We start from the raw sequence: 113,372 nt of genomic DNA on the forward strand, positions 1-113,372 counted from the left end.
GTTGGCTGCCCACTCCGCGCCCGTAGGATTGTGCGGTGCCCAGCGCGTTGCCCGAGGGCGAAGCGGTGCCGGTCGACGGCGCGCTTCCGGCCCAGACCGCCACATCATTGTCGACGCGACAATTCGGCATCTACCTGCACGTGCCGTTCTGCCGAGTGCGTTGCGGCTATTGCGATTTCAACACCTACACGCTCGCCGAACTCGGCCCGCACGGCGCCGGGGTGAGCAGTTACGCCGACGCCGCGCTCGCCGAGCTGGCACTGGCCCGCGACGTCATCGAGCGCACCGGCGCCGCCTTGCCCGAGGTCAGCACCGTCTTCGTCGGAGGCGGGACGCCGACCATGCTCGCCGCCACCGACCTCGCCAGGATGCTCAGCGGGGTGCGCGACACCTTCGGTCTGCGACCGGACGCCGAGGTGACCACCGAGGCCAACCCGGACACGATCACCCCCCAAGTCGCCGAGACGCTCGCCGCGGGCGGGTTCACCCGCGTCAGCCTCGGCATGCAGTCGTCGGTGCCGCACGTCCTGCAGGTCCTCGAACGCACCCACGACCCCGCCGGGGTCGCCCGCGCGGTGCGCGCGGTCCGCGATGCCGGGATGCAGGTCAGCCTCGACCTCATCTACGGCACGCCGGGGGAGACCCACGACGACTGGCGCCGCAGCATCGACGACGCGATCGCCCTCGCGCCCGACCACCTCAGCGCCTACGCACTGGTCGTCGAAGAAGGCACCAAACTCGCCGCCCAGGTCCGTCGCGGCCAGGTGCGCATGCCCGATGACGACGACGAGGCCAACAAGTACGAACTGGCCGAAACCGCTTTGGCCGCAGCAGGATTCGAGTGGTACGAGATCAGCAACTGGTCGCGGACCTCGAGTGGTCGGTGCCGACACAACGAGAGCTACTGGCGCGGCGACAACTGGTGGGGCATCGGCCCCGGGGCACACAGTCACGTCGGCGGAGTGCGCTGGTGGAACGTGAAGCACCCGGCGGGGTACGCACAACGAGTCCTCACGGGGCAGTCGCCCGGCGCCGGACGCGAACTCCTCACCCCCGCCCAGACGTATGACGAGACGGTCCTGCTCGGAGTGCGCGTCGCCGAAGGGCTGCCCCTCACCCACCTCGACGACATCGGCCGCGCCGCGATCCCCGCGCTGGTCGCCGATGGACTCCTCGACCAGTCAGCGGCAGTCGCCCCCGCACCGGCCGCGCGCCTCACCCTGCGTGGACGACTGCTCGCCGACACCGTGGTGCGCCGCCTGCTCGGCTGGTGACGCCGGCTGCGCCGCTCACCGCGACCGGCTCACGACCACCCGCTCAGGACGACCCGTTCACGACGACCCGCTCACGACGGCGCGCGATCACCCGCACAGGTCCAGCCCGAAATCGTGACAGCGCACGCTGTGCGTGAGGGCACCGATCGAGATAAGGTCCGGACCGGCCAGCGCGAGATCACGAACGGTGCGCTCGTTCACCCCGCCGGACACCTCGATCACGACCGGGGCGCCGTGGCGGCGCACCAGCTCGACCCCGTCGGCGATCTGCATCGGCACCATGTTGTCCAGCAACACCGCGTGCACCACGGGCTGTTTCCCCTCACGCAAACGGGCCGCATCGAAGGCAAGGACCTCGCGCAGCTGGTCGAGCGTGTCGACCTCGATCTCCACCCGCACCACGTGCCTGGAGTGCTCCGCGAGTCGTTCCAAGACCGGAGTCAGACCGCCGCCGAGCCCGATGTGGTTGTCCTTCACCAGGATTGCGTCGAATAGGCCGAAGCGATGATTGGCGCCACCACCGTCGATCACCGCCTGCTTCTCGAGCGCTCGGAGACCCGGCGTCGTCTTCCGGGTGTCGACGATCCGCGCACCGGTGCCGTCGACGAGACGCACGAATCCTGCGGTGCGGGAAGCGATCCCGGTGAGGTGACCGAGCAGGTTGAGCGCGCTGCGTTCCGCGGTGAGGATCGACCGAGCCGGCCCGGTCACAGTCGCGACCACGTCATTCGGCGCGAGCTCTTCGCCGGCACGACGCGACCACGCCACGCGCACCCATGGGTCAACGGTCCGGAACACCGCAGTGAACGCCTCCACCCCGGACAGCACACCGTCCTCCCGGCTCACGACGTATGCCGTGCCGGTCGCGTCCGCGGCCACCGTCGCGAGGGTGGTGATGTCGCCCGAGAGACCGAGGTCCTCGGCTAGCGCGGTGTCGACCACCCGTTGCAGATGCGCGTCGTTCATGCTGAAACTCCTTCCGGGAGAACACTGTCGGTGCGTCGGTGGGCTCCGACGCTGGCCGGGTGGGCGAGCGCGGAGCGGGCGATGAGCCAGGCGGCATAGGCGGCGTCGTTGCCCACGTGAGGTTCCAGCCGGTCGACGGCGGCCTGCAGCGTCGGGCCGTCGCGCAACACCCCGCAAGCGCTGTCGAGCGTCTCGCGCACCTGCGCGAGCAGCAGCGAGCCATCGTCGGACCGGGCACCGCCGCTACGCGCCCTGTCGGTGCGGCTGCGGATCGTCGCCGGGCCGGCCGGCTCGACCGTGCGCGGCCACGCGCCCGACCACGCAATCGCATCGGAGGCCGCGGCGCGCCCGGTGACGACCGCCTCGAGCAACGAGTTGGAGGCCAACCGATTGGCGCCGTGCAGCCCCGTGCGTGAGACCTCACCGATCGCCCACAAGCCGGGCACCGACGAGCGGCCGGTGTCGTCGACGGTGACTCCGCCCATCGAATAGTGCAGCGCCGGCCGCACCGGCAGCAGGTCGCGGGTGACGTCCAGACCCGACGCCGCCGTCAGGTCGGCAACGGCCGGGAATCGCGTTGCCACACGGTCGATCCCGCGTGCATCGAGACACACCGTCCGCCCCTCGGTCAGCTGCTCCCAGACCGCGGCGGCGACGACGTCACGCGGCTGCAACTCATCGACGAAACGCGCTCCGTCGGACAGCAGGTGTGCCCCGGCGCCGCGCAACGCCTCGGTCAGCAGCGGCATCGGATCGCGCGCGACATCGAGAGCCGTGGGGTGGAACTGCACCAGGTGCAGGTCGTCGGTGCGGGCACCCACCCGCGCCGCCAGCGCAACGCCCTGGCCTAGTGCGGTCGTCGGGTTCGTCGTGTGCGCCCAGAGGCCGCCCATGCCGCCCGTCGCGAGCATGACCCGGTCTGCGGGGATCACCTCGAGGCTGCCGTCGCGCCGGCGTACCTCGACGCCGCAGATCGCGCCGGACGCATCGGCGAGCAGCCGGGTCACGGTGTGGTGTTCGCGCACGTCGACCTGCGGCGCGGCGAGCACCGCCTGCGCCATGGCGGCGGTGACCGCGGCGCCGGAGTGGTCGCCGGCGTGGGCGACGCGCGACCGGCTGTGACCGCCCTCGAGGGCCAGGTCGATGCTCCCGTCCGGTGCGCGGTCGAACGGCACCTCGAGCTCGACGAGCAGGCGCACCACCTCGGGCGCGACACCGGTGATGCGGTCGATGACCGCCCGATCGCCCGCGAACGCCCCTGCACGCCAGGTGTCCTCGGCGTGCAGGGCAGTGCTGTCGTCGGGGGAGAGGGCCGCGGCGATGCCGCCCTGCGCCCACGTGCTCGCCGCGCCGTCCGTGAGCGCACCCGCGGTGAGCAGGATGCAACCCTCCGGGCCGGACGCCCAGGCGCAGGTCAGTCCGGCCAGGCCCGACCCGATGACGATGAGAGGGCGGCGTGCCATCACTTGACCGCCAACATCTTGTCGATCGCGCGACGCGCCGGCTCGGCGACCGCCGGGTCCACCTGGATTTCCGGACCACCGGTCTCCAGGGCGGTGCGAATCGCGCCCAGGGTGTTGCGCTTCATGTGCGGGCACAGGTTGCACGGCCGCACGAACTCCAGGTCCGGGTGATCCGCGGCGATGTTGTCGCTCATCGAACACTCAGTGATCAGAGCGACTTTCGCGGGGCGCTGCGTCTCGACATACCGCTGCATGTCGGCGGTCGAGCCGGCGAAGTCGGCCTCGGCCACTACCTCCGGCGGGCACTCGGGGTGCGCCAGCACGGTCACACCGGGGTGGCCCTGGCGGATGTCGACGATGTCGAGCGGGGTGAAGCGCTCGTGCACCTCGCACGCACCGGGGTGGGTGACGACCTCGACGCCGGTGAGTGCGGCGATGTTCCGCGCGAGGTATTGGTCGGGGATCATGATCACCTTGTCGACGCCGAGCGACCTGATCACCTCGACGGCGTTGCCCGAGGTGCAGCAGATGTCGCTCGCCGCCTTCACCGCGGCCGAGGTGTTGACGTAGGTGACCACCGGGGCGCCCGGGTGCTGCGCGCGCAGCGCGGCGATGTCCGCAGAGGTGATGCTCTCGGCGAGCGAGCAGCCCGAGCGCAGGTCGGGCAGCAGCACCCGCTTGGCGGGATTGAGCAGCTTGGCGGTCTCGGCCATGAAGTGCACGCCGGCCAGCACGATGGTGCCCGCCTCGACGTGCTGGGCCTCCCGGGCGAGAGCGAGCGAGTCGCCGCGGATGTCGGCGACGCCGTGGAAGACCTCGGGCGTCATGTAGTTGTGCGCCAGGATGACCGCGTCCTGCTCCCGCTTCAGCCGGTGGATGGCCTCGATGTCCTCGGCATACATGGCCCACTCGATCTCGGGGATCACGTGCCGGACGGCGTCGTATGCCGCCGCGTGGTCGTACGCCGGGTGGTCCTGCGTGATGCTCATGGCGCTCCTTCGTCGGAGATCAAATGCTCGAAATGAGTATTTGCTTGAAGTGAGCATAACACCGGCGATCAGGGGGTGGTGACGGGGTGTGTGCGGTGGCGGGGTGTATGCCGTCAGCGGGCGGCGCGCGGGATCGGCAGCTTGGTGCCGACCTGGTCGCGCTCCTGCCGGACCGAGCGGCGGAAGCGGTAGAGCTTGGCGGGCCGGCCGCCGGTGTCGTGGGAGACCTCGCCGGTGGACTCGACCAGCTCGTGCTGCACCTCGACCGCGCGGCGGAAGTTCTGCTTGTGCACCGGCTGGCCGGCGATCGTCTCGACCGTCTCCTGCAGCTCGCCGAGGGTGAACGTCTCCGGCATGAGTTCGAAGACCACCGGGCGGTATTGCAGCTTGGCCCGCAGGCGGGACAGGCCGGTCGCGAGGATGCGTCGGTGGTCGTGCAGCATCGGCCCGGCGGTGAGCGCGGAAATCTTTGCGGCGCTTGGAGATTCGGCGACGAGGCCGGTCTCCCACAGGAGCTCGTAACGCTGCAGCGCGAGGTCGGGACGCCAGGCCCGGTCGTCGTAGCCGAAGAGGAATCGGCAGCGTTCGAGACGGTCGGCGTCGTCGCCGGCCCACCGCCTGAGCGCCGCCTCCAGCTCCTCGCCGAGACGGTCGGTGGTGCCGGCGTCGGAGTCGAGGTGGCGACGGTCCTCCCACGGCAACAGGTCGTAGAGCGCGGACCAGTCGGTCGGGCGCTCACTGCCGGAGATGTCCGCCCGGGTGAGGCCGAGGTAGGAGATCGAGACGACCCGGCGCCCGTCGGTGAAGCGCCCGAGGTCGGCGAACGTGTAGAGCTGCTCGACATACCCGAGCTCGAATCCCATGTGTTCGCGCGCAAATTCGCGCACCCCGGCCTGCAGGGACTCCTCGTCCGCGCGGAGCGGCCCGGCCGGCAGCGCCGGTGGCTCGCCGCTCGCGACGACGAACGGCCGGCCGCGGTCGACGGTCATCACCACGGCAACCAGCTCGGCCGAGAGCCCCGCATCGGTCATCGGGCGGTCAGCCGTTCGCGGTGACGAAGTCGATGAGTTCCTCGACGCGGCCGAGGAGCTCGGGCTGCAGGTCGGCATAGGTGCGCACGGTGCCGAGGATGCGCTTCCAGCCCTGCGCGACATCGGCCTGATTGGCGTGCGGCCAGCCGAGCTCGGCGAGAATGCCGTGTTTCCAAGACGTTCCGCGCGGTATGACGGGCCACTGCTCCCAGCCCAGGCGTTCCGGCCGGACCGACTGCCACACGTCGACATACGGATGCCCGAGCACGAGCACGTCCTCCCGTGCCTCCGGTATGGCGAGAGCGTCGTCGACGATGCGCTGCTCCTTCGTGCCGGGCACCAGGTGGTCGACCAGCACGCCCATGCGCCGCTGCGCCGTCGGCGCGAAGTCACGAATGACCGCGCGCAGGTCGTCGACGCCGTCGAGTTGCTCGACGACCACGCCCTCGACGCGCAGGTCGGCGCCCCACACCTTCTCCACCAGCTCCGCGTCGTGCCGGCCCTCCACGAAGATGCGAGACCCGCGGGCGACGCGCGCGGGGGCGTCGGCGACCGCGCGCGAGCCGCTGGCGGTCCGGCTCGCGGCCTCGCGTGCCGCGGCCAGCCGGCCGGCGTCGGGGGAGGCCGGCGGGACCAGCTCGACCGGCGCGCCGTCGATCAGGAAGCCCGGGCCGAGTGGGAAGGCCCGCACCCTGCCGTGCCGGTCCTCGAGGTGCACCACCCGCATGCCGCCGGCCTTCTCGACGCCCACGATCGCGCCGCACCAGCCGGTCTCGACCTCCTCGACGACCAGGTCGCGCTCGGCCGGGATCTGCTGGGAGCGTCCGCGGGGCGGTGCCTTCCAGTCGCCGGAGAGCACGTCGGCACCGTATCTGTCGTTCACGGGGCCAAACATTAGTGCGCGGTCCGGCGCATTCCGGGGAACGACTCCCGAGCACGTAGACTTGGCACTCGGCATACCTGAGTGCCAATCAGCGTTGCACGTTGACGGCGACACCGTGGGAGGTGGACATGAGCGAGGACCGCAGGCTCGAAGTGCTGCGCGCGATCGTGCAGGACTTCGTGTCGACCTCGGAGCCGGTGGGCTCGAAGGCGCTGCTCGAGCGGCACAAGCTCGGCGTCAGTGCGGCCACCGTGCGCAACGACATGGCCGCGCTCGAGGACGACGGGCTGATCGCCGCGCCGCACACGTCGGCCGGCCGCATCCCGACCGACGCCGGCTACCGGATGTTCGTCGACAAGCTCAGCGAGGTGAAGCCGCTGTCGCGGGCCGAACGCACCGCGATCCGCACCTTCCTCGGCCAGTCGGTCGACCTCGACGACGTGATCTCACGCACCACCCGGCTGCTGTCGTCGCTGACCGGGCAGGCGGCGGTCATGCAGTATCCGTCGCTCAACACCGCGACGGTCCGGCACCTGGAGCTGGTGACGATGGCGGCCGACAAGGTGATGCTCGTCGTCATCCTGTCGACCGGGCAGGTGGAGCAGCGGGTGCTGGACCTGCCGCGTCCGCTCACCGTCGCCGAGGGCGACACCCTCGTCGGCGCGCTGCGCAGTGCCATCAACGAGCGCAGCTCGGGGCTGCGCCGGCCCGCGGCGTCGACTGCTCTGCGCGAGTGGGCGGGCGAGCTCGGCGGCGGCACGGCGGATGGCGGGGGTGCCGGCGATGGCGGCGGTATCGGGGATCCCGGCGACCACCGTGACGTGCAGGCCGCGCTGGTGCGGGAGATCGCGGCGGTCCTCGCCGAGGAGCGCGAGGAGCGGGTGATGCTCGCCGGCACGGCCAACCTGGCCCGGTCGAGCAACGACTTCCCGATGACGATCGGGCCGGTGCTGGAGGCGCTGGAGGAGCACGTCGTGCTGCTGCGGCTGCTCGCGCAAATGGACGGGCAGCAGATCGCCGACGGCGTCTCGGTGCGGATCGGCGCCGAGAACACCGTCGCCGGCCTCACCGGCACCTCGGTGGTCACCACGTCCTACACGGCCGGCAGCGTGGCCGGTCTCGGCGTGCTCGGCCCCACCCGGATGGATTACCCCACGACCATGGCGGCGGTGCGGGCGGTCGCTCGCTACGTCACCGACATACTCAACCAATAACCTTCTGTTGCAAGGACTTTCGTGAACGACTACTACGGTGACCTCGGTGTCGCACAGAACGCCACCCAGGAAGAGATCAAGCGCGCCTACCGCAAGCTGGCGCGCAAACTGCACCCCGACGTGAACCCCACGGAGGAGGCGTCCGACCAGTTCAAGAAAATCTCCCAGGCGTATGACGTGCTGGGCGACCCCGAGAAGCGGCGTGCCTTCGACATGGGCAGCGACCCCTATGCCGGTGCCGCGGGCGCGGCCGGCTTCGGCCAGGGTTTCTCGTTCAGCGACATCATGGACGCGTTCTTCGGCGGCACCGCCGCCGGCGGCATGGGTCCGCGCTCACGCGAGCAGCGTGGGCAGGACGCGCTCATCGGCGTCGAGATCGAGCTGGGCACAGCGGTTTTCGGGGGCGCCGAGGAGCTGACCTTCGACACCGCGGTCGTCTGCAACGTCTGCCACGGTGACGGTGCCCGGCCCGGCACGGGCCGGCACACCTGCGAGATCTGCCACGGCTCGGGACAGGTGCAGCAGGTGCAGCGCTCGTTCCTCGGCCAGGTGATGACCGCGCGAGCCTGCCAGGCGTGCCGCGGCTACGGCGACATCATCGACGACCCCTGCTTCAACTGCTCCGGCGAGGGCCGCGTGCGCGACCGGCGCACGATCTCGGTCAAGGTGCCGGCCGGTGTCGACAGCGGCACCCGCATCCAGCTGACCGGCGAGGGCGAGGTCGGTCCGGGCGGCGGCCCGGCCGGTGACCTCTACGTCGAGGTGCGGGTGCGCAAGCACCCGATGTTCCAGCGACAGGGCGACGACCTGCACTGCTCGGTCGAACTCCCCATGACCGCAGCGGCGTTGGGCACCTCGCTGCCGCTGGAGACCTTCGACGGCACGCAGGACGTCGCGATCGAGGCGGGCACCCAGCCGGGCGATGTCATCACCCTGCGCGGGCTGGGCGTGACCCACCTGCGCACCCAGCAGCGCGGCGACCTGATGGTCCACGCCAACGTGCGGGTGCCCACCAAGCTCGACCCGCAGCAGGAGGAGTTGCTCCGGCAGTTCGCCAAGGAGCGCGGCGAGGAGCGGCCGGAGGCACGCTTCGGCCGTGTCGAGAAGGGTTTGTTCGGCAAGCTGCGCGACGCCTTCCAGGCCAAGTGACCGCTCCGCTCTTCTTCACCGGCCCCGGCGCCCTGGAGGGTGCCGGGGTCGGTGACGTGATACGGGTCCTCGGCGACGAGGCGCGTCACGCCGCGGTCGTGCGGCGGATCGGCGCCGGCGAGACGGTGCAGGTCGCCGATGGCTCGGGGCGGGTGGCGGTGGGTGAGGTCGTCGCCGCAGCTCGCGACGAACTCACCGTGCGAGTCGCCGAGATCGGCGAAAGCCCAGTGCCCGCAACACGTTTCGTGCTGATGCAGGCGCTCGCGAAGGGCGGCCGCGACGAGCAGGCGGTGGAGTCCGCGACCGAGCTCGGCGTCGACGGTGTCGTGCCGTGGCAGGCAGCGCGCAGCATCGTGCAGTGGCGGGGCGACAAGGCCGAGAAGGCCCGCCGCAAGTGGGAGTCGCTCGTGCTCGCAGCGAGCAAGCAGTCGAGGCGACCGACCGTGCCGGCCGTCGAGCCCGTGGTGTCCGGGGGCGGCGCCGTGTCGCGTGCCGGCGCGGCGGATGCGCTGATCGTGCTGCACGAGGACGCGACCCGGCCGCTGCGGGAGGTCGAGCTGCCCGATGCCGGCGAGGTGCTGCTGGTCGTCGGTCCCGAGGGCGGGATCTCGCCCGAGGAGCTCGCGGCGTTCGAGGCAGCGGGCGGAGTGACCGCCCGCCTCGGGCCGACCGTGCTGCGCGCGTCGAGTGCCGGGCCCGCGGCTCTCGCCATACTCCTCGCGCGGGAGTGGTAGTCAGCCGGCGAGCTGCGGCGCCAGCCCGGCGAACGCGGCGGTGCCGGCGTCGGTGATCGCGAGCTCGCGAGGACGCGGACCCGGGCGCACCCAGTCGTTGTCGCGGGCGGTGCGCAGGATCGCCGCGCCGAGGCCGCCGGAGAGGTGATGGCGCTGCTCGGTCCAGTCGAGGCAGAAGCGCAGCACCGGGCGGCTCGCCCGCTGCACCTGCTCGAGGTCGACGCCCCAGGCGCGTAGCGCGGTCGCCGCGCGCGGTCCGAGTTCGAAGGACGGCTGCTCGATCGGCGCGGACAGCCGGTCGCCGTCGCGGCGGGTGTCGCAGGTGCCGTCCAGCGGACGCAGCACCCCGTCGGCGATGAGCGCCTCGGTGAGCGACACGCCGAGCCGGCCCGCGAAGTGGTCGTAACAGGTGCGCGCGGTGCGCAACCGCTGCAGGCGGGTGCCCTGCCGCAGCGAGGTGACCGGCGGCAGCGGCGTCATCGCGACCAGCGCCTCGAACGCGGCCGCGACCTGCGCGCTCGCCAGGTAGTAGTAGCGGTGCCGGCCGCTCGCCTCCACCCGCACCAGGCCGCCGTCGAGCAGCTTGCGCAGGTGACCGCTCGCCGTCGCCGCGCTCACCCCGGCCTCGGCGGCCAGCCGGGACGCCGGCAGGCGCCGCCCGTCGATCAGCGCGGCGATCATCCGGGCGCGGGCCCGGTCGGCGAACATCGCGGCGATCGGCGACACGTCGCCCTCGTCGGCGCGGGTGCTCTCGGTCATGCCACCCATCCTCACCCGGGATCGCTTCGGCGGCCACCGAAGGTTCACCCGCCCACGCTCGTCGTATGACGGCAGCCACGCCCCGCACACCGACCCGTCCCGCTCCGCTCACGCCTCGTGCGCCCCTCCTCGTCCTCTGCGCCGCGATGTTCCTGGTGTTGCTGGACGTGTCGGCGGTCAACGTCGCACTGCCCAGCATCGACCGCGATCTGGGCGGCGGCACGGCCGGCGCCCAGGGCGTCGTCGACAGCTACACGGTGCCGCTGGCGGCGCTGCTGCTCACCGCGGGCGCCCTGGCCGACCGCTTCTCGCCGCGCCGCTGCTTCGCCGCCGGTCTGGCCGGCTTCGGGGTTGGGTCGCTGGTCTGCGCTGTTGCGCCCGGGCTGCCGATCCTGTTGAGCGGCAGGGTGATCCAGGGCATCGGTGCCGCGGCGATGCTGCCGGCGAGCCTTGCACTGATCGGGTCCATCTGGACCGACGCCGGCCGACGGGCCCGCGCGATCGCGGTCTGGTCCGGCATCTCCGGCTCCGCAGTCGCGGTCGGCCCGCTCGCCGGTGGCGCACTCGTCGCGATGGGCGGCTGGCGGCCGGTGTTCGCGGTCAACCTGCCGGTGATCGGCGCCGCCCTGCTCGGGTGCCGGGTGCTGCCGCGCGGCGCCCATGCGCCCCGCCGCACCGACTGGTGGGGTGCGGTCCTGTCGGTGCTGTGGCTCGGCGCGCTCATCACCGCGGTGATCGTGCTCGGCGGCGGCCCCGCACCGGCGGCGGGCGGGCTGCTCGCGCTCGCGGCCGCCGGGATCGCGGCTTTCGTCATACAGCAGGGCAGAGCGGGTGAGCAGATGGTGCCGCGGGCGCTGTGGCGCAGCGGCCGGCTGATGCGCTGCTGCGGCGGCTCGCTGGCGATGAACCTGGTCGGCAACGGCACGCTGCTGGTGCTGACGTTCCTGCTGCAGGGCGTGCAACGGCACAGTGCGCCGGTCGCCGGGCTGCTCACGCTGCCCACCTTCCTGCCGCTCACGGTGGTGCCGCTCCTCGCCGGGCGGTGGATGCTGCGGCTGCGGGGCAGCACGCTGATCCGCAGCGGTTTCGCGATCGGCGTCGCCGGTCAGCTGGGTCTCGCGCTCGCCGTCGGAAGTGCGGCCGGCCGGTTCTGGCCGCTGGTGCCCGGGATGGTCCTCACCGGGGTGGCGCTCGGCCTGCTCGTGGCCCCGCTGGTCGCCGGCTCGGTGGCCGCGGCGCCGGCGCACGGCGGGCTCGCCGGAGGCCTCAACAACGCTGCTCGCCAGACCGGCACGTCCCTCGGCGTCGCGGTCTTCGGCGCGGTGACCGGTGCGATCGCGGCACCCGGGGTGGGCGGCCGGATGGCGGTCTGCTTCCTGCTCGGCGCCGGGATCTGGGCAGTCGCGGGCCTGATCGCGGGCTCACGGGCCGTGGGGGCGTGAAGTGGGTCGAGGCCTGCGTCATACGCCCGTAGACTGGGGGGACGATGACAAGTGACGATCATGATCGGCTGCCCGGCGAGTTGCACCGCGCGTTGAACGACACTACCGACACCACGAGCGGCCCGCCGGGCACATCCGACGCACCCCCGCAGCCCCCCGGCGACGTGCAGGCCGAGCACACGGTCGAGATCGCCCCGGACATCGCGATGGTGACGCTGCTCGGTCCGCGCGACGAGTTGCTGCGCACCATCGAGCGCGCCTTTCCGCGGCTGCAAATCCACGTGCGCGGCAACGTCTTCCACCTCGCCGGGCCGCCCGCCGACATGGCGCTGGTCGAGGAACTGCTCGACGAACTCCTCACGATCATCGACGCCGGCCAGCCGCTCAATCGCGACGCGGTCGAGCGGTCGATCGGCATGCTGCGGGCCCGCACCCGCGAGCGCCCGGCCGACGTGCTGACGATGAACATCGTGAGCAACCGCGGCCGCACGATCCGCCCGAAGACGTTGGGGCAGAAGGAGTATGTCGACGCGATCGATGCGAACACCGTCGTCTTCGGCATCGGCCCGGCCGGCACCGGCAAGACCTACCTGGCGATGGCCAAGGCGGTCGCGGCCCTGCAGGCCAAGGAGGTCAACCGCATCATCCTGACCCGGCCCGCGGTCGAGGCCGGTGAGCGGCTCGGCTTCCTGCCAGGCACGCTCAACGACAAGATCGACCCTTACCTACGCCCGCTCTACGACGCACTGCACGACATGGTCGACCCCGACTCGATCCCGCGCCTCATGGCGAGCGGCACGGTCGAGGTGGCGCCGCTGGCGTACATGCGGGGCCGGACCATCAATGACTCCTTCATCATCCTCGACGAGGCGCAGAACACCACGGCCGAGCAGATGAAGATGTTCCTCACCCGGCTCGGATTCGGCTCCAAGATGGTCGTCACCGGCGACGTCACGCAGGTCGACCTGCCGGGCGGCACCAAGTCGGGTCTGCGGGTGGTGCAGGACATCCTCGAGGGCATCGACGACGTGCACTTCTCCCGGCTGACCTCGCACGACGTCGTGCGGCACCGGCTGGTGAGCGCGATCGTCGACGCGTATGACGAATTCGATGCGCGCACAGCCCGATCCGGCCCGAGCCGGGCGTCCGGCGGCGAACGGCGGGATCGTTCGTGAGCATCGACCTGCTCAACGAGACCGACGTCCCGGTCGACCTCGAGGAGCTGCACGACTGTGCCGCGTTCGTGCTGCACGAGATGCGGGTGCACCCGGGTGTCGACCTCTACATCGGCGTCATCGACGAGGCCGCCATGGAGACGCTCCACAAGCAGTGGATGGACCTGCCCGGCCCCACCGACGTGATGAGCTTCCCGATGGACGAGCTGCGTCCCGGCACCGACGGTGACGAACCGGTCGAGGGCATGCTCGGTGACGTCGTGCTGTGCCCAACGGTAGCGGCCAAGCAGGCCGCCGAGGCCGGGCACACCACGGCCGAGGAACTGCTGCTGCTCACCGTGCACGGCATCCTGCACCTGCTCGGCTACGACCACGCGGAGCCCGACGAGCGCCGGGAGATGTTCGAGCTGCAGCGCCGGCTGCTGCTGACCTTCCTGGCCGGCCGCGGCCGCACCGGTGCCGCCGTGAGCATCACCCCACCCTCGGGGGAGTGACGCTTCGATGGTGCCGTTACTCATCGCCGCGCTGGTCGCGGTGGTCCTCGGATTTGGTTTCGCCGCAGCCGAATCCGCGCTCAGCCGGATCGGCCGCAACTCCGCCGACGCGCTGATCGAGGAGGGCCGCCGTGGGTCCGGCGCACTCGGCAGACTCGTCGACGACAGCTCGGCCGTCGCGATGGTGCTGACCTTCCTGCGCAACATCGCCGAGGCCACCGCGGCCGTGCTGGTCACCCTCGCGATGCGCGAGGCGTTCGGCAACTTCTGGATCGCGCTGCTGGTGGCGATCGCGGTCATGGCGCTGGTGTCGTTCGTCCTGGTCGGCGTCTCGCCACGCACGCTCGGGCGGCAGCACGCGATCGGCTTCGCGCTCGCCACCGCGCCGGGCGTGCTCTGGCTGCACCGGGTGCTCAGCCCGGTCGCCCGGGCGCTGGTAGCCGTCGGCAATGCCGTGACGCCCGGGCGGGGCTACCGCGACGGACCGTTCGACTCCGAGGCCGAGCTTCGCGAATACGTCGACCTGGCAACGGATTCGGCGCTCATCGAGGACGACGAGCGCAAGATGATCCAGTCGGTCTTCGAACTGGACACCACGGTCGCGCGGGAACTCATGGTGCCGCGCACCGACATGATCACGATCGACCGCGACAAGACCCTGGGCCAGGCGATGTCGCTCTTCCTGCGCTCCGGTTTCTCCCGGGTGCCGGTGACCGACGGCAACCCCGACGACATCGAGGGCGTGCTCTACTTCAAGGACGTCGCCGCCCGGGTGATCGGGCACGAGTCGCTGCTTGCCCAGCCGGTCACCGAGGTGATGCGCGACGTCACCTTCGTGCCCGACAGCAAGCCGGCCGACGACCTGCTGCGGGAGATGCAGACCGCGCGCCGGCACTTCGCGATCGTCATCGACGAGTACGGCGGCACCGCCGGCCTGGTGACCCTCGAGGACGTGGTCGAGGAGGTCGTCGGCGAGATCGACGACGAGTACGACCGGGTCACCCCGGGGGTGGAGGACCTCGGCGACGGCCTGACGCGCGTGCCGGCCAGGATGGCCGTCGACGACCTGGCCGACCACTTCGACGTGACGATCGAGGAGGACGACGTCGACACTGTCGGCGGCCTGCTGGCCAAGCTGGTCGGCCGGGTGCCGATCCCCGGAGCGTCCGGTGAGGTCGCGGGCCTGCGCCTCACCGCCGAGCGTATGGCGGGGCGTCGCCACCAGATCGCGACCGTGACCGTCGAGCGCGTCGCGGATGACGCGGGCGGCGTGGACGATCAGTCGGCCGGCGACTCGCCGGAGGCCGAGCGCGGGACGGCTCTCGTCATACAGCAGGATGGGCGGGAGTCGGCGAAGGAGACAGCGAGATGAGCGAGTACCGCGCGGGATTCGCGTGCCTGGTGGGCCGCCCCAACGCGGGCAAGTCGACCCTGACCAACGCGCTCGTCGGGCAGAAGGTCGCGATCACCTCCAACAAGCCGCAGACGACCCGGCACACGATCCGCGGCATCGCCACCACCGACGACGCCCAGCTGATCCTGGTCGACACCCCAGGCCTGCACAAACCGCGCACCCTGCTCGGGCAGCGGCTCAACGACGTGGTCCGCGAGACCCTGCTGGACGTCGACGTCATCGGCTTCTGCCTGCCGTGCGACCAGCGCATCGGGCCGGGCGACCAATACATCGCCAAGGAGCTCGAGGAGCTGCGGCGCGGACGCAAGCGGCCGGTGGTGGCGATCGCCACCAAGTCCGACACGGTCGACCGGGACCGGCTGGCCGAGCACCTGGTCGCGATCGAACAGCTCGGCGACTGGGACGAGATCGTGCCGTGCTCGGCGACCAACGGCGAGCAGGTCGACACCGTGCGCGAGGTGCTGATGAAGTATCTGCCGCCGTCGCCGAAGCTCTACCCGGACGACGTGCTCACCGACGAGCCCGACGACGTGATGGTCGCCGAGCTGGTCCGGGAAGCCGCGCTGGAAGGCGTGCGCGACGAGCTGCCGCACAGCATCGCGGTCGTCGTGGAGGAGATGCTCCCGCGTGAGGGGCGGCCGGCCGACAAGCCGCTGATGGACGTGCGGGTGAACATCTTCGTCGAGCGCTCCAGCCAGAAGGCGATCATCATCGGCCGTGGCGGCTCGCGGCTGCGCGATGTCGGCACGCGGGCGCGCACCGCGATCGAGGAGCTGCTCGGGCAGAGGGTCTTCCTCGACCTGCACGTGAAGATCGCCAAGGACTGGCAGCGCGACCCCAACCAGCTGTCCAAGCTGGGTTTCTAGGAGGACGCACCGGCGATGGCGCGGGACAACGACAACCTGGTCTGGGCCGAGTTCGGGGAGGTGCTGCGCCTGCCGGTCGACCGCGATCGCGACTATGTGCACGGCATCCCGTGGGACGCCGCAGGCTTCCTGCCGCAGCTGCCGCTCGTCGACATCGGCTCCGGCACCGGCCTGACCACCATCACCCTGGCCGAGCGCTTCCCGGACACCGAGATCGTGTCGGTGGAGCCGGAGCCCATGTCACGCTCGCTGCAGATGCTGCGCATCGCCGAGCGCGACGAAATTCGCTCCCGCACAACGGTTTTGCCGGAGCCGATCCTGCAGGCGTGGCTGCCGGAGCAGTGCGGGGGAGCGTTTCTCTTCAACGTCATCTACTTCCTCGGCGGCCGGGAGCGCGACGCGTTCTGGCAGCGGATGGCTCGCGTCATGGCGCCGGGCGCGCCGATCCTGCTCAGCCGGTCGTATGGCGGGGTGCCGGACAAGCCGGTCGAGCGCGAGCTGGTGCAGTCGGCCGCCATGGGCCGGATGGAATACCAGCGGTGGTTCGAGGCTCACCCGGTCGCCGGCGGCCGCGTCGAGGTCACCAACACCTTCCGGGTGCTGCGCGACGGCGAGCAGGTGCGCGAGGTCGTCTCCACGATCCACCCCTTCGGGCTCGACGAGGACGTCGTGCTGGAGGAGGTGCCGATCGGCCAGTTCGGCATCGAGGAGCTCGACGACCGCTACTTCGCGATCCGGCGGCTGCCGGACATCGTGCGCTGACCGAGGCAGCCGTGCGGCGAGGCAACCGTGTGACTAGGCAACCGGGAACCGGGCCGGGTGCTGCACCGTTGTCCGCATGCAATCGGCCCGCAGTGGCATCACACGAGAAAATGGAGACCCCCGGTGAGTGAGCCGTCGTCCCGGCAGGACAAGTTGAAGCGACTGCAGAAGCAGCAGCGTTCGGGGGAGCGGCGTCGGGGTGCGCTGATCTGGGGTGTGGCCGCGGTCGCCGCGCTGGCGGTCGCCGGAGCGGGAGCGTTCGTGGTGGTCCGCGACCAGAAGTCCCAGCCGAGCCTGGCCGCTGTCAAGAGCTATCAGGAGCAGGCCGGCCAGCACGTGACGACGCCGGTGAAGTATCCGCAGACGCCGCCGGTGGGCGGCGAGCACAACCCGGTCTGGCTCAACTGCGGCGTCTACAACCAGCCGGTGCCCAACGAAAACGCCGTGCACGCCCTGGAGCACGGCGCGGTGTGGGTGACCTACCGGGAGGGCACGCCCGCAGCCGACGTCGCCAAGCTGCGCGCCGCGCTGCCCGACACCTACAGCGTGCTGTCGCCGATCAAGACCCAGCCGGCACCGGTCGTGGTCACCGCATGGGGCAAGCAGCTCGCCCTGACCGGAGCCGACGACAAGCGGCTGCCGGAGTTCATCAAGACCTACCGGCTCGGCCCGCAGACCCCTGAGCCGGGCGCCGCCTGCACCGGCGGCCTGGACGCGCCGGGCAAGCAGTCATGACCGATGGTCGTGACGGCACCGACGATCGGGAGGATGTCGACGGCGGCGTCGAGGGCGGCGTCGGCGGCGGCGACGGCGGCGGTGTGGACCGTGCGGCGGCCGACGACCTCGACGAGGCGGACGACGACGGCGACGGGACCGACGCCCGGCATACGGCCGGCGGCAGCCGGCGCGCGGTGCTCACGACGGTCATCGCCGCGGTCGCCGTGCTCGCGGTCGTGTTGAGTGGCCTGATCGGCTATCGGATGGGCAACTCGACACCGGGGGACAACAGCGTCGAGGCCGGGTTCGCCCGGGACATGCAGACCCACCACCAGCAGGCGGTCGAGATGTCGTTCATCATCCGCGACAAGACCTCCGACCAGGCGATCCGCACGCTGGCCTACGACATCATCACCAGCCAGCAGCAGCAGATGGGCCAGATGTACGGGTGGCTCCAGGTGTGGGGGCTGCCGCAGACCGGCTCACGTCCGCCGATGGCCTGGATGGCCGGTGGCCACGGAGGCATGCGGATGGGCAGCGCGTCGAAGACCGGGACGGGCGCGTCCGGCTCGAGCACGGGGTCCGCCGCCGCGATGCCCGGCATGGCGACGCCCGCCCAGCTGCAGCAGCTGCGCGACCTCAAGGGGCGCGCCGCCGACCGGCTCTTCCTGCAGCTGATGACCAAGCACCATCAGGGTGGCCTGGAGATGGCGCGAGCCGTGCAGGGGCGCACCACGGTGCGCGCCGTGACCGTGCTCGCCCGCGCGATCGAGACCGCGCAGACCGCCGAGATCGCCCAGATGCAGCAGATGCTCGCCGAGCGCCCGGCGACGACCTGACCGGCCGGGAACGAGGGGCTGAGGGGGGTCAGCCGCGGAGCAGCCGGGTCACCCGGTCAGCGCTGAGCAGTCGGGTCACCCGGTCAGCGGTGAGCAGCCGGGTCATCCGGTCAGCGCTGAGCAGCCGGGTCACCCCGTCAGCACCTTGACCGTGACCCAGGCCTGCTGCACGGCCTGCTCCTCCTTTCCTCCGGCTCCGAAGATCGACCCGGCAGATTTGATCGTCGCCTCCGCGAAGCCCTTGAAGTCGACGTCCTTCGGCAGGTTGCCCGCGGTCATCACGTCGTACCAGATGCGGCCGGCTCCCTCCCACGAGTTGCCGCCGATGCCGGTGGCGGCCAGGTAGAACGCCCGGTTGGGGATGCCGGAGTTGACGTGCACCCCGCCGTTGTCGTTCTGCTCGTCGTGCGGCAGGTCCTGGTAGCCGTCCATGTCGGCCGGTTGCGGGTCCTTGCCGAGATGCGGGTCGTCATACGCCGTGCCGGGCGCCTTCATCGAGCGCAGGGCGACGCCCTTGACCTTCTCGGTGAACAGCCCCTGCCCGATCAGCCAGTCGGCATCGGCCGCGCTCTGCTTGTTGACCCGCTGCTTGACCATCGACCCGAAGCAGTCGGACACCGACTCGTTGAGCGCACCGGACTGGGCAACGTAGGTGAAACCCGCTGTGTACTGGGTGAATCCGTGGGTCAGCTCGTGGCCGATGACATCCACCGAGTCGGTGAACGACCGGAAGTAGACGCCGTCGCCGTCGCCGAAGACCATCTGCTCGCCGTCCCAGTAGGCGTTGTCGAAGTCCTTGTCGTAGTGGACGGTCGCGAGCAGCGGCAGGCCCTTGCCGTCCAGCGAATCGCGGTCGTAGACCTGCGCATAGAGCGCGAAGGTGTCGCCGAGCCCGTCATACGCCTCGTTGACCGACTCGTCGGCGACGGCGGGCTGCCCCTCGTCGCGCACCTTGGTGCCGGGCAGGTCGGTGCCGTTCTTGGCGTCGAAGATCGTGCGCTTCGGGCTGTATGACGCGGCGGCCGCGCTCTGTCGCGCGCGTTTGCGGTCGCGGGCCGTCGACGGCAGCTCACGCTCCTGGGCGGACTCGGCGCGGTGTCGCAGGTCCTGCGGGATCAGCCCGGCGTTGCCGGCACCCGGCGACCCGGTCAGGCCGGAGCTGCGCACCGACCGCCGGCCGACGATCGCGCCGCTCACCGCCAGGGTGCGTTCGGCGGCGCGCACGACCGCGGGTTCGTCGCTGTCGAGCAGGCGACGCAGGATCTGGGGCGGGACGATCAGACAGTGGCTCATGTCCTTCATCGTGCCTCGCGACACCGACAACCTGGGCTCTGCGAAGCACACAACTCGAATCCGCGGCGTGCAGAAGTCGCGACGGTTGCGGGGTGCGCACGCGAAACCTGCCCGGGGCGTGCAGAAGTCGCGACGGTCGCGGGGTGTGCACCCGAAACGTGCTCAGGGCGTGCCCGACCATTCGACCGCGTCCGAGTGATGGACGTCATGCCCGAACCATGGACACCGTGCGACGGGTGCCATAGGCTGCGGAGCGTGCGTGCGGCATACGTGCTTCTCCTTCGCTGCCGCGGCGAGGCCTGACTTTCGGCCTTCCTCGCCGCGGAGGTTCTGCTGCCCGGGCCGAAGCCCAGCACCCACCGCAAAGGCGAGAACAGTGAAGCACCCCCAGCAGCCGACCACGATGCCGATCGGCAAGTACGTCCCCTTCCACGAGCAAATCAAGGTCGACCTGCCCGACCGGCAGTGGCCGGACCGGATCATCGACAAGGCGCCGCGCTGGTGCGCGGTCGACCTGCGCGACGGCAACCAGGCGCTGATCGACCCGATGAATTCCGAGCGCAAGATGCGGATGTTCAACCTGCTGGTCCGCATGGGCTACAAGGAGATCGAGGTCGGTTTCCCGAGCGCCAGCCAGACCGACTTCGACTTCGTCCGGGAGCTCATCGAGGGCGGTCACATCCCCGACGACGTCACCATCCAGGTGCTGACCCAGTCCCGCGACGCGCTGATCGAGCGGACGTATGACGCGATCCGCGGCGCCAAGCAGGCCATCGTGCACTTCTACAACTCCACCAGCGTGCTGCAGCGCCGGGTGGTCTTCGGGCTGGACCAGGACGGCATCGCCGATATCGCCATCCAGGCGGCGCGGCTGTGCAAGAAGCTGGAGGAGACGATCCCGGACACCGACGTCTATTACGAATACTCCCCGGAGTCCTACACCGGCACCGAGCTGGAGTTCGCGGCGCGGATCTGCAACGACGTCATCGACATCATCGAGCCGACGCCGGACCACAAGATGATCATCAACCTGCCGGCGACAGTCGAGATGGCGACCCCGAACGTCTACGCCGACTCGATCGAGTGGATGAGCAAGCACCTCAACCGTCGCGAGTCGGTGGTGCTCAGCCTGCACCCGCATAACGACCGCGGCACCGGCGTCGCCGCCGCCGAGCTGGGCTACCAGGCCGGCGGCGATCGCATCGAGGGCTGCCTGTTCGGCAACGGCGAGCGCACCGGCAACGTCGACCTGGTGACGCTGGGGCTCAATCTGTTCGGGCAGGGCATCGACCCGCAGATCGACTTCTCCGACATCGACTCGATCCGGCGCACCGTCGAGCACTGCAACCAGCTGCCGGTCCACGAGCGCCACCCGTATGGCGGTGACCTCGTCTTCACGGCGTTCTCCGGCTCGCACCAGGACGCGATCAAGAAGGGCTTCGACGACATGGCCCGCCAGCAGGCGGAGACCGGCAAGTCGATCGACGAACTCGTCTGGGGCGTCCCCTATCTGCCGATCGACCCGCACGACGTCGGCCGGTCCTACGAGGCGGTCGTGCGCGTCAACAGCCAGTCCGGCAAGGGCGGCGTCGCCTACCTGCTCAAGACCGAGCACCAGCTGGACCTGCCGCGCCGGTTGCAGGTGGAGTTCAGCGGCGTCGTGCAGCGGCACACCGACACCTCCGGCGGCGAGGTCACCCCGGCGCAGCTGTGGACCGCGTTCGAGGACGAGTACCTGCCGGGCACCGGTTCGGGCGAGACCGCCTGGGGCCGTTTCGCGCCGGTCACCCACCGCATCGAGAGCGGCGACGAGGGCCGCGACCACATCGTCGCGACGATGACCGACCACGGCCGGGAGATCACCGTCGAGGGCGAGGGCAACGGCCCGATCGACGCCTTCATCAACGCGCTCGCGACCATCGACGTCGACGTGCGCGTGCTCGACTACGCCGAGCACGCGGTGTCGGCCGGTGAAGACGCCCGCGCCGCCGCCTACCTCGAGTGCGCGATCGGCGACCGGGTCATCTGGGGCGTCGGCGTGCACAGCTCGATCGTCAAGGCGTCACTCACCGCGATCCTGTCGGCGGTCAACCGGGCCGAGCGTGACACGAAGTCCGCCGAAAGCGCTGAGCACGAAGGGGATTCGGCCGCGCAGCCGCTGCAGGCCTGACGCGCGCCTACTGCAGCCCCTCCTGGAGTATGGCGTCAAGGGCCGCGAGCGCGTCGGTGTCGCCGGTGCGGTGCAGCGGCGCGCTCGTCGGCCGGTTCCACAGCCACAGGTCCAGGTCGGCGGCCGGCCCGCTGACGGTCGCGACGGCGGTCGCGTCGTCCGGGGCCGGCCGGAAGTTGGCGTCGTCATACTGCTCGCCGCTGTCGGGGTCGGTGCCGGTCTCGCGGCCGAGCTGCAGCGGCCACCGGCGGCCGGTATCGATCGCGACGAGGGCGACGACCTGACCCTCCGTCGGCGCGAAGGTGAGCAGCCGGTGTTCCCGGCCGTACATCACCCGCACCACCTCGTCGACGCCGTCAGCGGCGAGCGTCGGGTCGATCGGGCCGACCGGCCCGCCGGCGGTGAGCTCGGCGTCGACCCGGTGGATCAGCGCCTCGTGCGCCTGGCGGCGGGCGATGTACCCGGCGGTGTGCAGCGCGTCGTCCTGCGCCCACATCCAGCGACGCTGGTCGGGCGTGGTGTCGGCGAGGGCCCGCCGGAGCGCGGCACTGGCATCGTCGAAGGCCGCGAGGGTGGCGGCGCGGCCGCTCGGCCGCTCGGGGTGCTCGAGGGTCTGCGGGTCGGACACGTCATCGGCGACGATCGTGCCCCAGAACCACTGCACCTCCGTGAGGTGCCAGAGCAGGTCGTCGGTGCTCCAGTCGGGGCAGGTCGGCACGGCCCGGTTGGGCGCGGTCGCGAGGGCGGCACGGAAGCGGGCGGACTCGTCGGTGATCAGCTGGCGGAACGGCGGCTCGGTCGTCATACGGGGGACCCTAGGGTCTGGCCCCGACAGCCGCAGTCGATATTTTCGTGCGGGACAACCGGCATCGAGCAGGGAAGAGGGTGCGCTGTGGGCGCGTTCTGGCATCCGTTCTCCGACATGGGCGCCGTCGAGCGCGGGGGCGAGTTCGTCGTCACCCGGGCCGAGGGAGTGCACGTCTACGACGACAAGGGCAACCGCTACCTCGACGCGACGGCCGGCCTCTGGTTCGCCAATGTCGGTCACGGCCGGCGGGAGCTCGCCGACGCCGCCGCGGAGCAGATGACCAAGCTGGCGCACTACTCGACCTTCGGTGACTACGTCCCGGACGTGACGCTGCAGCTCGCCGAGCGACTGGCCGGGATCGCGCCGGTGCCGGGCTCCAAGATCTTCCTCACGTCGGGCGGGTCGGACTCGGTCGAGACCGCCGCCAAGATCGCGCGGCGCTACTGGGTCGAGATGGAGCAGCCGAGCCGCCGCATCATCATCGGCCGCCAGAAGGCTTATCACGGAATGCATTACGCCGGCACGTCGCTCGGCGGCATCCCCGGCAACACCGAGGGGTATGGCGAGCTCATCGAGGACCAGGCCCACGTCGTCTGGGACGACCCGGAGGACCTGCGCGCGACGATCGAGCGTCTCGGCGCGGACAATGTCGCCGCGTTCTTCTGCGAGCCGGTGATCGGTGCCGGCGGCGTCTACCCGCCGCCGGAGGACTACCTGACCGCGGTCCGCAAGATCTGCACCGAGAACGAAGTGCTCTTCGTCGCCGACGAGGTCGTCACCGGTTATGGCCGCATCGGCGGATCATGGTTTGCCTCAACGCGATTCGGCCTCGAACCCGACTTCGTCACCACCGCCAAGGGCCTCACGTCCGGCTATCTGCCGATGGGTGCGGTGTTCGTGGCGCCCAAGGTCGCCGAGCTCTTCTTCGCCCCGGACGCCGGACGCTGGCTGCGGCACGGCTACACCTACTCCGGGCATGCCGCGGCGGCGGCGGTCGCGCTGGCCAATCTCGACCTGATCGAGCAGGAGGGTCTGCTTGAGGACGCCGCGCGGCTGGAAACCACTCTGCAGACTCGGCTTTCGCCGATCGCCGAGCACGAGCGGGTGAGTGAGGTGCGCAGCGGCACCGGGGCGCTCGCCGCCGTGCAGCTCACCGAGCCGTCCGAGGCGGCCGGCCTCGCCGCGTCCCTGCGGCAGCACGGTGTCGCGACCCGCGCGGTCGGTGCGGGCGGCATCCAGATCTCGCCGGCGTTCGTGATGACCGACGCGCAGGTCGACGAGTTGGGCACCGCGATCGAGACCGCCCTCGGCTGACCGGCGCCCCCGCTAGGGTGCCGGTATGACGCATCCAGGTGGGGGACAGCAGGATCCGTGGCAGGCGCCGCAGGGTTACCCGGGTCAGTCGCAACACCAGCCGCAGAGCTATCCGGGCCAGCCGGGGCAGCAGCCACAGCAGGGTTACCCGGGCCAGCCGCCCCAACAGCAGGCGCCGCAGGGCTATCCGGGACAGCCCCACCAGCCGGCCCCGCAGGCCTACCCGCCCGCCGGCGCGCCCGGGATGCCGAGCGGGCTCATCCGGCTGACCCTGCAGGGCAGCCCGTTGACCTCCAACATCCTCACCCCGAAGGTGCAGATCGACGGCTACCCGGTGGCGGTCTCCTACGGCGTCAACACGATTCCGGTGCCACCCGGTCCGCACCGGGTCAGTGCACACGCGACCTGGATCGTGCGTTACGGCCAGGCGTCCTACGACGTAGACGTCGCGCCGGGCCAGACCGCCGAGGTCTACTACGCGGCGCCGTTCGTGCAGTTCATGAAGGGCGCGATGGGCCCGACCAAGCAGCGCCGCAAGGGTGTGTCGGTGCTGGTGGCGCTGATCGTCGTGGTGATCCTGCTCGTCACGCTGATCGCCGTCGCGGGCAACTGAACCTCAGCAGTCCCTCAGCGGTCCGTCACCGGGCCTCAACTGAGCGGGACGCGCAGCGCGTCATACAGGATCCGCGACACGCCGTTGATCGTCGTCAGGCCGTAGCTGTAACCGGCCGGGGCACGGGTGAGGATGACGGCGTTGTAGTCGCGTCCGTTGCCGTAGATGTGGCCGACCGAGTTGAGCCGGTAGCCGCCGGCGCGCGGGCCCCAGCCGTTCTTGGTCATCCACACGTTGCTGGTGGGCAGCGGGGGAGCGCACACTCCCCAGCGCTGGGACGAAACCACCTGGGACATCAGCGATTTGAGATATTCACGGTGGGCGCTGGTCAGCACCGTCGTGCCCCAGATGATGCCGGTCATCAGGGTGATCTGGTCGCGCGCGGTGGTGGTCGAGTAGCCCCACCAGTCGGCCGCGCCGGCCGCGGTGCCGCCCTGCACGACGGTGGCGCTCATGCCGTAGAGGCCGGCCACCCGGCGCACGTTGCTCGCCCCGGCCCAGATGAGCAGCGAGTTGGTCGCGGTGTTGTCGCTGCGGGTGATCATCGCGGTCGCCTGTGAGCGCTGCGCGGCGCTCAGCTCGATGCCGCGTTCCTGGCAGCGGCGCAGCACGGTGGCGAGGATCAGCACCTTGATGATGCTGAGTGTCTCGTTGCGCCACCCGTCGTAGAAACCCCAGGTGGTGCGGTTGCGCCGGTCGTAGACGCACAGCGCGATGTTGCCGCCGCGCGAGCGCTGGTAGGCGGTCAGTTGGGCGCTGAGCTGCGCGCGGGTGGTGGCAAGGGCTCGGTCCGGCATCGCAAGGGACGCGCCGGCGGTCAGCCCGGTGGCACCTACGAGCAATGCGAGACGTCGAGTGACGGGTCGACTCTCCATGGCGCGGGACAGTAGCGGCGCCATGGTGGCGCGGTGCGCGGTTTCGGGTCGCGCCGCGCCGGCCGAGATCAATTCGTGTCCGAAGCACCTCGGGGTGGTGCTTAATGGGTGCCATGGCGAGCACCCCCACGCGTTTCGAGCGCGCCCTGCTGCGCGACGGCGACCTGCTGCTCCGCGAGCCGGTCGAGGCCGACGTGCCGGCCATCGTTGCCGGTTGCCGGGACCGGCTCACCCAGGAGTGGCTCCCGCTGCCCGATCCGTATGACGAGAGCCACGCCCGCGGCTTCGTCGCCGACTTCGCCCCGCGGCAGCTCGACTCCGGCGCCGGCATCGTCTGCGCGCTGGAGCACCAGGGGGACTACGCCGGGATGATCGACTGCAAGAAGACCGACTGGCGCGGCAGGACGACGGAGATCGGCTACTGGGTGATGCCCGGGCACCGAGGACACGGACTGGCCGGTCGCGCGGCGCGGCTGCTCGCCGACTGGGCACTGTGCGACCAGGGCATAGAGCGCGTCGAAATCCGTGCTGCGACAGGCAATTTCGGCTCACAGAAGGCGGCTCTGGCGGCGGGCTTCCAGCGCGAGGGTGTGCTTCGCTCGGCCGGGTTCGTGCATGCCGGCCGTGTCGACCTGGTCGTCTTCGGCAAGCTGCGCAGCGAGGTGGGCAGTGTCGGCGGTGCCGGCAGTGCGACGGGTCAGCGCACGTCGTAGGGCCGGAACTGGATGCTGATCCGCGGGCCGACCGGCTTGCTGGTCTTGGGGATGGCGTGTTCCCAAGTCCGTTGGCAGGAGCCGCCCATCACCAGCAGGTCGCCGTGGCCGAGCGTGTGCCGGATCGAGCTGCCGCCGCCGACCGGGCGCAGTGCCAGCGTGCGCGGGTGGCCGATCGAGACGATCGCGACCATCGTGTCCTGTGTGCTCGACCGGCCGATGCGGTCGCCGTGCCAGGCGACCGAGTCGTCGCCGTTGCGATAGAGGCACATGCCCGCCGTGGTGAACGGCTCGCCCAGCTCCGCCCGGTAGTAGCCGGACAGCGCCGAACGCGCCTGCGCCAGCACCGGATCGGGCAATTGCTCGTGCTGGTGGTAGAAGCGCAGCAGGCGCGGGGTGTCGACCTCGCGCTCGTACATCATCCGGCGCTCGCCCTGCCAGTCGACGCCTGCGCTGCCGCCGAGGGCGAGGCGGGCGAACAACTCGTCCGCGCCGGTCAACCAGCCGGGCCGCAGGTCGATCCAGGCGCCGCGGGTCAGGGTGGTGCGCCGGACCGCGCCGGCGAGTGGGCGCAGCCCCACCTCGTCGACCTGGTCGAGCAGGGAGCCCTGCAGCGGCATACTCACCCGGCCAGTGTAGACAGGTGTTCGAACCGATGTCGAGTGGATCAGTCGCCGAAGGACTCCAGCGCGGCCTGCGCCGCGTGATAGCCGCCGAGGCCGCTCACTCCGCCGCCCCGGCGAGATCCCGCGCCCGCCAACAGGATCGGCCCGTATGCCGTTGCCACTCCCCACCGCTGCGCGGGCGTCCGCAGCGGTTCGTCGTCGTCCGCCCAGGGCCAGCTCAGCGGGCCGTGGAAGATGTTGCCGCCCGGCATCGCGAGGGTCCGCTCCAGGTCGCGCGTGGTCTTGGTCTCGATGCAGAGGTTGCCGCCTGCATCGCGCAGCACGACGTCCTCGATCGGCTCGGCGAGCACGCTGGAGAGCGAATCCAGCACGGCCCGCTCGAGTTTCGCCCGTTCGGCGTCGCTGCCGTCGAGCAGCCGGTCCGGGGTCTGCAGGGAGAAGACGGTCAGCGTCTGCGCTCCCGACGCCCGCAGCTCCGGCGACAGGATCGTCGGATCGGTGAGCGAGTGGCAGTAGATCTCGGCCGGCATCGGAGTCGGAGCGGCGCCCGAAATCGCTTGCTGGTAGGCGGTTTCCAGACCGGAGTAGGTCTCGTTGATGTGGAACGTGCCCCCGAAGGCGGCCTCCGGCGCGACCTCGCCGTCGCGCAGCCGGGGCAGCCGCGACAGCAGCAGGTTGACCTTCACCTGCGCGCCCTCGGCGGGTGACGGCGCGGCACCCATCAGCCCGTCGAGCACCGCCGGCGCGGCGGCCCACAGGACCTGGCCGGCCGTCGCGGTCAGCTCGTCGTCGTCGCTGTGCCAGGTCACCGCGCCGTCGTCGAGGGCGGTGACCGTGGCGCCGGTGACCAGCTCGGCGCCGGCGTCCCGCGCGGCCCGCTCGAGCGCGCCCGACACCGCACCCATCCCGCCGACCGGCACGTCCCAGTCGCCGGTCCCGCCGCCGATCACGTGGTAGAGGAAGCAGATGTTCTGTTGCAGGTCGGCCTGGTGCGCCCGCGCGAAGGTCGAGATCAGCCCGTCGGTGAGCATCACCCCGCGCGTCAGGTCGTCGGCCACGCTCGCCTCGATGACCTCGCCGAGCGGCCGCCGCAGGAAGTCATCGACCAGCGAACCGTCGCCGATCAGCTCCTCCACCTGCGCCGCTCTGCGCAGCGGCTCGGTCACCGTCGGCCACAGCGTCTGCGCGAGCCGGCCGGTGCGGGCGTAGAAGTCGTGCCAGCCGTCGACGTCCCCGGCGGCGCCGATGGCGGCGAACGACGCGGCCGTGGCCGCCGCGTCCTGGTTGTCGATCAGCAGCCCGCGATCGCCGCCCGGCACCGGTGTGTAGGACGAGTAACGCCGCCGCCGCAGCGTGATCGCGAGGCCGAGGTCACGGATGATCTGCCGCGGCAGCAGGCTGACCAGGTAGGAGTAGCGCGACAGCCGGGCGCCGGTGCCGGCGAACGCCTCCGCCGAGACCGATGCCCCGCCGAGGTGGTCCTGCCGCTCCAGCAGCAACACCGTCCGTCCGGCCCGGGCCAGGTAGGCGGCCGCGGTCAGGCCGTTGTGACCGCCGCCGACCACGATCACGTCATACGAGCGTTGAGGCATGGGGGCAGGGTACGGCGGGCCTGCGCGCCCATCGCCCGCCCGTCGGCGACAATGGACGTCGTCATGGCCACTTATCGCGACGTCGGCATCGTGCTGCGCACCCACAAGCTGGGGGAGACCGACCGCATCGTCACCATGCTCACCCGCGGGCGGGGCAAGGTGCGCGCGGTGGCCAAGGGCGTGCGTCGCACCAAGTCCCGATTCGGCGCCCGGCTGGAGCCGGGGATGATCGTCGATCTGCAGTGTTACGAGGGTCGTTCGCTCGACACGGTGACCCAGGCGGAGATGCTGGCGCCCTACGGCGAGCAGCTGGTGCGCGACTACGGCGCGTTCACCGCCGCGACGGCGATGCTCGAGACCGCCGAGCGGCTCAGCGAGGAGCACGAGGCGGTGCCGCAGCAGTTCAACCTGCTCGCCGGCGCGCTCGCGTCGCTGGCGCACCGAGAGCACCGGCCCGAGCTGGTGCTCGACTCCTACCTGCTGCGGTCGGTGTCGATCGCCGGCTGGGCACCGAGCTTCGTCGACTGCGCCGGGTGCGGGGCCGCCGGCCCGCACCGCGCCTTCAATCTCGCGAGCGGCGGCGCGGTCTGCTACTCGTGCCGCACCCCGGGCAGCGCGGCCCCGCACCAGGAGACCTTCGTGCTGCTCGCGGCGCTGCTCACCGGCGACTGGACGGTCGCCGACGCGAGCGACGACACCGCCCGCCGGGAGGGCAGCGGGCTGGTGTCGGCCTACGTGCAGTGGCACCTCGAACGCGGCGTGAGATCGTTGCGTCTCGTGGACCGCAGCAGCTCTCACCTCGAAACGACGCGATGACCCGGCAGCACGACCACCTGCGTCCCGACCCGCATCCGAGCGGTGCGAAGCCCCCCGTCATACCGGCGCGGCTGGTGCCGCAGCACATCGCGATGGTGATGGACGGCAACGGCCGCTGGGCCAACCAGCGCGGACTGCCGCGCACCAAGGGCCACGAGGCGGGCGAGGCGCAGCTGATCGACGTGATCGCCGGCTGCATCGAGGCGGGCGTGCCGAACCTGTCGGCATACATGTTCTCCACCGAGAACTGGCGGCGGTCGCCGGACGAGGTGCGCTTCCTGATGGGCTTCAACCGCGACGTGATCCGGCGCCGGGTCGACCTGCTCAACTCGTGGGGCGTGCGCTGCCGCTGGTCGGGGCAACGCCCCCGCCTGTGGCGGTCGGTGCTGAAGGAGCTGCAGCGCGCCGAGGAGATCACCGCCGGCAACACCGTGATGACCCTGCAGATGTGCGTCAACTACGGCGGCCGCGCCGAGATCGCCGACGCGACCCGGCGCATCGCCGAGCAGGTGCAGGCCGGCAAGCTCAAGCCGAGCTCGATCAGCGAGAAGACGATCGCGCGCCACCTGACCTGGCCGGACATGCCCGACGTCGACCTTTTCGTGCGGTCGTCGGGGGAGCAGCGCACCAGCAACTTCATGCTGTGGCAGTCGGCGTATGCCGAAATGGTCTTCCTCGACACGCTGTGGCCCGACTTCGACCGCCGTGACCTGTGGCGGGCGATCCAGATCTACGCCGACCGCGACCGGCGCTTCGGCGGCGCCGTGGACAAGGCGGGCGCGCCGGCCGGGTAACCGGCTACTGCTTGGCGCTGCACTCCGCGCACACGCCGAAGATCTCGACGGTGTGCTCGACGCCGGTGAAGCCGTGTGCCGCACTGACTTCGGCGGCCCAGTGCTCGACCTGCGGTCCCTCGACCTCGACCGCGCGGCCGCACTCCCGGCAGACCAGGTGATGGTGGTGGGACCCGGTGCTGCACTTGCGGTAGATCGCCTCGCCGTCCGGGCCGCGCAGCACATCGACGTCACCGTCGGCGGCCATGGTCTGCAGCACCCGGTAAACCGTTGCCAGACCGACGGATTCGCCCGCCTGGCGTAGCGAGGCGTGCAGGTCCTGGGCGGAGACGAAGTCGTCCTGGCCGTTGAGCTGCTCGGCGACGGCCACCTGCTGCCGGGTGGTCCGGCGCACCGGTTGGTTCCCGCTGGTCATCGCGCTCATCCTGCCGCACACACCACGGTCAGCGCCACGGCGAGGAAGAGCACCGCGATGCGCATCATGCGCTCGATCGGCTCGATGCGGGGCCAGGCGAGATAGAGCAACCAGCCGACCACGGCCGCGCAGATCCCGAAGCACACCGCGCCGACCGGGCCGCGGAAGATCGCACCGATCACGATCAGCAACAGCGCGATCCCGGCGGGGAGCGCGCGGGGGGCGCGGGCAATCGCCTGCACCGCGGGGCCGCTGGCGTGCTCGACGCGGACGCGCAGCGGCGAGGAGTGGACCTGAGGACGGGACGGAGCGCTCATCGCTCCCAGGATATCCGCCGGGCGCTGCACCTCGGGCCGACCCATGACCGATGTCATGGCGCGGTGGTGACGCGCGGCAGATACGGCGTGCGACGGTCGGCGGCAGGCTGCTGGGCATGATGACGACGACAGCGACGGGCGGGCCGGTCACCGGCGGCGGCCCGCAGGGGGCACCGGCGATCGCGCTGGCCGGTCTGCGCAAGAGCTTCGGCACGGTCGAGGCGGTGAAGGGCCTCGACCTCACGGTGCAACCGGGCGAGGTGGTGGCGTTCCTCGGCCCGAACGGCGCGGGCAAGACGACCACCATCGACATGATGCTCGGCCTGTCCAGGCCCGACGAGGGCACCGCGCGCGTCTTCGGCATGGAGCCGCGCGCCGCCGTCGCCCGCGGCCTGGTCGCGGCCGTCATGCAGACCGGCGGTCTGCTGCGTGACCTGACCGTGCGGGAGACGGTCGACCTGACCGCGAGCCTGTTCGTGCAAACCCGCTCAGTGGAGGAGTGCCTGCAGCGCGCGGGCATCGCCGACATCGCCGACCGCAAGGTGCACAAGTGCTCCGGTGGTCAGCAGCAGCGGCTGCGGTTTGCGATGGCGCTCGTCTCCGACCCGGCGTTGATCGTGCTCGACGAGCCGACCACCGGCATGGACGTGACCGGGCGCCGCGACTTCTGGTCGGCCATCCGCCAGGACGCCGAGCGTGGCCGCACGGTGCTCTTCGCCACCCACTACCTGGAGGAGGCGGACCTCTACGCCGATCGCATCGTGCTGATGCGGCACGGGCAGATCGTCGCCGACGGCACCGGGTCGCAGATCAAGGCGATGGCGTCCGGGCGGACCGTGCGGGCCACCTTGCGCGGGCTGAGTGATCGGGAGCTGGCCGCCATACCCGGTGTGGAGTCGGTGGAGGTGCGCGGTGAGTCCGTGCTCCTGCACGCCAACGACAGCGACGCGGTCGCGCGGCACCTGCTGACGCAGACCGACGCCAGGGACATCGAGATCACCGCGCGCGGGCTGGAAGACGCCTTCGTCGCGCTCACCAGCGACGAGCGCTCAGATCACTGAGATTACTGAGTTCACTCACGAGGGGAAGACCTGAAATGTCGAATCTGTCTGTAGTGCAACCGATCCCGGCCGACGAGCCGATCAACCTCGACCGCCGGGTGCCGGCCCGCGGCGGCTTCAGCGGGCGACTGCTGCGCATCGAGCTCGGCCGGGTGCTGCGCAACAAGCGCACGATGATCTTCACGGTCCTGCTGCCGGTGGTCTTCTACGCGGCCTTCGGCGCGACCCAGAGCGGCACGTTCCCGGACAGCTCGATCGACGTGAAGGCCTACGAGATGATCACCTTCGCGGTGTATGGCGCGGTCGCCGCCGCCGCTGCCATCGGCGCGAGCGTCTCGGTCGAGCGGGCGCAGGGCTGGAGCCGGCAGCTGCGGCTCACCCCGCTGACCGGCTCGGCATACATCGCGGTGAAGGTGGTGTGCGCGATGGCCGCCGCGGCGCTGCCGGTGCTGATCGTCTTCGCGATCGGGGCGGCGACGGGGGCGAAGCTCTCGGCGCTCGAGTGGCCGGTCGCGATGGTGCTGGCCTGGGTGTGCGGCAGCTGCCTCGCCTCGCTCGGGCTCTTCGTCGGCTACCTGGTGCCGTCCGAGAACGCCATGCAGATCCTCGGACCCGGCATCTCGCTGCTGGCCTTCGCCGGCGGCCTCTTCCTGCCGCTGCAGGTGATGAACCACACCATGCAGACCGTCGCGTCGTTCACACCGCTGTGGGGGCTGTCCCAGATCGCCCGCTACCCGGTGCTCGGCGGATCCTTCGACGCGATGTGGGCGGTCAGTGCGGTCGCCTGGATCGGGCTGTTCTTCGCCGGTGCGGTGTGGTGCTTCCGGCGCGACACCCAGCGGGTCTGAGGCCCGCTCAAGAAGTTCGTGCAAAGCTGACCGGCGATGACCACTGAGAAGCAGCGGCCGCACCCGGGGGATCCCCCCGGGTGCGGCCCCGATCGTCACGGCGCGCGCACCGGTGACGCCCATGAGCGGCGCGGCTCGCTCGCGGTGATGTTCTTCTGGGGCGGCATCTGGCTGTTCTGGATGATCCAGCCGTTCGTCGACGCGGTGCAGCGCATCGACACCCCGCGCGGGATGCTCGGTGTCCTCGTCGTGCCGGCCTTCTGCGTGGTCTACCTCTGGCACTTCTACGCGCGCCGCGAGATCTTCATCCAGGCGGCCCGCCCCGGCTGCCGTATGACGCTGCCCGCGTGGGACCTGCTGCGCTACGGGCTGATGGGCCTGCTCGCGGTCGCCTGTGTCGTCACCGTCGGTCAGAACGGCTACACCGCGGCCGTCTTCTTCGCATTGTCGGCGCTGTGGACGTTCACGCCGCTCGTCGGCTGGGGCGTGGTGGTCGCGGTCGCGCTCGGTTACATGGTGCTGTGGCAGGCCGCCGACTGGCGCCAGGACTGGAGCATGTTCGTCGGTCTCGGGTTCGGCGCGCTCGCGATCACCGTGGGCCGGGTCGCCGGCCGCCGGCAGCGTCAGCTGCAGGAGTCGCAGCAGGTCAATGCCGAGCTGATGGTGCAGCAGGAGCGCAACCGGATGGCGCGCGACCTGCACGACATACTCGGGCACTCGCTGACGGTCATCACAGTCAAGGCCGAACTCGCCGGCCGCCTGCTCGACGCCGACGCCACCGAGCGGGCGCGCGCCGAGGTCGCCGACCTGGAGACCCTCTCGCGCACGGCGCTCGCCGACGTGCGCCGGGCCGTCGAGGGCTACCGGGAGATCTCGCTGTCCGGCGAACTCACCCGCGCGCGTGAGGCGCTCGCGGCCGCCGGCATCGAGGCACGCACCCCGACCGCGCTCGACCAGGTGCCGGCCGACCTGGTCGAACTGTTCGCGTGGACGGTGCGGGAGAGCGTGACCAACGTGCTGCGGCACAGCCGGGCGCAGCACTGCGTCATCACGGTCACCCCGCGCGCGCTCACCGTGGCCGACGACGGGGTCGGCGGCCCGGAAGTGTCGCCGAGCGGCAACGGCCTGCGTGGGCTGCGCGAGCGGGCCAACGCGTCGGGGGCAGTGCTGATCACCAAATCCGAGATGCCCCACGGGTTTTCGGTGACGGTTGCGGTGCGGGAGGACGAACACGTGACACGGCCGACGACGGCACAGGTGGCGAGATCACCCGAGGTGCGACCCACATGATCAGGGTGATGCTCGCCGACGATCAGGCACTCGTGCGCGGTGCCCTTGCGGCGCTGCTCGAGCTCGAGCACGACCTCACCGTCGTCGGCGAGGTCGGCGACGGCGCCGAGGTGGTCGCGGCGGCGACCGAGAAGCGGCCCGACGTCGTGCTGATGGACGTCGAGATGCCCCGCCTCGACGGCATCTCCGCGACGGCGGAGCTGCGCAAGGTGCTGCCCGACTGCCGCGTGTTGATCGTCACCACCTTCGGCCGGCCGGGTTATCTGCGACGCGGATTGCAAGCCGGCGCAGCGGGTTTCGTGGTCAAGGACACCCCGGCGCGCGAGCTCGCCGACGCCGTGCGCCGGGTGCACCAGGGGTTGCGGGTGGTCGACCCGGCCCTCGCGACCGACAGTCTGATCGCCGGCGAGTCGCCGCTCACCGCGCGCGAGACCGACGTGCTGCGGGTGGCCCGCGGCGGCGGCACCGTCGCCGACATCGCGGGGGAGCTCTTCCTCTCCGAGGGCACCGTGCGCAACCACCTGTCCGCGGTGATCGGCAAGACCGGCGCCCGCACCCGCGCCGAGGCCGCGCAGATCGCCGAGACCAACGGCTGGCTCTGAGCCATGCGCCCTCCCGCTCCGGCGACTGACGGCTCCCTCGGCGACTGACGCCCTCATACGGCCGTCAGTCGGCCAGGGAGCCGTCACTCGATGCATGGGCGCGCGGGCGTGCGAGCATGCCGCCGATTTTGGCCCGGCCGCGCCCGCCTGGGACCATGGACGACGCCATGACCGAGACCCTTGCCCCGACCCCCGTGCTGCCGCCGTTGCAGATCGGGTGCCACACGATCGAGTCGCCGGTGGTGCTGGCGCCGATGGCGGGCATCACCAACCGGGCGTTCCGCCGCCTCTGCCGCAGGTATGGCGCAGCCGGCTCCGCCGCGGGCGGCGCATCGGGAGCGACGAGCCTCTACGTGAGCGAGATGATCACCTCACGCGCGCTGGTCGAGCGCACCCCGCTCACGATGCGGCTGATCGAGCACGACGCCGATGAGCAGCCGCGCTCGATCCAGCTCTACAGCGTCGACCCGGCTACCACCGCACGTGCGGTGCACATCCTGGCCAGCGAAAACCGTTGCGACCACATCGATCTCAACTTCGGCTGCCCCGTGCCGAAGGTCACCCGCAGGGGCGGGGGAGCGGCGTTGCCGTGGAAGACCGAACTCTTCCGCGGGATCGTGTCTGCGGCGGTGCGCGAGGCCGCGCCATACGACATCCCGGTGACGGTGAAGATGCGCAAGGGCATCGACGACGATCACCTGACCTTCCTTGAGGCGGGCCGCATCGCCGAGGGTGAGGGCGCCGCGGCCGTCGCGCTGCATGCCCGCACCGCGGCGCAGGCCTACTCCGGCACGGCGAAGTGGGAGGCGATCGCCCAGCTGAAGCAGACCGTGACGAGCATCCCGGTGCTCGGCAACGGCGACATCTGGTCGGCCGAGGACGCCGTGCGGATGGTCCGCGAGACCGGTTGCGACGGCGTGGTTGTCGGTCGCGGTTGCCTCGGTCGTCCGTGGCTGTTCACCGACCTGGCCGCCGCCTTCGCCGGCCGCCCCACCCGGGTGCAGCCGACGCTGCGCGAGGTGACCGACACGCTGCGGCTGCACACCGTCTACCTCGCCGAGTTCTTCGAGGACGAGCGCAAGGCGTGCCGCGACATCCGCAAGCACATCGCCTGGTATCTCAAGGGATTCCGGGTCGGCTCGCACCTGCGCGCCAGCCTCGGCCTGGTCGACTCGCTGACCGCGCTCGACGACCTCATCGGCACCCTCGAACTCGACCAGCCGTGGCCCGGCGACGCCGCAGAAGGTCAGCGCGGGCGCGCCGGGTCCGAGCGGCACGTGGTGCTGCCCGAGGGGTGGCTCGACTCCCAGGCACTCGACGACCGGCTGCGGGCCGAGGTCGCGCAGGCCGAGTTGTCGGTCTCCGGCGGCTGACGGCCCGCTACAGCATCGAACCGCCGCTGGCGTCGACCCACTGACCGGTCACCCACCGGGCGTCGTCGGACGCCAAGAACGCCACGATGTCGGCGACGTCCTCCGGCTGGGCGATGCGCGCCAGGGGCGACAGGGCCGCCATCTCGGCCCGACCCTCCTCACTGGCCAACCGTGCCGCGTTCATGTCGGTGGCGGTCGCGCCCGGTCCGACCGCGTTGACCGTGATCCCGCGCGGGCCGAGTTCCTTGGCGAGCGTCGCCGTCAGCGAGTCGATTGCCGCCTTCGACATCGCGTATGCCGCGAGGTCCGGCACGCGCGCGCCATGCGTGAATCGCGTTGACACGTTGACGATCCGTCCACCGCTCCGCAGGCGACTCAATCCGTGCTGCAGCACGAAAAACGGCGCCCGAGTGTTCACCGCGAAGATCTCGTCGTAGGTCTGCTCGGTCACCTCCGCAAACGGGATCCGGCCGCCGAGCACCCCGGCGTTGTTGACGATGATGTCGACGCCGTCGGCCTGTTCGTCGTATGCCGACCACAGCCGCTCCGCGTCGCCGTCGACGCCCAGCTCGGCCTGGATCGCCATGGCATCCCCGCCCGAATCGCGTATCTGCGCAACGGTTTCCGCGGCACCGTTGCCGCTTGAGGCGTAATGGACGACGACCCGCGCTCCATCCCGGCCAAGGCGTAGGGCGATGGCGCGGCCGATGCCGCGGCCTGCCCCGGTGACGAGCGCGGTCTTGCCGTTGAGATCCGGCATGGTGCTCCTTCGATGGTCGCGTATGCGTAGTGATCGTTACGCAATGACATGCACCACCATAAATACGGAACGATCGATATACAATGAGGGAGTGACCGAAGCGACACGTGGCCGGCCCCGATCGTTCGACCGGGATGCCGGACTGGACAAGGCAATTCGGCTGTTCTGGCGGCACGGCTACGAGGCGACGTCGATGCGGGACCTCACGACCGCCCTCGGCATCTCAGCGCCGAGTCTCTATCGCGCCTATGGCGACAAGCGAACGCTCTTCGCGGAGGCTGTCGCGGCCTACGACCGGGTCTACGGCGGCTTCATCGACCGCGCGCTGGCCGAAGAGCCGACCGCCCGTGATGTCGCTTTCCGGCTGTTCGCCGAAGCGCCGGCGCGTTACACACAGCGCGACCTTCCCTCCGGCTGCCTCGTCGTCTCGGGCGACGCCGGCACGCACGACCCCGAGGTCGGCCGTCTCCTCTCCGGTCTGCGCAACGCCAAGGTCGACCGGCTCGCGGCCCGGATCCGAGCGGACATCAGGGCCGGAACGCTCGACGGGGATGTCGACGCTCGGGCGCTGGCGCGGTTCACGATGGGCGCCCTGACCGGGCTGGCCGAAGCGGCGCGCGACGGTGCCGGCCGGGCGGAGCTACGCCGCGTCGGAGAGGTCGCCGCACGAGCGTGGCCGTGATGTCGTGTCGTGGCCACCTGGAGTTCACGCAACGCACGCTCAGGACTTCTTAAGGTTCGGGGTGTATTCCGCCGAGTCAGGGGGTGGCGGCATACGGAGATCCGCATCGCACCCTGCCAGGAAGGCCCTTCGCCATGTCCGCTCGCCCCGACGAGACCTCCTCCGTGCCGGTCAGCAACCGCCGCCAGCTGCGACTCGCGCCGCACAACGGCTCGCGCGACCCGATGACCTGTCAGTACCGCTGTGCCAACGCCTGCTTCCACCCGGTGCCCAACGCGTCGGACAACGAATACTTCGGCGACCTGGTCGCGAGCGCCGGCCACAGCCGCCGCACCGTGCTGCGCGCGGTGGGCGTCGGCGCGCTGGCGGCCGCGGCCGTCGGAGTCCAGGCCGGCCAGCCTGCTGCAGCGAAGACGAAAACCCCTAAGGCGAAACCGAATTCGGCATACGTCTGGGACTTCGAAGCGACCCCGCCGGTGCCGTTCGCGACCGACAAGGTCGTCACCCCGCAGGGCTTCACCTGGGAGCCGCTGGTCAAGTGGGGCGACCCGATCGTCACGGGTGCGCCGAGCTTCGACTTCGACAAGCAGACCGCGGCCGCGCAGGAGCAGCAGTTCGGCTACAACTGCGACTACGTCGGCCTGATCCGCACCGGCAAGAACGCCGGGCTGCTCGTGGTCAACAACGAATACACCAACGAAGAGCTGATGTTCCGCGGCTACACCTCCGCGTCGGCGCTCACCCCCGAGCAGGTCAAGATCGTGATGGCGGCGCACGGCATGTCGGTCGTCGAGGTACGCAAGACCGGTGACACCTGGCGCGCCAAGCTCGGCGCGAAGGTCAACCGCCGCATCACCGCCACCACGCCCATCCAACTCACCGGACCGGCCGCCGGCAGCAAGCTCACCCGCACCACCGCCGACCCGTCGGGCCGGCGGGTGCTCGGCACCTTCGCCAACTGCTCGGGCGGTATGACGCCGTGGGGCACGGTCCTCTCGGGCGAGGAGAACTTCAACGGCTACTTCCGCGCGCCCGAGGCGCCCGCCGATCAGAAGGCGGCCTACGACCGCTACGGCGTCACCGGCTCCGCCGGCCGCAACTGGGAGTCGGTCGACCCGCGCTTCGACGCGACCCGGGAACCCAACGAGGTCAACCGTTTCGGCTACGTCGTCGAGGTCGACCCCGCCGACCCGGCGTCGACCCCGCGCAAGCACACCGCGCTCGGCCGGGTGAAGCACGAGGGCGCCACCACCCGCCTGTCGGCCGACGGCCGCGCCGTCGTCTACCTCGGCGACGACGAGCGCTTCGACTACCTCTACAAGTTCGTCTCGCGCGACCGCTACAAGCCCGGCGACAAGAAGCACAACCTCACGCTGCTCGAGGCCGGCGACCTCTATGTCGCCAAGTTCGCGGGCGGATCGGCCACCGACCACGACGGCACCGGCACCTGGGTGCCGCTCACCAAGGACGGCAAGTCGGCCGTCGCGGGCATGTCGGTCGAGGAGGTGCTCGTGCACACCCGCCTCGCGGCCGACCAGGTCGGCGCCACCAAGATGGACCGCCCGGAGGACGTCGAGCCCAGCCCGGTGACCGGCAAGGTCTACATGGTCTGCACCAACAACTCCAAGCGCACCGCGGCCCAGGTCGACGGCCCCAACCCGCGCCCGTCCAACAAGCACGGCCACATTGTCGAGATCACCGAGGCCGGCAATGACGCGGCCGCGACGACGATGACCTGGCGGCTGGTGCTGATCGCCGGCGACCCGAACGACCCGTCGACCTACTTCGACGGCTACGACCGTGCCGAGGTCAGCCCGATCTCCTGCCCGGACAACGTCGCCTTCGACTCGCGCGGCAATCTCTGGATCTCCACCGACGGCAACGCGCTCGGCAACGCCGACGCGTTCTTCATGATGCCGCTCGAGGGAGCCGAGTTCGGCCACGTGCAGCAGTTCCACACCATGCCGCACGGAGCCGAGGCCGCCGGTCCGCTGATCGTCGACGACACCACCGTGCTGTGCTCGGTGCAGCACCCGGGCGAGGTGAGCGGCGCGACGCCCGCCAACCCCGCCAGCCAGTTCCCGTATGACGGCACCGGCCAGCCGCGGCCCAGCGTCATCCAGGTGTATGCCGACAAGAAGCGCACCCGGAAGTGACCGGATAGCAAGCTGATTCGCGTTAACGGCGCGGCCGGGACGTCCTCCCGGCCGCGCCGTTCGCGCGTGCACTCACACCTCGACCGGACGCTCCGGGTCGGTGATCCAGTGCGACCAGGAGCCGATGTAGACGCTCGTGTGCGGATGTATGCCGGAGGCCTGCAGCGCGAGCGCGAGGTGGGTCGCCTGCACGCCGGAGCCGCAATAGACGCCGACCTCGGTGTCCGGCTTCACCCCGAGCGCCGTGAAGCGCATCGCCAGGTCGTCGGGGGACAGGAAGTGTCCCGTCTCGGTGACGTTGGCCAGCGCGGGTGCCGAGACCGCACCGGGGATGTGGCCGGCGACCGGGTCGATGGTCTCGTTGACGCCGGCGAAACGGTCGGCCGGCCGGGCGTCGAGCAGCAGTGCACGGTCGGCGATGTCGGCGGCGTCGTCCGCGTCGAGCAGCGCCGCGCCGGGGTCGGTGGCCACGAAGTCGCCCTCGACGGGGTCGGCCGGGTCGGTCGTGACGGGGTGACCGCCGGCCACCCAACCGGCGAAACCGCCGTCGAGCACCTGCACGTCCTCCTTGCCGAAATACTGCAGCAGCCACCAGCACCGGCTGGCGGCCAGGGAGTTGCCGTCGTCATACACCACGACGGGCGTGTCGTTACGCACGCCGGCGGTCCGCATGGCCGACTCGAAGCGGTCGCCGTCGGGCATCGGATGGCGGCCGCCCGCGCCGGGCTCACCCGACAGCACCTCCTCGAACTCCACCCAGGCCGCCCCCGGCACGTGGCCCTCGTCGTACGACGGGCGCCGCGACGGCTGGCCCAGTTGCCAACGGGTGTCGAGCACCGTGACCGCGGGCAGCACGTCCGCGAGGGCGGCGGCGCTGATCAGGGGGTGCGTAGGTCGCGTCATACCAACAAAGTGTGGTGGGCGCCCGGGGCCGGTGCAACGCAAACGGCGCGTAACCACCCTCAAGGGGGAGACACCGCCCCGCGGCGGATGAGTAGGCTCGTCGCTGACAGGGTCCGTCCCCGAACGGACAACGAACCACCACCGGAGGCTTTCAGTGCTCGTCCGTCGACTCGCCCGCCCGATGCTCGCATCCATCTTCATCACCGGCGGGTACAACACGGTGCGCAACCCGGAGCGCGTCGCACACCTGACCGAACCCGTCGTGGCCAAGCTGCGCGCGTCCGTGCCCGGCGCCGAGAACGTCGTGCCCAGCGACGCCGTGCTCGCCACCCGCATCAACGGCGGCGTGCAGGTCGTGGCCGGCTCGCTGCTCGCGATCGGCAAGTTCCCGCGCGCCTCCGCGCTCGCCCTGGCCGGCAGCATCGTCCCGACGACCATCGCGGGCCACGCGTTCTGGGAGGTCGACGACCCGGCACAGAAGGCGCAGCAGCGCGTGCAGTTCTTCAAGAACCTCAGCATCCTCGGCGGCCTGCTCATCGCGGCGGTCGACACCGAAGGCAAGCCGAGCGTCGCCTGGCGCGGCCGCCAGGCAGCCCACCAGGCCGCGGGCGCGGTGTCGTCGGCGCTGCCGAGCTCGAGCGAGGGCAGCAACGCGGCCAGCTCGTTCAAGAGCACCCTCAGCTCGGTCGTCGACGCGGCCAAGGAGCAGGGCGCCCACCTGTCCGAGGTCGCCAAGGAGCGCGGCCCGGAGCTGGCCGAAGCCGCCAAGGAGCGCGGTGCCACCCTCGCCGAGGCGGCCCGGGAGCACGGCCCGGTCGTCGCCGACGCCCTCCGCGAGCAGGGCGGCGACCTGAGCCGCCGCGCCCAGAAGCGCGCCGCCAAGGCCGCCCGGAAGGCGCAGGCGCAGTTCGCCTGAGCCCACCCATATTGGGACAGCGAGACGCCGAGGAACCCCGTGTTTCTCGGCGTCTTGTGCGTCCCGATCGGGTTCAATGGGGTGCATGTGCCGCAACATCCGCCCGTTGAACAACTTCGCGCCGCCCGCGACCGACGACGAGGTCCGGGCCGCCGCGATCCAGTACGTCCGAAAGATCGGCGGCAGCACCAAACCGTCGCAGGCCAACGAGGAGGCCTTCGACCGCGCGGTCGAGGCGATCACCGCCGCCAGCCGGGACTTCATCGACTCGCTGGTGACCACCGCGCCGCCCAAGAACCGCGAGGAAGAGGCCGCCAAGGCGCGCGCCCGCTCGCAGGCCCGCTACGGCACCCCCGCTTCCGCATGATCACCCCACAAAGTTCTCCGCTCCTTCGTCGCTCCGATACTTTGCGGGGGCCCCGATGAGCACCGCCGGTGAGGTCACCGTCCGGCCGCTCGACCGGGCCGCCCAGCGGGCGCTGACCGGTTGGCTCGGCGACGCGCGCGCGGCCGGCATCGACATCGACGACCCGGCCTCGATCAGCACGGCGTTCGACGACTACGTCGACCAGGTGCTGCTCACCCCGGCGGCCGAGCGGGTCGACCCGACACCGACGCTCACGATGATCGGTATGGCGATGGGCGAGCACCTGCAACGCAATTCGTCGCTGCAATGGCGCATCGTCAGCGACCCGAAGGGCACCGACCTGGCGCTGGCGTCGGCCGACGACCTCGGCATCCTCTACCCGATCGACCCGGTCGCCGAGGCCTGGACCGCGCGCGAGCGCGGGTGGCTGCCCGGCTTCGTGGCCGAGGTGCTCGGTCAGTTGCGCGCCGCCGGAGCGTGAGTCAGGTCCTCACCCGCGGTCAGCGGCTGAAGCGCATCGGCAACTGGCTCAACGGGTCGACGCCTCTCGGCCTCGCGGTCGCTCGCGTCGGCGGCGCCCGGGTCGGCCCCGGCCCTCGCGGTCTGCGGCTCGCCTCGGGCTACCGGCTCGGCTTTCCCGTGGCCGGCGCGTTCACCGTCGGCAACGTCGTGATCACCAGCGGGGATTGGCAACAGTTGCAACAGGATCGGCCCACCCTGCTCGAGCACGAGGAGCAGCACAGCTGGCAATACCTCGTCTGCGGTGGCCTGCCCTTCCTGCCGTTGTATGCCGCAGCTCTCGCCTGGTCCTGGCTGCGCACCGGGGACTACTCGTCGCGCAACATCTTCGAACGCAACGCCGGCCTCGCGCTCGGCGGCTACCGTGAGGCGCCGGTGCGATCCCTGCGATCGCTCGGTCCCCGACGATCTCCCCGCGGTCAACGAAAAGTCTTGCCGGCGTGAGCTATTCGGCATACGACCGGCAGCGGTTCGTCCGCGAGGACCCGGCTCACAAGCGCCTGGATCGCGACGACTTCGCCCGCGACCGCGCGCGGGTGCTGCACTCCGCGGGCCTGCGCCGGCTCGCCTCCAAAACGCAGGTGTTGCAACCGCATTCGGACGACTTCATCCGCAACCGGCTGACGCATTCGCTCGAGGTCGCGCAGATCGGTCGCGAGTTCGGCGAAGGTCTCGGCTGCAACGCCGACGTCGTCGACATGGCGTGCCTGGCGCACGATCTCGGCCACCCGCCGTTCGGGCACAACGGTGAGTCCGCGCTCAACGAGGTGAGCGGGCACATCGGCGGCTTCGAGGGCAACGCGCAGACGTTGCGCATCCTCACCCGCCTGGAGGCCAAACGGTCGCGTCCGGACGGTTCGTCGGTCGGGCTCAACCTCACCCGTGCGTCGCTCGACGCGGTCAGCAAATACCCATGGCGGCGCGGCGAAAATCCTTCGCAGCCAGCAAAATTCGGCTGCTATGCCGACGACGCGGAGATCTTCGACTGGATGCGCTCGACCGCACCGACCGACCGCTATCAGCGCCGGTGCGTCGAGGCGCAGGTGATGGACTGGGCCGACGACGTCGCCTACTCCGTGCACGACGTCGAGGACGGCATCACCGCCGGACTCATCGACCTGCGGGCGCTGCGGTCGCCGACCGAGGTCGAGGAGCTCGCCGGGCTCGCCCGCCGCCTCTACGCGCCGGGACTGGAAACCGCAATGCTCGCAACGTCGTTCGAGCGACTGGTCGAGAGCGGCGTCATACCCGGGCAGCACCACGCCGGACGGCAGGGCGTCGCGGCGCTCAAGGACATGACCAGCCGGCTGATCGGCAGGCTCGTCGGCACCGCGGAGGCCGCCACCCGGGCGAAGTTCGGCGACCGGCCGCTCACCCGTTACGCCGCCGACGTCGTCATACCGCCGGAGATCCTGGCCGAGTGCGTGATGCTCAAGGCGGTCGCGGCGCGCTACGTGATGCTCACCGACGCGCGGCGGATGCTGCTGGAGGAGCAGCGTCAGATCATCCACACCCTCGTGGCGGCCTACCACGACCGACCCGACAGACTGGATCCCATGCTGGCCGAGGATCACGCCAAGGCTCCCGACGACGCCGCCCGGCTGCGCGTGGTGGTCGATCAGGTTGCGTCGCTCACCGACCACCGTGCTCGCGCACTGGCGGGGGAGTGGATCTGATGGCGCACACCTGGTCCCGCAGCACGCTGCCGTTGCTCGGGGCACCGATGGCCGGCCCCGGCACCCCCGAGCTGGCGGCCGCGATCAGCAACGCCGGCGGCTTCGGCATGCTCCCGGCCGGCTACCAGCCCGTCGACACCCTCGCCGCAGCGATCGAGCGGGCCCGGTCGCTGACCGACCACGGGTTCGGGGTCAACGTGTTCGTCCCGTCACCGCAGGACGAGGCGCGCGACGCCTTCGCGATCGCCCGGTATGCCGAGCAGCTCGCGCCCGTAGCGCGCTCCCTCGACGCGGCCGTGCCCGCTCCCCGGTGGGACGACACCGACAGCTTCGACGCCAAGATCGACCTGCTCGAGGAGCAGCGAATCCCGTTGGTGTCCTTCGTCTTCGGGCTTCCGCCGGTCGAGGTGGTGGAGCGGCTGCACGCCGTCGGCACGCAGGTGATGGCCACCGTCACCGACGCGGACGAGGCACTGGCCGCCGTGCGCGGCCACGCCGACCTGCTCTGTGTGCAGGGCGCCCAGGCCGGCGGGCACCGGGGCACCCACGGCGTGCAGACGATCCCCAACGACCGCGGCTGGCAGCAGCTGCTCGGGGAGGTGCGCAGCGTGACCGGCGTGCCCTTGGTGGTCGCGGGCGGCATCATGACCGCCACCGACGTCCGGCTCGCGCTCGAGCTCGGCGCGGTCGCCGTGCAGTGCGGCACGGCGTTCCTGCTCACCGACGAGGCCGGCACGAGTGCGGCATACCGGGCCGGCCTGACCGACGACGCGCTCGACGAACTCGTGGTGACGCGTGCGTTCAGCGGCCGCCCGGCGCGCGGCCTCCGCAACGACTTCGTCGACCGGTTCGACACGGTCGCGCCCGCGGTCTTCCCGATCGTCGACCAGCTCACCAAACCGCTGCGGGCCGCGGCGACGAAGCAGTCGGATCACCAGCTGATCAACCTCTGGGCCGGCACCGGCTGGCGCCGCGCCCGCACCGGTCCGGCCGCCGACGTCGTCGCCGAACTCACAGCCGGGGTGGCGCCCGCGGGCGGCTGACGCGGCGGCCACCTAGAATCAGGGACCTATGGCGGGTCGCATCAAGTCCGACGACGTCGAACTCGTCAAGGAACGCAGTTCGATCGAGGATGTCGTGCGCGAGCACGTCACGCTGCGGCGCTCCGGCAACAACCTGGTCGGCCTCTGCCCCTTCCACGATGAGAAGACGCCGTCCTTCTCGGTCAACCCGACCCAGGGCTTCTACCATTGCTTCGGCTGTGGCAAGGGTGGCGACGTCATCTCGTTCGTCATGGAGGTCGACCACCTCACCTTCGCCGAGTCCGTCGAACGGCTCGCCGGCAAGGCCGGTGTCGAGCTGCACTACGAGGACGGCGAGCGGCCGCGCGAGGCGACCATCGGCCGGCGCACCCGGCTGATCGAGGCGCACCGGGTCGCCGAGGAGTTCTACCGCTCGCTGCTGCCGGCGATGCCCGAGGCGCGCGCGGCACGCGACTACCTGCGCGGCCGCGAGTTCGACGGCAAGGTCGCCGAGCAGTTCGGTCTCGGCTACGCCCCGACCGACGGGCACGCCCTGGCAAATCACCTGCGCAGCAAGGGTTTTCAGCGCGATGAGCTGCTGACCGCCGGGCTGATCAACCGCGGCGGCTACGACGTCTTCCAGGGCCGGCTGCTGTGGCCGATCCGCGACATCACCGGCGACACGGTCGGCTTCGGCGCGCGCCGCATCTTCGACGGCGACCCGCGCCCGGCCAAATATCTCAACACCGGCGAGACCCCGATCTACAAGAAGCAGAAGGTGCTCTACGGGCTCGACCTGGCCAAGAAGGCGATCGCCGACGACCGGCGGGCCGTCGTGGTCGAGGGCTACACCGACGTGATGGCCGCCCACCTGTCCGGCGTCACCCAGGCCGTCGCCACCTGCGGCACGGCCTTCGGCGTCGAGCACATCAAGCTGTTGCGGCGGTTGCTGCGCGACGAGACGGCCGGCGAACAGGCCCGGGTGATCTTCACCTTCGACGGCGACGCAGCCGGGCAGAAGGCCGCGCTCAAGGCGTATGACGAGGACCAGCGCTGGGCCGCGCAGTCCTATGTCGCGGTGGCCGCGGACGGGCAGGACCCGTGCGAGTTGCGCATCTCCGGCGGCGCGGAGGCGGTGCGCGGCCTGGTCGAGCAGGCGACCCCGATGTTCGAGTTCGTGGTCGACACCACCCTCGCCCGGTTCGACCTCGACGCCGTCACCGGCCGCGTCGCGGCGATCAAGGCGCTGGCGCCGATCGTCGCCGACATCCGCGACGCGAACACCCGCAACGCGCAGACCCGCGAGGTGTCGCTCCGCATCGGCATCGGCATCGACGAGTTCGCCGAAGCGGTCCGGCGCGCGCCGCGCGGCGGCATCGCGAGCGCCCGCAAGGCGCGCGAGGAGGCCGGGCCGCGCCGCGGGGGCGAGCCGGACGGCGCGGGGGAGCAGGCGGGCGCGGGCGCCACGTCATACGAGGCGATGCTGCCGGACCTGCGCGACCCGATCGTGCGCGGCGAGCACATGCTGCTGCAGTGCCTCGTGCAGTTCCCGACCTCGGTGCCGCCGCAGCAGCTCGCGCTGGTCAAGCCGAGCGACTTCACCGCGCCGGCGCACCGGGCGGTCTTCGAGGGCATCGTCGCCGTCGGTCCCGACCCGGCCAAGTCACAGGCGGCGTGGCTGTCCGCGGTGACCGACCAGCTGCCGGAGGTGGTGCGCCCGCTCGTCGCCCAGCTCGCGGTCGAGCCGCTGCCGACCAAGCTGGACGGGCAGGGACGCCCCGACTGGCACTACGTGCGGTCGCTCGTCGTGCGGGTGCGCGAAGTGGCGCTGCGCCGGCAGATCGCCGAGACGATGAGCGCGCTGCGCCGCAGCGACGACGCGGAGCAGACCCGTGCGATCTCCGGCGAACTCACCACCCAGCAGCGCGCGTTGGCCGACCTGCTCGCCGGTCTGGAGTGAGACAATCGCCGCACTGACCACCATCGGGGAGTGATCATGGCACTGGACAGCGTCGACCCGCCGGAGTTCTTCGATGCCCGCCGGCGCTCGTTCGGCTCCAACGCGCAGACGTATGACGAGGTCCGGCCCGACTGGCCCGCCCCGGTGATGCAGTGGCTCACCGACGACCGCGCCGTGCCCGGCCGGGTGCTCGACGTGGGCTGCGGCACCGGCAAGGGCAGCCGGACGCTGCTCGCCGACGGTCACGAGGTGGTGGCGGTCGACCCGTCGCTGGACATGCTGCAGGTGCTGCAGACCTGGCGCGACGCCCAGCCGGTGCCCGCGCAGGCGCGACTGTCGATCCGGGAGGGCCGCGCCGAGGCGCTGCCCCTCACCGACGACCACGTCGACGCGGCGGTGTGTCTGCAGGCGTGGCACTGGGTCGACGCGACCCAGGCCGCCGCCGAGATCGCGCGGGTGCTGCGGCCGGGCGGCACCTTCGGCCTGGCCTGGATGGCGTGGCTCGGCGACGAGCGCTGGCGCGACGAACTCGCCGAGATCATCGGTGACCCCGACCTCGCCGACGCCGCGCGTCAGGTGATCGCGGGGGACTACCCCTTCGAGTTGGAGGTCGAGGCGTTCGACGGTTTCGAGTTCGCGCAGTTCCCGCACCACGTCCGGCAGAGCGTCGACGACTTCGTGCTGCACGTGTCGTCGTGGTCGGCGGTCGCGGTCAGCGACGACCGCGAGCGGATCCTCGCCCGGGTGCGGGAGCTCGCGGTGCGCGTGTGCGACGCGGACGGCACGGTGACCTTCGATCACATGGCGCTCTGCGGCCGCGCGACAATGGCGGTCTGATGCCTCTCTTCCGCTCCCGTCCCCAGGTCCCCGACGACGTGCTCGCCCGCCTCGAGCTTCCGCGCGGCGAGAAGGTGCTGGCCGCAGCCGTCGACGCCAACACCGGCGCCCACGTCGTCGCCACGACCCTCCACCTCGCCGTGGTCACCGACCGGTCGGTCGCGCTGCGCAAGCCGTGGCACCTGGTCGACGCCGGCCAGTGGGAGCCGCAGACCTGGACGCTCACCGTCACCTGGGTAGACGGGTCGCGCCCCGGCCAGTGGACCTTCGCGCCGCAGGACACCCGCCTTCCCGAGACCGTGCACGAGCGCGTGCAGTCGACCGTGGTGCTCTCCGAACCCTTGCCGCTGACCGGCCGCCGCCGGGGCCGGGTGGTGATCCGGCGCGACCTGCAGACCGGTGGGCTGCTCACCCAGACGGTGCTCGGTCGCGGGGTGCGCGGCGACGATCCCGAGGTCGCGGCCGCCGTGTCGCGCGTCTCGGCATACCTGCAGGAGCAGGTGGGTCTCTAACGGCGGCAGCCGATTCGGCGTGCGGGCACCTGGTTTGCTAAAGTTTCCGATGCGCTCAAGCGGTGCGATCCCCTGTAGCTCAATTGGCAGAGCATTCGGCTGTTAACCGGAGGGTTCTTGGTTCGAGTCCAAGTGGGGGAGCCGAGAAGGGCCCTTTGACCAGGCAGGTTTGCCGGAGGTCAAAGGGCCTTCGTCGTACTCGGAGTGGACGCGTGCAGTGGACCCTTCGAGTGGACGCCGTGCGACATACGAAACCCCCTGAGCTGTGACGGTGCTCAGGGGGTTTCGTATGTCGCGGATCGGCTATTGAGCCGGTCCTCCGGCGACCGGCGCCACCGTGCCCGGACCGGCGATGTCGCTGTCCGGTTCGGCCGGGCCACCGGCGGTGCGGCCGCGCTGCTGCAGACGGTGCTCCACCCACTCGGCGAACTTGCCGATCGTGTAGTTGATCGCGATGTAGATGGCCGCGATCACCACGAGCATGGCGAAGATGTTGCCGTTGTTGGCGGTCGCCGGCTTGCTGGTGTAGAGCAGTTCGCCATACAGCACGTTGTAACCGAGCGCGGTGTCCTTGACGACCACGATCAGCTGGCTGATCAGCGAGGGCAGCATGGCGGTGACGGCCTGCGGCAGCAGGATCAGGCGCACGGTCTGGCCGGCGCTGAGGCCCACCGCGAGGCCGGCCTCGCGCTGACCGTTCGGCAGCTGGCCGACACCCGCGCGGATGACCTCGCAGATCACCGCGGAGTTGTAGAAGACCAGGCCGCCGACGGTCGCGATCAGCGGGCCGTTGCCGCTGCCCATGCCGTTGGCCGAGAGCACACCGAAGATGAACAGCATCATCAGCAGCACCGGTATGGCGCGGGTCACCTCGACCCAGGCCCCGACCAGCCACTTCAGCCCGCGCAGCAGGTAGCTGCCCATCGACGGGCGGGCCGGCACCTCGATCAGGCGCAGGATCGCGAGGATGCCGCCGAAGACGGCGCTGATCACCACGGCGAGCCCGGCCGCGACCAGGGTGCCGCGCAGGCCCGGCAGGATGTAGTTCTGCCAGAGCGATGCGGTGGTGAACGGCTTCCACTTGTAGGCGTCGAACTGGCCCTTCTCGGCGAGCTTCCAGACGGCCAGCCCGATGACCGCGGCGACGACGAGGCAGCCGACGACGCCGAGGATCAGGTTGCGCCGCCGGGCCTTCGGGCCCGGGGCGTCGAACAGCACCGAGGCGCTCATCGTTTCACCGCGACTTTCTGGCCGATCCAGCCGACGGCCAGGCCCATCGGCAGGGTGAGGATCACGAAGAACGCACCGACCACGAGGAACGCCAGGTTGAGCGATCCCGGGTCGCGCTCGGTCACGGTCTTCAGGACCGCCGACAGCTCGGCGACACCGATCGTCACCGCGACGGTGGTGTTCTTGGTGAGCGCGATCAGGGTGTTGCCGAGCGGGACGACCGCGCCGCGGAATGCCTGCGGCAGGATCACCTCGCGCATGCTCTGCCCGAAGGTGAGCCCGATCGAGCGGGCCGCCTCGGCCTGGCCGAGCGGGATCGTGTTGACGCCGGACCGGATCGCCTCACACACGTAGGTCGCGTGGTAGACGATCAGGCCGACGACGGCGAGCCGGAAGGCGTTGACCGCGGCGAAGTCCTGCGCGTTGGAGTCGGCCAGGGCGATGCCCAGCTGGATGTAGAGCACGAAGCTGCACGACAGGATGATCAGCGTCAACGGGGTGTTGCGGAAGATGTTGACGTATGACGTGCCGAAGAACCGCAGGATGGCGACCGGCGAGAGCCGGAAGATCGCCACGATCGTGCCGAGGATCAGCGCGCCGATCGCGCTGAAGATGGTCAGCTTGATCGTCGTCCACAGCGCCGACCAGATGTCGTAGTCGGAGAACAGTGAAGACACGACAGGGTCAGGCCTGGCAGCTCGGCGACTTCGGCGGGTTCAGCTTGTCGTTGTACTTGTAGTCCTTGCCCAGGTTGTTCTCGAGGGCCTTCTTCCAGGAGCCGTCGTCGACGATCTTCTTGATCGCGTCGGCGACCTTCTGGCAGTCGGCGTCGCCCTTCTTCATGCCGACGCCGTAGTTCTCCTCGCTGAACGTGCCGCCGACCAGCTTGAACTTGCCCTTGTACTGCTGCTGGTTGGCGTAACCGGCGAGGATCGTGTCGTCGGTGGTCATCGCGTCGATGGCGCCGGTCGAGAGGGCCTCGGCGCAGGCGGAGTAGGTGTCGTACTTCTGCGGCACCAGGTTGGGCTGCTTCTCCTTCAGGTTGTCCACCGAGGTCGAACCGGTGACCGAGCAGACCTTCTTGCCGGCCAGGCCGGCGACGTCCTTGATGTCGGAGTTGCTCTGGACCAGGACCGACTGTCCCGCAACGAAATACGGCCCGGCGAAGCTGACCACCTTCAGTCGCTTCGGGGTGATCGAGTAGGTCGCGAGGATCATCTTGACCGTGCCGGCCTCGAGCATCTTCTCGCGCTGCGGGGACGGCGACTCGACGAAGTCGACCTTGCTGTAGCCGAGCTGCGCGGCGACGCAGCGGGCGATGTCGACGTCGAAGCCCTTGTAGTTGCTGCCGTCCTTCAGACCCATGCCGGGCTGGTCGTACTTGATGCCGATCTTGACCGAGCTGCCCGAGCTCGGCAGCTTGCAGACGGCGTCGGACGAGCCACCGGAGCCCCCGGAGCTGCCGCCGCATGCGGAGAGCCCGAGGCCGAGCGCGGCGGCGGCGGTCGCGGCGGTGATCGCGCGGAACTTCATGTTTCCTCCAGTGCTTCGTGCGACGAATCGCGGTGCGGTGATTGAGTTTTCAGTGCGTGCTGGTCAGGGCGTGAGGATTAGTGGGTAAGAATCTTGGAGAGGAAGTCCTTGGCGCGGTCGGACTCGGGGTTGGTGAAGAAGTCCTCCGGCTTCTTCTGCTCCAGGATCTGTCCGTCGGCCATGAAGACGACCCGGTCGGCGGCCCGTCGGGCGAAGCCCATCTCGTGGGTGACGACGATCATCGTCATACCCTCCTTGGCGAGGCCCGCCATGACATCGAGCACCTCGTTGATCATCTCGGGGTCGAGCGCGGAGGTCGGCTCGTCGAAGAGCATCACCTTGGGGTTCATCGCCAGAGAGCGCGCGATGGCCACGCGCTGCTGCTGACCGCCGGAGAGCTGAGCGGGGTACTTCTGCGCCTGCTGCTCCACCCCGACCCGCTTCAGCAACTCCATCGCGCGGGCCTCGGCCTCGGCCTTGTTCGTCTTGCGGACCTTCATCGGCCCGAGCGTGACGTTCTGCAGGATCGTCTTGTGCGCGAAGAGGTTGAACGACTGGAACACCATGCCGACGTCCGAGCGCAGCCGGGCGAGCGCGGGGCCCTCCTCGGGCAGCGGCTGCCCGTCGATGGTGATCGAGCCGGACTCGAAGGTCTCCAGCCGGTTGATCGTGCGGCACAGGGTGGACTTGCCCGAGCCGGACGGACCGAGCACGACCACGACCTCACCGCGCGCGACGCTGAGGTTGATGTCCCGCAGCACGTGCAGGTCACCGAAATGCTTGTTGACGTCGGAGAGTACGACGAGGGGTTCGCCGGTAGACGCCTGCGTCGTCGACGCCTCGGTCTCCGACACGCGTGGTGCATCGGTCATGCCATGGAACATTACTGGTGGGCCACAGCGATTTTTGAGCTTTCCGTTGTAACCACGCGCTTTGTTGCCGGACCGTTGCCTGGCTTCGCGCCGCCCGCGCAGTGTCGGCCGCGCGCCCCGCTCATCTCGTAAGCACGCGTGACGTCGGGCGCACGGTTGCTTACGAGATCGGTCGCGCTGCTGGTCTCGTAAGCGGGGGTGACGTCAGGCGCACGGTTGCTTACGGGATCGGCGGTGCTGCTCGTCTCGTAAGCGGGGGTGACGTCGGGCGCACGGTTGCTTACGGGATCGGCGGTGGTGCTGCTGGGTCTCGTAAGCGGCGGTGATGTCGGGCGCACGGTTGCTTACGAGATCGGCGGGGATGACGCTCTTCATCCCTGCACCAACGTGGTAGGGCGGCTGGGGCTTGAACCCAGGACCGACGGATTATGAGTCCGCTGCTCTAACCGGCTGAGCTACCGCCCCTTGCTATGTGGCGTCGACTCCGCGCGTAGGGCCTCGCTCGCTGCGCTTCGCGAGCCCCTGCTGTCGTCGACGCGTTTGTTGTGTGGCGTCGACTCCGCGCGTAGGGCCTCGCTCGCTGCGCTTCGCGAGTCCCTGCTGTCGTCGACGCGTTTGTTGTGGCGCCGACTCCGCGCGGAGACGGATCGACCGCGTAGACCCTACCCGCTCCCCAGCCCCGTCTCGTAAGCGGCGGTGACGTCAGACGCACAGTTGCTTACGGGATCAGTGGTGCTCGTCGTGGGCCAGGGCTAGTAACCCCTCACTCCACCACCGGGCTCTCGTCGCCGACGGCGCCGTCGTGGGTGAACTGCGCGGGAGCGGACCCGCTCGCCTCCACGGTGTCGTAGAGCCGGCCGGCGGCGCCGGATCCCGCCCAGGCGACCAGTCGCACGTCGTCCGCTTCCAGACGGTGGGCGGAGACGTTGTCGGTCGGCGGCGCGAGCCGCAGGTAGGGCTGGGCGAAGGTGATGCCCGGTGGCACGACGACGTCCAGCCGCACCTGGCGGCAGCTGTTTGCGCCGTTGTTGACCGACGGCAGCGAGATCGTCTGTGTCTGCTTGCTGGCGCCTTGTGCGCCTGCATACCAAGCGATTTCGGCCGTCGCACCCTTGGTCGCCTGCCGCAGGTTGAGCAGCAGCGACAGCCGCTGGCCGGCCGTCACCTGCACCCGGTGGGCGGGCGTCGCGTAGACGTCCTCGCTGCTCACCGGCCCCCGCAGGAGCATCAGACCACGGGTCGAGTTGCACGCGGCGGCGGTGCGGAGCTTGGCGAACTTGCCCAGCTCCCAAAGGTTTTCGTCATCGTCGCCGACCGTCGCGCGCTCGAAGTCCCCGGTGCCGTAGAGCAGGTCCTGACCGGCGCGGGCGCCCTTGGCGAGCCGCCAGCCGGGCGCCACCCGCCGCACCTGGCCCGGCGGCAGGGCGACGCCGCGGCCCGCCGCCTGCTCCGGTTGCCCGATCGTCGTCCCGGGCCCAGCCAGGCGTGCCGCGCCGGGCACACTGCCGGCGGCGATCCGGTCGGCAGCGTCGGCGGGCGCCCCGACGGCCGGCTGCGGCCGGTAGCCGCTGATCGTGAAGGGGTCGGTCGTCGTCGCCACGGCGCGACCGTCCCGCAGGTCGGTCCGCAGCAGGTATGACGGGAAGGTGCTCCACAGGTCCTGGTCGAACAGCAGGTTGCCGGTCGTCTCCGCCACCACCGCGTTGCCGCGCTGCTGGACGCCGCCGACGACGTGCGGGTGGCTGCCGATAACCGCCGACGCACCCGCATCCGTCGCGGCCGCGAACAACGCTCGTACGTCTGGAGTTTGGGCCCGCTGATATTCGACACCGCCGTGCAGTTGCACGACGACCTCCTGCGCGCGGGTGCGCGCCGCGCGGACCGCCGCCTGCAGTTTCGGCACGCTGCACGCAGCGGCGCCGGGCCGGTCGGGGCCTGCGACATACGGCGGCGACTGGTCGTTGCCGGTGATCGTCGTGCACCCGAGGAACGCGACGGTGCGCCCCTTGCGCGCGACGAAGGCCGGAGCCCACGCCTGGGCGTCGTTCATGCCGGCGCCGAAGTGCGGCAGCTGTGCCGCGTCGAGCGCCTTGAGCGTCGACCCGATGCCGGGGCCGAGCAGGTCCAGGACGTGGTTGTTGCCCAGCCCGACGACGTCGACACCGGACTGCCGCAGCGCCTCGGCCGCCTTCGGGCTGCTCGCGAACGCCAGGTCCTTGCTCTGGTGGAAGCGCGCGGGACGCGGCTTCTTCGGGTCGTAGTAGGGATTGGGGCCGAGCGGCGTCTCGAGGTTGACCGACGTGAGGTCGCCGTCCTCCAGCAACGGCCGTATGGCGCTCAGCAGTTTCGCGTGGTCGGCGACGCCGGACGAGGCGGTGAGTGCCGGCGGCCGGCCGTCCTTCGGCTCGTAGTAGCGGCGGCCGAACATCACGTCGCCGCCGAAACGCACCGACAGCGTCCGGTCGGATCCGGTGGTGAGCAGCACGTCTGCGGCGGTGCCGGGCTGGACGGCCTGGGTGCGGGGCAGGTGGCCCGGGGCGACCGCGTTGAGGAGAGCGGGTCGCTCCGCCGGGATCGCGTAGCGGCCGTCGGCGCCCGAGCGTGCGGTGTCGTCCCCGACCCGCAGCGTGGCGCCGGCGACCGGCCGACCGGTCTCGTCACGGACCACACCCTGCACCTGGTCGGTGTCCGGCACCGCACCGGCGCTCGGGCGGGACTGCATGAGGGCCGCGCCGGTGCCGGCGAGGCCGATGGCGAGGGCCGCGGGCACGACCCGGGCGACGAGTCGGCGGCTCACAGCAGACCTCCGGCCAGCGCCGCCGCGGCCACGGCGTTGGTGGCGGCCAGCACCCCGACCGCGGTGAGGCCAGTGCCCCACACGGTGCGCTCCCATCCCTGGCGCTGGGCGTCGTTGGCGATCAGCGCCGGCACCATCAGCGTCGCGACGGTCAGCCCGCGCCACGGTTGATATTGCTGATGGGTGAGCACAGACAGCACGATCTCCAGGGACCAGCCGATGAGCGCGCCGACGAGGATCATCGTCGACAGCTTGCGACGGCCGAAGAGCAGCAGCCGGGGCATCAGCAGGCGGGTCACCACGAACCAGGTGGCGATCGCGACCGTCGCGGTGAAGAACATGTCCGGCCACCGCGGGCTCACCAGCGCCAGGTAGGCGCCGCTGATGAAGCCACCCGACCGGATGCCGAGGCGGGAGAAGACGAACGTGCCGATGACCACGCTCAGCCCGACCGCGATGATGAGCACCTCGCGCGGGTAGCCGAGCACCGACGCCAGCACCGGCTCCGGCTCGGTCTGCCCGGGCACGACATCGAGCAATCGGGTCAGCAGCTGGGTGACGACCACCAGCGCGGCCGCGGTCACCGCCACCGCGAAGATGGTCCGGCCCGGCTTCTGCCGGCCCATGTCGTGCGCCAGGATGCCGGGGATCAGGAAGCCGATGCCGGCCAGTCCGGCGAGCCACGGGTCGAGGTGCCCGAAGGCACGCGCGAGGGCCGTGGTCACCAGGATCAAGCCGAGGCCGACCAGCACCTCGACCTCGAATTTCTTTCTCCCGTAAAGGATTTTCCGTCGGCCCACGACGTAATGGACGATGAGATAGGTCAGGTAGCCGACGAAGATTGTCACCGCGATCGCGACCGGCCGGTTGGCCGAGAGCGCGAAGTATGCCGGGACGATCGCCCCGCCGGTCGTCAGCTGGGCACGCTCGTAGAAGAGCATGCTGAGGATGACTCCCGCCACCAGCACGACCCGTGCGATCTCGGGGGAGACGGCATACTCAGCCATCGGTGAGCACCGCCCGTCGTGCCGCCGCGCGGTGCATCCGGCGCACCCCCGCGGGTGCGCGGGAGACCAGTCGTGACTCGGCGAGTTCGTCGACGTGCTCGTCGCCGGCGAGTTCGGCGAAGTGCTCGATCAGCAGCTCGGCCTGCGCGGTGTGGATGTTGATCATGCCGACGAGCACCGCGCCACCGGGGCCCGCGAGGGACCCGACCAGGTCGAGGATCTGGTCCAGCGAGGGCTGCACGCTGTCGCCCATCGCGTGGACCCGGTCGGCGGGGTAGCCCTGCTCGGTGATCCGCGGGATCACCGTCTCCTCGTAGGCACCGAAGGTGATCACGTGGTCCAGGTGGTGGGCCAGATCCTGCGGCACCATGTCGGCAAAGAGCTCGGCCCGGCGCCCGCGGTCGCTGCGGTTGTTGAGGATGCCGATGACAGGGGCGTCCGGCGGGAACTGCGCGCGCAAGGTGTCGAAGGTGAGGATGACGCTCTCGCGGTCGTTCGCTGCGAACATCGGCACCCACATCACCTGCGCGCCGCGCACCGGGTAGCTGCGCAGCCGGACGACGCCGACGTCGGGCACCGAACGCCACATCCCCTGCAGCGCGGCCTCGCGGCTGATGCCGAGCTGCCGGGCGATGACCAGACCGATCGCGACGTTCTCCTTGAACTGCAGGTAGTCGAAGCCCCGCATGTCCTCGTCGGCGACACCGCGCGGATCGGCGTAGATCAGGGTGCTCCCGCGCTCGGCGGCGTTGCGCTCCAGGCGGGCCCGCAGGTGCGGGCGGTCCTCGGCGGTCACCAGGATCCCGTCGCGGGGGATGGTGGCCGACATCGAGTCGGCGATCTCCTCGAGGGTCTCGCCCATCTCCTCCTGGTGGTCCTCACGCACGTTGGTGATCACCGTGATGTGACTGCGGACCATGCGCTCCTGGGAGTACTCCTGGTAGAGCGGTCGCACCGCCATACATTCGATGACGAGGGCCTCGACCTCGGGCGTCACGTGCTCGGCGACGATGTCGACCTGCTCGTTGATCGTCGGTGCACCGCGCCGCTTGATCGGGGTCTCCGCGCCGGACGGCGCGATCACCCGGGCGGCACTGCCGGTCGTCTTGGCGACGGTCACGTAGCCGCCTTCGCGCAGGACCCCGGCGAGCAGTCGGGTGACCGTGGACTTGCCACGAATCCCGTTGACGTGCAAGCGGACTGAGAGATTGTCGATCCGGCGGTTGTGCGCGCGCAGGCTGAGCCACCAATAGCCGAAGAGGCCGGTGCACGCCAGCACGAGGATCGCCAGACCCGCGAGCTGACGGATCATGCGACCCAGCTCGCGAGATCGTCGAGCGAGGCCGATGCCTCGCGCCGGGCCCGCAGGGACAGTGCCTCCGGCGGGGTACCACGCTCGGCGCCGATCGCGGCCACCCCGATGCCGACCTGCAGCACCGACGTGACGGGTGCACGGCCGCCGTCGCCCAACTCCACGGTGTGCTGGCCGGTGACCCGCAGGATCGGGGCGAGCTGGTCCCAGGCTCCGCTCTCGCCGGTCTCGGGCAGCAGCAGGGCGAACCTGCCGTCGCCGAGGTCGGCCGGCACATCGGTGTCGCGGGTGGTGGCCTCCATGATGCGGGCGAGGCTGCGCCGCGCACGCTGGTAGGCCGCCGGCTCGTCCAGGACGCTGCGCGACTCGATGACCACGAGCGTCAGGGGACGGCCGAAGCGCTCCGCGCGGGCGACCTCCTCGGTCACCCGCTGCTCGAAGGCGTCGGTGGTGAGCAGCCCGAGCGAGCCGTATGCCGGGGCGACCGTGCCGGCCCGCGGCCGCGCCGCGAGGCGAGCCGACGCCCGGGCCGTCGACGCCGCGACGCCGCTCAGCCAGCCGAGCAACGGCATGACCGCACAGAGGGCGAGGCTCCAGCCGAAGCGCTCGCTGGTCCACAGGCCTGCCGACTGCAGCACGATGGCGGCGACGAGCGCGCCGGCGATCCCCACGCCGAGCCCGGTGAAGGATTCGCCGAACAGCGCGAGCAGGGCCACCGCGACGGCGACGCCGCCGAGCATGAGGCGGGCCGACCAGGTCGTCTGCACGCCGGCCACGAGGCCGGCTGCGGCGCCGGCGACGCTCACGGCATAGAGGTCGGTGAGGGCGGGGGTCCAGCGCTCACGGAGCGCCGAACGGAACGAACGTTCTGTTGCCTGGTGCTTGCTCACGGTCGCCGCTCTCCTCGGAATCGCCAGCGCGCCAGGCCGAAGCCGACCACGAAGATGCCGGCGCCGATGGCCGCGTGCACCAGGTCGGTGTGGATCGAGGCCATCAGCCGTGATCGATCGGCCAGTGGGCGACGGCGAGCGTCCCGGCCCCGTCGGTGCGGATGTCGAGCGCGGCGGACCGCGCGACCAGCGCGCCCCCGTGCACGCTGACGTGGGCGCCGGATGCGCCGGCGCCGTGGAGACGCTCGGTGAAGGCCGACATCACGCGGGAGACCTCCGACCAGCGCGGCCTGGCGTGCGGCACGCGCACCCGCACCGACGCCTCGGGTGAGCGACCCGACGGCCCGTTCGTCGCCCCCGCAGCCTCGGCGGGCGCGTCCTCGGATGCGCCGTCGCACGCGGCGACGGTGACCTCGGGGGTGCCCCAGGAGGCGAGTTCGGCGAGCAGCAGGCGGAGGGCCTCGGTGACGGCCGGGGCGTCGTTGACCGGCATCCGGGTCGGCTCGGCGTGCAGGTGCAGGTCGGCAATGCCGGCGAAGCGCGCGGCGTCCTGCGTGCAGGTGACCAGGTCGTCGAGCGCCAGCCGGTCGGCGGCGCGTGCGGTGGTCGGCGCGGGGAGGTGCTTCAGGGCCGTCGCCCGGGAGCGCACGACGGCTGCCGGATGGTGCAGCAGCTGGTCGTCGGCATCGTCGGCGGCGTCGGCGAGGGCCAGTGCCGAGACTCGCAGGCTCTCGGCCGCGGTGGCGTAGGCCGAGGCAGCATCGCGCGTGTCGCGTGCATCGCTCGGGACGGCGTCGGTGGACGGGTAGCGCACCGTTGCGCTGGACATGACGGTCCTTCCGGTCTGTCGGCTGCTCGCAGCGACCGCCTGATGGCGGGGCGTGCGCCTCCCGAATGCAGCAACTGGGTAACGGTTTGGGCAAACCAGTGACAACTGATCTGGTGGCCGCGACTATGCCAGGCCCGAGGGGGCCTTGTCACCTGGCCAGATCGACTTTTCTGGTCAACCGCCAAGCATCGGATCTCGGGGTGCGACCCGCGGCGTGGCGATCGCCGACATTACCCATGCGTAACTAGTCCGCCTAACCCACTTGGGTGACTCGGACGCCTGACTAATTGAACAATGAACTAGGCCAAGATTTTCGACGATTCGCGAAATTCGTTGTGGCGCAACGTGTTTCGAAGTTGCCCCGCGCTGGACAAATGGCTGATGCGCCGTGGCGGTCCGCTGTCCTACTGTGAGGTAACTCATCCGGATCGGGCCGGGCGAGCGGTGGCGCGAGCGGTCCGGCCGGCCGGCGGAGGGCGCTCGCGTGACGTCGCGGGCAGTGCGCGGGCGGCCGCTCGCAGGTGGTCATCGCTCACCTGCATGCAGTCCACATGGCGAGACGTCGCAGGGCGAGGTCACCGGACTCTCAGCCGGCACCAGGAGTGCTCTCAGCAAGCACACAACCGGTCTTCCTTGGCTGATGCACCCACCCCGTCGACCGGAAGCAGACCCCCGTGCCCTCATCAGCTCGTCGTTCCCGTCTCCGGTCCCGCCGGGCCGTGCTCGCGGTCACGCTGGTCCCGCTGCTCGCCGCCTGCGGCGGCGGCGCCAGCAGTTCTGGTGACGCCGGCGGGGCGGACGCCGTGCGCGGCACGGGTGGGTCGGTCGCCGCCACGTCGCCCGCGCCGTCCACGAGCGTCGCTCCTCCTGCCGGGATCTCCTACGGCCCGTGGCTGCGGCCCACCTCGCACTTCCTCGACCGGGGGTCGTCCAAGGCAGTGCTGGTGGAATTCCTCGACTTCGAGTGCGAGGCGTGCGGCGCGGTGTTCCCGGTGATGGAGCAGTTGCGCGAGCAGTACAAGGGCAAGCTCACCTACGCGATCCGCTACTTCCCGCTCGACGGTCACTTCAACTCCAAGCGTGCCGCGTATGCCGTGGAGGCCGCCGCCCGGCAGGGCCGGCTCGAGCCGATGTACCGCCTCATGTACACCGGCCAGAAGGACTGGGCCGAGCGCCAGGTGCCCACCGACGACACCTTCCGCGGGTATGCCCGGCAGCTCGGTCTCGACATGACCAGGTGGGAGGCGGACTACACGTCCGACGCGGTCAAGCAGCGGGTCGACGCCGACCTCAAGGACGCGGCGGCCCTGAAGCTCAAGGGGACGCCGAGCTTCTTCTTCAACGGCAAGCCGTTCGAACCCAAGAGCGTGCAGGATCTGCAGCGGACCGTCGGGGACGCGGTGGCGTGACCGCGCTTTCGCAGGCCTCCCAGATCTCCCACCGGGCACTCGGCTGGATCCTCACGGTCTGCGGCGCGGTCGGCCTGACCGCCGCGGGGATCCTCTCGATCGAGAAATACCGATTGCTGACCAACCCGTTCTACGCCCCGTCGTGCAACGTCAACGCGGCCATCAACTGCGGCACGGTCATGCAGTCCGACCAGGCGGCGGCGTTCGGCTTTCCCAATCCCTACATCGGGCTGGTCGGTTTCGCGGTCGTCCTGACGATCGGGGTCGGAGTGCTCTCCGGAGCGCGGTTCAGCCGATGGTTCTGGTGGGGGCTCGCCACCGGTGTCGCGGCCGGTCTGGCGTTCGTCGGCTGGCTCGCCGTGCAGAGCATTGTCGTGATCGAAGCGCTGTGCCCCTACTGCATGGCGGTCTGGGCGGTCATGCTCGTGCTCGCCGGCACGATGATCCGGGTCGTCGTGCGCGGGCCCGGGGTGTCATGAGCAGGTCGTGACGAGCAGAGTGTGATGAGCAGGTCGTGACGAGCAGGGTGTGGCGAGTCTCACCGTCGTGCGCGGCCCCCGGCGTACCAAGGCACCCCGCGCAGTCCCGCACCATGGACGTATGACGCAACTTGCCGCCGATGACCGCACGACCGCGGTGACCGTGGCGATCACCCGCCGCGTGCAGCCTGGCAACGACGAGCAGATGCTCGCCTGGATCAACGCGGGCACCGCTCTCGCGGAACGCTTCCCGGGGTTCCTCGGCACCGGTTGGGTGCGGCCGCGCGGCGACTCCGACGAGTGGCACATGCTCTACCGCTTCGACGACGAGGACGCGCTGCGCGCGTGGGAGGACTCCGAGCAGCGCAAGTGGTGGCTGCGCAGCGGGGTGGGCATGGTCGAGGACCGGGTCACCCATCGCAGGGTCGGCATCGAGGGCTGGTTCGACCCGCCGAGCAGCGAGACCACCACCGTCGCCGCGCCGAAGGTGCCGCCGCGGTGGAAGCAGGCCACGATGATCTGGCTGGCGTTCTTCCCGCTCTCGCTCGTCGTCAACGTGGTCTTCGCGCCGGTGCTGGCCGGATGGTCCCTGCCGGTGCGGGTGCTCGCGACGACGCTCTTCATGACTCCGCTGATGACCTACTTCGTGCTGCCCGCGATGAGCCGGCTGCTGCACCGTTGGCTGACCCGCTGACGGCTCGGGCTCACGTCGCGGCCACCTGGTCGCCGAGCGCGCGGCCGCCCTACCGGGTCGGTGTCGTGCCGACCCGGTAGCCCGGCTCAGCGCTGCGCGCGGACGAACTCGCGCAGGCCCGCGAGGTCGTCGGTGTTGAGGTAGTCGACACCGGCCGCCCAGAGCTCGGTCCACACCGCGGTGCGGGCCGGACCCGGCAGGTCGGGGGTGTTCCAGAAGCGCACCTGGTAACCGGCGCTGTGCTTCGCGGCGACCAGCTCCTGCAGCCTCGCGCGCTCGGCGGGCGGCATCGGGCCGACGCCCTGCCAGGTGAACATCAGCGCCCAGTTGTCCGACAGGAGCGGCAACTGCTCGGGCGTGGCACCCGCGGGGAGCGGGGTGCGCAGGCGGCCGTCGAAGCCCGCCCACCGCAGTCGCTCGGTCGACGTGCGCTGGGCGAGCTCGCCGCTGAGCACGGCAGTGACCGGCCCGGGGTGGCGACGGCCGTTGCGCCAGTAGGTGAACAGCCCACGATACGAAGCCAATTGGCGCTGGAGCACCGGCCACACCGGGTCGCCCGGGCTCTTGACGTCGATGAGCAACTGCAGCCCGACCCGGTGGCCGGGGTAGATCCAGCCGCGGCCGGCCTTGGCCAGACGGGCGAGGGGGTCCAGGTAGAGCCCGCGCAGGGTGCGCGTGAGATCCGGGCCGTCGTGGCCGATGTAGAGCTCGCCGCCGACCAGCCAGATGTCGGCCTCGACGCTGACGAAGCCCTGGCCGAGCGCATCGAACAGCGGACGGACGTGCTCGTAGTCGTTGTGGGCGTGGGTGCGCGGGGTGGGCGTGACGCCCTCCAGCGGACTGCGCGGCCGGGACGACTGCTGGGCGGCATTCGCGGTGCCGGCGAGCGCGAGGGGCACGGTCGCCGCGCCGGCGCCGAGCAGGGTCCTGCGGGTGATGGTGGAAGTCATGGGCCAACGCTCCCGAGCCCGGGCCGTATGGCGGGGAAATCCCCCGTGAACAGCGGGCGACGACCGGTCAGCGCCGGGCCGCCCGCAGCTGCGCCAGCAGGTCCCGCCCGGTCCAGCGCGGTCGCCGGCCGCGTTCGGCGTCGTGCACCAGCTCGACCAGCCGGGCATTCACCGGTGCCGTCGTCCCGGCGTCTGCGGCGAGTTGCACGACCGCGCCGTTGATCCAGTCGACCTCGGTCGGGCGGCCGGCGGCGAGGTCGTCGGCCATCGACGACCCCGCCGTGGGATCGATGGCGAGCACCTGCCCGGCGACGGCCCGGAAGAGCGCGTCCGGCACCGCGAGGGTGCGGGCCATCAGCGCGGGGGAGAGGGCGGTCAGCTTCGCCGGCGCCGGACCCGAAGCCGCCATGACCGTGAGCGCCTCGCGCTGCGCGAGCGACAGGCAACGGCGAAAAGCCCTCTGCGCCAACTCTTCTCGCAGCGGCAGTCCGGACAGGGCGTTGATCGCGTTGTTGAGGTTGAGCAGGAGTTTGGCGCGCTGCACCGCGGGCATGTCGGTGCGTTGCTCGATCGGCAGACCGGCTCGGGCGAAGGCTGCGTCATACCCGGTCCAGACGGGGTCGGCCTGCACCAGGATGTCGCCGGCGGTCGCCTGCCGGAAGGTCGCGCCGTCGCGCACCACGTTGAAGCCGACCGTCCCAGCGAGCACGGTGTGATCCGGCAGGTCGCTGCGCAGGCCGGCGCCGCCGTGCAGGCCGTTCTGCAGACTGACCACCACAGCGTCCGCGTCGAGCACGTCGCGCAGCGCGTCGGCAGCCTCGCGGTTGGCGCCGGACTTCACCGTCACCAGCACGAGGTTGCAGCCGGCGGCGGCCGCGGGATCGGTCTCGAAGCGCGGATCCGCCTCGACCTGCGACCCGTCGATAGCCTGCAGCCGCATGCCGCCGGCGGTCACCCGCCGCATGCTGTCGCGCCCGACGAGGGTCACCGGCACACCGGCGGCGGCAAGCCGGCCACCCACGTAACACCCGATGCTCCCGGCTCCGAAGACACATACGCCACGCATGGCACAGGAGGCTAGCTACCCTGGGCGTATGTCAACTCCCATGTCCGGAAGTTTCAACCGTCCCGGTGCCGCGCTGCGCGGCGGTCTGTCCCTCGAATACCCGATGTCGCTCGGGGTCTTCTCCGACTACCTCGAGGCGCAGAAGGCGGTCGACTACCTGTCGGACAACCAGTTCCCGGTGCAGAACGTCATGATCGTCGGCACCGACCTCAAGCAGATCGAGCGCGTGGTCGGCCGGCTCACCTGGGGCCGGGTGATCGCCGGCGGCGCGCTCTCCGGTGCCTGGTTCGGCGCGTTCATCGGGCTCATCCTGTCGCTGTTCGACAACGGCGTGAACGTCTTCGCCGTGGTGATCTCGACGATCATCTTCGGTGCGATCTTCGGCGCCATCTGGGCCGCGATCGGCTACAGCCTGACCGGCGGCCAGCGCGATTTCCAGTCGGTGACCCAGACGGTCGCCACCAAGTACGAGGTGCTGGTCGAGCACAAGTTCGCCGAGCAGGCCCGCGAGCTACTCGCGAGGATGCCCGGCGGCGGCCCGACGCTCACCTGATCCTCACCTGATCACACGGCTCAGAGGCGCAGCTCGTCGCTGCGGGTGCCGAACCGCGCCCGCAGGAAGCGGTGGCTGGCGAGCAGCGCGCCGGCATTGGCGCCGTGCGCCTCGCCGACCGCCGCGCGCACCCCGTCGAGCAGCAACTGCAGCTGGATGACGAGGAGTTCGGCGCCGGTGCGGCCGTCCTGCAGCGGCTCGGTGTCGGCCAGGCCAGGCGGCAGCGCGAGGTAGCCCTGCACCGCCGACGGCGCGAAATCGTTGCGGATCTGCTCGATCTCGAAGATCAGCAAGGCGTTGTCGCTGTGCGCGTGCAGGTAGGCCAGGGCGTTCCGGGACTCGGCGTCCAGGGTCCCGAGCTGTGCGCGGGCCTCGTCCGGCAGCCGCGGGTCGACCAGATATGAGGCCAGGTATGACGAGAGCTGCGAGCCGCCGGCCGGTGCGCCCCGCCAGGGCGCCGGACCCTGCGCCACCGGAACCTGCGTCATCGAACCCTGCTGCATCGGGCCGACCGGGGCGCCCTGCTGCATCGCGCGGATGCGCTTGCGTTCGTTGCGTGCCGGGCCACCGGTGAGGAACCAGAGGGCGACCGCGGCGGCGAGCGGGAAGACCACCCAGGGGTATTGGCCGTTGAGCATCGCGGCGGCGCAGAGCGCGGCCACGAAGCCGGCCGAGCGGGCGAGTTGCACGCGCACCTTGTAGAGCGGGCGGAAGAGGAACTCCACCACCGCGAACAGGCCGATCGCCATGCCCACGTGCACCACCCAGCCGGCCGGGGTGAAGGCGAGCGCCACCATCACGGCGGCCCAGGTCAGCGTCCCGCGCGTGGCCGGCGCTTTGGTGCTGAACGCGTAACGGGTCAGCGCGAACATCGCGAAGACGGCGAGGAACTGCAGCAGTGGGCTGAACGCGTGGAGAGCGTGCATGTCTCGACCCCCGGTCGTGAAGCGGTGCGCTTTAGGTTAACCCGCCGACCTGGGTGTCCCCAACAGGTCGGGAGCGGCGAGCAGCTCCTCGAAGGCGAGCTCGGCGGCGCCGACCAGCGAGGCGTCGCGGATGCCGCCCTGCAGCAACGTGATGGGTGCGCGCCCGATCGTCACCATGCCCCGCTCGAGTCCTTCGCGCACCGACGGCTCGGCGATGCGCAGCACCTCGGCGAGGTGCCCGCTCGCGACGAACGCCTCCGGGTTGAGCACGTTGGCCAGGTTGGCGAGGCCGCGTCCGAACCACCGCGCGACGCCGGCGACGACGTCGCGCGCGTCCGGGTCGCCCAGCTCGGCTCGGCTGAAAAGCGTTGGCAGGTCGATGGATTCGAGGCCGGCTTCCCCGGCGGCGCGCAGGATCGCGGCCTCCCCGACATACTCCTCGAGACAGCCGTGGTTGCCGCAGTGGCACAGCGGCCCGTCGGCCTGCAGCGACATGTGCCCGAGTTCGCCGGCGTAGCCGCGACCGCCGTGCAGCAGGTGACCGGCGACGATGATGCCGCCGCCGACCCCGACCCGCCCGAGCACGCAGACCACGTGCCCGAAACCTGCGGCGGCACCCCGCCGGTGCTCGGCGAGCGTGGCGAGGTCGGCGTCGTTGCCGACCAGCACCGGCTCGCCCAGTCGCTGCTCGAGCAACCCGCCGAACGGCTCGTTGGACCACTCCAGGTTGGGCGCGTAGACCGCCACCCCCTCCGGGTTGTGCACCATCGCCGGCACGCTCGCGCCGATGCCGACGCGCTGGCTGCGCCGCAGTCCGGCCGACAGCTCCCGCACGGCCGCGGCCACGTCGTCGACGACCGCGACGGGGGAGCGGTTGTCGTCCCGCAGCTGCCAGCCGATCTGGTCCAGCACCCGCCCGGTGAGGCCGATCGCGGCGACCTGCACCGACTCGACGTCGACGTCCACCGCCACGACGTGCACCGACCGCGGCCGCGGCACCACGAGGTATGCCGGGCGCCCCGCGCCGTCGCGGTTGCGGGTGGGCGAGCGCTGGCTGACCATGCCCAGGTCGGCGAGGTCACCGACGAGGCCGCCGATCGTGCTGCGGTTGAGCCCGGTCAGCCGGGCGAGCTCGCTGCGCGACAACTGCCCGTGCAGGTGCAGGTGCCGCAGCAGCGTGCTCAGGTTGTGCCGACGGATCTGCTCCGGGCGGGCGGCTGAGGATCCGGCTGCGCGCACCGGGTCAGCCCAGCCCGGTCGAGCCCGCGCGACGGCGCGACACGGCGTCGACGGTCGCGGCGAGCAACAGCACCAGACCGGTCACGATCCACTGCCAGGCGGAGTTGTTCTTGCCCTGCAGCAGGTCGGCCATGCCGTTGATGATCACCGCGACCACCGCGCCACCGACGACCGCGTCGGTGATCTTGCCCTTGCCGCCGAACAGGCTGGTGCCGCCGACCACCGCGGCACCGACCGCGAGCAGCAGCGTGTTGCCCGCGCCCTGAGCGGCGTTGACCGCGGTCTGGGAGGCGAGCACCACACCGGAGACGACCGCCATCGTGGAGCAGATCACGAAGACCGAGATCCGCACCGCGTTGACCCGGATGCCCGCGCGGCGGGCGGCCTCGTCGCTGCCGCCGACCGCGTAGATGTGCCGGCCGTAGCGCGTGCGATTCAGCACGAAGCCGAGCACGACCACCAGCACCAGGATGACCGGCACCACCCACGGCACGCCGCCGAGGAACTCACCGCCGGTCTTGACCGTGACCAGCTTGCCGTTCTGCTCGACGATCTTGGTGCCGCCCGCGGAGTTGGGGGAGCGGTTGAGGTTCAACACGAAGGTGAAGCCGAAGGCCAGCACGGCGATGGCGAGCACCTTGGCCGCGGTGACCGCGACCGGCTCGGTCGGCAGCGACCGCTTGCGGCGGGCCGCGACGGCGAGCAGCTTCTGCACGGCATACCCGACGACGAGGAGCGCGGCCATCAGCCAGCCGAGCCACACCGGCATGTTGCTGTTCTCCAGCGCCACCAGCGCGTCACTCTGCAGCGACAGGTTGCCCTGGGTGTTGGCGCTGTTGACCACGATCTGCACCACACCCTGCAGGCCGAGGAAGAGCGCGAGCGTCGAGACGAACGACGGCACCCGCAGGAAGGTGCGCATCCAGCCGATGCCGAGGCCGATGAGCGCACCGACGACGAGCGCGACGAGGACGGCGAGCGGCCACGGCCAGTTCTTCAGCAGCAGCACCGCGACGATCGCGCCGCCGACGCCCGAGGCGGTGCCGGCCGACAGGTCGATCTCGCCGAGCAGGAGCACGAAGACCAGCCCCATCGCGAGCAGGATGCCCGGGGCGGCCTGGGTGATCAGGCTGGCGAAGTTGGCCTTGGACAGGAAGCCGTTCTCGACGATCGAGAAGACCAGGAAGAGCACGACGAGGGCCGCGACCGCGGGCAGCGAGCCCATGTCGCCGCCCCGGATGCGCTGCCAGTAGTGCCGCAGGTAGTCGCCGACGGCGTTGCCGGAGGGGACCGTCACGGCGGCGCCGGACAGTTCGTCGGCGAGGGTGCCCGTGTCCGAAGACTTTTCGAGGTTGGTGCTCATGCGTTTGCTCCGGCTCCGGCGGTCGCAGGTTGGATGCCGAGGTCGCCGCTGCGCCCGGTGGTGATCAGCTCGACCACCTGGGTCTGGTTGACGTCGGCACGGTGGACGGTGGCCGCCATCCGGCCGAGGTAGAGCACTGCGATCTCGTCGGCGACCTGCAGCACGTCGAGCATGTTGTGCGAGATGAGGATGACCGCGACGCCCTGGTCGGCGAGCCGGCGCACCAGCTCGAGGACCTGCTCGGTCTGGGCGACGCCGAGCGCCGCCGTCGGTTCGTCGAGGATGACGACGCGCGACTTCCAGAGCGCGGCCTTGGCGATGGCGACGGTCTGCCGCTGGCCGCCGGACAGGCTCGACACCCGCTGGCGCACCGACTTCAGGGTGCGCACCGACAGCGAGGTCAGCGTCTCCGCCGCCGCGATCTCCATCGACTCCTCGTCCAGCACGACGCCGCGCATGCGCTCGCGGCCGAGGAACATGTTCTGGACGACGTCGAGGTTCTCGCAGAGCGCCAGGTCCTGGTAGACGATCTCGACGCCGAGCGCCGCGGCGTCGCGCGGGCCGGAGACGTGCACCTGCTTGCCCTCGAACTCGTAGCTGCCGGAGTCGATCGCGTAGGTGCCGCCGATGCACTTCACGAGGGTGGACTTGCCGGCGCCGTTGTCACCGACGAGCGCGGTGACCTTCCCGGCATACGCCTCGAAGTCGACGTCGTCGAGCACGTGCACGGCGCCGAAACTCTTGTTGACCCCGCGCAGGCGCAGGATCGGCTGGTCAGACATGAAACTCCCGATCGGGTGCGGCGGGCAGGTGGGCGGCAGCGGCCGCCCACCTGCGCTCGCGGGTGATTACTTGACGCCGGCCGCCGTGCACTTGGCGGCGTACGCGCCGGTGCAGGTGGTCGACTTCGGGGTGTAGCCGTCGTTGATCGGCTGCGCGACGTTCGTCTTGGTGATCGCGATCGGCGGCGCCAGAATCGCTGGCACCTCGCGGCCGGACTTGCTGTCCTTGATCGTGGTCGACGTCTTCGGCGCCTGGCCGTTGGCCAGCTGCGCGGCGGCGTCGACGACCGGGAACGCCTCGTCCTTGGACGGCTTGTAGATCGTGAAGCACTGGGTGCCGTCCATGATCCGCTGCAGCCCCTCGACCGTGGCGTCCTGACCGGAGACCGCGACCTTGCCGGCCAGCCCCTGCTTCTTCAGCGCGGTGACGACCGAGCCCGCCATACCGTCGTTGGCGACCATGACGGCGCCCATGTCACTGGTCTTCTGCAGCATCGAGGTGAAGATGACGCCGGCCTGCTGGTTGTCCCAGTCGGGCACCGACTGGTCGCCGACCTTGGTCCAGCCCTGCTGCTTGGACAGCACGCCGTCGTAGCCCTGCTTGAAGAGGGTGGCGTTGTTGTCGGTGGGGGCGCCGTTGAGGTCGACGTATTTCACCGCCGACTTGCCCTTGACCTGGTCGCAGCCGGTGAGCGTCTTGCCCTGCAGCTCACCGACCTTCACGTTGTCGTAGGAGACGTAGAGGCTGGCCGAGCCGCCGAGGGTGAGGCGGTCGTAGTCGATCGTGTAGATGCCCTTGCTCTTGGCGGTGTTCTCGATCTGCGCGGCGGACGCGGAGTCGAGGTTGACCAGCGCGAGCACCTTCACGCCGTCGTTCATCATCTTGGTCGCGATCGTGGTCATCTGCTGCGCCGAGCCGTTGGCGTTCTGGATGTCGCACTGCAGTTTGTCGGCCGCGCAGCGCTGCTTGAGCGCGTCGGGGTCGGAGGAGATCCAGCGGTTGGAAGACTGCCGGTCCGGCAGGATGATGCCGACCTTGGCGTTCTTGCCGTCGATGGCTGCGCCGCCGGTGCTGCCACCGGTCGCGGCGCCCGTGCCCGCCGCACTCGCCGAGCTCGACGAGCCGCCGCCGGCCGCCGCGGCGCTGGAGTTGTTGCTGCCGCCGCTACCGCTGCTGCCGCAGCCCGCGAGGGCGATGACGCCCGCCGTACCGCATGCCGTCAGAAGCGCACCTTTGCGCATGGGTCCCACCTTTCCGAGCGGCCCAGCTGCAGCCGCGCTCAATATGTTGCGACCGGCAACATATCCGATTCGGACGTGATTCACCTCACATTCACCACAAATTGGTGGCGGCGGGTCCTCCAGTGCTCCTTCAGCAGGCGCACGGGAAACATCCGGGTTGGCTGCCTACCGTCGACGCCATGCTGCTGCGAGTCGCCGACGTGCCGCCGGGGCGCCGTCGGGTACGACGCAACCGGCTGCTCACGATCGGGCTCACCCTGCTGCTCGTGGTGGTCGGCTCCGGCGCGGCGATCTACCTGCACCTGCAGGGCAATCTGCGCACCTCGGCGCTGACCGGCGGCGGTCACGAGCACGCGAACGCCGCCGGCGACGCCCCGATCAACCTGCTCGTGCTGGGCTCGGACACCCGGGCCAGCAAGGGCGACTGCTCGATCGGCGGCGACTGCTCCGCCGCGAGCGCGACCAGCGGCAACGCAACCTCGGCCGGCGCCAACGCCGACGTGGAGATGCTGGTGCACATCTCGGCCGACCGCAGCAACGCCACCGTCATGAGCATCCCGCGCGACACTATGGTCACCGTGCCGCAGTGCACCAACTCCTCCACCGGCCGCAGCGAGGCGCCGCATCTGGACCGGATCAACAGCACGCTGCAGTACGGCCCGGGGTGCACAGCCTCGGCGGTCCACCAGCTCACCGGGGTGCCGATCGACCACTTCATGGTGATCGACTTCTCCGGCGTCGTGACGATGTCCGACGCGGTCGGGGGCGTGCAGGTGTGCGTCGACAACAACGTCTACGACCCCTACTCCCACCTCAAGCTCGCCAAGGGCCGGCACACGCTCAAGGGGCTGGCCGCGCTCGAATTCCTGCGCACCCGACACGGATTCGGCGACGGCGGCGACATCGGCCGCACGGTGGCACAGCACATCTTCCTGTCCTCGATGCTGCGCGACATGGAGAGCGCCTCCACCCTCGCCAACCCGGTGAAGGTGCTCGGCCTGGCCAACGCCGCCACCTCGGCGGTCACCGTCGACGACAAGCTCGGCAGCATCCCGGCGCTGACCGACCTGGCCTACCAGCTCAACCAGGTGCCGGGCTCGCGCACGACGTTCGTGACCATGCCGACCGTCGCCGATCCGTCGAGCGCGGCTGCCGTCATACCTGCGCAGAACGCGAGTGCGTTGTTCGGCAAGATCGCCGGCGACGTCAGCCTGACCCCCGGGCAGGGGCGCAAGGGGAGTGCGGCGAAGTCCTCCGCGTCGGTGCCCGCCGCGTCGTCCTCGGCGAGTCCGTCGGTCTCGTCCTCAGGTCCGACGGCGTCGGCCGCCGCCGACGAGCACGCGACGACGGTCGAGGCGGCGACCGGGTGCGCCCGGGTCGGCACGGCGGCCACGGTGTCGGTCGGCGGGGTGGCGATGAACCCGACTCAGGCGTTCGCGGCGAGCAGATCGGTGCCGGTTTCGGCGCCGTAGGGCGCCCCTGGTGCCCGTGTGACTGATGGGGCACAATAGGCGCGGAAGAACCGCATCAGCACGCCACGGCGCATCGGCACCTGTGCTCGCGAGGTCGTTGGGGAAGACGTCCCTCGCACAAGTCAGGAGGCCCGGATGTCTGCCGCAAATGCGCGTGCCGTGACTCGCGGGGTGGTGTTCGTGCACGCCACCCCTGCTGCGCTGTGCCCGCACATCGGGTGGGCGTTGGAAAGCGTCCTGGGTGCGGCCGCACCGATCGACTGGATCAAGCAGCCGGTCGCTCCCGGCATGCTGCGCACCGAACTGTCCTGGATGGGCGAGCCCGGCACGGGCGCCCGCCTGGCGAGCGCGCTGCGCGGCTGGACCGACGTGCGCTACGAGGTGACCGAGGAGCCCAGCCCGGGTTGTGACGGGTCGCGGTGGTCGCACACCCCGTCGCTCGGCATCCACCACACCTGGACCGCTGCGTCGGGGGACGCGGTCGTCGGTGAGGACCGGTTGCGCGCGGCGCTCGCCGCCAGCCACGGCGACCCCGAGCAGTTCCGCCACGAGATGGCCGAGTTGCTCGGGACCGCCTGGGACCAGGAGCTCGAGCCGTTCCGCTACGCCGGAGACGGTGCGCCCGTGCGCTGGTTGCACCGGGTGTCCTGACCCGTCCCCGACGCACCTCTCGCGTCCCCGACCCACACCGCGCGCGACTGACGGCTCGCTCTCTTCACGCGACTGACGGCTCCCTCGCCGACTGACGCCCGGATCGGGCCGTCACTCGCCGAGGGAGCCGTCAGTGGGGAGCTAGCGAGCGGGCGCTGCTCCGGCAGGCTGGTCGTCGACAGGACGTCGTCGGTGGTGACCGAAATGCCTTGCGGCGCATAGTGATCCACGCTCGGCAGGGCCGGCAGCGAGATCGCCACGTGGCGCGCGTCCGGAAACTCCGTGCGGAAGACGTCGAGCCAGCGGTCAGCGTCACCGGGGTCCCCGGTGGTCACGTGCACGTAGTTGCGCCAGTGGAACTCCGGGTTGCGGGGCGATCGCACGACGAGGTGATCGCCCCGGTCGTCGAGCTGGGCACCCTGCAACTGCAGGATGCCCAGTCCGGTGCGTGCGCCGGGGGAGAGGAGTGCGAGCTCCCCCCCCGGTCAGACGCTCTTGAGGACGACCGCGATGTTGTGGCCGCCGAAGCCGAACGCGTTGCTCATCGCAGCGATGTCGCCGTCGGGCAGCTTGCGGTGCTCGTCGGTCACCAGGTCCATGTCGGAGATCTGGGGGTCGACCTCGGCGACGTTGATCGTGCGCGGGATGACCCGCTCGTGCAGCGTCTGGGCGAGGATGATCGCCTCGATCGCGCCGGCCGCGCCGAGCAGGTGGCCGGTCATCGACTTGGTGCCGGTGAGCGCGACCCCGCCGACCGCGTCGCCGAACGCCCGCTTGATCGACGTGATCTCGGCGATGTCGCCGACCGGGGTGGACGTGGCGTGCGCGTTGACGTGCACGATGTCCGAGGGCGTCAGGCCGGCGCTCTCGATCGCCTCGTTCATCGCGCGGGCCTGGGTCTCGCCCTCGGGGTCACCGGCGGTGATGTGGTAGGCGTCCGCCGTCATACCGACGCTCGCGAACTCCGCGTAGATCTTGGCGCCGCGTGCCTTGGCGTGCTCGTAGGACTCCAGCACCATGACTCCCGCGCCCTCGCCGAGCAGGAAGCCGTCGCGGTCGGCAGCCCAGGGCCGGGAGGCGCCCTGCGGGTCGTCGTTGCGCTTGGACAGGGCGTGCGCGGCCGCGAACCCGGCGATCGGCAGGGGGTGTATGGCGGCCTCGGTGCCGCCCGCGATGGCCATGTCGGCGCGCCCCTCGCGAATCATGTTGGCCGCCATGCCCATCGACTCCGCGCCGGAGGCGCAGGCGGACACGGCGGTGTGCGCGCCGGCACGTGCCTTGAACTCCAGGGAGACCACGCCGGAGGCCGCGTTGGGCATCAGCATCGGCACGGTCAGCGGGTAGATGCGGCGCGGGCCCTTCTCCTTCAGCACGTCGTACTGCGCGAGCAGCGTGTGCACTCCACCGATGCCGGTGCCGATCGCAGCGAGCAGCCGCTCCGGCTCGATGTCGGGGGTGCCCGCGTCTGCCCACGCCTCACGGGCGGCGATCATCGCGTACTGCGAGAACGGGTCCATCCGGCGCACCTCGACCTTGGCGAGCACCTCGCTCGGGTCCTGGTCGAGGCTCGCGGCGAAGGTGACCGGGAGTTCGTAGCGGTCCAGCCACTCCTGCGGCAGTGGCTTGGCACCGGATGTGCCGGCCAGCAGTGCGTCCCAGGTCTGGGGTGCGGTGCCGCCCACGGGGGTGGTGGCACCGAGGCCGGTGATGACGACGCGCTTGTCTGCGCTCATGAGTGGCTCCTGATCAAAATGGTGATGCGTGACGGGTCATGCTGCTGCGACGGCCCGGCCTCCCCAGCCGGGCCGTCGGCAGGCAGACGACTGGCTCAGCCCTGAGCGTCCTTGATGTACTTCACGGCGTCGCCGACGGTCGACAGGTTCTTCACGTCGTCGTCGGGGATGCGGACGCCGAACTTCTCCTCGGCGTTGACGACGATCGTCATCATCGACAGCGAGTCGATGTCGAGGTCCTCGGTGAACGACTTGTCCAGCTGCACGTCGGCAGCGTCGACACCGGTCTCCTCGTTGACGATCTCGGCAAGGCCCTCCAGGATCTCCTGGTCACTCTGCGCCATGTTCGGGTGCTCCTCGGGTGATGTGAATTTCGTGATGTGAATTTCGTTGTGCTGACCCGGTTTTCCCGCCGGGCCGCGGGTGGACTGGTGGCCCCTTCCGGGACGGTCAGGGCAGCTCGACGACCTGTGCGGCATACGCCAGACCGGCACCGAAGCCGATCTGCAACGCCAGGCCGCCGTGCGGTGCCTCGCCCTCGCGCAGCATGCGCTCGGTGGCGAGCGGGATCGACGCCGCGGAGGTGTTGCCGGTCTCGGCGATGTCGCGGGCGACGGGTATGTCGGCGGGCAGCTTCAACTGCTTGATCATCGCATCGATGATGCGCATGTTGGCCTGGTGCGGGATGAAGACGTCGAGATCGCCCGCGGTGATGCCGGCTGCGTCGATCGCCTGCTGCGCGACCGGCGCCATCTGCCACACCGCCCAGCGGAACACCGAGGGGCCGGCCATCGCGAGGGAGGTCGCCGCGTAGGTCTTGGCCGGGTCGATCGCCGAGGTCGGGGCGTCGGCGGCGGCCTCGGCCTGCCACTCCCGGCGCACGTCGGTCCACGGCTCCTTCTGCATGATCGTCTCCCAGTGGGTGCCGTCCGAGCCCCACACGGTCGGGCCGATCGCCGCGTGGTCCGACGGGCCCACAACGGCCGCGCCCGCGCCGTCACCGAAGATGAACGCGGTGCCGCGGTCGTGCTCGTCGGTGAACGCCGAGAGCTTCTCGACGCCGATCACCAGGACGTGCTCGGCGCTGCCGCCGCGCACCATGTCGCTGGCGATCGAGATCGCGTGGCAGTAGCCGGCGCAGGCAGCCGAAATGTCAAACGCCGGAACGCCGTTCGCGCCCAGACGGGTCGCCAGCAGCGGTGCCGCGGCGGGGGTCTGATAGGGGTGGGTGACGGTCGCGACGACGACCGCGCTGAGCTGGTCGGCGGTGATGCCGGCCGCTTCGAGCGCGGGTCGTGCGGCCGCCTCGCTCATGTCGACGACGGTCTCGTCGGGTGCCGCCCAGCGGCGCGAGACGATGCCCGAGCGTTCGCGGATCCACTCGTCGGAGGAGTCGATCCAGGTGCAGACCTCCTCGTTGGTGATGACGCGCTGCGGCCGGTATCCGCCGACGCCCATGATGCGGGCGTAGCGGGCGCCGGGGGAGGTGCTCAGCGTGCCGGTGCCCTTGGGGGTGGATGTCATCGCGTCATTCTCCTTCAGCCTGCGTGCCGTGCTCGGCGACCATGCGCTGTGCCTTTTCGAGATCGTCCGGCGACTTGATCGCCAGTGTCTCGACGCCGGGCATGCCGCGCTTGGCCAGGCCGGTGAGCGTGCCGGCCGGCGGGATCTCGATCAGGCCGGTCACGCCCATGTCCACCATTGTCTGCATCGTGGCGTCCCAGCGCACCGGATTGCTGACCTGGGACACCAGTCGGCGCAGCACCTCGGCGCCGTCGGCGACCGCGGCGCCGTCCTTGTTGGACAGCAGCTGCACCCGCGGGTCGTGGGTGGTGATCGCGCGGGCGTAACCGGCGAGCACGTCGACGGCCGGTGCCATGTGCTCGGTGTGGAACGCCCCGGCCACGGCCAGGGGTATGACGCGGGCCTTCGCCGGCGGGGCGTCCTTGAGGGCGGCCAGTTGGTCCATCGTGCCGGCCGCGACGACCTGGCCGGCGCCGTTGCGGTTGGCGGGGGTGAGCCCGTGCTCGTCGAGCGCGGCCTGCACGTCGTCGGGGTCGCCGCCGAGGACAGCGCTCATGCCGGTCGGCTGCACCGCGCTCGCCTGCGCCATCGCGTTGCCGCGCTCGCGGACGAAGACCATCGCCTGCTCGGCGGTGAGCACGCCGGACGCGGCGGCCGCGGTGATCTCGCCGACCGAGTGACCGGCACCGACGCTCACCGCGTCGAAGCCCTGCGACGGGTGCTCGAACAGCTCCAGCAGGCTCACCAGGCCGGCGGCGACGATGAGCGGCTGGGCGACCGCGGTGTCCTTGATCGTGTCCGCGTCGGAGGTGGTGCCGTGCGCGACCAGGTCGATGCCCGCGACCGCCGACAGCCAGCGCAGCCGGTCGCCGAAGCCGGGCAACTCCATCCAGGGGGAGAGGAAACCGGGGGTCTGGGAACCCTGTCCAGGGCAGACGATCGCAAGCACGAGGTCCACTCTCGCCGACGCGGGCGCCGGGAGGGGTCACCGAATCCTCCGAAGCTCATCGAGCCTGCTTGGAGGAAGGCTACAAAACCGGTCGCTCGCGCACCCCTACTCTCCGGTTGCCCGGCGAGTAGCGATCGGACGACCGGCGCGTCCCCGGGCCCGGGGTGCGTCTCAGAGCCGGGACATCGCGAGGGCGAGCCGCACGGTGAACGCGTCGCGACTGTCGACCAGGTCGTAGCCGGTCAGGTCGGCGATCCGGCCGAGCCGGTAGCGCACGGTGTTGGGATGCACGAAGAGCTGGCGGGCGGTCGCCTCCAGGTTGTTCCGGTCCAGGTATGCCGCGGCGGTCTCCCGCAGTGCCGGCCGGTCGCGCAACGGCCTGGTCACCTTGTCCACGAGCAGCCGCCGGGCCCGGGTGTCGCCGGAGATGGCGCGTTCGGGCAGCAGCTCCGAGGCCGCGCACGGCCGCGGCGCGTCCGGCCAGGCGGGGGCGGCGGCATAGCCGGCGAGGGCGGCACGGGCGCTGCGACCTGCGGCATACAGGTGGGGGACGAGCGGGCCGACGACGACCGGTCCCGCGCCCCAGAGCCGGTGCAGTGCGGCGGCGACCTCGTGGGGGTCGTCGACGCCACCGAGCACGGCGACCAGCAGACGGCCCTGCACGGACGCCAGCGTCGTCAGGCCGTGGTGAGTTCCGCTGCGGCGCAACGCATCCAGCGCGTCACTGCCCGACCCGGGAGGCGCACCTCCGGCGATCACCACGACCCCACGGACCTCGTCCCAGCCGAGCGCGGCGACGCGCGACCGCAGGGACTCGTCGGCCTCTCCGCGCAGCACGGCGTCGACCACGAGCGCTTCGAGCCGGGCGTCCCACGCGCCCCGGGACTCGGCCGCCTGCGCGTAGACGTGCGCGGCCGCAAAGGCGATCTCCCGCGAATAGGTCAGCACCGCCTCCCGCAGCTGCTGCTCCTCACCCGGGGCGGCGAGCTGCGGCGTCTGCTGCTCGACGACGTCGATCACCGTGCGCACCATCTGCAGCGTCTGCTGCAGCGCGATCGACCGGGTCAGGTCACGCGGGGCGGTCGCGAAGACGTCGATCGTCGTCGGCGGCGACGACTCCGGGTCGCGATACCAGGCGATGAATGCGCCGATGCCGGCCTGCGCGACCAGGCCCACCCACGACCGGTCCTCGGCCGGCAGCGCGCGATACCAGTCGTGGCTGGCCTCCAGCTGCTCGATCGCCGCCGTCGACAGCCGGCCCGCGGCGTGCTCGAGCCGCTGTCCGGTGCTGAGGCTCGCCATGCCGGCGAGTTTAGTTTGAATTTTGTATGACGTGCACAGGCGAGTACGCCGGGACCGCGCGGGCCAGGTCGCTCGCCCGCCCGCTGCGCGCGACGGTGCCGTCCGGCCGGACGAGCGCGGCCATGACGTGGTGGTCGTGCAGCCATGCGTGCAGCGCGGTGCCCTCGGCGGCGTCGAGCACGAGCGCACCCCGCTGCGCGACCAGCGCCCGGTCGTGCTGCCCGAGTGTTCCCCGGCAGACGAGCACGTAACGCCCCAGTGCGACGTCGTCGAAGCGAGGCTGCCGGTCCGCCGCGTCGTCCGGGCCGATGACGGCGTTGGGGCAGAGTGACCCGGCCAGCCGGTCGCGGCGGGTGTGCAGCGCCGGGGTGTTGCCGTGCAGCCGCGGCGACGCCGCGTCGTTGACGAACGCCCGCAGGCCGCGGGCGGATGCCAGGCGTGGTGCGATCAGGCGGCGCGCGAGGTCGCCGGCCCGGCCGCCCTGGGTCATGGCACGTCCGAGGAGGATGGCGGTGCGGATGAGCTCGGCGGCGTGCCGGGTGCGTTCGGTCTCGTAGGTCGCGAGCCACTGCTCGGGCAGGTCGCCGCGCAGGACGCCCGCGATCTTCCAGGTCAGGTTGAGGGCGTCGCGCAGCCCTGCGCCCATCCCCTGGCCGATGAAGGGCGGAGTGAGGTGGGCGGCGTCGCCGAGGAGCAAGACCCGGCGGTCCTGCCACCGGTCGGCGACCTGGGCGCGGAAGGTGTAGTCGGTCACTCGGCGCAGCGTCAGGTCGGCGGCATCGCACGGTCCGGTCCACGGCGCGATGAGTGGGCGGATGGCGTCGAGGTCGCCGAAGTCGGCGGCGGTCTCGCCGTCGAGGAGGCGGAACTCCCAGCGATAGCGCCGGTCGCCGATGCGCATGTAGGTGCCGGCGCGGTGGGTGTCGCAGAGCTGGTGCACGCCCTCCCACGCGTCGATCGGCACCCCGGTCTCCACGTCGACGACCAGCCACCGCTGCTCGAAGCCCTTGTCGACCATCCGGGCACCGATCGCCGAGCGCACGACACTGTTGGCACCGTCGCAGCCGAGGACGAACGCCGCGGTGGTGCGGTGTTCGGTGCCGGACCCGGTGTCGCGGTAGGTGACCTCGGCTCGCCCGTGGGCGACGTTTGCCACCGCCGTGACCTCCGCGCCGCCGACGAACCGCACCGCGTCCTCGCGGGCCAGCCGGGTGCGCAGCAGCTGCTCCAGCTCCGGCTGGTCGAACATATTGGCCTGCGGGTAGCCGTGCACCCCGACGAGCCGGTCGCGGCTGAACTCGGCGAGGGTGCGGTGCTGCCGGTCGATCAGGCGCAGCCCTCGCGCGGGTCGGGAGATGGCAGCGAAGTCGTCCGCGAGTCCCAGCCGGCCGAGGATGCGGTAGATCTCGTCGTCGAGGTGCACCGCCCGCGGTTGCGGGTAGGCCTCGTGCCAGCGGTCCAGCACCAGGCACCGCACGCCATACGCGGCGAGCAGGGACGCGGCGACGACCCCGGTGGGGCCCGCGCCGACCACGATGACGTCGGGCCCACGGCCGGTCGCGGTCATGGCTGCAGCACTCTCCAGGCCAGGGCGAACCCGGCGAGTGCGGCGGTGACCTCGGCGTCGGAGACCTGCGGCCCGTCGCCCGCCCGGGGCACGAGGGTGACGACGACCCCGTCCTCACCGAGCTCGGCACGGACATCCTCGATGCCGTCGTCGGCTCCGGCCGCCGCGAGCGCGGCGCGCACCGCACGACACGTGGCGTCGAGCCGCAGCGGGACCTTGTGGATCTTGCCGACCGACGTCATCGGTATGGCGTCGACGACGTACACCGCCTTGGGCGCCGCGGCCGGCTCCGGCACCCGGCCGGCGGCCCACGCGCGCAGGTCACCGCCGGCGACCGGCTCGGCGACGCTGACGTAGGCGACGGGCACCTCGCCCGAGTGCAGATCGGGCATCCCGACCGCGGCCGCACCGGTGACGGCGGGGTGGGCGAGCAACGCCTCCTCGACGACCGCGGGGTCGAGGTTGTGGCCGCCGCGCACGATGAGGTCCTTCGCACGTCCCACCAGGTGGATGAAGCCGTCGTCGTCGACCCGTGCGAGGTCACCGGTGTCGAGCCAGCCGTCGCGCAGCTTGCCGAGACCCTCCACGATCAGCCGTCCGCCCGGCTCGCGGCCGGTGACGTAGCCGGGGAACACCGTCGGGCCAGTGATGACGAGGGTGCCGCTGCTGCCCGCGGGCAGGTCGGTCCAGCTGCCGTCGTCCTCGATCCGCACGGTCTTCAAATCCTGATAGGGCAGCCGCTGGCCCACCGTGCCGGGCCGCGGGTGGGCGGCGAAGCCGCGCGCGCTCGCGCAGGTGGCCTCGGTGAGGCCGTACCCCTCGACGAGGGTGACGCCGGTGGTGGTCTCGAACGCCGAGCGCACACCCGGCGGCAGCGCAGCCGCGCCGACGATGGCGAACCGCATCGAGGAGATGTCGGCGTCGACCGGCACCCCGGCGAGGACGGCATACACGGTCGGCACGGCGCTCATCGTGCTGATCCGCCGGCTCTCGACGAGCTTCCAGAAGACGCCGTAGAGGTGCGGATCGCGGTAGCCGAGCGGGCCGGCCCACACCGACCGCTGCCCGCGCAGGATCGGCGCGAGCAGGGTGACCACGAGGGCGTTGACGTGGAACAACGGGAGCGCGGCGAAAATCGACGCGTCGTCGTCGAGAGCGGTGTTGGCCGCGACGCTCCAGGCGTCGACCACCTCGTTGCGGTGGGTGTGCGCGGCGAGCTTGGGGTTGCCGGTGGTGCCGCCGGTGTGGAAGACCGACGCCAGGTCGTCAGCGTGCGGCGGCTCGCCGTCGAACCGGTCGGCGTGCGCCCGGGCGGCCTCCGCCGTGAGGTCGACGACGCGGGCGGTGTCGCCAACGTCGGCGGGTCGCCCCGCGTCGGCCGGCGCGGACGCGCCGCCCGTCGGGCCGAGGACGACGACCGCGTCGACCGCGCCGCTCCTCGCGAGCGCGGCACCGTGCTCCCACGACGCGGCGTCGAGCTCGCGGGAGGCGACGACCACCACGCGGGCGCCCGTGACGCCGAGGAGCCGGTGCACCTGCTGCTCCGAGAGCGCGCTGTTGACGGGCGCGGCGATGCCGGCGAGCTCGGCGGCCAGCGTCGCGGTCACGAGCTGGTCGCAGTTGGGGCTGATCAGCGCGACCGTGTCGTCGCGCCGTACGCCGAGTCCGTGGAGCACGTTGGCGACGCGGTGCACGTCGGCCAGCAGTTCGGCATACGTCCGCGACACCGTCTGCTGCCAGTGCTCGGCGTCGGGCATGACGCTGACGGCCGTGCGCTGCGGCCACTGCGCTGCGGACCGCACGAGTGCTTCGTAGGTCGTGGCGGGCAGGTCGCGCTGTGCGAGCGGGATCTGCTCGATCTGCGCCAGGTCGTCGGGTGCGTCGTACCGCGCCGGCCACGCGGTGCGCCCGGTCAGGACGGGGCCCGCCATCACGAGTGCCTGACCGTGGTCCGCTGCGTGCCCAGGTCGAGTGCGCCGTCCGGGGTGGCGATCGTGAGCTCGAGGCGGTCGCCGTCCTGGAGATAGTGGGGATTCTTGGCCTGGGACTGGAAGAACTTGCGCCACTTCAGCGCCGGCGGCAGCAGCGCGCCGATCAGCTCGACCGGCCGCGGCGGTGCCTTGAGCGCGGTGCCGCCCGGCGTGCCCGTCAGCAGCAGGTCGCCGGTGTCCAGGCGCTGGAAGCGAGCCAGTGCGGCGAGGGCCTGCTCGGGGCTGTAGATCATGTCGAGGCAGGTGCTGTCCTGGCGCACCTGGCCGTCGACCGTGAGGCGCAGCCGCAGCTCGGGCAGCCGCCGGAGCTCGGCGTCGTCGAGCAGCAACAGGACCGGGCCGACCGGGGTGAAGGTCGGGTAGGACTTGGCCTCGAAGAACTGGGTCTTGGGCAACTGGACGTCACGGGCCGAGACGTCGTTGGTGATGACGAGGCCGGCCACGTGACGGGTCCAGGTGGACGAGGTGACGGTGTCACCGACCGTGAGGGGCTCGCCGATGACCAGGCCGAGCTCGATCTCGTAGTCGAGGAAGCGGACGTGCTCCGGCCGGACGATGTCGTCGGTGGGGCCGCTGATCGAGCCGGACGTCTTGCGGAAGAAGGTCAACGGCACCGTCTCGGGGTTCATGCCCGAGTCCTCGACGTGGCTGACGTAGTTGGTCATCTGCGCGACGACCCGGCATGGGGCCGTGACGGGGGAGACCAGGTCGAGGCTCGCGACGGCGGTCCCGCCGGGGCCGGCCGCGGCGGCGTCGACCGCGGCGCGGTCGGCGAGAAGCTGCCCGGTCGTGACCGCGTCGGTCGCGACCCGGGCGGCGGTGCCGTCGGCGGTGAGCACCCACCAGGCGTCGGCGGTGCGCAGAACGGAGGTAGTCATGAGGAGGCAACTTTCAGCAGGCCGCGGAGGCGTTCGAGGTCGAACTCGTTGTCCTCGCGCAGGGATCGGATGATGGAACGGGCCTCGGCGAGCGCATCCTTGCCCGGAGCGACACCGAGGAAGTCGGGGGTGGCAGGCGGCCCCCACTGGGCCAGGCCGGAGGCGGACATCGGGGCCCAGCCCGGAGTGAGGTGGCAGTCGAACAGGTCGCCGTCGGCGAAATGTTCGACGAGGAAGCCGTCCGGGTCGCGCCAGTAGTCGAACAGCTGGCTGCCCTGGATGTGCCGGCCGATGCCCCAGGACCGCCGGTAGCCCTCGTCCAGCAGGTACTGCCCACCCGCGGCCATCGCGTCGAGGTCGGCGACCTGGTAGGCCGAGTGCACGTAACGGTTGGAGGGGCCGAGGTTCATCGCGAGCGTGTGGTGGTCGGCCGGTTCGTCGCCCCGGTCGCAGCGGATGAAGCTCATGGTCGGCCCGCGGTGCCGCTGCCCCTCGTAATAGAGGAAGTCGCTGACGATCAGCCCGAGGTTCTCGAGGTACCAGTCGAGCGCCTCGCCATACCGGGTCGACTGCAGCACCACGTGCCCGAGTCGTTGCACCCTGGCCGGTGCGCGCAGCGGCCGTTGCGTGGCGTTGACGCGGCGAGCCTCGCCGCCGAGGTTGAGCGCCAAGGGCGCCTGGGCAGGGAGCCGGGGGAGTTCGTGGGTGTCGGCGACGACCCGGACGGGCAGACCGCTCGGGTCGACCAGCTCGACCCCGACGCCGCCGATCGACTCCGGCAGCGGTCGCACCGTGGTCCGGTGCGCAGCGGCCAGCCGGAGCAGGTCGGTGGCGTCTGCGGCGCGGAAGGTCGGGCCGAGGAACCGGCTCTCGCGGCGTTTGCGGACGATCACGCACGGGCTGCCCGGATCGGTGCCGCGCAGCTGGAGTTCGTCGGGCGATGTCGCGGCCGTCACGAAGCCGAAGGCGTGCGCGAAGCGCTCGGCCGCGGCCAGGTCGGGCTTGGCGAACTCGAGCCAGGCGAGGTCGCGCACCTTGATGACCGGGTTGCGGTGCCGGCCGGGGTGTTCGCCGGGCAGGCCGCCCTGTTCGGAGTGGACGCCGCTGTGCGGGTCGTGAGCCTGGTGCCCGGGGAGTTCGCGCGGGGTCGTCGTCGTCATCGCGCCACCACCTTCCTTACGAAGATGACTGTATCATCAAAACTGATCATATGATCAGTGAATCGGGTATGGCGATTCTGCCGATTCGACGATTACGGCGATCCCGGCGATTGCGTCGCCGACCGGGGTGGTGTGCGTTCCTTACGCCTGGGGCGCCGGGGGAAGCTCGATCGCGCTGATGCGTTCGGCCTCGCGCCGGTCCAGGCCGAGCATGAGCAGCACCCGCCGGGCGAGGTCGGTCGCGGTCGACTCCGCGTCGAGGTCCTCGTCCTCGAGCAGCAGTTGCGCGGTGCCGAGGAACGCCCCGCCCACCATCATGAACAGGTGCTGCGGGTCTCCGACGAATCGTCCCTGCGCCACGCCGGCCGTCAGGTCCGCCAGCGCTCCCTGCCGGAACCCGCGGTCGATCGTCAGGATCCGGGGGCCGACCGCCAGTGCCAGCCGTGCGACCAGCGGCTGGGATCGCACCAGCACCAGCGCGAACCGGTAGCTGGTGGCGAACAACTCCGCGGGCTCGGTGAGTCCGACGGTCGCCACCGCGCGCCACTCGTCGAACATGTCGAGCGTCGCCAGCACGGCGGCGTCGAACAGGTCCTCCTTGGATGCGAAGTGGTTGTAGAACGACCCGAAGCCGACATCGGCCCGGTCGGTGATCTCCCGGATCGTGGCGGCCGAGTTGCCCTCGGCCAGGAACTCCTGCGCCGATCGGATGAGGGCGGCCCGGGTGTGCGCCTTACGGCGATCGAGGCGTGAGGACTCCATGAGCCGATGCTACTGATCAGATGATCACCTCACCGGGGAGGTGTGGCCGCCCCGCGGGTCAGTCGGGCAATTCCTCGATGGTGACCGGCTCCCGTTCGGCGACGCCGTTCACACCGTGCCGGAAGCTGCTCGTCGACTCCACGTCACTGGCATCGGGCGCTTCCCGAGGCGGCGGACGAGCATCTGGGCCGCCTGGCTGATCCCTTCGGCGAAGGTCGGAAACGCGAATTCCATCTCAGCGACCGCCTCGATGCGCATGCCCGCAGCCATGCTCGTCGCGGCGACCTGGATGACCTCGGCGGAGTACTCGCCGAGGACGTGGGCGCCGACGATGCGGCGCTCTTGCGTGTCGATGATCAGCTTGCAGAAGCCGTTGGGGCGACCGTCGGCGATAGGCCGCAGGAGATCGTCGTAGCGAGCGACCGCCACCTCGCAGGGGTAGCGTTGCCGAGCTTGTTCCTCGGTCAGGCCGACCATGCCGTACTCCGGGTCGGTGAAGCTGCCGACGGGGACGACCTCGTGGGTGACGCCTCGCGTCGGTCCTAGCACGGCGTTCTCCGCCGCGACGCGGCCCTCGTGGACGGCGCTCGAGACGAGCATGCTGTTCCCGTCGACGTCGCCGCAGGCGAAGATGTGCGGCGCCGAGGACTGCAGGTGCTCGTCGACGACGACATAGCCGCGATCGGTGACGACCCCGGCAGCCGCCGCGTCGACGAGGTCGGCGTTGCCTGGCCAGCCGACTGCGGTAATGGTGCGCTGGACGTCGACGACCCTTGGCGTCCCGTCGCGCAGTGACAGGCAGACCTGCATGCCACCGGGTCGAGCGTCGAGCTGGTCCACGGAGGCGCCGGTCACGACCGTCATGCCACGTGCCGTGAAGGCCGACGCGAGGCCGACGGAGATCGCGTGATCGGCCCGCGGAAGCAGTCGCGGCGCCGCGCCGATCAGGGTGTCCTGGCAGCCGAAGCCGTGCAGGATCGAGGCGAGCTGGCAGCCGGTGTCGGACGTGCCGACGATGCAGGCACTCGTGGGGATGCGGGTGATCGCGCGAGCGTCTTCGTAGGTGATCGCGAGCTCGGCCCCGGGCACGTCCAACCGCCCAGGGCGGCCGCCGATGGCGAGGATGATCCGGTCGGCGCTCCAGGTTCGACCGTCGTCTGCGGCGATCGTGTGAGTCCCGACGAAGCGGAGGTCGCCGGTGTTTTCCGCGAGGGAGACCGCACCGGCCCGCAGGTGGTCGGCGAGACGCTTGCCCTCGTAGGCGTAACGCGCGACGCGATCGGCGTTGGCCAACGCTGCACCGACGTCGATCTCCGGACGGGGACCGGTCAGGCCGAATGCCGGCCACGACTCCCAGTCGCGGGCCAGCCGGGCAGCACGAGCCAGGGCCCGCACCGGGGCCGGTCCCCGGCTGAGCGCGGTCCCGCCGACCTGGTGACGCTCGACGAGGGTCACCTCCGCACCGAGCTCCGCCGCGTGCAGGGCCGCCGTCAACCCGGCCGGCCCGCCACCGACGACGAGGACACGCATGCGCCCGCGCCGCCTCAGCGCACGTCGGGCGACGACGCGCCGACGGCGGCGCGGGCGCGCTCGACCACGGCGCGGGCGCGGGGCGTCTGGCGCATGACCAGCGTCCACTGGGCGAGGCGCAGCGCCCGGCCGGGATCGCCACCTGCTCCCAGCCAGAAGTCCCCGGCGTGGTCGGCGTAAGCCTCCGGGTGGAGCCGCACGAGCTCGTCATACCGGCGCTTCGCCCGATCCCGCCAAACCCGGGCCCGGTCATGCTGCCCGAGGCCCCGCAGGGCGAGGGCAAGGTGCGCGGCGTACTCCGGGTCGTCGCTCGTCTCCGCCACCGGGCGCAGGTAGCCGGCGGCTGCAGCGGCATCACCGCGGAGCAGCTCGATCTCCGCGAGGTGACCGGTGGCGGGCGCGTAGGCCGGGACTCGGCGCCGCGCCGCGTCGAATGCCTCGTGTGCAGCCGTGAGGTCTCCCTCCCGCATCCACATCACCCCACGCCGGAAGTCCAGCTGAGCCAGGGGGAAGGGCGAGACACCACGGTGCGCGTCGTGGGCCGCGGCGAAGGCCTGCACGGCTTCGGCGATGCTGCCGCGCTCGGCATACAGGACGGCTTGCGCGCTGAGGCTGGCGAAGTCCGACTGGTGCGAAGCGGCGTTCTGCAGCAGGAGTTCAGCTTCCTCGTAGCAGCCGACCGCCTGCAGGATCGCTGACCGGTCCGCATCGAGGCCGTCGACGGACGGTTCGGCTCGGTGCGCAGCGTCGAGGTCGGACCAGGCGTCGGCGAACCGGTGCAGGGTCGCCCTGGTCCTGGCTCTTGCCGACAGGGCGATGGCGCTGTGCGGCGCGGTGGCGACCATCCGGTCGGCGACCTGGAAGGCCAGCTCGTAGTCGGCGACGCAGCCGAGCAGGTGCCCCCGCAGGGTCAGCAGATCGACGAGAGCGGCTTGCTGCTCGAGGACCCGGTGGGCAGCCGAGTCCGGTGACCCTGCCGGGAGTGCCTGCCCCGCCAGCATGTCGACCTGCGCGGTGAGGTTGGCCAGAGCGAGCGTGCCGTCCGTGGTCCGTACGTCGCCTCGGTCCATGACCGTCGCGGTCACGGCGCCGGCTCTTCAGCGGCCGGCGGCAACAGGGAGCGGAGGACCGTCATCGCGTCCGGGGGCGTCGGGTTGGGGGCGACCAGGTAGGGGAAGGTGTGGGTCGCGGGCCTCGTCGCCTGGTCGACTCCGTCGCTGATCCGCTCACCGTCGACGCCGTTGACCAGGAGCGTGTAGAGGGTGTCCACGATGTCGTCGTTGGGCGCTCGGCCACCGCAGGTCGTGTGTTCCCGCCCAACGAGTGCGGCGCGCTCGATCTCGAAGCTGCTGCTCTCGGAGAACGGCTTGGAGGTGTCGACGACGAGAAAGTCGGCGAAGAGCAGGTCGGTCAGGGGGTGCGTGCCGTGCTCGCCCGGCGGCCAGACGATGTCGCCGGCAAGGCGGTCGAAGAAAGCCAGGTTGGCGTCGAAGCGGGCACGGTAGGCGCCCTCGTAGTCCGGTCGGACGGCGAAGGCGTCCTCCTCGTTGTAGAGGTCCCGGATCTCCAGGTCGCGGTTGACCTGGTCGAACTTCTTGCTCGCGAGGATGACGTTCTTGATCTCCGGACGCCCCATGCGCTCCAGCCGTGTTGGTCGGCCACCCGCGATCACCGTCTCGCCGACCACCCCGAGCAGCGGACCGGCGTCGGGTCCGAAGACTGCTGCGGGGTCGATCTCGATGACGATGGCCAGGACGTTCGCGCCCTGCAGGGCATTGGACGCGCCCTCGGGCTGGAAGGCGAGCTGCTCGATGGCGTCGGTCGCGAGGACGCCCTTGAGGTCGATGAAGAACGGGTCGAGGCGGGGGCCGGCGAAGATCCGCACCCCGCCGGTCTCGGTCGGCTCGTCGACCGGGAACCGGAGCTGCTCCCCGCCGGGCAGCGTGCACGTGCCGGTCTGCGCCGACGGCTCGCTGCCCGCGCTCGCGCCCGGAGCGTCGAAGGTGACGTCGAGGGTGTATTCCTGGTCACCGACGGAGAAGCCCTGCCCGTCCCGTGCGACGGGTCGTACTCGGAAGCGGTAGACGAGCGCGTCCGAGAAGCGCGCCGCCGGGGCGGCCGCAGGGAACACATCGAGCGCCAGGACGAGACGACCGGGGCGGTCCGGGCTGGGGAAGGTGTAGACGTCCGCCACGTCAGAGGCTGGGTCGATGAGAATCCGTGGTCCGGAGAAGTGGTCAGCCATGGTGGGCTCCTTAGGCGGGTGAATGGGTTGTTGGGTCAGGTGTCGAGGTCCGCGATCCAACGCAGAGCGCTCAGGCTCGGAAGGAAGCAGTACTCGCCGCCACGGTTGACGACGAACGGTGGCAGTCCTTGGAAGCGGCGGCGGATCGGGGTGCGTGGAACGGTGAACTGTCCGTCGTCATTCGCGCCCACGAGCGGGTCTTTCTCGACGGGGACGCCGATGAACTTGCCATCGTTGACCCACTGCGCCTGGACGAACTCGAATTGCCGGGCCAGATGAGCGCCGATGAAGGCGAAGACGATGCCGCGGTCGGCGCCGTCATCCTCGTAGACACCCTGGGGCAGCGGTGGGCCGTAGTTGGTGCCGCGCCGGATCATCCGATGCAGCCGCACCTCGCCGGTGATGATCGCGTCGCGAGGGTTCATTCGCCGGGCGTGCGAGCCGAGCGGACACTTCAGGCCGCGCGGGTCGTCGCCGTACTGGAAGTCGTTGTTCCGGTGCGGGTCGGCCCCGAGCTCCGGGTCGTCCCGGTCGGGCGACAAAGGAAGTGGGGCGCCACTGGGCCAGCGGCCGACGACCTTGGCCGCCAGCAGCTCCTCGTCGGCTCGGTCGGCGGCACGGTCGCGCAGGTACTGACGGAAATCGGCGACTCGGGTGTGCAGCTTGCGGAAGGCGGCATAGGTGCCGCCTCGGCCCAGAATGTCGGGCTGCGGCACCGCCGCGATGCTGCCGGTCTCGTCTTCGAATCCCAGCAGGAACTCGCCCGCCTTCAACCGCTCTTCGCGGGAGTTGGTGCAGGGTATGGCGGCGCCCTCGATCGCCGGCTGGCCGATGCCGTCCTTGAAGCCGAACGGCTCCCGCTCATTGGGCGCAGCAAAGACCTCCTGCTGCCAGATGGTCGCCACCCCGGGCAGATCTCGCAAGGCGTCGCGAGCCAAGAGCAGGATCGCCTCCAATCGGGGGGCATCGGGAGCCAAGCCGACCAGCATGAGGTGGACGTCTTTGGATCCCAAGGGACCCTCCCAGTTCGCTGGTGAGCTGTCGCCGACATCGCCGAGCTCCGCCGCGCGAGCGGCCATGCCCTGCTGGAACTCGGGGGAGAAGGTCGCCAGAGAGTCCTCCGGCACGCCGATCGCGCGCAGGCCTTCGAAGCTGAACCCGATGGCGAGCGAGACCTGACGCTCGGCGTCGAAGGAAGCGACGGAGTCGAGCATCGGGAGCATCCGCTGCACGAGCGCTCGCGCCTGCCTGCGGTCGTCGATGCGCAACGCCAGATACGTGCCGGCATACGGCGTTGGGCGCGGCTGGAGTACCGCCGCTTGAACGTCGGCAAGATTCGGGACACTGCCGTGGTCCGTACTCATGGTGTCGGGCAACCTCCAACACGGGTGTCGTGCACAGCGGGTCTACGGAAGGGGTGGGGTGCCCGCCCCCGCCTGCACGTGGACTGGATCAGGAAGAGGCCAGGTCGAGTAGGGGCTTCAGCGCGGGGTGCGAGAGTGCCTCCTCGGCCGCGGGGTTGTCGAGCACCTGCTGGAACGCCTGGTCCAACAGCTGCCCCTTGATGATCTGGGTCATCGTCACCGCGCCCAGAGGGTTGAAGTAGACCGCGGCCGGAGTCTGCCTGGACTGGATGATCTTTTTCAGGCCGGCGCTGGCTCTGCGGGCATTCGTCTCGAAGTCCGGGTGGTCCTTGTCCAGTGCGTCGATGCCGCCAGACTCCTCCAGCCACTGGACGATGACGTCGGCCTCGGTGGTGTGCTGCATCCAGTCAAAGAAGTGCGGGGCGCCGACCACCAGCAGGGCGTCTTCCAGGTAGGGGTCCCATTCGGTCTCGAAGGTCGTGGCCCACAACAATTGGCGGCCTTCGTCGAAGATGACGTGGCGGGAGTCGCGCAGCCCGGTCCGGATGGTCTCGGCGGGGTCGGAGGTGCGCAGCACCTCGACGAAGCGGTCCAACGCGGCCCGCAGTTGCTCTTCGTGACCCGGCTTGACGCCGAAGAACGCCGCAAGCTCGGAAACGACGCCGTCGCTCGTGCCCTTGCCGGAGTTTTTCTCGATGGTCGATGTCATGAATGTGTCCTTCAACTGTTTCGCGAACTGTGCTGATCGAGACGTGTGTATGGCTGGCTGGTCAAGTCGATGGCTCTCGGCTCAGCCAGGCGATGGCCGAAAGGCTCGGCATGAAGAGGTACTCCCCGCCGAGGAGGGTGTTGAAGCTCTGGATGCCCTGCACGCGGCGGGGAGGGGTGCCGGGCACGGTGAAGTGGGCGCCGTGGTCCTGGCGGGAGATGAGCGGGTCCTTCTCCTTGTCGAGTCCGACGAAGTTGCCGGAGTTGACCCACTCGCTCTGCAGGAACTCGACGGTGTCGACGGCTCGCGCGCTGATCGCGATGAAGTCCAGGCCGCGGCTCTTGCCGTCGTCGCGGGTCACGTCCTCGGGGACGGGGTCGCCGTAGGACGTGCCCCGGCGGATGATCCGCCGGATGCGCGTGTCGGTGAGGATCGCGAGCTTCGCGTCCCGGGGGTTCATCCGCCGGGTGTGCGATCCGAGCGGAGTGCGCAGCCCGCGCGGGTCCCCGCTGTAGGTGAAGTCGTTCAGGCGGGTCGGGTCGTCGCCGAGCGCCGGGTCGTCCCGGTCGGGTGAGAGAGCGAGCGGGGCGCCGCTGCGCCACCGGCCCACCAGCTTGGCACCGAGCAGATCTCGCTCCTGCGCGGTGCCGGCGTGGTCGTGCAGGAAACGATTGAACGCCGCAACGTGGGAGTGGTACTTGCGGAAGACCACGAAGGTGCCGTTGCGGCCGAGCACGTCCGGACTGGGCATCGGGAGCGGCTGGCCGGTCTCGCTGGGGTAGCCCAGCACGAACTCGCCCGGCCGGATGGGCCGCCCGTCGCCGGGCATCGTCTCGGCGCCACTGCCTTCGACGGCCGGCTGCGCGAAGCCGTCGCGGTAGCCGAAGACGTTGAAGCCGGTCGCGCCGAAGTCCTGATGCGACAGCAGCTGAACGCCCGGCACCTGGTCCAGTTCACGCGCGTAGCCATCGACCGCCGCCTGCCACGCCTGCTCGCTGTCGGCATACACGCTGATCGCGAGGTGGGCGCGGCCGGTGCCGAACGGGAACTCCCAGTGCTCCGGCGCATTGGGGCCGGTGTCGCGCAGCCGCTCCGCCCGGGCCGCCATCCCCGCGCGGAAGTTCGCCGGGAATGACGCCAGGCTGCTCTCGGGGACGCCGAGAGCCACCAGGCCGGGATAGCTGATCGCCAGCATGGTCCACGCTGGCACCGGCTCGTCCCATCGGGCCGCGGAGGTGATCCGGGGCGAGAGCCGCCGCAGCAACTCGCGGCCCGATGCCGGATCGGCGATCTCGAGGATCGCGTGGGTGCCGAAGTAGGGCTCGGGCCGCGAACGCAGGACGGCGGCCTGGATGTCGTCCAGCTCGAGCGTCGGTCGTCGGGTCAGGCGGCGGAACAGATCCACGGGCGCGAACTTCAGTTGAGCTCGGTCAGGAAGCTCTGCACCGTGCGGTCGAGTCGCTTGAGACGGGTGGCGCCGGCGACAGTGAGGTTGGGGTGAGCGACGAACCACGCCTCGGCGGGCAGCTGATATTGGACGATGAAGTCCTTCACCTCCGGCGAGTGGATGCCCGGCCAGCCCTCGACGTTGCCGAAGAGGTAGTCCATCATCTCGGGGATCTTCGTGGCGAAGTCGTCGATGTAGGGGTCCCACTCGCCGTCGTACGCCGTCGCGAACAGCAGCTTGGTGTCGTCGTCGAGGAACACGAAGCGCATGTTGTGCAGGGTGCCGACATCGCCGGCGCCGGCGAGATTGCCGTCGACCAGCTTGAAGAACTTGCGCAGGCGCTCCGCGCCACCGGGTTTCAACGGCATGATCGCGGTCAACTCGGACACCTCGCCGCTCTTGGCACCGACCCGGCCGGCCGTGGTGACGGCGTGCTCGGCCACTTCCTCCTTGTCGGCGAGGAGTTCGCCGACCCGCACCTTGAGCGCGACCTTTGCGTCGTCGATGACGGCGTCGACCTTCTGCCGGACGGTGGCGGGCAGGCCCTGGAATCGCTGCTCGAGCGACGACTGACTCATCTCGTACTCCTTCGGTGTCGGGCGCGCGGGCGTCGGCCCGGCGCGGTGGAATCCCCACCGCATTCATTGCAACTCCGGGGCAGCCCGGAAGGCTTGGCCCCGGGTCCAAGGTTGTGCGCCGTGCATTGGTGTCTGGTGCAATCACCGTCTGGTGCAATCACCCGGCCGCTGCGCGGGGTGGCCCCTCAGGCATCCGCGTTGGTGACGGCGAACTCGTCGCCGAACTCCTCGACGAGCGCGAGTGCGGCCTGCAGTTGCATGCGCCGGTCGCCCACCCCACGTCCGCGCAGGGCCTCGGCCCGCCCGACCCGGTAGGCGACGGTGTTGCGCGCCACGTGCAGCGCCCCGGCTGCCGCGTTGAGGCTGCGTTCGTTGTCCAGATAGCACTTCAGCGTCGCCCGGAGGACACCGGCCGCCTCGCCCGGCGCGGCGAGGTCACCGAGCTCCCGGCGTACGAACTGGCGCGCGACGTCGTCACGGTGCGTCAGCATCGTCAGCATGTCGACGTCGCCGTAGTCCCACACCCGCCGGGGCTGCTTGGACGCCATGCCGATCCGGGCCGCCTCCAGCGCCTGGCCGTGGCTGGTCCGGAAGCCCGACACTCCCGCTCCGGGCAGGCCCGCGGCGACCTGAACGCCGACGGTGGGCTCGTAGGAGCCGATGCTCGGAGGCGGGGCATTGCCGCGGACGGTCGAACCCCATGCCCACACGCGGCGCCGACCGATCGGCAGGACCAGGGCGGCGGAGTGTCCCGACGCGCGCAGCACCTGGGCCGCCGTCGACTCCAGCACGCCCGGGCCGGGCTGCGCCGCGTCCGCGACCCAGACGACGAGCGCGGTGTGGCGTCGGGTCAGGTCGTACTCGAGCACCCTCGTCGCCCGCTCCGACGAGACCTCCGCGCCGCTCAGGATGTCGTCGACCAACTCCATGCGCACCGCCGCCGAGGTCGTCAGCCAGGCCGCCTGCACCCGGCTGAACTCCGCCGCCATCCGGGACGACAGCAGGTCGGTGATGGCGAAGAGCCGCTCGGAGATCAGGCGCAGCGCGGCGAATCTCTCCTCGGGAGGCAGGCTGTGCGAAGCAGCCTCGACGAACTGGTGGTGGGCGTAGGTGTGGGCGACCTGGATGCTGCGCAGGATGTGCTCGATGCCGACGCCGCGGATGACCGCCTCGGCCGGCCCCGCGAAGACCTCGGGGGAGAGGACGGCGTCGAGGTCGAAGTTCTCCCTGGCCAGGGCGGCCACGGTCTGGACCGCGACCGCCTCGCACCCCTTGCGCATCTCCTGGACGAACCCGTCGACGCCGAGCTCGGGGATCACCGCGAGGATGCTCTGCGCCATGCCGCCCGCCACCTCGACCGCCCAGCCGATAGGCCCGGGCCCGACCCGGTCGACGAGCTCGGCGACACAGGTACGCGACAGCACGGCGTGGCTGATCGCGTCGGGCTCGACCGGCCGCGCGGCCCGGATCCAGGTCCCGTTCTCCGCCCCGGCCGCCCGACAAGGGTCGTCCCCTGTGTGAGTCCTCGCGTCAACCATGACCACCATGCTACTGATCAAATGATCAGTTTTGTAGTCACGCTGGCGAGGCGGCCGGTGGTGGCCACCGCGCTCCGGGCTGGTCGTGGCTGTTGGTCCTGGCTGCTGGTCCCGGCTGTTCATCGAACCGTCAGCGACACGGTGCCCGTATGCCGCGCCGACGTCTCCCGCGGCCGGTCGACTGAGCGGCGTAGTGTCCGGCGACCTCGAGCCCGACGGGAGCGGCAACGAGCGATGGCGATCACCGATCAGCCGACGGCGACCCTCGATCCCCGGCGAGCGGCCTACCGGCTGGGCGCGGAGCCGCTCGTGGTCGGTCACCGCGGTGCCAGCGGATATCGGCCCGAGCACACGCTCGCGTCATATGAACTGGCGGCGCGGATGGGCGCCGACTCCCTCGAACCCGACCTGGTGGCGACCCGAGACCACGTGTTGGTATGCCGGCACGACGCGGAGCTGTCACGCTCGACGGACGTCGCCGACCACCCGGAGTTCGCCGATCGCCACACGACCCGGGAGATCGACGGCGAGACCCAAACCGGTTGGTTCGTCTGCGATTTCACCGTGGCGGAGCTGAAGTCGCTCTGGGCCCGCGAGCGCTTTGCAACCCTGCGGCAGTCGAACACCATCTATGAGGGGCGGCTGCGGATCGCGACCTTCGAGGAGTTGCTGCGGTTGCGCGCACGGCTCTCGCGTGAGCTCGGCCGGGTGATCGGGCTGAGCCCGGAGCTGAAGCACACCACCTGGCACCGATCGATCGGGCTGGACCTGGAGCGACCGCTCGTGACCGGGCTGCGCAGCGCCGGACTGGATCGGCCGAGCGCGCCGGTCTTCGTGCAGGCCTTCGAACCGACCAGCCTCATGCGGCTGCGGCAGGAGCTCGGCCTGCAGGCGCCGAGCATCCTGCTGACCGAGGCGGAGGGCGGACCGGTCGACCTGCCCGGGCGCTGCTACGACGAGCTGCTGCAACCGGCCGGTCTGCAACGGCTGCGGAAGTGGGCGACGGGGGTCGGCCCGAGCAAGGACCAGGTGATCCCGCGGCGTGCGGACGGGAGTCTGCGCGGCCCGACCGGGCTGGTGCGGTCGGCGCACGACGCCGGGCTACGCGTCCACACCTGGACGTTTCGCGCCGAAAACGCCTTCCTGCCAACGGATTTGCGCTCGACCGCGTCCGACGCCGACTTCGGCGACGTGCTCGCCGAGATGACGACGTTCCTGCACGCCGGCGTCGACGCGCTGATCACCGACCACGTCGACCTCGGCACGCTCGCCCGGTCGGAGGTTTTCGTTTAGGGGCGGGGGTCTCGATACGCGGCTCGTTCCTCGCCGCTACTCGACCACCGTTGGGCCCGCCGCTACTCGACCAGCGTTTGCTGGTCGAGTAGCCGGAGGAGCGAAGCGGGGGAGGCGTATCGAGACCCACCGCCCGGCGTGGTTACGCGTCGCCGCCGGTGTTGCCGGACGTGCCGGCCTGGACGTTGAGCAACTCGTACTTCGCCGCGGCGTCGCGCGGCACCTGCGGGTCGATCTCGCCGCGCTTGGCGAGCGTCTGCAGGGTGCGCACCGCGAGTGACGGGCCGTCGATGTGGAAATAACGCCGGGCCGCCGCGCGGGTGTCGCTGAAGCCGAAACCGTCGGCGCCGAGCGCGACGTAGTCGCCGGGCACCCACGGCCGGATTTGCTCCTGCACGTCGGTCATCCAGTCCGACACCGCGAGCACCGGACCTTGCGTGCCCTCCAGCCGCTGGGTGACGTAGGGCACGCGCTGCTCGTCCTCGGGGTGCAGGAACGCCTGCTCGTCCGCGGCGGCACCGTCGCGGCGCAGCTCGTTCCAGGACGTCACCGACCACACGTCGGCCACCACGCCCCAGTCGTCCTTCAGCAACTGCTGCGCCTCGAGCGCCCACGGCACCCCGACGCCCGACGCCAGCAGCTGCGCGTGCGGTGCGTCCTCGCCCACGCCCTCGGTGCTGCCCTCGGCGACGCGGTGCATGCCCCGCAGGATGCCCTCGACGTCGACGTCGGCGGGCTCCGCCGGCTGCTGCATCGGCTCGTTGTAGGCGGTCAGGTAGTAGATGACGTTTTCCGGGTTGTCCCCGAACATCCGCCGCAGACCGTCCTGCATGATGTGCGCGACCTCATAGCCGTATGCCGGATCGTAAGCAACCACAGCGGGATTGGTCGCCGCCAGCAGATGCGATTGACCGTCGGCGTGCTGCAGGCCCTCGCCGGTCAGCGTGGTGCGCCCCGCGGTCGCACCGATCAGGAAGCCGCGCGCCATCTGGTCGGCGGCCGCCCAGATGAAGTCGCCGGTGCGCTGGAAGCCGAACATCGAGTAGAAGATGTAGATCGGCACCATCGGCACGCCGTGCGTGGCGTATGACGTGCCGGCCGCGGTGAACGCCGCGACCGAGCCCGCCTCGTTGATCCCGAGGTGCAGGATCTGCCCGTCGGTCGCCTCCTTGTAGGCGAGCATCAGCTCGGCGTCGACCGAGGTGTAGTGCTGGCCGTGCGGGTTGTAGATCTTGGAGGTCGGGAAGAACGAGTCCATCCCGAAGGTGCGGGCCTCGTCGGGGATGATCGGCACCACGTGCTTGCCGAACTCCTTGTCGCGCATCAGGTCTCGCAGGATGCGCACGAAGGCCATCGTGGTCGCGACCTCCTGCTTGCCGGAGCCCTTCTTCGCGACGGCATACGCCTTGTCGTCCGGCAGCTTCAGCGCGCTGGTGGTGTGCCGACGGCTCGGCACCCCGCCGCCGAGCTTCTCGCGGCGCTCGCGGAGATATTGGATCGCCGGGTCGCTCTCGCCCGGGTGGAAGTACGGCGGCAGGTAGGGGTTGTCCTCGAGCTGCTTGTCGCTGATCGGGATCTGCAGCGAGTCGCGGAAGTTCTTCAGGTCGTCCAGCGCCAGCTTCTTCATCTGGTGCGTGGCGTTGCGGCCGGCGAAGTGGGTGCCGAGGCTGTAGCCCTTGATCGTCTTGGCGAGGATCACCGTCGGCTGACCGTGGTGCTCGGTGGCGGCGCGGTAGGCGGCATACACCTTGCGGTAGTCGTGCCCGCCGCGCTTGAGCTTCCACCAGATGTCGTCGTCGGACCAGTCCTTGACCATCTCGCGGGTGCGGGGGTCGCGGCCGAAGAAGTGCTCGCGCACGTAGGCGCCGTCATTGGCACGGAAGGTCTGGTAGTCGCCGTCCGGCGTGGAGTTCATCAGGTTGACCAGGGCGCCGTCGCGGTCGGCCGCGAGCAGCGGGTCCCAGCCGCGGCCCCAGATGTCCTTGATGACGTTCCAGCCGGCGCCGCGGAAGAAGCTCTCCAGCTCCTGGATGATCTTGCCGTTGCCGCGCACCGGTCCGTCGAGTCGCTGCAGGTTGCAGTTGATGACGAAGGTGAGGTTGTCGAGCTCCTCGTTGGCCGCGAGTTGCAGCAGGCCGCGCGACTCGGGCTCGTCCATCTCGCCGTCGCCGAGGAACGCCCACACGTGCTGCTGGCTGGTGTCCTTGAACCCGCGGGCGTGCAGGTATTTGTTGAACTGCGCCTGGTAGATCGCGTTCATCGGGCCGATGCCCATGGAAACCGTTGGGAATTCCCAGAAGTCGGGCATGTTGCGCGGGTGCGGGTATGACGGCAGCCCCATCCGCTGGCCCTGCACGATGTGCGAGTGCTCCTGGCGGAAGCCGTCGAGCTGGTCCTCGGACAGCCGGCCCTCGAGGAACGCGCGGGAGTAGATGCCGGGGGAGGCGTGGCCCTGGATGAAGACCTGGTCGCCACCGCCCGGGTGGTCCTTGCCGCGGAAGAAGTGGTTGAAGCCGACCTCGTAGAGGGTCGCGGCCGATGCATAGGTGGAGATGTGGCCGCCGACACCGACGCCCGGGCGCTGCGCGCGGTGCACCATCATCGCGGCGTTCCACCGGATCCAGGCGCGGTAGCGGCGCTCGACCTCTTCGTCACCGGGGAACCAGGGCTCGGCCTCCGGGCTGATCGTGTTGATGTAGTCGGTCGCCGTCAGGGACGGCACCCCGATCTGCCGCTGCCGCGAGCGTTCGAGCAGCTTGAGCATGACGTAGCGCGCCCGTGCCTGCCCTCCCTCGTCGATGACGCCGTCGAGGGAGTCCAGCCATTCCTGGGTCTCCTCGGGGTCGATGTCGGGCAGCTGGCTGGGGATTCCGTTGAGGATCGGTCCTGCGTCCTCGCGCGCCATGAGTGGCTCCTCTCATGTGGCACTCGCGTCGTCATGCGACTTCGTTGTCGGTGCCTCCATCCTCCACCCGGCCAGGCTCGCGCGGGCGCGCGGGGTCTTGACCGATGGGTAACGGAGGGCGTATGGCGCCGCCCGCTTACGGCAGGTTCAGCGCCGCGTGCCGGTTGACGTCCTTGTAGAGCAGGTAGCGGAAGCGGCCGGGCCCACCGGCGTAACAGGCCTGCGGGCAGAAGGCGCGCAGCCACATGAAGTCGCCCGCCTCGACCTCGACCCAGTCCCTGTTGAGCAGGTAGACCGCCTTGCCCTCGAGCACGTAGAGGCCGTGCTCCATGACGTGCGTCTCCGGGAACGGGATCACCCCGCCGGGCTCGAAATTGACGATGTTGACGTGCATGTCGTGGCGCACGTCGGAGGGGTCGACGAAACGCTGGGTCGTCCACCGCCCGTCGGTGTCCGGCATGGCACCCGCCTCCACGTCGGACTCGTGCGTGACGAACGCGTCCGGGGCGTCGATGCCGTCGACGGCGTCATACCTCTTGCGGATCCAGTGGAAGGTCGCGGTCGCGTCGCTGGTGTTGTGCAGCGACCACCTAGTGCCCGGTGGGACGAAAACGTAACTGCCGGGCCGCAATGAGTGCTGCTCACCGGCGAGGTCGAGCTCCAGCGCGCCGTCGACCACGAAGAGCACACCCTCCGCGGCGGGGTTGAGCTCCGGCTTGTCGCTGCCGCCGCCCGGCGACACCTCGACGAGGTATTGCGAGAACGTCTCGCTGAAGCCGGTCAGCGGGCGGGCGAGCACCCAGAGCCGGGTGGCGTCCCAGAAGGGCAGGTTGCTGGTGACGATGTCGGTCATCGTGCGGGCGGGCAGCACCGCGTAGGCCTCGGTGAAGATCGAGCGATCCGTCGTCAGGTCGGTCTGCGCGGGGAGCCCTCCGCGTGGCGTGTAGTAGCCGCTCATGGTGTCCTTTCGTGTCGCAACAGGGTGCCGGTCGGTGACCTGTCGAGGCCGATCTCGTTGCCGCGCAACCAGATCCGGTCGGCTCGGCCGGCGAGGGTGAGGTCCTGGTATGCCGTCAGCTTGCTCTTGTGCTGCAGCGTCGCGGCGTCGACCGCGGTCTCGACGTCGGGGGAGTAGGCGACCAGGTCGGCGTCGGCACCGACCGCGATGCGGCCCTTCTGCCGTAGGCCCACCAGGTCGGCAGGCGCGCTCGCCATCCAGCCGGTCACGTCGGCGAGGGTGTGCCCGCGCCGGCGGGCCTCGGTCCAGACGGCGGAAAGCGCGAGTTGCACACTCGCGACCCCGCCCCATGCGCTCGCCAGGTCGCCCTGCTTGAGGTCGATCGTGCTCGGTGAGTGGTCGCTGACGACGCAGTCGATCGTGCCGTCCGCCAGCGCCTCCCACAGCTGAGATCTGTTGGCATCACTGCGGATCGGCGGGCAGCACTTGTGCGCGGTCGAGCCGTCCCGGATGGTCTCGGCGGTGAAGGTGAGGTAGTGCGGACAGGTCTCGACCGTCAGCCGGACTCCGCGCTCTCTGGCCGCGCGGATCGCGGGCAGCGCCGCGGCGCTGGACAGGTGCAGGATGTGCGCCCGCCCGCCGGTCTCCTCGGCTGCGGCAATCACCGCCTCGATCGCGGTGACCTCGCCGGCGTCGGGGCGGGAGGCGGTGAAGTCGGTGTAGCGGTTGCTTTGCGTCGGCGGGGTCGCCGCGAGGGTCGCGGCGTCCTCGGCGTGCACGATGAGCAGGGCGTCCAGCTCGGCGCACCGGCGCAGGTAGGTCACCAACTCGTCGGCCGCGAGCGGCGGGAACTCCGGCACACCGGAGTCGGCGAGGAAGCACTTGAAGCCGAAAACGCCTGCCGCGTCGAGCTTTTCCAGATCATCGAGGTTGCCGGGTATGGCGCCGCCCCAGAAGCCGACGTCGACCCACACCTGCGGTCGCGCGGCGTCGCGCTTGGTCTCCAGGGCCGCGGCGGTGGTCGTCGGCGGCAGGCTGTTGAGCGGCATGTCGACGATCGTGGTGGTGCCACCGGCGAGGGCCGCGCGGGTGGCGGTGGCGAAGCCCTCCCAGTCGGTGCGGCCCGGCTCGTTGACGTGCACGTGGGTGTCGACCATGCCGGGGAGCAGCACGTGGTCCGCGTCGAGCGTGACGGTTGCGGTTGCCTGCCAGCCGATTTCGCCGGACGTGTCTGGTCCGGTCAGCACGGCGGCTACGCGTCCGGCATTGACCACGACGGTCGCTGGTTGCTCGATACCGTCGACGACCGCACGGTCGGCGTGGACGATCAGGTCTGCGGTGTGGGTCATCGTGCCTCACTGGTGCGGGGTCGAAGGAGGGTGTCGAGGTCGCCGCCGATACGGGCACCGATCGACTCCAGCAGGGCGCCGGCGTCGCGGATGGAGGTCGCGGTGTCGGGTGCGAGGTCACTGAGCGGATAAGCGCGGCTGATGCCCGCGCCGGTCAGCTCGGTCTCGGTGAGCGTGACCCGGCCGGCGACCGCAACGACCGGCACACCGTGGCGTGCGGCGGCTGCCGCCACCCCGACCGGCGCCTTGCCCTGCAGGCTCTGCGCGTCGAGCGAGCCCTCGCCGGTCACCACCAGATCGGCATCCGAGAGGTGGTCGTCCAGTCCGACGAGATCCAGCACCACCTCGATGCCAGGCCGGAAGGACGCGCCGAGCAGGAGCGCGGCGTAGCCGGCCCCACCTGCCGCGCCGGCGCCTGGACGCGCCGCCACGTCTCGTGCACCGGCGTCAGCCGTGGCGAGGACATCGACGAATCCGCCGAGCAATGCGTCGAGTTCGAGCACCTGCTCGGCCGTCGCGCCCTTCTGCGGGCCGTAGACCGCGGCGGCGCCGTCGGCGCCGAGCAACGGGTTGGCGACGTCACTGGCGAGGGTGAGTGCGATGCCGGCCAGCAGGTCGCGAGCCGGGGTCAGGTCGGCGCCGCGCAACCCGGCCAGTGCCGTCGCGCCCGGACCGATCGCAGCGCCCGACGCGTCGGTGAGCTGCGCGCCGAGAGCCTGGAGCAGACCGGCGCCGCCGTCGGTGCTCGCCGAACCACCGACCCCGATCACGATGTCGCGGGCACCCATCTCGACCGCGGCGCGGATCGCCTGACCGACGCCCCGGCTCGAGGCCGTCATCGGCGCCGGGACACCCCCGGGCAGCAGCTGCAGTCCACACGTCGAGGCCAGCTCCACGACCGCACGGTCGGGGAGCGTCGCGATGTAGGTCGAGACCGGCGCGCCGGTAGGCCCGTCGACCTCCACCGGCGACGACCGGTAGCCGGCGGCGAGGGCGGCGTCGACGGTGCCGTCCCCGCCGTCCGCGATCGGCACCTCGACGACCTCGATCACCTCGGCGGCCTCGACCACTTTCGGGGCCGCCGCGCCGGGTGCGGCTCCCGTCATACCGATGCGAAGGTGGTGTGCGACGTCGGCCGCGGACAGCGATCCCTTGAACTTGTCCACCGCGACGACGATCTTCATGCCCGCATTCTCATCCAACTCAGTCGAGCATGGCGATCGTCGCGGTCGGTGCGTCCGCCCCGGACGCGGCCAGTTCCTCGAACTCCACGACGTTGTCGATCTCGGTGCCCATGGACACGTTGGTGACCCGCTCCAGGATCACCTCGACCACGACCGGCACCTCGAACTCCACCAGCAGCTTCTTCGCCAACTCCAGCGCCGGCAGGATGTCGTCGGGCTCGGTCACCCGAATCGCCTTGCAGCCCAGGCCTTCCGCGACCTTGACGTGATCGACGCCGTATCCGCCGAGCTCGGCGGAGTTGACGTTGTCGAAGGACAGCTGGACGCAGTAGTCCATGTCGAAGCCACGTTGCGCCTGGCGGATCAGTCCGAGGTAGGCGTTGTTGACGACGACGTGGATGTAGGGCAGGTGGAACTGTGCGCCGACGGCAAGCTCCTCGATCAGGAACTGGAAGTCGTAGTCTCCCGAGAGCGCGACGACGGTGGCCTCCGGGTCGGCCGCGGCGACACCGAGCGCCGCCGGGACGGTCCAGCCGAGCGGACCGGCCTGACCGGCGTTGATCCAGTGCCGTGGCGCGAAGACGTGCAGCAGCTGAGCCGCCTGGATCTGCGACAGCCCGATGGTCGACACGTAGCGGGTGTCCGGCCCGAAGGCGGTGTTCATCTCCTGGTAGACCCGCTGCGGTTTGATCGGCACCGCATCGAAGTTGGTCTTGCGCTGCAGACTGCTGCGTCGTGCGCGGCAGTCGTCGGCCCACGCCGTGCGGTCGGGCAGCGCGCCACGCTCGCGAGCGAGCGCGACGAGTTGCTCCAGCGCAGCGCCGGCATCGGACACGACCCCATAGTCGGGCGCGAAAACCCTTCCGATCTGGGTGGGTTCGATGTCGATGTGCACGAACGTGCGACCGGCTGTGTAGGTCGCGACCGACCCGGTGTGGCGGTTGGCCCACCGGTTGCCGATGCCGAGGACGAAGTCGGACTCCAGGAGCGATGCGTTGCCATAGCGGTGCGAGGTCTGCAGCCCGACCATCCCGGCCATCAGTGAGTGGTTGTCCGGGATCGCGCCCCACCCCATCAGGGTCGGTATGACGGGAACCCCTGTCAGCTCGGCGAATTCGACGAGCGCCGCGGACGCGTCGGCGTTGACGACCCCGCCACCGGCCACGATCAGCGGCCGCTGCGACGCGGTGAGCAGGTCGAGCACCCGCGCCGCCTGTGCCCGGGTCATCGCCGGCTTGTCGACCGGGAGCGGTTCGTAGGTGTCGATGTCGAAGTCGATCTCGGCCCGCTGCACGTCGATCGGCAGATCGAGCAGCACCGGACCGGGACGGCCGGAGCGCATCAGCTGGAACGCCCGCTGGAACGCGCCCGGCACCTGGCCCGGCTCCATCACCGTGCTGGCCCACTTGGTGACCGGTCCGGCGACCGCCGCGATGTCGACCGCCTGGAAGTCCTCCTTGTGCAGCTTGTCGACCGGTGCCTGACCGGTGATCGCGAGGATCGGGATCGAATCGGCCTGCGCGGAGTAGAGGCCGGTGATCATGTCGGTCCCCGCCGGCCCGGAGGTGCCGACGCACACGCCGATGTTGCCGGCACGGGCGCGGGTGTATCCCTCGGCCATGTGCGACGCAGCCTCGACGTGACGGGCCAGCACGTGCCGCAGACGGCCGTGGGCGCGCAGCGCACTGTAGAACGGGTTGATCGCCGCACCCGGAAGGCCGAAAAGCTGCGTGGATCCTTCCTTCTCGAGGATCAGCACAGCGGCGTCGACGGCTCGCATGCGGGTCATGACGCGACCTCCTGTCCGTCCGGCGACTGCCCCGACAGGCGGCGCACGCCGCGCAGCAGCGCGCTGTGGTCCAGCTTCCCGTCGCCGCAGGCGCGCGCCGAGGCGACCAGCTGGGCGACCACCGCACCGAGGGGGAGAGCGACGCCGGCCTCGCGGGCGGCCGCGGTCACGATGCCCATGTCCTTGTGGTGCAGGTCGATCCGGAAGCCCGGGTCGAAGGTGTTGGAGGTGACGTTGGCGCGCTTCTGGTCCAGCACGGCGCTGCCGGCCAGTCCGCCGCCGAGCACGTCGAGCGCCGCGTCGAGGTCGACGCCATGGGCCTGGAGGAAGACGACCGCCTCGGCGAGCAACTCGATGTTGCCGGCGACGATGAGCTGATTGGCCGCCTTCACCGTCTGGCCGGCGCCGTTGCCGCCCACGTGCACGATCGTCGCGCCGACCGCGTTGAGCACCGGCTGTGCCTGCGCGAAGTCGGCATCCGCGCCACCGACCATGATCGACAACTTGGCCGACTTCGCACCCGCCTCCCCGCCGGACACCGGGGCATCGATCAGCCGGAATCCCTTCTCCTGCGCGGTTTTTGCCAGGTCGCTGGTGACGTCGGGGCGGATGGTGGAGAAGTCGATCACCAGGGTGCCGGGTGCGGCGTGGGCGAAGACTCCGTCGTCGCCGAGCAGGACGTCCTGGACGTCCGGGGAGTCCGGCACCATCACGCAGACGATGTCGGCGCCGTCGACAGCTGCCGCGACGCTCTCGGCGGCGGTGCCGCCTGCCTCGACCAAAGCGTCCGTGCGGGCCGGAGGCGGGTTGTAGCCGCGCACCGCGAAGCCGGCGCGTTGCAGGTTGACCGACATCGGGTTGCCCATGATGCCGAGGCCGATGAAGGCGACGGTCGTCTCGTGGTGGGGGTTGTTCGTGCTCACTCCTGGCTCCTTCGGGTGAGTTGTGCGGTGGGAGAGGGTTGTTGGGGTGCTGGTCTCGATACGCGGCTCGTTCCTCGCCGCTACTCGACCAGCGGGGTGGTGGTGGTCTCGATACGCGGCTCGTTCCTCGCCGCTACTCGACCAGCGAGGGCGCGGCTCGTTCCTCGCCGCTACTTGACCAGCGGGTGGGGCTACTCGACCAGCGTGGGTGTGGCTGTGCCGGCGCGGTGGGCCCGGGGCAGCCAGGCGTCGAGGCCGCGGGCGGTGTCGCCGGACGGCTTGTACTCCAGGGCGACCCGGCCGCGATAGCCGCGGTCGATGAGTGCATCGAGCGGACCGTCGAGGTCGAGGTCGCCGGTGCCGGGTTCGCCGCGACCAGGTGCGTCGGCGAGCTGCACGTGCGCAACCCGGTCGCCATAGCGCTCGACGACGGCGGTGAGATCGTCCCCGTTGATCGCCAAATGGTAGAGATCGCAGAGGAATCCGAGGTTGCGGGTGCCGGTCTCCGCGGCGACGCTGTCGATCACGCTGACGGCGTCGGCGGCCGTCTTGACCGGGTAGGTCGGGCTGCCACTCACCGGCTCGATCAGGACCGTGCCGCCGATCCCGGCGACAGCGGCGCCCGCCGCGGCGAGGGCCTCCACGGCATACGCATCGGCGGTCGCGGGATCCTCGCCCGGTGCCCGGTTGCCGTAGAGCGCGTTGAACTGCCGGCAGCCGAGTCGCTCGCCGAGCGCGGCAACGACGGGGAGGTTGGCCTCCCACTCACCACGCCGCGCCGCCAGGCAGACGATGCCGCGTTCGCCGGCGGGCATGTCGCCGGCGAAGAAGTTGAGCCCGGTCAGGTGCACCCGGGCGTCCTCGACGGCGGTGACGAAGTCGGAGCGTTCCTGCTCGGTCGGGGTGGCGGTCGGCCACGGCCACCAGCACTCGACGGCGGTGAAACCGGCGGCAGCGGCGGCGGCGGGCCGGGCGAGGAACGGCAGGTCGGCGAACAGCATCGAGATGTTCGCGACCCACGGGCGGAGAGTGTTCGTCATGCTGGCTCCAATTCCGTAATGCGGAATCCAAATTTCGAATGACGTAAGCGTGTCATGCTCCCCGGGTGCGGTCAACCGTTTCGGTCAGATCCGTCGCCGCTCAGCGCGCGAGCGCACTGAGCGTGGAAATGCCTGCGCCAGAGGACTTTTCGACCTCGGTCGCATCGAGCGCGCCGCAGTGCACGCCGCGCAACAGCGCCGCCGCGAGCATCCGGGCCGTGGCCGGCTCGTCCATCACGTCGCCACCGGCCGACCTGTCGAGGTAGGCGGCGAGGCGCGCCGCCGCACTCGGCAGCGCGCGCCGGAAGAACAGGAAGTTGGCCAGGTAGCGCGACGCCAGATGGCCCGGGTGCATGTCCCAGCCCTGATAGATCCCGCGCACGAGCGAGCGCTCGACGAGCGCCGCGTGCAGCCCCCAGGTCGCGTGGGCCGCCTCGCGGTCGCCGAAGGCGACGACGTTGGTCGATCCGTCGCACACCCGCGCGCCGGTCTGGGCGGCGGCAACCTGCATGACGGCCTTGGCGTGGTCGGCGGCCGGGTGGTCGAGCGCCTGGTAGGGCGCGGCGATGCCGAGACCGGCGCTGTAGTCGTAGGTCCCGTAGACGAGGGACGTGACCCGGCCCTCGGTGACGTGCACCATCGGCGCGACCGCCGCCAGGCCGTCGGCGCCGAGGATCGCCTGCGGGGTCTCGACCTGGATCTCGAAGGTGAGGCCACCGGCCGGCAGGTCGAGCTCGCGCTCGAGTGCGCCGCAGGCCGCGGTCATCGCGACGACCTGGTCGACGCCGGTGACCTTCGGCAGGGTCAGCACGGTGTGCGGGAGCGCGGCGGCATCGAGCAGGCCCGCGTCGCGCACGGCATACAGGTAGTCCACGAGCGTGTGCAGCCCGCGCGCCCGGGTGGGTGCCTCGAAGGACTTGAAGCGGATCCCGCGCCAGGCCGGGAGCGTCCCGGCGGACTGCAGCGACGCGAAGGCCTCGACGACCTGCTGCAGGTGCGCGTCCTCGGCGTCGTCGCTCCGCACGCCGTAACCGTCCTCGAAGTCCGCGCGCAGGTCCTCGATCGGTTCGCGGCTCAGCTTGCTGGTGAGCCGGTCGTAGACCTGCGCCACGTCGTCGACGGAATGCCCTGTAGCGCTTGCGAGTTCACCCGCATCCGGGGCGTATGACGCAAGGAGCTCCAGCGCGGTCGGACCGAAGGAGCCGATCGCCTGCGCGGTGCACCGGTCGGCGGGCACATAGACGGTGTGCACCGGGTGGCGGCCGCTCGCCGCGCCCGGATATTGCGAGGCGAGCGCCGCATCGGCGGCGGACAGCTGGGCGTCCAGTTGCGCGGTGAGGTTGCTGCGGAAGTCTGCTCGGGGGTCGGCCATGATGGCACCTCTCACGTCGGATGGGGCACGGGCCGTCGGCGGACGGGACCTGCGTGCGGGTTATTTCGTATCATGGAGTTTCAATTCCATGTCAGGCTTCGGCCGGACACGTCCAAGGAGAGTCATGGCAGCGGAGCGTTCCGGCACAGCGGCGAAATCGGCCGGCGGGGTGCAGTCGGTCGGGCGCGCGCTCGACATCCTGGAACTGATCGACGCGGCCGGCGGCCGGATGGCGCTGGTCGAGATGAGCGCCGCGTCGGGGCTGCCGATGCCGACCATCCACCGCCTCGTCCGCACCCTGGTCGACCGGTCCTACCTGCGGCAGCTGCCGGACCGGCGTTACGCGCTCGGCTCCCGGTTGATCCCGCTCGGCAACAGTGCCCGCGACGTCTTCGGGTCGCAGAGCAGCGCCGCCCTCGCGTCGGTCGTCGACCAGCTGGGGGAGACCGCCAATCTCGCGGCGCTCGACGGCGACATGCTCGTGTATGTCGGCCAGGCGCCGTCCCCGCACGCCATGCGGATGTTCACCCAGCTCGGCGAGCACGTGCACCCGCACTGCCGCGCGGCCGGCAAGGCGCTGCTCTCTCAGCTGTCCGACGACCAGGTGCGCGGCATCCTCGGCCGGGTCGGCATGCCGTCGATGACGTCGACCACGATCACCGATCCCGACGCCTTCGTCGCGGAGCTTGCGACCGTGCGCGCCGAGGGCATCGCGCACGACCGCAGTGAGATGGAGGACGGTGTCGTGTGCCTGGCCGCCCCGGTGCCGAGCGCGACCACGCAGCTCGCGGTGTCGATCTCCGGGCCGGTGTCGCGGATGACCGATGATCTGCAGCGCAGGGCGATCCCGGTGCTGCGCTCGGTCGCCGGCCGGCTCGCGACCGACCTGGCGAGCGCCTGACCGAACTCGAGCGCCTGACCGGCCTCCGCGTCCCGGCAGACCGTCCGTGCTTGCGAGAAATCCCGCGAATCCCTTGACAGCGGGAAGCGACAGCGCCGACTATTCCTGAATGCGGAACGCAGATTCCATCAGATGGAAGTCGTGGGACGAGTTCAACGACCAGCCGTCGACGACCGCCGCGGCCGGGCTGCTCCCGCTCTGCGGCAGTCGCCGGTGGGCGCACGAGGTCGCCGCCCGCCGTCCGTATGACGCACGCACCGCTCTCCTCCAGGCATCCGACGCGGCGTTCGCCGGTCTCACCGAGGCGGATCTCGCCGAGGCGCTCGCCGGCCATCCGCGCATCGGCGACCGGGTGCGCGGCGACGGGGCCGCGGCGACCCTGTCGCGATCGGAACAAGCGTCGATGGCCGGTGCCGACGCCGACGTCTCCGAGGCGATCCTGCGCGGAAACGCCGACTACGAAAGCAAATTCGACCGCGTCTTCCTGATCCGTGCCGCAGGGCGCACCCCGCAGGAGATGCTGGGGGAGTTGCGTCGCCGACTCGGCAACGACCCCGAGACCGAGGTCGCCGAGGTGCGCGAGCAATTGCGGCAGATCACGACCCTGCGACTCGAGGGAGCCTTCCCGGCATGACGTCATCGCTGTCCACCCACGTGCTCGACGCCGTCCGGGGCGCACCCGCGCCCGGCATCGCCGTCGAGGTGCACACCCGCACTGCCTCCGGAAATGACTGGGAAACCATCGGATCCGGGGTCACCGACGATGACGGGCGCGTCACCGCCCTGGTGCCGGACGGCCTCGCGCCGGGCGAGCACCGCATCGTCTTCGCCACCGGCGCGTTCTTCGAGCGCGCCGGGGTCCGGGCCTTCTATCCCGAGGTGGCGATCACCTTCGTCGTCGACGAAGAGCGGCACTACCACGTGCCGTTGCTACTGAGTCCGTTCGCGTTCTCCACCTATCGAGGGAGCTGATCTCCACATGTCCTACGTCCTCGGGCACAACCAGTACGGCAAGGCGGAAGTGCACGTCGTGCGGGTCTTCCGCGACGACCCCAAAGCACCCCACGACATCGTCGACTACAACGTATCCGTAGCGTTGACAGGCGATTTCGACGATGCACACATCACCGGTGACCAGGCCAAGGTGCTGACCACCGACGCCTGCAAGAACACCGTCAACGCCTTCGCCAAGAAGGCCGGGGACGCGGTGCGCCAGCCGGAGTCCTTCGGGCTGGCCCTCGCCGAGCACTTCGCGCAGGTGCCGCAGGTCGAGCGCGTCCGGGTCAACATCGAGGCGTTCCCGTGGCAGCGCGCCCACAACCACCCGCACGCGTTCGTCAAGAACGGCGACTACGTGCGCACGGTGACCGTCACCCGCACCGGCGGTTCGTCGACCGTGGTCAGTGGCCTCAAGGACCTGACGGTGCTGAAGACCACCGACTCGGAGTTCCACGGCTTCTACCAGGACAAGTACACGACCCTACAGCCGACCAACGACCGGATCATGGCGACCGCGGTCACCGCGCAGTGGGCGCACGACGCGGCCGACGTCGACTGGAACAAGTCCTTCGACGCCGTGCTGGACGCCATCACCGGCAGCTTCTCCGCGGCATACAGCTATGCCCTGCAGCACACCCTGTGGGAGATGGGCACCGCCGTGCTGGACGCCGCGCCGAGCGTCGCCGAGGTGCGCTTCAGCTGCCCCAACAAGCACCACTTCGTGATCGACCTCAGCCACTTCGGCCTCGACAACCACAACGAGGTGCACCACGCCGACGACCGTCCCTACGGCCTCATCGAGGCGACGATCAAGCGGTCCGAGGACGTCGACACGACCGGCGCCTACGACCCCGGACAGGCCTGGTAATCATGGCTGTTCGCGCGCCCGAACGTCACCCGGTCGACCAGGCCATGCCGTTGCCGCAGTCCGCGCTCTACGGGCTGCAGCACGTCCTGTCGATGTATGCCGGGGTGGTCGCCGTGCCGCTCATCGTCGCGGGCGCGCTGAAGCTCAGCGCCGCCGACACCATCTACCTGGTGTCGGCAGCGCTGCTCATGTCGGGCTTCGCGACGCTGCTGCAGACGCTCGGCGTATGGCGGATCGGAGCACGGCAGCCGATCGTGCAGGGCACGTCGTTCGTGGCGGTCTCGACGATGCTGTCGGTCGGTGCCGCGGCGGGCGGCGGGCACAAGGGCCTGCAGGCGATCTACGGCTCGCTGATCGTCGCCGGCGTCGTCGGCTTCCTGGTGGCTCCGTTCTTCACCCGGCTGCTGCGCTTCTTCCCGGAGGTGGTGACCGGCTCGGTGATCACCATGATCGGCCTGTCGCTGGTGCCGGTCGGCGTGCAGTGGGCGGCCGGCGGGGTCGGCGCGAAGGACTTCGGTGAGCCGAAGAACCTCGGCATGGCGTTGCTGACGTTGACGATCGTGGTGTTGATCTACCGCTTCCTGCCCGGCTTCTTCGGCCGCATCGCGATCCTGCTCGGCCTGGTCGCCGGCACCCTGGTCGCGCTCCCGCTCGGGATGGCGCACGTCGACGCGATCAACGACGCCCGCGTCTTCCAGGTGCCCGCGCCGTTCCACTTCGGCACCCCGACCTTCACGATCAGCGCGATCGTCTCGATGATCATCGTGATGCTGGTGATCATGACCGAGGCGACCGCCGACATCCTCGCGCTCGGCCAGGTGACGGGTAAGCCGGCCGACCGCGACACGGTCACCGCCGGCATCCGGGCCGACACGATCTCCACCGCGATCGCCGGGATCTTCAACGGGTTCTCGCTGAGCGCGTTCGCGCAGAACGTCGGGCTGGTCGCGATCACCGGCATCCGCAGCAGGTATGTCGTCGCCGTCGGCGGCGGGATCCTGGTGCTGCTGGGGCTCTTTCCCGTGCTCGGTGCGGTCGTCGCCGCGGTGCCGCTGCCGGTGCTCGGCGGGGCCGGGCTGGTGCTCTTCGGCACGGTCGCGGCCTCCGGCATACGGACCCTGCGGGAGGTCGACTTCTCCGGCAACGCCAACATCGTGGTGGTCGCCTGCTCGCTCGGCTTCGGGATGGCGCCCATCGTGCAACCCGACCTCTACGCCAAGATGCCCGACTGGTTCCGAACCATCTTCGACTCGGGCATCACCTCGACCGCGATCGTCGCCGTGCTGCTCAACCTGCTCTTCAACATCCTCGGCCGCCGCGAGCCCGACGAGGGGCCGGTCTTCAGTCACGCGCCGGCGCCCGCGACCTTCGGCCAGGCGTCGAAGGGCGAGTGAACTCACCCAAATCTTTGCCTGCGCTTCACCCGCCGCTGACCATGCGAGGGGCACGCTGAGAGACGGCCCGAAAACCGTTGTCAGCGAAAGGCTTCCCACGTGCCCGCACTTGATCGCCGCCGCTTCCTCCAGATCGCCGGCGCGACGGCCGCCGCGACCGCCCTCTCCCAGAGCGTCGCGCGCGCCGCGGCCATCCCGGCATACCGCGGCACCGGCTCCATCGCGGACGTCGAACACGTGGTAATCCTGATGCAGGAGAACCGCTCCTTCGACCACTACTTCGGCACGCTGCGCGGGGTGCGCGGCTTCGACGACCCGCGCGCCGCGACGCTGCCGAGCGGCCGCCCGGTGTGGGAGCAACAGGACGCCGCGGGCGTCGTCGTGCCGTTCCGGCCCGATGTCGACAACTACGGCACGAAGTTCCTGGAGGGCCTCGACCACTCCTGGAACGGCGGTCACGACGCCTTCGCGCGCGGCTGCTACGACCGCTGGATCCAGGCCAAGAGCGGCGTCACGATGACCCACATGCGGCGCGGCGACATGCCGTTCCACTACGCGCTCGCCGACGCCTTCACGATCTGCGACGCCTACCACTGCTCGCTGATGGGCCCGACCGACCCCAACCGCTACTACATGTGGACCGGCTGGGTCGGCAACGACGGCAAGGGCGGCGGCCCGGTGATCGACAACGCCGAGGCCGGTTACGACTGGAAGACCTACCCGGAACGCCTTGAGAATGCAGGGATTTCGTGGAAGGTCTACCAGGACGTCGGCACCGGCCTGGACGCCGCCGGCTCCTGGGGCTGGGTCGACGACGCCTACATCGGCAACTACGGCGACAACTCGCTGCTCTACTTCGACGCCTACCGCAACGCCGCTCCCGGCAGCCCGCTCTATGAGAAGGCGCGCACCGGCACGAATGCCAAGGCGGGAGAGGGCTACTTCGACCAGCTGCGCGCCGACGTGCAGGGCGGCAAGCTGCCGCAGGTGTCCTGGATCGCCGCACCCGAGGCGTTCAGCGAACACCCGAACTGGCCGGTGCAGTATGGCGAGTGGTACGTCTCCCAGGTGCTCGACGCACTCACCTCCGACCCCGAGGTATGGCGCCGCACGGCACTCTTCATCACCTACGACGAGAACGACGGCTACTTCGACCACATCGTGCCGCCCTACGCGAATGTGTCCGGTTTGCCGGGGGATTCGACGGTCAGCACGCAGTTCGAGGGCTACCCGGGCGGCAACGGCCAGCCCGCGCCCTACGGTCTCGGGCAGCGGGTGCCGATGCTCGTCGTGTCGCCGTGGAGCGTCGGGGGCTGGGTCTGCTCCGAGACCTTCGACCACACCTCGATCATCCGTTTCCTCGAGCGGCGCTTCGGGGTGCAGGAGCCGCAGATCAGTCCGTGGCGGCGCGCGGTGTGCGGCGACCTCACGGCAGCGTTCGACTTCGGGGGCACCGCAACACCGAAACCCCTTCCGGCACAGACCAAACCGAACGATCACAGCCGTCACCCGAGCTACGTGCCGCCGACCCCGCGCGGGGGCACCGTGCCCCGGCAGGAGACCGGCACCCGGCCCTCGCGGGCCCTCGGCTACCGCCTCGCAGTCGACGCGCACCGGGCCGGCAACGCGCTGCAGGCGACGTTCCGCAACGACGGCGCGCTCGGCGCGCACTTCCAGGTGCGCTCCAACGACGTCCCGGGAGCGCCGTTCAGCTACACGGTCGAGGCCGGCAAGCAGCTGACCGCGTCCTGGCCGGTCGCTGCGTCATACGACGTGCAGGTGCACGGGCCAGGCGGCTTCTGGCAGCGCCTCACCGGCGGATCGGGCGCCGAGCCGCAGGTGCAGGTGCGCCAGGAGGGCAACGGCATGGGGCGGGTGACGCTCGAGGTGACCGCGCCGGCCGGCCGCGCCCTGACCGTGCGGGTACGCGACAACTACGGCCACGCCCAGGAGGTACGACGGCACACCCCGGCCGGCGCACGCGCGCGGATCGTCACCTCGACCGGCAGCACGCAGGGCTGGTACGACCTGACGGTCACCGCCGACGGCGAGCAGGGGTGGTCCCGGCAGGTGGCGGGGCGCGTCGAGACCGGCCGCCCGTCGGTCAGCGATCCGCATATCGGTGCCTGATCCCGGTGACGTCCCGGGTGGCAACCCATGGCACCTCGCGCGCCGCATCACGTCCACGAAGCGGCGAAATGACCGGCTCCGGTTGCAAACCCCGCGCGATCCTAGTGAACTACGCCCATGGCAACTGAGGCCCCGAATGCGGGACTGGCGGAAAGGCTCGGCTTCGAGAACGACCAGGTGGTGCAGGAGCTCGGGTGGGACGAGGACGTCGACGACGCGGTCCGCACCCAGATCGAGGACGCGATCGGCTCCGGCCTGGAGGACGAGGACTACGACGGGGTGGTCGACGCGGTCGTGCTGTGGTGGCGCGACGGCGACGGTGACCTCATCGATGACTGCGTCGACGCACTGACCAACCTGGCCGACAAGGGTTTCGTCGTACTCCTGGTGCCGGGGGCGGGTCACCCCGACCACGTCGACGCCAGCGACATCGCCGAGGCGGCCCAGACCGCCGGGCTCAACGCCGGCACGTCGACTCGGGCCGGCGACGAGTGGATCGCCACCAAGCTCGTGCAGGGCGGGGTGGCCAAGCAGCGATGAGCGAGGCACCCGTGGCGGTCGGCGACACCGCGCCCGACTTCACCCTGCGCAATCAGAACGGCGAGGAGATCACCCTCGCCGAGCAACTCGGGCAGGGGCCGGTCCTGTTGGTCTTCTACCCGTTCGCGTGGAGCGGCATCTGCACCGGCGAGCTGTGCTCGATCCGCGACGACCTCGCCGGCTACACCGGCGACGGCGCCGCGCAGGTGCTGGCGATCTCCTGCGACCCGATGTTCACGCTGCGCGCCTGGGCCGACGCCGAGGGCTACACCTTCGGGCTGCTGTCCGATTTCTGGCCGCACGGCGCGGTGGCGAGCGACTACGGGGTCTTCGACGCCGACTCCGGTATGGCGATCCGCGGCACCTTCCTGATCGGCACCGACGGCAAGGTCGCCTGGTCGCAGGTCAACGGTCCCGGGCAGGCGCGCGACTTCGCCGGCTACCGGGACGCGCTCGCGGCGCTCTGACCGGTCGGGCCCTTCGTCGCGGCGCGGGGTTCGTCGGCTCGGGGTTCGGCGGCTCGGCGCAGCGCGTCGTCGGCTGGCCGGACCGCGTGCGTCCCCGGCAAAAGTCGACCCTCGGCATACGAACACGCCGAGAATCGCGCGTTTCTCGGCGCGCCGCTATGCCGAGGGTCGACTTTTGCGCGACCTGGCCGGTATGCCGCGGCTCGCGAAGCATGCGACCTGGCAGAATGTGCCGCGCCGTGCGGCAAACCGCCGCGCACGGGCCTGTAGCTCAGTTGGTAGAGCACCGCGTTTACACCGCGGTTGTCGTCGGTTCGAGACCGGCCGGGCCCACTCCTCGCTCCGCCGGCAGCGGGTGCCACGGCGGTCCTGCTTACGTCGCTCGGGAGTCGGCCCGGCGGGCAGGAGCCGCCCAGGCGCGGCCTACATGGGATGGACTGCCGGAAACGTCGTGGCCGGAATCCTCTTGGCTCGGATGGCGATGCCGGTGTTGACCTGGACGGCGTCGATACGCCACGGCATTCTTCAACGTCAGCTTGACCTTGAAGTCGGCGATCTTGGTCGCCCCGCCCGTCCGGGTGGGGCCCGGGGAGTCGGATCGCGAGGATTCGTTCAGTCGTTCAACTATGACCCGGATCACATCGCGACGGGGGTTTTGAAGACGTCGGTTTGCGTCGCTCGCGGCC

General features: G+C 70.7%; 106 protein-coding genes and 3 tRNA genes. 51 read left to right on the plus strand and 58 right to left on the minus strand.

All coding sequences use genetic code 11. The features are described from left to right. Positions 1–35: 35 nt before the first annotated feature. On the plus strand, positions 36–1,274 hold the full coding sequence (hemW, locus tag HJ588_RS14500; RefSeq protein WP_171156789.1) for a radical SAM family heme chaperone HemW: 1,239 nt from the start codon (positions 36–38) through the stop codon (positions 1,272–1,274). Positions 1,275–1,361: 87 nt separating this feature from the next. Here the strand turns inward: hemW and nadC are convergent, their stop codons facing one another. The 5 genes from nadC to HJ588_RS14525 all read right to left on the minus strand — a co-directional run bounded on the left by nadC (position 1,362) and on the right by HJ588_RS14525 (position 6,606). Then, positions 1,362–2,240 carry a carboxylating nicotinate-nucleotide diphosphorylase gene (nadC, locus tag HJ588_RS14505; protein ID WP_171156791.1) on the minus strand — a complete coding sequence of 293 codons (879 nt, stop codon included), beginning with the start codon at positions 2,238–2,240 and terminating at the stop codon, positions 1,362–1,364. Further along, positions 2,237–3,703: an L-aspartate oxidase gene (locus tag HJ588_RS14510; RefSeq protein WP_171156793.1), complete on the minus strand. Its 1,467-nt coding sequence runs from the start codon at positions 3,701–3,703 to the stop codon at positions 2,237–2,239. Before HJ588_RS14510 ends, nadC begins: the two co-directional genes overlap by 4 nt. Beyond that, positions 3,703–4,692 (minus strand): quinolinate synthase NadA, encoded by a 990-nt coding sequence (gene nadA / locus HJ588_RS14515; protein ID WP_171156796.1) that lies wholly within the window; start codon positions 4,690–4,692, stop codon positions 3,703–3,705. Before nadA ends, HJ588_RS14510 begins: the two co-directional genes overlap by 1 nt. Before the next feature lie 113 nt (positions 4,693–4,805). After that, the gene (locus HJ588_RS14520; RefSeq protein ID WP_171156798.1) at positions 4,806–5,723 is read right to left on the minus strand and encodes an NUDIX hydrolase; all 918 of its coding nucleotides are present in this window, start codon (positions 5,721–5,723) and stop codon (positions 4,806–4,808) included. A 7-nt stretch (positions 5,724–5,730) separates the two neighbouring features. Continuing rightward, on the minus strand, positions 5,731–6,606 hold the full coding sequence (locus tag HJ588_RS14525) for a DUF3097 domain-containing protein (RefSeq protein ID WP_343036740.1): 876 nt from the start codon (positions 6,604–6,606) through the stop codon (positions 5,731–5,733). Between the two features lie 128 nt (positions 6,607–6,734). On the opposite strand from HJ588_RS14525, the gene hrcA reads away from it, so the two are divergent. The 3 genes from hrcA to HJ588_RS14540 are packed head-to-tail and all read left to right on the plus strand — an operon-like array spanning position 6,735 to position 9,703. Further along, positions 6,735–7,820, plus strand: coding sequence for a heat-inducible transcriptional repressor HrcA (hrcA, locus tag HJ588_RS14530; RefSeq protein ID WP_171156802.1), 1,086 nt, complete (start codon positions 6,735–6,737; stop codon positions 7,818–7,820). Between the two features lie 21 nt (positions 7,821–7,841). Beyond that, on the plus strand, positions 7,842–8,969 hold the full coding sequence (gene dnaJ / locus HJ588_RS14535) for a molecular chaperone DnaJ (protein WP_171156804.1): 1,128 nt from the start codon (positions 7,842–7,844) through the stop codon (positions 8,967–8,969). Then, positions 8,966–9,703, plus strand: coding sequence for a 16S rRNA (uracil(1498)-N(3))-methyltransferase (locus HJ588_RS14540; protein WP_171156806.1), 738 nt, complete (start codon positions 8,966–8,968; stop codon positions 9,701–9,703). The genes dnaJ and HJ588_RS14540 overlap by 4 nt, the downstream gene beginning before the upstream one ends. On the opposite strand, the gene HJ588_RS14545 is transcribed toward HJ588_RS14540, so the two are convergent. Then, complete coding sequence (locus HJ588_RS14545; RefSeq protein WP_171156808.1) at positions 9,704–10,462, minus strand: ArsR/SmtB family transcription factor; 759 nt, start codon at positions 10,460–10,462, stop codon at positions 9,704–9,706. 65 nt (positions 10,463–10,527) lie between these two features. Between HJ588_RS14545 and HJ588_RS14550 the strand changes: the two genes are divergently transcribed. From HJ588_RS14550 to HJ588_RS14585, 8 genes are all read left to right on the plus strand, one after another. After that, positions 10,528–11,904 carry an MFS transporter gene (locus tag HJ588_RS14550; RefSeq protein WP_171156810.1) on the plus strand — a complete coding sequence of 459 codons (1,377 nt, stop codon included), beginning with the start codon at positions 10,528–10,530 and terminating at the stop codon, positions 11,902–11,904. A 44-nt stretch (positions 11,905–11,948) separates the two neighbouring features. Further along, entirely contained in the window at positions 11,949–13,079 is a 1,131-nt protein-coding gene (locus HJ588_RS14555; RefSeq protein ID WP_171156812.1) for a PhoH family protein, read from the plus strand. Continuing rightward, positions 13,076–13,573 carry an rRNA maturation RNase YbeY gene (ybeY, locus tag HJ588_RS14560; RefSeq protein ID WP_171156815.1) on the plus strand — a complete coding sequence of 166 codons (498 nt, stop codon included), beginning with the start codon at positions 13,076–13,078 and terminating at the stop codon, positions 13,571–13,573. The genes HJ588_RS14555 and ybeY overlap by 4 nt, the downstream gene beginning before the upstream one ends. 7 nt (positions 13,574–13,580) lie before the next feature. Then, a complete protein-coding gene (locus tag HJ588_RS14565) occupies positions 13,581–14,945 on the plus strand; it encodes a hemolysin family protein (protein WP_171156817.1) in 1,365 nt (454 codons plus the stop codon). Further along, positions 14,942–15,853, plus strand: a complete 912-nt coding sequence (gene era, locus HJ588_RS14570; RefSeq protein WP_171156819.1) for a GTPase Era — start codon at positions 14,942–14,944, stop codon at positions 15,851–15,853. Before HJ588_RS14565 ends, era begins: the two co-directional genes overlap by 4 nt. A gap of 15 nt (positions 15,854–15,868) precedes the next feature. Then, positions 15,869–16,615, plus strand: a complete 747-nt coding sequence (locus HJ588_RS14575) for a class I SAM-dependent methyltransferase (protein ID WP_171156822.1) — start codon at positions 15,869–15,871, stop codon at positions 16,613–16,615. Positions 16,616–16,738: 123 nt separating this feature from the next. Beyond that, the gene (locus HJ588_RS14580; protein WP_171156824.1) at positions 16,739–17,350 is read left to right on the plus strand and encodes a DUF3105 domain-containing protein; all 612 of its coding nucleotides are present in this window, start codon (positions 16,739–16,741) and stop codon (positions 17,348–17,350) included. Further along, positions 17,347–18,171 carry a DUF305 domain-containing protein gene (locus tag HJ588_RS14585; protein ID WP_246242451.1) on the plus strand — a complete coding sequence of 275 codons (825 nt, stop codon included), beginning with the start codon at positions 17,347–17,349 and terminating at the stop codon, positions 18,169–18,171. The genes HJ588_RS14580 and HJ588_RS14585 overlap by 4 nt, the downstream gene beginning before the upstream one ends. A gap of 129 nt (positions 18,172–18,300) precedes the next feature. Here the strand turns inward: HJ588_RS14585 and HJ588_RS14590 are convergent, their stop codons facing one another. Beyond that, positions 18,301–19,464 carry a M4 family metallopeptidase gene (locus tag HJ588_RS14590; RefSeq protein WP_171156826.1) on the minus strand — a complete coding sequence of 388 codons (1,164 nt, stop codon included), beginning with the start codon at positions 19,462–19,464 and terminating at the stop codon, positions 18,301–18,303. Between the two features lie 376 nt (positions 19,465–19,840). Between HJ588_RS14590 and leuA the strand changes: the two genes are divergently transcribed. Further along, a complete protein-coding gene (leuA, locus tag HJ588_RS14595; protein WP_343036741.1) occupies positions 19,841–21,634 on the plus strand; it encodes a 2-isopropylmalate synthase in 1,794 nt (597 codons plus the stop codon). 7 nt (positions 21,635–21,641) lie between these two features. On the opposite strand, the gene HJ588_RS14600 is transcribed toward leuA, so the two are convergent. After that, on the minus strand, positions 21,642–22,439 hold the full coding sequence (locus HJ588_RS14600) for a maleylpyruvate isomerase N-terminal domain-containing protein (protein ID WP_171156829.1): 798 nt from the start codon (positions 22,437–22,439) through the stop codon (positions 21,642–21,644). An 87-nt stretch (positions 22,440–22,526) separates the two neighbouring features. Between HJ588_RS14600 and HJ588_RS14605 the strand changes: the two genes are divergently transcribed. Together HJ588_RS14605 and HJ588_RS14610 are read left to right on the plus strand one after the other, a co-directional pair. Next, entirely contained in the window at positions 22,527–23,756 is a 1,230-nt protein-coding gene (locus HJ588_RS14605; RefSeq protein ID WP_343036742.1) for an aminotransferase family protein, read from the plus strand. A 25-nt stretch (positions 23,757–23,781) separates the two neighbouring features. Next, positions 23,782–24,369 carry a hypothetical protein gene (locus tag HJ588_RS14610; protein WP_171155824.1) on the plus strand — a complete coding sequence of 196 codons (588 nt, stop codon included), beginning with the start codon at positions 23,782–23,784 and terminating at the stop codon, positions 24,367–24,369. A 35-nt stretch (positions 24,370–24,404) separates the two neighbouring features. Here HJ588_RS14610 and HJ588_RS14615 read toward each other — a convergent pair whose 3' ends face one another. Continuing rightward, complete coding sequence (locus tag HJ588_RS14615; RefSeq protein WP_171156831.1) at positions 24,405–25,244, minus strand: serine hydrolase; 840 nt, start codon at positions 25,242–25,244, stop codon at positions 24,405–24,407. Between the two features lie 113 nt (positions 25,245–25,357). Between HJ588_RS14615 and HJ588_RS14620 the strand changes: the two genes are divergently transcribed. Continuing rightward, positions 25,358–25,957: a GNAT family N-acetyltransferase gene (locus tag HJ588_RS14620; protein ID WP_171156834.1), complete on the plus strand. Its 600-nt coding sequence runs from the start codon at positions 25,358–25,360 to the stop codon at positions 25,955–25,957. Here HJ588_RS14620 and HJ588_RS14625 read toward each other — a convergent pair. Together HJ588_RS14625 and HJ588_RS14630 are read right to left on the minus strand one after the other, a co-directional pair. Next, positions 25,942–26,577: an alpha-ketoglutarate-dependent dioxygenase AlkB gene (locus tag HJ588_RS14625; protein ID WP_171157251.1), complete on the minus strand. Its 636-nt coding sequence runs from the start codon at positions 26,575–26,577 to the stop codon at positions 25,942–25,944. The two genes, HJ588_RS14620 and HJ588_RS14625, sit on opposite strands and share 16 nt — an antisense overlap. A 47-nt stretch (positions 26,578–26,624) precedes the next feature. After that, entirely contained in the window at positions 26,625–28,175 is a 1,551-nt protein-coding gene (locus HJ588_RS14630; protein ID WP_171156836.1) for a phytoene desaturase family protein, read from the minus strand. A 63-nt stretch (positions 28,176–28,238) separates the two neighbouring features. Here HJ588_RS14630 and recO point away from each other — a divergent pair, with 63 nt between their 5' ends. Continuing rightward, positions 28,239–28,991, plus strand: a complete 753-nt coding sequence (gene recO / locus HJ588_RS14635; protein WP_171156838.1) for a DNA repair protein RecO — start codon at positions 28,239–28,241, stop codon at positions 28,989–28,991. Continuing rightward, on the plus strand, positions 28,988–29,785 hold the full coding sequence (locus HJ588_RS14640; protein ID WP_171156840.1) for an isoprenyl transferase: 798 nt from the start codon (positions 28,988–28,990) through the stop codon (positions 29,783–29,785). Before recO ends, HJ588_RS14640 begins: the two co-directional genes overlap by 4 nt. 4 nt (positions 29,786–29,789) lie before the next feature. Here the strand turns inward: HJ588_RS14640 and HJ588_RS14645 are convergent, their stop codons facing one another. Continuing rightward, positions 29,790–30,200: a Fur family transcriptional regulator gene (locus tag HJ588_RS14645; protein ID WP_171156842.1), complete on the minus strand. Its 411-nt coding sequence runs from the start codon at positions 30,198–30,200 to the stop codon at positions 29,790–29,792. Positions 30,201–30,205: 5 nt separating this feature from the next. Beyond that, the gene (locus tag HJ588_RS14650; protein ID WP_171156845.1) at positions 30,206–30,517 is read right to left on the minus strand and encodes a DUF6703 family protein; all 312 of its coding nucleotides are present in this window, start codon (positions 30,515–30,517) and stop codon (positions 30,206–30,208) included. Between the two features lie 116 nt (positions 30,518–30,633). On the opposite strand from HJ588_RS14650, the gene HJ588_RS14655 reads away from it, so the two are divergent. The 5 genes from HJ588_RS14655 to dusB all read left to right on the plus strand — a co-directional run bounded on the left by HJ588_RS14655 (position 30,634) and on the right by dusB (position 35,691). Then, positions 30,634–31,578, plus strand: coding sequence for an ABC transporter ATP-binding protein (locus HJ588_RS14655; protein ID WP_246242452.1), 945 nt, complete (start codon positions 30,634–30,636; stop codon positions 31,576–31,578). Between the two features lie 35 nt (positions 31,579–31,613). After that, positions 31,614–32,426: an ABC transporter permease gene (locus HJ588_RS14660; RefSeq protein WP_171156847.1), complete on the plus strand. Its 813-nt coding sequence runs from the start codon at positions 31,614–31,616 to the stop codon at positions 32,424–32,426. Between the two features lie 36 nt (positions 32,427–32,462). Continuing rightward, positions 32,463–33,716 (plus strand): sensor histidine kinase, encoded by a 1,254-nt coding sequence (locus HJ588_RS14665; RefSeq protein ID WP_171156849.1) that lies wholly within the window; start codon positions 32,463–32,465, stop codon positions 33,714–33,716. Further along, positions 33,713–34,318, plus strand: coding sequence for a response regulator transcription factor (locus tag HJ588_RS14670; protein WP_171156851.1), 606 nt, complete (start codon positions 33,713–33,715; stop codon positions 34,316–34,318). The genes HJ588_RS14665 and HJ588_RS14670 overlap by 4 nt, the downstream gene beginning before the upstream one ends. 167 nt (positions 34,319–34,485) lie before the next feature. Then, positions 34,486–35,691, plus strand: a complete 1,206-nt coding sequence (gene dusB, locus HJ588_RS14675) for a tRNA dihydrouridine synthase DusB (RefSeq protein WP_171156853.1) — start codon at positions 34,486–34,488, stop codon at positions 35,689–35,691. Positions 35,692–35,698: 7 nt separating this feature from the next. Here dusB and HJ588_RS14680 read toward each other — a convergent pair whose 3' ends face one another. Then, a complete protein-coding gene (locus HJ588_RS14680) occupies positions 35,699–36,451 on the minus strand; it encodes an SDR family oxidoreductase (protein WP_171156855.1) in 753 nt (250 codons plus the stop codon). A gap of 91 nt (positions 36,452–36,542) precedes the next feature. Between HJ588_RS14680 and HJ588_RS14685 the strand changes: the two genes are divergently transcribed. Together HJ588_RS14685 and HJ588_RS14690 are read left to right on the plus strand one after the other, a co-directional pair. Further along, entirely contained in the window at positions 36,543–37,133 is a 591-nt protein-coding gene (locus HJ588_RS14685) for a TetR/AcrR family transcriptional regulator (RefSeq protein WP_343036744.1), read from the plus strand. 134 nt (positions 37,134–37,267) lie between these two features. Further along, the gene (locus HJ588_RS14690) at positions 37,268–39,289 is read left to right on the plus strand and encodes a PhoX family protein (protein WP_246242453.1); all 2,022 of its coding nucleotides are present in this window, start codon (positions 37,268–37,270) and stop codon (positions 39,287–39,289) included. 72 nt (positions 39,290–39,361) lie between these two features. On the opposite strand, the gene HJ588_RS14695 is transcribed toward HJ588_RS14690, so the two are convergent. After that, positions 39,362–40,192, minus strand: coding sequence for a sulfurtransferase (locus HJ588_RS14695; protein WP_171156857.1), 831 nt, complete (start codon positions 40,190–40,192; stop codon positions 39,362–39,364). Between the two features lie 181 nt (positions 40,193–40,373). On the opposite strand from HJ588_RS14695, the gene HJ588_RS14700 reads away from it, so the two are divergent. The 10 genes from HJ588_RS14700 to HJ588_RS14745 all read left to right on the plus strand — a co-directional run bounded on the left by HJ588_RS14700 (position 40,374) and on the right by HJ588_RS14745 (position 48,142). Beyond that, the gene (locus tag HJ588_RS14700) at positions 40,374–41,108 is read left to right on the plus strand and encodes a DoxX family protein (protein WP_212755957.1); all 735 of its coding nucleotides are present in this window, start codon (positions 40,374–40,376) and stop codon (positions 41,106–41,108) included. Positions 41,109–41,193: 85 nt separating this feature from the next. Then, the gene (locus HJ588_RS14705) at positions 41,194–41,475 is read left to right on the plus strand and encodes a DUF2277 domain-containing protein (RefSeq protein WP_171156862.1); all 282 of its coding nucleotides are present in this window, start codon (positions 41,194–41,196) and stop codon (positions 41,473–41,475) included. Positions 41,476–41,530: 55 nt separating this feature from the next. After that, on the plus strand, positions 41,531–41,956 hold the full coding sequence (locus tag HJ588_RS14710; RefSeq protein ID WP_171156864.1) for a DUF3806 domain-containing protein: 426 nt from the start codon (positions 41,531–41,533) through the stop codon (positions 41,954–41,956). Then, complete coding sequence (locus HJ588_RS14715; RefSeq protein ID WP_171156866.1) at positions 41,953–42,438, plus strand: hypothetical protein; 486 nt, start codon at positions 41,953–41,955, stop codon at positions 42,436–42,438. The genes HJ588_RS14710 and HJ588_RS14715 overlap by 4 nt, the downstream gene beginning before the upstream one ends. Then, a complete protein-coding gene (locus HJ588_RS14720) occupies positions 42,435–43,670 on the plus strand; it encodes a deoxyguanosinetriphosphate triphosphohydrolase (RefSeq protein WP_171156868.1) in 1,236 nt (411 codons plus the stop codon). The genes HJ588_RS14715 and HJ588_RS14720 overlap by 4 nt, the downstream gene beginning before the upstream one ends. Beyond that, entirely contained in the window at positions 43,670–44,713 is a 1,044-nt protein-coding gene (locus HJ588_RS14725) for an NAD(P)H-dependent flavin oxidoreductase (protein WP_171156870.1), read from the plus strand. Before HJ588_RS14720 ends, HJ588_RS14725 begins: the two co-directional genes overlap by 1 nt. 28 nt (positions 44,714–44,741) lie before the next feature. Then, positions 44,742–46,652 (plus strand): DNA primase, encoded by a 1,911-nt coding sequence (dnaG, locus tag HJ588_RS14730; protein WP_171156872.1) that lies wholly within the window; start codon positions 44,742–44,744, stop codon positions 46,650–46,652. Between the two features lie 36 nt (positions 46,653–46,688). After that, entirely contained in the window at positions 46,689–47,489 is an 801-nt protein-coding gene (locus tag HJ588_RS14735; protein WP_171156874.1) for a class I SAM-dependent methyltransferase, read from the plus strand. Beyond that, a complete protein-coding gene (locus HJ588_RS14740) occupies positions 47,489–48,001 on the plus strand; it encodes a hypothetical protein (RefSeq protein ID WP_171156876.1) in 513 nt (170 codons plus the stop codon). Before HJ588_RS14735 ends, HJ588_RS14740 begins: the two co-directional genes overlap by 1 nt. A 68-nt stretch (positions 48,002–48,069) precedes the next feature. Then, positions 48,070–48,142, plus strand: a tRNA-Asn gene (locus HJ588_RS14745). Between the two features lie 162 nt (positions 48,143–48,304). Here the strand turns inward: HJ588_RS14745 and HJ588_RS14750 are convergent. From HJ588_RS14750 to HJ588_RS14795, 10 genes are all read right to left on the minus strand, one after another. Continuing rightward, a complete protein-coding gene (locus tag HJ588_RS14750) occupies positions 48,305–49,231 on the minus strand; it encodes an amino acid ABC transporter permease (RefSeq protein ID WP_171156878.1) in 927 nt (308 codons plus the stop codon). Continuing rightward, entirely contained in the window at positions 49,228–49,908 is a 681-nt protein-coding gene (locus HJ588_RS14755; RefSeq protein ID WP_171156880.1) for an ABC transporter permease subunit, read from the minus strand. The genes HJ588_RS14750 and HJ588_RS14755 overlap by 4 nt, the downstream gene beginning before the upstream one ends. Positions 49,909–49,915: 7 nt before the next feature. Continuing rightward, on the minus strand, positions 49,916–50,764 hold the full coding sequence (locus HJ588_RS14760; protein ID WP_171156883.1) for a glutamate ABC transporter substrate-binding protein: 849 nt from the start codon (positions 50,762–50,764) through the stop codon (positions 49,916–49,918). Between the two features lie 77 nt (positions 50,765–50,841). Next, positions 50,842–51,636: an amino acid ABC transporter ATP-binding protein gene (locus HJ588_RS14765; RefSeq protein WP_171156885.1), complete on the minus strand. Its 795-nt coding sequence runs from the start codon at positions 51,634–51,636 to the stop codon at positions 50,842–50,844. 388 nt (positions 51,637–52,024) lie between these two features. Continuing rightward, a tRNA-Ile gene (locus HJ588_RS14770) sits at positions 52,025–52,101 on the minus strand. Positions 52,102–52,399: 298 nt separating this feature from the next. Further along, positions 52,400–54,433 (minus strand): CapA family protein, encoded by a 2,034-nt coding sequence (locus HJ588_RS14775; RefSeq protein ID WP_171156888.1) that lies wholly within the window; start codon positions 54,431–54,433, stop codon positions 52,400–52,402. Continuing rightward, entirely contained in the window at positions 54,430–55,440 is a 1,011-nt protein-coding gene (locus HJ588_RS14780) for a poly-gamma-glutamate biosynthesis protein PgsC/CapC (RefSeq protein ID WP_171156890.1), read from the minus strand. Before HJ588_RS14780 ends, HJ588_RS14775 begins: the two co-directional genes overlap by 4 nt. Continuing rightward, positions 55,433–56,752 (minus strand): poly-gamma-glutamate synthase PgsB, encoded by a 1,320-nt coding sequence (pgsB, locus tag HJ588_RS14785; RefSeq protein ID WP_171156892.1) that lies wholly within the window; start codon positions 56,750–56,752, stop codon positions 55,433–55,435. The genes HJ588_RS14780 and pgsB overlap by 8 nt, the downstream gene beginning before the upstream one ends. After that, positions 56,749–57,642 carry a GGDEF domain-containing protein gene (locus HJ588_RS14790; RefSeq protein ID WP_171156895.1) on the minus strand — a complete coding sequence of 298 codons (894 nt, stop codon included), beginning with the start codon at positions 57,640–57,642 and terminating at the stop codon, positions 56,749–56,751. Before HJ588_RS14790 ends, pgsB begins: the two co-directional genes overlap by 4 nt. Positions 57,643–57,745: 103 nt before the next feature. Then, positions 57,746–58,471 (minus strand): hypothetical protein, encoded by a 726-nt coding sequence (locus tag HJ588_RS14795; protein ID WP_171156897.1) that lies wholly within the window; start codon positions 58,469–58,471, stop codon positions 57,746–57,748. 674 nt (positions 58,472–59,145) lie between these two features. Here HJ588_RS14795 and HJ588_RS14800 point away from each other — a divergent pair. The 3 genes from HJ588_RS14800 to HJ588_RS14810 all read left to right on the plus strand — a co-directional run bounded on the left by HJ588_RS14800 (position 59,146) and on the right by HJ588_RS14810 (position 61,053). Then, entirely contained in the window at positions 59,146–59,880 is a 735-nt protein-coding gene (locus HJ588_RS14800; protein ID WP_171156900.1) for a thioredoxin domain-containing protein, read from the plus strand. Further along, positions 59,877–60,359, plus strand: a complete 483-nt coding sequence (locus HJ588_RS14805; RefSeq protein ID WP_171156902.1) for a vitamin K epoxide reductase family protein — start codon at positions 59,877–59,879, stop codon at positions 60,357–60,359. The genes HJ588_RS14800 and HJ588_RS14805 overlap by 4 nt, the downstream gene beginning before the upstream one ends. Positions 60,360–60,480: 121 nt before the next feature. Next, positions 60,481–61,053 (plus strand): antibiotic biosynthesis monooxygenase, encoded by a 573-nt coding sequence (locus HJ588_RS14810; RefSeq protein ID WP_171156904.1) that lies wholly within the window; start codon positions 60,481–60,483, stop codon positions 61,051–61,053. An 86-nt stretch (positions 61,054–61,139) separates the two neighbouring features. On the opposite strand, the gene HJ588_RS14815 is transcribed toward HJ588_RS14810, so the two are convergent. Together HJ588_RS14815 and HJ588_RS14820 are read right to left on the minus strand one after the other, a co-directional pair. Further along, positions 61,140–62,003 (minus strand): phosphatidylinositol-specific phospholipase C/glycerophosphodiester phosphodiesterase family protein, encoded by an 864-nt coding sequence (locus tag HJ588_RS14815; protein ID WP_171156906.1) that lies wholly within the window; start codon positions 62,001–62,003, stop codon positions 61,140–61,142. Positions 62,004–62,070: 67 nt separating this feature from the next. Continuing rightward, the gene (locus HJ588_RS14820) at positions 62,071–63,069 is read right to left on the minus strand and encodes a 2-dehydropantoate 2-reductase (protein ID WP_171156908.1); all 999 of its coding nucleotides are present in this window, start codon (positions 63,067–63,069) and stop codon (positions 62,071–62,073) included. A 28-nt stretch (positions 63,070–63,097) separates the two neighbouring features. Between HJ588_RS14820 and HJ588_RS14825 the strand changes: the two genes are divergently transcribed. Further along, positions 63,098–63,622, plus strand: coding sequence for a YflT domain-containing protein (locus tag HJ588_RS14825; RefSeq protein ID WP_246242458.1), 525 nt, complete (start codon positions 63,098–63,100; stop codon positions 63,620–63,622). Between the two features lie 20 nt (positions 63,623–63,642). Here the strand turns inward: HJ588_RS14825 and HJ588_RS14830 are convergent, their stop codons facing one another. The 5 genes from HJ588_RS14830 to HJ588_RS14850 form a co-directional block, all read right to left on the minus strand. Then, positions 63,643–64,548 (minus strand): hypothetical protein, encoded by a 906-nt coding sequence (locus tag HJ588_RS14830; RefSeq protein WP_171156910.1) that lies wholly within the window; start codon positions 64,546–64,548, stop codon positions 63,643–63,645. A 36-nt stretch (positions 64,549–64,584) separates the two neighbouring features. Then, the gene (locus HJ588_RS14835) at positions 64,585–65,787 is read right to left on the minus strand and encodes an ROK family protein (protein WP_171156912.1); all 1,203 of its coding nucleotides are present in this window, start codon (positions 65,785–65,787) and stop codon (positions 64,585–64,587) included. Positions 65,788–65,791: 4 nt separating this feature from the next. Beyond that, a complete protein-coding gene (locus HJ588_RS14840) occupies positions 65,792–67,150 on the minus strand; it encodes a sugar ABC transporter permease (protein WP_171156914.1) in 1,359 nt (452 codons plus the stop codon). Then, a complete protein-coding gene (locus HJ588_RS14845; RefSeq protein WP_171156916.1) occupies positions 67,147–67,932 on the minus strand; it encodes an ATP-binding cassette domain-containing protein in 786 nt (261 codons plus the stop codon). The genes HJ588_RS14840 and HJ588_RS14845 overlap by 4 nt, the downstream gene beginning before the upstream one ends. Positions 67,933–67,998: 66 nt before the next feature. Next, positions 67,999–69,174, minus strand: a complete 1,176-nt coding sequence (locus HJ588_RS14850; RefSeq protein ID WP_171156918.1) for a sugar ABC transporter substrate-binding protein — start codon at positions 69,172–69,174, stop codon at positions 67,999–68,001. A 179-nt stretch (positions 69,175–69,353) separates the two neighbouring features. Between HJ588_RS14850 and HJ588_RS14855 the strand changes: the two genes are divergently transcribed. Further along, positions 69,354–70,646 carry an LCP family protein gene (locus HJ588_RS14855; protein ID WP_171156920.1) on the plus strand — a complete coding sequence of 431 codons (1,293 nt, stop codon included), beginning with the start codon at positions 69,354–69,356 and terminating at the stop codon, positions 70,644–70,646. 135 nt (positions 70,647–70,781) lie between these two features. Beyond that, the gene (locus HJ588_RS14860; protein ID WP_171156922.1) at positions 70,782–71,297 is read left to right on the plus strand and encodes a DUF3145 domain-containing protein; all 516 of its coding nucleotides are present in this window, start codon (positions 70,782–70,784) and stop codon (positions 71,295–71,297) included. 485 nt (positions 71,298–71,782) lie between these two features. Here HJ588_RS14860 and fabF read toward each other — a convergent pair whose 3' ends face one another. From fabF to HJ588_RS14950, 18 genes are all read right to left on the minus strand, one after another. After that, complete coding sequence (fabF, locus tag HJ588_RS14865; protein WP_171156924.1) at positions 71,783–73,030, minus strand: beta-ketoacyl-ACP synthase II; 1,248 nt, start codon at positions 73,028–73,030, stop codon at positions 71,783–71,785. A 95-nt stretch (positions 73,031–73,125) separates the two neighbouring features. Next, positions 73,126–73,374: an acyl carrier protein gene (locus tag HJ588_RS14870; RefSeq protein ID WP_171156926.1), complete on the minus strand. Its 249-nt coding sequence runs from the start codon at positions 73,372–73,374 to the stop codon at positions 73,126–73,128. Positions 73,375–73,480: 106 nt separating this feature from the next. Continuing rightward, on the minus strand, positions 73,481–74,554 hold the full coding sequence (locus HJ588_RS14875; RefSeq protein WP_171156928.1) for a beta-ketoacyl-ACP synthase III: 1,074 nt from the start codon (positions 74,552–74,554) through the stop codon (positions 73,481–73,483). A gap of 4 nt (positions 74,555–74,558) precedes the next feature. Further along, a complete protein-coding gene (locus HJ588_RS14880; protein ID WP_171156930.1) occupies positions 74,559–75,503 on the minus strand; it encodes an acyltransferase domain-containing protein in 945 nt (314 codons plus the stop codon). 171 nt (positions 75,504–75,674) lie between these two features. Continuing rightward, the gene (locus HJ588_RS14885) at positions 75,675–76,805 is read right to left on the minus strand and encodes a PucR family transcriptional regulator (protein WP_171156932.1); all 1,131 of its coding nucleotides are present in this window, start codon (positions 76,803–76,805) and stop codon (positions 75,675–75,677) included. 10 nt (positions 76,806–76,815) lie between these two features. After that, complete coding sequence (gene mhpA / locus HJ588_RS14890) at positions 76,816–78,372, minus strand: bifunctional 3-(3-hydroxy-phenyl)propionate/3-hydroxycinnamic acid hydroxylase MhpA (RefSeq protein WP_171156934.1); 1,557 nt, start codon at positions 78,370–78,372, stop codon at positions 76,816–76,818. After that, positions 78,369–80,303: an acyl-CoA synthetase gene (locus tag HJ588_RS14895; protein ID WP_171156936.1), complete on the minus strand. Its 1,935-nt coding sequence runs from the start codon at positions 80,301–80,303 to the stop codon at positions 78,369–78,371. The genes mhpA and HJ588_RS14895 overlap by 4 nt, the downstream gene beginning before the upstream one ends. Then, complete coding sequence (locus HJ588_RS14900; protein ID WP_171156939.1) at positions 80,303–81,241, minus strand: fumarylacetoacetate hydrolase family protein; 939 nt, start codon at positions 81,239–81,241, stop codon at positions 80,303–80,305. The genes HJ588_RS14895 and HJ588_RS14900 overlap by 1 nt, the downstream gene beginning before the upstream one ends. Further along, complete coding sequence (locus HJ588_RS14905; RefSeq protein WP_171156941.1) at positions 81,238–82,401, minus strand: VOC family protein; 1,164 nt, start codon at positions 82,399–82,401, stop codon at positions 81,238–81,240. The genes HJ588_RS14900 and HJ588_RS14905 overlap by 4 nt, the downstream gene beginning before the upstream one ends. Before the next feature lie 141 nt (positions 82,402–82,542). Beyond that, on the minus strand, positions 82,543–83,163 hold the full coding sequence (locus tag HJ588_RS14910) for a TetR/AcrR family transcriptional regulator (RefSeq protein ID WP_171156943.1): 621 nt from the start codon (positions 83,161–83,163) through the stop codon (positions 82,543–82,545). A gap of 108 nt (positions 83,164–83,271) precedes the next feature. Beyond that, the gene (locus tag HJ588_RS14915; RefSeq protein WP_171156945.1) at positions 83,272–84,693 is read right to left on the minus strand and encodes a dihydrolipoyl dehydrogenase family protein; all 1,422 of its coding nucleotides are present in this window, start codon (positions 84,691–84,693) and stop codon (positions 83,272–83,274) included. A gap of 14 nt (positions 84,694–84,707) precedes the next feature. Continuing rightward, positions 84,708–85,778 (minus strand): tetratricopeptide repeat protein, encoded by a 1,071-nt coding sequence (locus HJ588_RS14920; RefSeq protein WP_212755959.1) that lies wholly within the window; start codon positions 85,776–85,778, stop codon positions 84,708–84,710. Beyond that, positions 85,775–86,938 (minus strand): DUF4331 family protein, encoded by a 1,164-nt coding sequence (locus HJ588_RS14925; protein WP_171156947.1) that lies wholly within the window; start codon positions 86,936–86,938, stop codon positions 85,775–85,777. Before HJ588_RS14925 ends, HJ588_RS14920 begins: the two co-directional genes overlap by 4 nt. A gap of 35 nt (positions 86,939–86,973) precedes the next feature. Continuing rightward, on the minus strand, positions 86,974–88,314 hold the full coding sequence (locus HJ588_RS14930) for a Dyp-type peroxidase (RefSeq protein ID WP_212755961.1): 1,341 nt from the start codon (positions 88,312–88,314) through the stop codon (positions 86,974–86,976). A gap of 76 nt (positions 88,315–88,390) precedes the next feature. Continuing rightward, complete coding sequence (locus tag HJ588_RS14935) at positions 88,391–89,011, minus strand: hypothetical protein (RefSeq protein ID WP_171156949.1); 621 nt, start codon at positions 89,009–89,011, stop codon at positions 88,391–88,393. Between the two features lie 61 nt (positions 89,012–89,072). Beyond that, positions 89,073–90,416, minus strand: a complete 1,344-nt coding sequence (locus HJ588_RS14940) for a Dyp-type peroxidase (RefSeq protein ID WP_171156951.1) — start codon at positions 90,414–90,416, stop codon at positions 89,073–89,075. 11 nt (positions 90,417–90,427) lie between these two features. Beyond that, a complete protein-coding gene (locus HJ588_RS14945) occupies positions 90,428–91,036 on the minus strand; it encodes a hypothetical protein (RefSeq protein WP_171156953.1) in 609 nt (202 codons plus the stop codon). Between the two features lie 185 nt (positions 91,037–91,221). Further along, positions 91,222–92,574 (minus strand): PucR family transcriptional regulator, encoded by a 1,353-nt coding sequence (locus tag HJ588_RS14950; RefSeq protein ID WP_171156955.1) that lies wholly within the window; start codon positions 92,572–92,574, stop codon positions 91,222–91,224. Positions 92,575–92,808: 234 nt separating this feature from the next. Here HJ588_RS14950 and HJ588_RS14955 point away from each other — a divergent pair, with 234 nt between their 5' ends. Next, complete coding sequence (locus tag HJ588_RS14955) at positions 92,809–93,867, plus strand: glycerophosphodiester phosphodiesterase family protein (protein ID WP_171156957.1); 1,059 nt, start codon at positions 92,809–92,811, stop codon at positions 93,865–93,867. A 142-nt stretch (positions 93,868–94,009) separates the two neighbouring features. On the opposite strand, the gene aceE is transcribed toward HJ588_RS14955, so the two are convergent. The 8 genes from aceE to HJ588_RS14995 all read right to left on the minus strand — a co-directional run bounded on the left by aceE (position 94,010) and on the right by HJ588_RS14995 (position 105,387). Further along, complete coding sequence (gene aceE, locus HJ588_RS14960; RefSeq protein ID WP_171156958.1) at positions 94,010–96,772, minus strand: pyruvate dehydrogenase (acetyl-transferring), homodimeric type; 2,763 nt, start codon at positions 96,770–96,772, stop codon at positions 94,010–94,012. 136 nt (positions 96,773–96,908) lie between these two features. Next, on the minus strand, positions 96,909–97,730 hold the full coding sequence (locus tag HJ588_RS14965) for a bifunctional allantoicase/(S)-ureidoglycine aminohydrolase (protein ID WP_171156961.1): 822 nt from the start codon (positions 97,728–97,730) through the stop codon (positions 96,909–96,911). Continuing rightward, positions 97,727–99,079, minus strand: coding sequence for an allantoinase AllB (gene allB / locus HJ588_RS14970; protein ID WP_171156963.1), 1,353 nt, complete (start codon positions 99,077–99,079; stop codon positions 97,727–97,729). The genes HJ588_RS14965 and allB overlap by 4 nt, the downstream gene beginning before the upstream one ends. Continuing rightward, the gene (locus HJ588_RS14975; RefSeq protein WP_171156965.1) at positions 99,076–100,263 is read right to left on the minus strand and encodes a glycerate kinase; all 1,188 of its coding nucleotides are present in this window, start codon (positions 100,261–100,263) and stop codon (positions 99,076–99,078) included. The genes allB and HJ588_RS14975 overlap by 4 nt, the downstream gene beginning before the upstream one ends. 19 nt (positions 100,264–100,282) lie before the next feature. Then, positions 100,283–102,052 carry a glyoxylate carboligase gene (gene gcl, locus HJ588_RS14980; RefSeq protein WP_171156967.1) on the minus strand — a complete coding sequence of 590 codons (1,770 nt, stop codon included), beginning with the start codon at positions 102,050–102,052 and terminating at the stop codon, positions 100,283–100,285. Beyond that, the gene (locus tag HJ588_RS14985) at positions 102,049–102,975 is read right to left on the minus strand and encodes a 2-hydroxy-3-oxopropionate reductase (protein ID WP_343036745.1); all 927 of its coding nucleotides are present in this window, start codon (positions 102,973–102,975) and stop codon (positions 102,049–102,051) included. The genes gcl and HJ588_RS14985 overlap by 4 nt, the downstream gene beginning before the upstream one ends. A gap of 191 nt (positions 102,976–103,166) precedes the next feature. Beyond that, positions 103,167–104,015, minus strand: a complete 849-nt coding sequence (locus tag HJ588_RS14990) for a hydroxypyruvate isomerase family protein (protein ID WP_171156970.1) — start codon at positions 104,013–104,015, stop codon at positions 103,167–103,169. Positions 104,016–104,115: 100 nt separating this feature from the next. Beyond that, positions 104,116–105,387, minus strand: coding sequence for a DUF6986 family protein (locus tag HJ588_RS14995; RefSeq protein ID WP_171156971.1), 1,272 nt, complete (start codon positions 105,385–105,387; stop codon positions 104,116–104,118). A gap of 124 nt (positions 105,388–105,511) precedes the next feature. Here HJ588_RS14995 and HJ588_RS15000 point away from each other — a divergent pair, with 124 nt between their 5' ends. From HJ588_RS15000 to HJ588_RS15040, 9 genes are all read left to right on the plus strand, one after another. Further along, positions 105,512–106,288: an IclR family transcriptional regulator gene (locus HJ588_RS15000; RefSeq protein WP_171156974.1), complete on the plus strand. Its 777-nt coding sequence runs from the start codon at positions 105,512–105,514 to the stop codon at positions 106,286–106,288. 109 nt (positions 106,289–106,397) lie between these two features. Continuing rightward, positions 106,398–106,922, plus strand: a complete 525-nt coding sequence (gene uraD / locus HJ588_RS15005; RefSeq protein ID WP_171156976.1) for a 2-oxo-4-hydroxy-4-carboxy-5-ureidoimidazoline decarboxylase — start codon at positions 106,398–106,400, stop codon at positions 106,920–106,922. Next, positions 106,919–107,260, plus strand: a complete 342-nt coding sequence (gene uraH / locus HJ588_RS15010) for a hydroxyisourate hydrolase (RefSeq protein WP_171156978.1) — start codon at positions 106,919–106,921, stop codon at positions 107,258–107,260. The genes uraD and uraH overlap by 4 nt, the downstream gene beginning before the upstream one ends. A gap of 7 nt (positions 107,261–107,267) precedes the next feature. After that, positions 107,268–108,155, plus strand: coding sequence for a factor-independent urate hydroxylase (gene pucL, locus HJ588_RS15015; RefSeq protein ID WP_171156980.1), 888 nt, complete (start codon positions 107,268–107,270; stop codon positions 108,153–108,155). A 2-nt stretch (positions 108,156–108,157) separates the two neighbouring features. After that, entirely contained in the window at positions 108,158–109,549 is a 1,392-nt protein-coding gene (locus HJ588_RS15020; protein WP_171156982.1) for a nucleobase:cation symporter-2 family protein, read from the plus strand. Between the two features lie 99 nt (positions 109,550–109,648). Then, complete coding sequence (locus HJ588_RS15025; protein WP_171156985.1) at positions 109,649–111,679, plus strand: phosphocholine-specific phospholipase C; 2,031 nt, start codon at positions 109,649–109,651, stop codon at positions 111,677–111,679. A gap of 117 nt (positions 111,680–111,796) precedes the next feature. Then, positions 111,797–112,219 carry a DUF3052 domain-containing protein gene (locus tag HJ588_RS15030; RefSeq protein WP_171156987.1) on the plus strand — a complete coding sequence of 141 codons (423 nt, stop codon included), beginning with the start codon at positions 111,797–111,799 and terminating at the stop codon, positions 112,217–112,219. Beyond that, positions 112,216–112,686: a peroxiredoxin gene (locus HJ588_RS15035; protein ID WP_171156989.1), complete on the plus strand. Its 471-nt coding sequence runs from the start codon at positions 112,216–112,218 to the stop codon at positions 112,684–112,686. The genes HJ588_RS15030 and HJ588_RS15035 overlap by 4 nt, the downstream gene beginning before the upstream one ends. Before the next feature lie 260 nt (positions 112,687–112,946). Then, positions 112,947–113,019: transfer RNA gene (locus HJ588_RS15040), tRNA-Val, on the plus strand. Positions 113,020–113,372: the final 353 nt, after the last annotated feature.

Source organism: Flexivirga aerilata (assembly GCF_013002715.1).
GTDB classification, from domain to species: domain Bacteria; phylum Actinomycetota; class Actinomycetes; order Actinomycetales; family Dermatophilaceae; genus Flexivirga; species Flexivirga aerilata.

Bases quoted from the DNA above. Each gene is read 5' to 3' on its own strand.
- HJ588_RS15035 (WP_171156989.1), top strand. From the start codon at position 112,216: ATGAGCGAGGCACCCGTGGCGGTCGGCGACACCGCGCCCGACTTCACC.
- HJ588_RS14945 (WP_171156953.1), bottom strand. From the start codon at position 91,036: ATGAGTCAGTCGTCGCTCGAGCAGCGATTCCAGGGCCTGCCCGCCACC.
- dusB (WP_171156853.1), top strand. From the start codon at position 34,486: ATGACCGAGACCCTTGCCCCGACCCCCGTGCTGCCGCCGTTGCAGATC.
- HJ588_RS14825 (WP_246242458.1), top strand. From the start codon at position 63,098: ATGTCAACTCCCATGTCCGGAAGTTTCAACCGTCCCGGTGCCGCGCTG.
- HJ588_RS14630 (WP_171156836.1), bottom strand. From the start codon at position 28,175: ATGCCTCAACGCTCGTATGACGTGATCGTGGTCGGCGGCGGTCACAAC.
- HJ588_RS14625 (WP_171157251.1), bottom strand. From the start codon at position 26,577: ATGCCGCTGCAGGGCTCCCTGCTCGACCAGGTCGACGAGGTGGGGCTG.
- HJ588_RS14640 (WP_171156840.1), top strand. From the start codon at position 28,988: ATGACCCGGCAGCACGACCACCTGCGTCCCGACCCGCATCCGAGCGGT.
- HJ588_RS14925 (WP_171156947.1), bottom strand. From the start codon at position 86,938: ATGGCTGACCACTTCTCCGGACCACGGATTCTCATCGACCCAGCCTCT.
- HJ588_RS14620 (WP_171156834.1), top strand. From the start codon at position 25,358: ATGGCGAGCACCCCCACGCGTTTCGAGCGCGCCCTGCTGCGCGACGGC.
- HJ588_RS14705 (WP_171156862.1), top strand. From the start codon at position 41,194: ATGTGCCGCAACATCCGCCCGTTGAACAACTTCGCGCCGCCCGCGACC.
- HJ588_RS14910 (WP_171156943.1), bottom strand. From the start codon at position 83,163: ATGGAGTCCTCACGCCTCGATCGCCGTAAGGCGCACACCCGGGCCGCC.
- HJ588_RS14915 (WP_171156945.1), bottom strand. From the start codon at position 84,693: ATGCGTGTCCTCGTCGTCGGTGGCGGGCCGGCCGGGTTGACGGCGGCC.
- HJ588_RS14850 (WP_171156918.1), bottom strand. From the start codon at position 69,174: ATGCGCAAAGGTGCGCTTCTGACGGCATGCGGTACGGCGGGCGTCATC.
- HJ588_RS14990 (WP_171156970.1), bottom strand. From the start codon at position 104,015: ATGACGAACACTCTCCGCCCGTGGGTCGCGAACATCTCGATGCTGTTC.
- HJ588_RS14860 (WP_171156922.1), top strand. From the start codon at position 70,782: ATGTCTGCCGCAAATGCGCGTGCCGTGACTCGCGGGGTGGTGTTCGTG.
- HJ588_RS14905 (WP_171156941.1), bottom strand. From the start codon at position 82,401: ATGACGACGACGACCCCGCGCGAACTCCCCGGGCACCAGGCTCACGAC.
- HJ588_RS14900 (WP_171156939.1), bottom strand. From the start codon at position 81,241: ATGACTACCTCCGTTCTGCGCACCGCCGACGCCTGGTGGGTGCTCACC.
- HJ588_RS14950 (WP_171156955.1), bottom strand. From the start codon at position 92,574: ATGGTTGACGCGAGGACTCACACAGGGGACGACCCTTGTCGGGCGGCC.
- HJ588_RS14955 (WP_171156957.1), top strand. From the start codon at position 92,809: ATGGCGATCACCGATCAGCCGACGGCGACCCTCGATCCCCGGCGAGCG.
- HJ588_RS14815 (WP_171156906.1), bottom strand. From the start codon at position 62,003: ATGACTTCCACCATCACCCGCAGGACCCTGCTCGGCGCCGGCGCGGCG.
- HJ588_RS14555 (WP_171156812.1), top strand. From the start codon at position 11,949: ATGACAAGTGACGATCATGATCGGCTGCCCGGCGAGTTGCACCGCGCG.
- nadA (WP_171156796.1), bottom strand. From the start codon at position 4,692: ATGAGCATCACGCAGGACCACCCGGCGTACGACCACGCGGCGGCATAC.
- HJ588_RS14760 (WP_171156883.1), bottom strand. From the start codon at position 50,764: ATGAAGTTCCGCGCGATCACCGCCGCGACCGCCGCCGCCGCGCTCGGC.
- HJ588_RS14840 (WP_171156914.1), bottom strand. From the start codon at position 67,150: ATGAGCACCAACCTCGAAAAGTCTTCGGACACGGGCACCCTCGCCGAC.
- HJ588_RS14700 (WP_212755957.1), top strand. From the start codon at position 40,374: ATGCTCGCATCCATCTTCATCACCGGCGGGTACAACACGGTGCGCAAC.
- HJ588_RS14575 (WP_171156822.1), top strand. From the start codon at position 15,869: ATGGCGCGGGACAACGACAACCTGGTCTGGGCCGAGTTCGGGGAGGTG.
- HJ588_RS14885 (WP_171156932.1), bottom strand. From the start codon at position 76,805: ATGGCGAGCCTCAGCACCGGACAGCGGCTCGAGCACGCCGCGGGCCGG.
- pucL (WP_171156980.1), top strand. From the start codon at position 107,268: ATGTCCTACGTCCTCGGGCACAACCAGTACGGCAAGGCGGAAGTGCAC.
- HJ588_RS14565 (WP_171156817.1), top strand. From the start codon at position 13,581: ATGGTGCCGTTACTCATCGCCGCGCTGGTCGCGGTGGTCCTCGGATTT.
- HJ588_RS15020 (WP_171156982.1), top strand. From the start codon at position 108,158: ATGGCTGTTCGCGCGCCCGAACGTCACCCGGTCGACCAGGCCATGCCG.
- HJ588_RS14520 (WP_171156798.1), bottom strand. From the start codon at position 5,723: ATGACCGATGCGGGGCTCTCGGCCGAGCTGGTTGCCGTGGTGATGACC.
- uraH (WP_171156978.1), top strand. From the start codon at position 106,919: ATGACGTCATCGCTGTCCACCCACGTGCTCGACGCCGTCCGGGGCGCA.
- HJ588_RS14510 (WP_171156793.1), bottom strand. From the start codon at position 3,703: ATGGCACGCCGCCCTCTCATCGTCATCGGGTCGGGCCTGGCCGGACTG.
- pgsB (WP_171156892.1), bottom strand. From the start codon at position 56,752: ATGATCCGTCAGCTCGCGGGTCTGGCGATCCTCGTGCTGGCGTGCACC.
- HJ588_RS14645 (WP_171156842.1), bottom strand. From the start codon at position 30,200: ATGACCAGCGGGAACCAACCGGTGCGCCGGACCACCCGGCAGCAGGTG.
- HJ588_RS14780 (WP_171156890.1), bottom strand. From the start codon at position 55,440: ATGGCTGAGTATGCCGTCTCCCCCGAGATCGCACGGGTCGTGCTGGTG.
- HJ588_RS14875 (WP_171156928.1), bottom strand. From the start codon at position 74,554: ATGACATCCACCCCCAAGGGCACCGGCACGCTGAGCACCTCCCCCGGC.
- HJ588_RS14995 (WP_171156971.1), bottom strand. From the start codon at position 105,387: ATGGCCGACCCCCGAGCAGACTTCCGCAGCAACCTCACCGCGCAACTG.
- HJ588_RS14710 (WP_171156864.1), top strand. From the start codon at position 41,531: ATGAGCACCGCCGGTGAGGTCACCGTCCGGCCGCTCGACCGGGCCGCC.
- HJ588_RS14810 (WP_171156904.1), top strand. From the start codon at position 60,481: ATGACGCAACTTGCCGCCGATGACCGCACGACCGCGGTGACCGTGGCG.
- HJ588_RS14690 (WP_246242453.1), top strand. From the start codon at position 37,268: ATGTCCGCTCGCCCCGACGAGACCTCCTCCGTGCCGGTCAGCAACCGC.
- HJ588_RS14650 (WP_171156845.1), bottom strand. From the start codon at position 30,517: ATGAGCGCTCCGTCCCGTCCTCAGGTCCACTCCTCGCCGCTGCGCGTC.
- recO (WP_171156838.1), top strand. From the start codon at position 28,239: ATGGCCACTTATCGCGACGTCGGCATCGTGCTGCGCACCCACAAGCTG.
- HJ588_RS14965 (WP_171156961.1), bottom strand. From the start codon at position 97,730: ATGAGCGGCTACTACACGCCACGCGGAGGGCTCCCCGCGCAGACCGAC.
- fabF (WP_171156924.1), bottom strand. From the start codon at position 73,030: ATGAGCGCAGACAAGCGCGTCGTCATCACCGGCCTCGGTGCCACCACC.
- nadC (WP_171156791.1), bottom strand. From the start codon at position 2,240: ATGAACGACGCGCATCTGCAACGGGTGGTCGACACCGCGCTAGCCGAG.
- hrcA (WP_171156802.1), top strand. From the start codon at position 6,735: ATGAGCGAGGACCGCAGGCTCGAAGTGCTGCGCGCGATCGTGCAGGAC.
- HJ588_RS14750 (WP_171156878.1), bottom strand. From the start codon at position 49,231: ATGAGCGCCTCGGTGCTGTTCGACGCCCCGGGCCCGAAGGCCCGGCGG.
- HJ588_RS14895 (WP_171156936.1), bottom strand. From the start codon at position 80,303: ATGGCGGGCCCCGTCCTGACCGGGCGCACCGCGTGGCCGGCGCGGTAC.
- HJ588_RS14655 (WP_246242452.1), top strand. From the start codon at position 30,634: ATGATGACGACGACAGCGACGGGCGGGCCGGTCACCGGCGGCGGCCCG.
- dnaG (WP_171156872.1), top strand. From the start codon at position 44,742: ATGGCGGGTCGCATCAAGTCCGACGACGTCGAACTCGTCAAGGAACGC.
- HJ588_RS14725 (WP_171156870.1), top strand. From the start codon at position 43,670: ATGGCGCACACCTGGTCCCGCAGCACGCTGCCGTTGCTCGGGGCACCG.
- mhpA (WP_171156934.1), bottom strand. From the start codon at position 78,372: ATGACCGCGACCGGCCGTGGGCCCGACGTCATCGTGGTCGGCGCGGGC.
- HJ588_RS14830 (WP_171156910.1), bottom strand. From the start codon at position 64,548: ATGCACGCTCTCCACGCGTTCAGCCCACTGCTGCAGTTCCTCGCCGTC.
- HJ588_RS14550 (WP_171156810.1), top strand. From the start codon at position 10,528: ATGACGGCAGCCACGCCCCGCACACCGACCCGTCCCGCTCCGCTCACG.
- HJ588_RS14585 (WP_246242451.1), top strand. From the start codon at position 17,347: ATGACCGATGGTCGTGACGGCACCGACGATCGGGAGGATGTCGACGGC.
- HJ588_RS14680 (WP_171156855.1), bottom strand. From the start codon at position 36,451: ATGCCGGATCTCAACGGCAAGACCGCGCTCGTCACCGGGGCAGGCCGC.
- HJ588_RS14695 (WP_171156857.1), bottom strand. From the start codon at position 40,192: ATGACGCGACCTACGCACCCCCTGATCAGCGCCGCCGCCCTCGCGGAC.
- HJ588_RS14870 (WP_171156926.1), bottom strand. From the start codon at position 73,374: ATGGCGCAGAGTGACCAGGAGATCCTGGAGGGCCTTGCCGAGATCGTC.
- era (WP_171156819.1), top strand. From the start codon at position 14,942: ATGAGCGAGTACCGCGCGGGATTCGCGTGCCTGGTGGGCCGCCCCAAC.
- HJ588_RS15000 (WP_171156974.1), top strand. From the start codon at position 105,512: ATGGCAGCGGAGCGTTCCGGCACAGCGGCGAAATCGGCCGGCGGGGTG.
- HJ588_RS14795 (WP_171156897.1), bottom strand. From the start codon at position 58,471: ATGTCCAGCGCAACGGTGCGCTACCCGTCCACCGACGCCGTCCCGAGC.
- HJ588_RS14820 (WP_171156908.1), bottom strand. From the start codon at position 63,069: ATGCGTGGCGTATGTGTCTTCGGAGCCGGGAGCATCGGGTGTTACGTG.
- HJ588_RS14615 (WP_171156831.1), bottom strand. From the start codon at position 25,244: ATGGAGAGTCGACCCGTCACTCGACGTCTCGCATTGCTCGTAGGTGCC.
- HJ588_RS14740 (WP_171156876.1), top strand. From the start codon at position 47,489: ATGCCTCTCTTCCGCTCCCGTCCCCAGGTCCCCGACGACGTGCTCGCC.
- HJ588_RS15030 (WP_171156987.1), top strand. From the start codon at position 111,797: ATGGCAACTGAGGCCCCGAATGCGGGACTGGCGGAAAGGCTCGGCTTC.
- HJ588_RS14845 (WP_171156916.1), bottom strand. From the start codon at position 67,932: ATGTCTGACCAGCCGATCCTGCGCCTGCGCGGGGTCAACAAGAGTTTC.
- HJ588_RS14600 (WP_171156829.1), bottom strand. From the start codon at position 22,439: ATGACGACCGAGCCGCCGTTCCGCCAGCTGATCACCGACGAGTCCGCC.
- HJ588_RS14545 (WP_171156808.1), bottom strand. From the start codon at position 10,462: ATGACCGAGAGCACCCGCGCCGACGAGGGCGACGTGTCGCCGATCGCC.
- HJ588_RS14855 (WP_171156920.1), top strand. From the start codon at position 69,354: ATGCTGCTGCGAGTCGCCGACGTGCCGCCGGGGCGCCGTCGGGTACGA.
- HJ588_RS14765 (WP_171156885.1), bottom strand. From the start codon at position 51,636: ATGACCGATGCACCACGCGTGTCGGAGACCGAGGCGTCGACGACGCAG.
- HJ588_RS14665 (WP_171156849.1), top strand. From the start codon at position 32,463: ATGACCACTGAGAAGCAGCGGCCGCACCCGGGGGATCCCCCCGGGTGC.
- gcl (WP_171156967.1), bottom strand. From the start codon at position 102,052: ATGACCCGCATGCGAGCCGTCGACGCCGCTGTGCTGATCCTCGAGAAG.
- HJ588_RS14590 (WP_171156826.1), bottom strand. From the start codon at position 19,464: ATGAGCCACTGTCTGATCGTCCCGCCCCAGATCCTGCGTCGCCTGCTC.
- HJ588_RS14975 (WP_171156965.1), bottom strand. From the start codon at position 100,263: ATGAAGATCGTCGTCGCGGTGGACAAGTTCAAGGGATCGCTGTCCGCG.
- HJ588_RS14660 (WP_171156847.1), top strand. From the start codon at position 31,614: ATGTCGAATCTGTCTGTAGTGCAACCGATCCCGGCCGACGAGCCGATC.
- aceE (WP_171156958.1), bottom strand. From the start codon at position 96,772: ATGGCGCGCGAGGACGCAGGACCGATCCTCAACGGAATCCCCAGCCAG.
- HJ588_RS14670 (WP_171156851.1), top strand. From the start codon at position 33,713: ATGATCAGGGTGATGCTCGCCGACGATCAGGCACTCGTGCGCGGTGCC.
- HJ588_RS14935 (WP_171156949.1), bottom strand. From the start codon at position 89,011: ATGACATCGACCATCGAGAAAAACTCCGGCAAGGGCACGAGCGACGGC.
- allB (WP_171156963.1), bottom strand. From the start codon at position 99,079: ATGACCCACACCGCAGACCTGATCGTCCACGCCGACCGTGCGGTCGTC.
- HJ588_RS14735 (WP_171156874.1), top strand. From the start codon at position 46,689: ATGGCACTGGACAGCGTCGACCCGCCGGAGTTCTTCGATGCCCGCCGG.
- HJ588_RS14610 (WP_171155824.1), top strand. From the start codon at position 23,782: ATGACGCATCCAGGTGGGGGACAGCAGGATCCGTGGCAGGCGCCGCAG.
- uraD (WP_171156976.1), top strand. From the start codon at position 106,398: ATGCGGAACGCAGATTCCATCAGATGGAAGTCGTGGGACGAGTTCAAC.